The sequence below is a fragment of the Actinosynnema pretiosum genome (genome assembly GCF_024171695.1).
In the GTDB taxonomy this organism is placed as follows: Bacteria; Actinomycetota; Actinomycetes; order Mycobacteriales; family Pseudonocardiaceae; genus Actinosynnema; species Actinosynnema pretiosum.
The window spans coordinates 1-112,555 of record NZ_JAMTCF010000010.1 but is presented as its reverse complement, the minus strand read 5'-3'; the positions used below and the strand labels follow the sequence as shown (position 1 = coordinate 112,555).

Genomic DNA, 112,555 nt, shown 5'->3' with positions numbered 1-112,555 from the left:
AAGGCCGGGATCGAGACCGAGGAGGCGACCAAGAACGCCTTCGTGATGCCGTTCATCAGCATGGTCCTCGGCTACGACGTGTTCAACCCGGCGGAGGTCATCCCCGAGTTCACCGCCGACGTGGGCACCAAGAAGGGCGAGAAGATCGACTACGCCATCGTGCACGACGGGCAGGTGCAGGTCCTGCTGGAGGCGAAGAAGGTCAACGACCCGCTCAAGCTGGAGCACGCCTCGCAGCTGTTCCGCTACTTCGCGGCGACCAATGCCCGAATCGCGATCCTGACCAACGGCGAGGTGTACCAGTTCTACACCGACCTCGACGCGCCCAACCGCATGGACGCCAAGCCGTTCCTGGTCATGGACTTCTCCGACGTGGACGAGACGCTGCTGCCGGAGCTGGCGAAGCTGACCAAGGAGGCGTTCGACCTCGACTCGGTGATCAGCGCGGCCGGTGAGCTCAAGTACATCGGGCAGCTCAAGCGGGTGCTGGCCGCGCAGTTCAAGGAGCCCGAGGACGACTGGGTGAAGTTCCTGGCCACCCGCGTCTACGAGGGCTCGTTCACCCAGCGGGTGCGCGAGCAGTTCGCGCCGCTCGTGGACAAGGCGTGCCGCCAGTTCCTCAACGACCAGGTCAACGACCGGCTCAAGAACGCGCTCGGCGGCGGGTCGTACGTGCGCGGGGTCGGGGCGGCGCCCGCCGTCGAGGAGAGCGAGCCCGCGCCCGTCGAGGCGCCGCCCGCCGGGGTGGAGGAGCGCGGCAGCGACATCGTCACCACCGAGGAGGAGGTCGAGGGGTTCCGGATCGTGCGGGCCATCGTGTGCGGGGCGGTGCCCGCGACCAGGGTCTTCGCCCGCGACACCAAGACCTACTTCGGCGTGCTGCTCGACGACAACAACCGCAAGCCCATCGCCCGGCTGTGGTTCAACCGGTCCAAGAAGTACCTCGGGGTGTTCGACGAGCAGAAGGTCGAGACGCGGGTGGCGATCGACCGGGTCGAGGACATCTACCTGCACGCCGAGCTGCTGCGGCAGACCGTGACCCGGTACCTGGGTGCCTCGGCCGAACCTCCGGCCGCCTGAGACGTTCCAGGGGGAGGAGTCCCGAAGGGCGCACGGCCTCCGGGGTGCGGTCGCCGTAGTGCTCGCAGAAAAGCGAGCAGATATGGCTGAGCAGGCTCCTGAACAGGGGATCTGATACTGGATGGGGGCCGTGTTTGGCGACGTCGGTAGTCGCGGAGGAGGAACTGGAGCGCCTGCAGGGGCCCGGAGATCGGACGAGCTGTTCCGTTTCTTCACCCTGACACCAGGGGGGTCGCGTTCGTCGATCCCGGCCGCAGGCGTGGCCCGGCGAATCGGCCTAGGCCGGGCCGTGACACTGTGCACGTGGCTGCGTTTCGTGCCGGAGAAGGCGTCGGCAGTAGCGGTGGCCATGTTGGTCGACCAGCTTGGGGTCACTCCGGGCGCGCTTTGGTTCTACGGCAACCGTGTAGCGCGATCAGCTGTTGAGACGATTTGCGAGTTATGGATGTTGAGCTGGGGCAACTTTATCCTGTTCCGGCTCTGTTCAGGTTAACCACCTTTGAATGAAAGGCGCTGGGTGCATGGACTACGAGGGCCGTCTTGAATTGCGAATCTCTGATAATGCTGAACTGCTGTCGTTGCAGCGGCTGCTGAGTCTTGCTCAGAACACCTACGTGGAACGCGTCCCAGGGGCGCCCGTACCTGGTCTGCTCGGTGCAGCCGACTACCTGACCGTCGTCGGCAGCGGCGCCGGACTGATCGCTTTGATCAAGATGCTGCCGAACTTCCTCCGGGCACGCCGATCCGACCTTAGAATCGAGATCACCGATAAGGATGAGGCCGGCAAGGACAGGACTACCGCCATAACCGCGAAAAACGTCAAGGACGTCATGCCCATCGTGGTCGATCTAAGCAATAAGCTGCGCAATGAGTAAACCCTTACGACTGCATGAGCGCGGACAATCTGCAGCTGTGCTCATCGGCACCTGGGACTACGAGCACCTGCCCTCCGTACCGGCAGTCCGGCACAGCATGGACTGCATGTACGACCTTCTTACCGGGCCTGCCATCGGCTGGCCGAAAGCCGACGTCACCCGCATCGACAACCCGGCAAACCCAGGAGATCTTGCTGACCGGCTGATGACCGTCTTCGACCGCGTAACCGACGTGGCGCTATTCTATTATGTCGGCCACGGTCAGGACGACCACAATGGCGAACTGTGCCTTGGGTTGGGCAACTCGCGACTGGAACTGCACCGGCGCTCCACCACCAGCCTGGAGTACCGCTCCGTACGGGGGGCCCTGCATCACAGCAATGCCTCCGTCAAGATCGTTATTCTCGATTGTTGCTATTCGGGAATTGCTGTGGACCCCAAGCACTCGCTCGGCTCCTCGGAAAGTCGAGCCAATCTCCTCCTGCGCAGGACGGATCAACCCGAGGCGTACGTGATCACCGCCAGCAGTGCCTACCAAGAAGCGTGGTGTGAAACGGACACGGAGTACGGGCGGAAACCGCACACCTACTTCACGAAGTACCTCGCGGACACCGTCGGACAGGGCGTGCCACAGCGGCCGGCCAACTTAACGCTCGGCCTACTCTTCAAAGCGGTCAAAGAACGGCTGACAGCGAAAAATTTGCCAACTCCGCAGATGCGCAGTGTCGGCGAACCTGAGGGTTACATTTTTACACGCAACCTGGCACCGTCGGAGACTCGCAACGATCCATGGGAAACCAACCGACGACTAGAAGCCGAGAACGCCGAACTGCGTGCTCAGATTGCCACTCGGGGGCACACTGTCGACGGCGAGCAAAGTGTCGCAGAAAAAGATCTGCACGAGCGGCAAGCCGTCGTTGACGACCTGCAGGCGGCAAACGGAATCTCCTCAGCGGAGTTGGACAGCCACCTCACTATGAAATCCGTCCTCGCGAGCCTTGCGTCGAAGCGCGAACAGCCAGTACAGCCGAACTCAACGCAGTCTGCTCCCCAGCCATAAAAGCCCGCAATGTCGTCCCAGGCGGCATCATCATCGGATAGTCCGGCGCCAACCGCCACCGGTCCACGCACAAACATCTCCGGTGAACTGCGACGACTGCGCGAAGCGGCTGGCGACCCATCAACACAGGAAATTGCACGCCAGACTCGACTCGGCGGCACTCCGATGAGCGAGTCGGCCATCCATGAAATCATGACAGGCCGACGGAACCCGTCAATGGACGAAATTCTCGCCGTAGTCCACGCATGCGGTACACACGCGGACGATACTGGCCGCCGCTTACCTTCCAGCGACTATGACGGTGAGGTCTGGCGTACCCGCCACGAAAACCTCGTTCCCCCGCCACCGATGGCACGCCCAACGCAGCCTGCCTCAGTGAACCAACTGATCGTGCCTAGCGCGCAGGCCGAGCGGCGGCTGATCGTCCCCGTGGGCGCATCGCGAGGCCAGCAGACTGAGGAAGTCCGCGAAGCGCGCCGGCTCGAAGGAGAGGGACGCCACGGAGACGCTGAGCGGATTCTACGACGTGAAGCCAGAAACGGCTCGATCGACGCCAAGTACGAAATCGCCGCTATGTACTGGCGGCAGGGCCGCCGGGACGATTGCATCCAGGCGCTTCGCGAGGCGAAGGAGGCTGGCTCGGCCAGCGCAGCAGACGCGCTGGAGCGCCTTCGGCGCGGTCGCGGAGAAACTACCTTCAAGCCTTGAATCAGTCGACTGCCAATATCGAAGGTTATCGCAGGGTTGTGGAGGTGTTCGGGGACTCCGGGCGGTCGGTGGGCACCTAGTGTCATGCCTACCGGAGAGACGGGTGTGACGGCTTGGCACCCCACAGAGGAGGACGTCCTGGTCCGGTCGAACTGATCAATGCGGAGGGTCGGGGCGCGTTGTTCGTGGCGATGGCCCCACACCCCGGAGGAGTTGCTGATCGCGGGCCGTTGTGGACCCGCCAAACCGTGGTCAAACTGATACCGAGCAGCAGCCCGCTCCGATGCGCGCGTGGCCGGGTGATCAGTATCCGGTGGTCGAGGCCAGGGCGAAGACCCAGGAAGCGGCGATCGCGTGGGTCGACCAGCGTGGGCTGCGCTCGGATGCCGTGCCGCCCGGCCGCTCCCAGGTGCCGAAGGGGCGTGCGTCGATCATGCAGTGGCCGGAAAACGGCTGCGGGCCAACGTCATGTCCACAGTCGCCTCGTGGGGCGCGTTGTGGTTCACCGAACTGTTCACCGCTGCCGTGTTCACGGGCTTCCTTATATCGACTGGCTTGCGCACGAGAACCGCCGGTTCCTGCGCCGCCGTCAACGCCAGCCGCACATCGTTCGTGACTACTCCAGACACCACACGTCCGCTACGTCGCCATGTAGACAACTGAACACTTTCTACCCAGTAGGCGCGGGTCCGCCGGGCACGAGGTTCGGGGTTTTCGGCGCGCTCGGTGAGCGGCGGGGCGCTCGGTGTGAGCAGAATGGGCGTCAGGACCCCGATCACCACAGGTGTGGTACCACAGCTGTGGTGGTTGAGGGCGGCCTCCAGTGCAACTGGGTCGCCCGCCCGCCTGGACAGTAACGGCGGGTAGGGGTGCGTAGCAATGCCCGCCAACGGAGCAGCGCGCTGCGGTGAACGGCGGCTCGCGGACGGGGCGGGGCCGGGCCCACCAGCGGTTACCCGGACCGCCGGCGCACCACGGGTACCCCGTTCGCGCCGGGAAGAAGCTCAGGTGATCAGACCCGGCAGAACCGCCGCCGAGCGCCTGCGGCGCAGCCACACCTTGCGCGACCCGTCGCCGAACAGCAGCGTCCTGGCCAGCTCCCACCCGGCGAACTCCGCGTGGATGCTCAGCTGCGTCGCCGCCGCCCGCCGCGACACGCCCGGCGGCAGCCGCAGCGGCCGGTACTCCCAGTCGCCCTCGACCACCGCGTCGCCCACCGACGGCTGCTCGCTCACGGCTCGATCACCTGCACTCCCTCGCCGCCCGCCGAGGCCACGTACACCCGGCCGGTCTCCGGGTCCACCGCCACCGAGTCGGGCTGGCGGACGGTCGCGTAGCGGTGGACCTCCTTCGGCTCACCGCCTGCGACGTCGAACGCGACGACCTCGTTGCGCTCGGTCAGCGTGATCCACGCCAGGTCGGTGCGCTCGTCGTAGGCCAGGCCGTACGGGGCGCCCGGCAGCGGGTAGCGCTGGCGCATGATCAGCGGGCTGCTGGAGAACGCCATGAACTCGCCGCCCCTGGTGTCCACCACCAGCACCCGCCCGTACCGGTCGGCCACCGCGTTCGTCGCGCCCTCGCCCGCACGCAGGCCCGCGCCCGGTCGCTCGGCTGCCGGGTCCACGTCGAAGACCGCGCTGCGCGGTCGGTCGAGCACGATCGCCTTGTCGCCGAAGGCCAGCACCCGGTCGGGGCTGGAGAAGCCCGCCATCGTGCGCCCGCCCAGGTCAAGGTCCTTGGCCTCGCGCCGGGCCACCACGAGCTTCCCGCCCACCCGCGCCACGTCGACCGGCGCGCCGCCGACCTCCTGCGAGGTGGTGCTCGCGTCCGGGCGCACGGTCACCACGACGCCGCTGCCCGGCACCGGGGCCAGCACGTCCGCGCCGTCCACGACCAGCGACTCCACCGGTCCCGGCAGCGCCGCCGTCAGCGGGTCGCCGCCCGCGAGCGGGTACAGGGCCACGGACGGCGGGTCGGTCAGCGCCACGGCCAGGTGCGTGCCGGTGACGGCCAGCGCGCTCGCCGCGCCCGAGGGCAGCACCTGCCCGACGGGGGCGGTGGTGGTCGCCGGGGAGGCGGCGGGGGTGGCCGGGTACAGGGTCGCGGCGACCTGGAGCGGGTCCGACGGGGTGTCCTCGACGGAGCAGCCGGTGACCAGGAACGCCCCGGTCAGCACCACCGCGGCCAGACGACGCACTGTTGGACCTCCAGTTAACCCGTTCGCACAACCGGACCCCAGCATCCATCACCGAACGGCCGCCGTCACGCAGGGGGAGGGTGGAATCGCTGGTCCGGCGAGGTGATACGGCCCCCGCCGACACCCACCCAGGGACACCATGCCCGGTGAACGGGAGGAGGGCGCATGACGGTGGACCGGCTCAAGGAGCGGCACCAGGAGCTGCTGCGCAACCGGAGGGTCGTGGACCACCTCGACCCCCTTCCCCGCCCCGTCCGCCCGGACGGCCGCTACCACACCTGGGCCACGGTCGGCGGCGAGCGGCGCGAGGTGCTGCTGGGACGGTTGGTCGAGGTCAGGCTGCGTCCACCGGCCTACCGGCAGGAGCGGCTGCGGGACTGGCAGACCGCGCTGGAGGCGGCGCTGCCGCCGGTGCTGCGGCTGTCCTGGGCGACAGGCCTGCCGGTGACCACGCCGCTGCACCCGGCGGTGTTCCCGACCGGCGCGCTGGACGGGCTGTGCCACCCGGTGCCCGGCGGCGGGGCGCTGCTGCTGGTGGACAGCGGCCTGCTGGACCTGCTGCGCGGGGTGGTGAAGATCATGGTGGCGGCCGGGCCGGAGGGCGGTGAGCCGCTGCTGGTGGGGGACCGGGTCGGGTACGCGCTGGCCGAGGCGTTCAACGCGCACCTGCACGGCAACGGGGCCGCCCGTCCCAGACCGCTCCCGGAGCTGTCCGGGGCGCGCGCGGCGGTCGCGGGGGAGCTGTGGCGGCACGCGCTGGGGTTCCTGCTGGCCCACGAGGTGGCGCACGTGCTGCGCGGGGACCTGGTGTCGGGTGTCCGGTGGACGGAGGCGCGCACCCCGGTGGGGGCGCTGGACGCGAGGTCGGTGGGCTGGCCGGGCGAGCACGACGCGGACCGGTTGGCGGCCTCGGTGCTGCTGCGCGACGTGGACCGGGCGGCCCCGCGCGAGCGCGACGAGCGGGAGCGGCTGCTGGTGGTGGGGCTGCTGCTGCCGCTGTTCCTGCAGGAGGCGGTGCACGCGCTGGCCGAGCGCACCGGGGCGCCGGTGCCGTTCGCGGGCTGCCACCCGCCCGCCGCGACCAGGGTGGGGGCGCTGGTGGAGCACCTGGCGCGCCGGGTGCGGGCTCCGGGGGCGGTGGAGCGGGCCGCGCGGGCCTCGGCGTGGCTGGAGGAGGCGGTGGACGGGGCGCCGCCGTGGCTGCTGGCGGCGCGGGAGCTGGCGGAGGAGGAGCCGGAGCCCGGTCGTGAGCGGGCGGCGGCGCACCACCCGGCCAAGCGGCGGGGCAGGCGCGTGGGCAGGCAGGCGGGGAGCGGCGCCCAGGCGGGGCGGACCCCGCCGACCCCGCCGACCGGGCAGACGGGGCAGACCGGGCAAGGTGCGGGGCGTGGCGGGCCGGACGAGGGCTGAGCGCGAGGCGGGACGCGGGAGCGGGACCTGGGCGGGGCGCGGCGGCGGGTGGTTCCGCGCCGCGCGCCCGCGCTCAGCCCAGCGCGGTCTCCGGGTAGCCGAACCCCACCGCGCTCACGTCGTCCAGCGCCGCCCGGATCGCGGACGGCAGCACGAGGTCCTCGCTGGCCAGGGACGCCACCAGCTGCACGGTGTCCCTGGCCCCCACGATCGGCGCGACCACGCCGGGCCGGTCCCGCACCCACGCCAGCGCCACCCGCAGCGGCGAGCTGCCCAGGCCCTCGGCGGCGGTCAGCACGGCCTGCACGATCCGCCCGGCCCGCTCGGTGCGGTGCCGCTCCACGTACCCGGCCAGCGCCTCGGAGGCCCCGCGCGAGTCGGCGGGCGTGGAGTGCCGGTACTTGCCGGTGAGCACGCCGCGCCCCAGCGGCGCCCACGGCAGCAGCCCCACCCGGTGGTGCAGCGCGGCGGGCACGACCTCGCGCTCCACACCTCGCTCCACCAGCGAGTACTCGACCTGGTCGGACACGATCGGGGTGTGGCCGGGCAGGGTGGCGGCGGTGCCCAGCTGCCAGCCGCAGTAGTTGGACACCCCGGCGTAGCGGACCTTGCCGGAGGCGATGGCCGCGTCGAGCGCGGACAGGGTCTCGTCCAGGGGCACGGCCGGATCCCAGGCGTGCAGCTGCCACAGGTCGACGTGGTCCACGCCGAGCCTGCGCAGCGAGCCGTCGAGCGCGGCCAGCAGCGCCCCGCGCGAGGCGCCGCCGCCGAACGGGCCGTCGTCGCGCCGCGCGACCGCCTTGGTCGCCAGCACCACCCGATCGCGTGGCACGACCTCGCCCAGCAGTGCGCCGAGGATGCGCTCCGCTTCCCCGTCGGAGTAGACGTCGGCGGTGTCCACGAGCGTGCCGCCCGCCTCGGTGAAGGCCTGGAGCTGGCTCGCCGCCTGGTCGGGCCCGGTGTCCAGGCCCCAGGTCATGGTGCCGAGCCCGAGCCGGGACACCCGCAGACCGCTGCGTCCCAGGTATCGCTGTTCCACGCGGCGAAGCCTAGAGGGTGATCACCTGGCCATCGTGGTTACCGGTCGGTAGGGTCCGCGTGTGCGACTGGGACTGAACCTCGGGTACTGGGGCGCGGGCAACGACGCCGCGAACCTCGAACTGGCCAGGGAAGCCGACCGGCTCGGCTTCTCCGTGGTCTGGGCGGCGGAGGCCTACGGGTCGGACGCGCCGTCCGTGCTCTCGTGGGTGGCCGCCCACACCGAACGCGTGGACGTGGGCAGCGCCATCATGCAGATCCCCGCCAGGACACCGGCGATGGCCGCGATGACGGCGGCCACCCTGGACACCCTGTCCGGCGGGCGGTTCCGGATGGGGCTGGGCGTGTCCGGGCCGCAGGTGTCGGAGGGCTGGCACGGGGTGCGCTTCGACAAGCCGCTCGCGCGCACCCGCGAGTACGTGGAGATCGTGCGCACCGCGCTGCGCCGCGAGCGGCTCAGGCACGAGGGCGAGCACTACGTGCTGCCGCTGCCGGACGGCCCCGGCAAGGCGCTCACCCTCACCGTGCACCCCGTGCGCGAGCACATCCCGCTCTACCTGGCCGCCGTCGGCCCGAAGAACGTCCAGCTCGCGGGCGAGATCGCCGACGGCTGGCTGGCCCTGTTCTTCTCCCCCGAGCAGGCCGGGGAGTCCCTCGACCTGCTGCGCGCAGGCCGCGAGAAGGCCGGGAAGGGCCTCGACGGGTTCGACGTGGTGCCCACCGCGCCGCTGGTCGTCGGCGAGGACTGGCGGGCCTGCGCGGACCTGGTGCGGCCGTACGCGGCGCTGTACGTGGGCGGCATGGGCAGCAGGCAGAAGAACTTCTACAACGACCTCGCGGTGCGCATGGGCTACGCCGCCGAGGCCGCCGAGGTGCAGGAGCGGTACCTGGCCAAGGACTACGCGGGGGCGATGGCGGCGCTGCCGCTGGAGTTCCTGGACGCCACCTCGCTGCTCGGTCCGGTGGAGCGGATCGCCGACCGGATGGCCGCCTACGCCCAAGCGGGGGTCACGACGCTGACCGTCTCGCCCATGCTGCAAGATCTGGCCCAGGGGACGGCCGCGCTCCGCGCGGCGTCCGAGGCCTTGGATCTGGCGGGAGTGGGTAGTTGAGCTGGTTGCAGGCCATCGTCCTCGGCCTGGTGCAGGGACTCACGGAATTCCTCCCCATCTCGTCGTCGGCGCACGTGCGCATCGTGTCCACGCTGTTCTTCGGCAACGACGCGGGCGCCTCGTTCACCGCGGTGATCCAGCTGGGGACCGAGCTGGCAGTGCTGATCTACTTCGCCAAGGACATCGGCGGACTGCTGTCCGCCTGGTTCAAGGGCTTGTTCAGCAAGGCCGCCCGGAAGACCGAGAACTACCGGATGGCGTGGTACGTCATCCTCGGTTCGATTCCGATCAGTGTTCTTGGCCTGGTGTTCAAGGACCAGATCCGCTCGTCGCTGCGGAACCTGTGGATCACGGCGATCGTGCTGATCGTGTTCGGCATCCTGCTCGGCGTGGCGGACCACGTCGGCAAGCAGGTGCGCTCGAAGTTGGAGATGAAGGACGCCGTCGGCATGGGCTTCGCCCAGGCCATGGCGCTCATCCCCGGTGTCTCCCGCTCCGGCGGGACGCTCACCGCGGGGTTGTTCCTGGGGCTGGACCGGGCCTCCGCGGCCCGGTACTCGTTCCTGCTGGCGCTGCCCGCCGTGTTCGGCGCGGGCCTGTTCAGCATCCCGGACGTGCTCGACCGGTCCGAGGCGAACGCCGCCTCGGTGCCGCAGATGATCGTGGCGACGCTGGTGTCGTTCGTGGTCGGCTACGCCACCATCGCGTGGCTGCTGCGGTACGTGTCGAAGCACAGCTACTCGGTGTTCGTGTGGTACCGGCTGCTGCTGGGCCTGGTGCTGATGGGTCTGCTGTCCATGGGGCTGATCAGCGCGACCTGAGTTCGGCGGAACCTGGTTTTCCCCGGTGGCCCGGAACGCGACGACGCGTTCCGGGCCACCGGCGTCCGCAGGGTGCGACGGGTCCCGCGCGGTGATCGGTTCGCGGGGCGATTTAGGCTGGCAGCGTGGCTACTGTGATCCTTCTGCGGCACGCGCGCTCGACCGCCAACGGCTCCGCGATCCTGGCGGGCAGGCAACCGGGGGTGCGGCTCGCGGAGGACGGCGAGCGGCAGGCCCGCGCGCTCGTCGACCGGCTCGCCGGGGTGCGCCTGGACGCGGTGGTGACCTCGCCGCTGGAGCGCTGCGGGCAGACCCTGGAGCCGCTGCTGGCCGAGCGCGGCCTCACCGCGGCCGTGGAGCCGGAGCTGGCCGAGGTCGAGTACGGCGAGTGGACCGGAAGGCCCATCAAGGAGCTGCTGCAGGAGCCGCTGTGGAAGGTGGTGCAGCAGCACCCGTCCGCCGCGGTGTTCCCCGGCGGCGAGGGGCTGGCGCGGGTGCAGGCCAGGGCGGTGGCGGCGGTGCGGGCGCACGACGCGCGGATCACCGAGGAGTTCGGGCCCGGCGCGGTGTGGCTGGCGTGCAGCCACGGCGACGTGATCAAGTCGCTGCTGGCGGACGCGCTGGGCGCGCACCTGGACGGGTTCCAGCGGATCGTGGTCGACCCGGCGTCGCTGTCGGTGGTCCGGTACACCGAGACCCGGCCGTTCGTGCTGCGGGTCAACGACAACGGCGGCGACCTGGCGGGCGTGGTGCCCCCGGTCGAGAAGCCCGCGTCCTCGGACGCGGTCGTGGGTGGCACCACCGGGGCGTGAGCTCGACCTCGGAGAGGGTGGCCCCCGGCCGGGGCAGGGTGGGCCGGGGGCCACTGGTCCTGTGCGCGCCCGGCCTGCGGGGTGACCGGGCGATCTGATCGTATGGCGGGAAACCCGCTGGTGAGCGCGGTCCCGCAATTTAGGAACCGGTGTGGAGTTGTGGCCTCCGGGTGCGGTCGAGCGGCCCAACCGGGGAGGTGGACGGGGAAAAAGCGCAGCTCAAACGGCGCGGAAACACACCGGAAACACGGCGGGCAAGCGCACGTCGGGGCGAACCGGATGCGCTCTTCGGTCCAGGCCGGTCGTCGCAAGCCTGTTTACTGTTAACGACGCTGTGTGCATCCCCGGTCACCCTGCGGGACCACCGGCGGTGTCCGCCGGCTGGCGGCGGGGGTGCGGCCGAACCGGCACGGGGGTGCTCCGGGCGGCGCGCCAGTGGTCGCGGGGCGGCGCCGGGGGCGGGGAACACCGCCCCCTCGGGCATCCCGCGCGCCACTGCGGCGGGGCGGTGGAGGCCGGGAGCATGGAGCCCGACACCGGGAGGTCCTGTGCGGGCGCACGAGCGAGGGCACGAGCACGCCGAGCACGGGCGCGGCGGGCGCGAGCACCGGAACGCGGAGCCGGTGGGCCCGCAGGGGGTGCTCGCCCTGCAGCGCGCGGCGGGCAACACCGCCGTCACGGGGCTGGTCGCCGTCCAGCGCGCCATCACCGTCGGCGGCGTCGCCCACTCGGACGTGCGGGCGCTGGTGGAGGAGCTGAAGAAGGTCCCCGGCTTCGACCCGCGCGGCGCGGGCGCCTTCCTGGGCAAGCGGCTGCACGCGGGCGCGTCGTTCGCGGACCTCGCCGAGCTGGCCGCCGCGATCGGCGCCGCGCAGGAGGGCGGGGCGGCCGGTCGGGAGCTGGGGGAGGCGCGGGAGGTGTCCGCCGCCAAGGCCCTGGACGGCGGCTGGGTCGCCCGCGACCGGGTGCCCGAGTGGGCCGCGCCCTTCACGACCACCCACAAGGGCGGGCAGGACCCCGAGCTGCGGATGGAGCCGGAGCGGGGGAGCCTGTCGATCCGGGTCGACGTGTGGTCCGACACCCAGGTGGGCGTGGTCGGGGGCGCGGACAAGGACCGCAGCCACGGCAAGTTCGGGTCGATCTGCGCCACGCTGCGCAAGCTCTGCGAGCGGCACGGCAAGACCCCGGTGGTGTTCGCGGCGGCGGGCACCGGGCAGGCCGTGATCACCATCGCGGTCGCCGAGGTCGGGGCGGCCAACGTGCGCGTCGAGCGCGCCGACGGGGTGTGGACGCCGCTGGGCTAGCGCTCCTGCGGCACCCACAGGCAGAACGGGTGGCCCGCCGGGTCCAGGAGCACGCGCACGTCCGCCTGCGGCTGGTGCCCGGCCAGGCGGGCGCCCAGCTCCACGGCGCGCGCCACCCCGGCCGCCAGGTCGGTCACCTCGACGTCCAGGTGCATCATCATCCGGGGGTCGCCCTCGGCCGCGGGCCACACCGGCGGCCGGTGGGCGGGTTCGGCCTGGAACGACAGGCCCGCGCCGCCCGCAGGGTCGCGCAGCGTCACCCAGCCGCTCTCGTCGGTGGCGATCTCCCAGCCGAGCAGCGCGCCGTAGAACCGCGCCAGGCCCCTGGGGTCGGTGGTGTCGAGGACGGTCGCGGTCAGCTTCACCCCGTCGAGTGTGGCCTCACCCGGACGTGGGCGCAGCACGACGAACACAGCCCGACGACGCAGCACGACGGCGCGGACAGCGCGGCACGGCGCGTCCAGGCGCGGCGACACAGCCCGCCCGCCCCTCCGGGGACCGGCCCCTTCGGGCCCCCGGACCGCACCGGTGCGGTTCCGCGCGGACCAACGCACCCGCTGCCCTACGGTCGCACCATGACCACCGAACGCTCCGCCGCAGCCGCCGCGCTGCGGGCGCTGCACGTGCCCGGCGACCCCCTCGTGCTGCCCAACGCCTGGGACGTGCCGTCCGCGCTGGCCGTCGAGCGGGCCGGGTTCGGCGCGGTCGCCACGGCCAGCGCCGCCGTCTCCGCGACCCTGGGCCACCCGGACGGGGAGGCGATGCCGGTCGACGAGGCGTTCGCCGCGATCACCCGGATCGCCTCGGCGGTCGCCGTGCCGGTCACCGCCGACGTCGAGCACGGCTACGGCCTGGGCCCCGCCGAGCTGGCCGCGCGGCTCGCGCGGGCGGGCGCGGTCGGCTGCAACGTCGAGGACTCGCTGCACGAGCGCGACCTGCTCGACCCCCACGAGCACGCCGCCTACCTGCGGGAACTGCGCGCCGCCGACCCCGACCTGGTGATCAACGCCCGCACCGACGTCTTCCTGCTCGGCGGCGACCTCGCCGAGGCGCTGCGCCGGGCCCGGCTGTACGCGGAGGCGGGCGCGGACTGCGTCTACCCGATCGGGCTCGCCGACGAGGCCGCCATCGAGGAGTTCACCGCCTCCGCAGGCCTCCCGGTCAACGTGCTGCGCTCCCCGGCGTCCCCGCCCGCGCCCCGGCTGGCCGAGCTGGGCGTGGCCAGGATCAGCCACGGACCGTTCGTGCACCGCGAGGTCCTGGCCGCGCACGCCGACCTGCTGGCGCGGTTGCGCGCCGAGCGCTGACCCCCGTCCGGAGCCGACCCGCGCGTGAAACCGGGGTGAAGCGCGGGCGGCGAGGGGGTTCGGCCGGATAACTGCTGGCCGCCACCACTATCCTTGTGGGCAGTATGAACACGCCGTCTTTCGCCGACCTGCAGCAACGCCTGCCCCAGCTCATGACTCGGGACCAGCGCCGCCTGCGCCGCCGCCTCGACGGCGTCCGCAGGATGCGCGACGAGCGGGCGCGCGCGGGGGTGACCGCCGAGATCGCCGCCGAGTTCGACCAGGCCGAGCTGAGGGTGGCGCTGCGCCGCGAGGCCCTGCCGACCATCACCTACCCGGCCGAGCTGCCGGTGAGCGCGCACAAGGACGAGATCGCCGCGCTCATCCGCGACCACCAGGTGGTGGTCGTGGCCGGTGAGACCGGGTCGGGTAAGACCACCCAGCTGCCCAAGATCTGCCTTGAGCTGGGCCGGGGCGTGCTCGGCCAGATCGGGCACACCCAGCCGCGCAGGCTCGCCGCCCGCACCGTCGCCGAGCGCGTCGCCGAGGAGCTGAACACCGAGCTGGGCAGCGCGGTCGGCTACAAGGTCCGCTTCACCGACCAGTCCGGCGACGAGACCCTGGTCAAGCTGATGACCGACGGCATCCTGCTCGCCGAGCTCCAGACCGACCGGATGCTCTCCCGCTACGACACGATCATCATCGACGAGGCGCACGAGCGCAGCCTCAACGTCGACTTCCTGCTCGGCTACCTCAAGCAGCTGCTGCCCCAGCGCCCGGACCTCAAGGTCGTCATCACCTCGGCGACCATCGACCCGCAGCGCTTCTCCCGGCACTTCTCCGACGCGCCCGTCATCGAGGTCTCCGGCCGCACCTACCCGGTGGAGGTGCGCTACCGGCCGCTGGTCGACCCGGAGGACCCCGAGGCCGACCCGGACCGCGACCAGACCCAGGGCATCTGCGACGCGGTGCGCGAGCTCCAGGCCGAGGGGCCCGGCGACGTGCTGGTGTTCCTGTCCGGCGAGCGGGAGATCCGCGACACCGCCGACGCCCTGGGCGCGCTCAAGCTGCGCGACACCGAGGTGCTGCCGCTGTTCGCGCGGCTGTCGTTCGCCGAGCAGCACCGGGTGTTCCAGCCGCACCGGGGCAGGCGGGTCGTGCTGGCCACGAACGTGGCCGAGACGTCGCTGACCGTGCCCGGCATCAAGTACGTGATCGACCCCGGCACCGCCCGCGTCTCCCGCTACAGCCACCGGCTCAAGGTGCAGCGCCTGCCCATCGAGCCGGTGTCGCAGGCCTCGGCGAACCAGCGCAAGGGCCGCTGCGGCCGGGTGTCCGAGGGCATCTGCGTGCGGCTGTACTCCGAGGACGACTTCCTGGCCCGGCCGGAGTTCACCGACCCGGAGATCCTGCGCACCAACCTGGCGTCGGTCATCCTGCAGATGACCTCGATCGGGCTCGGCGACATCGCCGGGTTCCCGTTCATCGACCCGCCGGAGTCGCGCAACATCGCCGACGGCGTGCAGCTGCTCCAGGAGCTGGGGGCGCTGGCGCCCACGCCGGGGCGGGAGCTGACCCCGCTGGGGCGCAAGCTCGCGCAGCTGCCGATCGACCCGAGGCTCGCGCGGATGGTCGTGGAGGCCGACCGCAACGGGTGCGTGCGCGAGGTCATGGTGATCGCGGCGGCGCTGTCGATCCAGGACCCGCGCGAGCGGCCCGCAGACAAGCAGCAGGCCGCCGACGAGCAGCACGCCCGGTTCAAGGACGCGGGGTCGGACTTCACCTCGTACCTGACGCTGTGGGACTACCTGAAGGAGCAGCAGAAGGAGCGCTCCTCGAACCAGTTCCGCAAGATGTGCCGCACCGAGTTCCTGAACTACCTGCGGGTGCGCGAGTGGCAGGACGTGTACGCGCAGCTGCGGCAGGTCGCCAAGACGCTCGGGGTGCACGTCAACACCGAGCCGGGCGAGTCGCGCAACATCCACGTCAGCCTGCTGGCGGGTCTGCTCTCGCACATCGGCCTCAAGGACGTGCCCAAGCGCGAGCAGGGCAAGAAGGAGCAGGGGCGGCGGCAGCTCGCCGAGTTCCTCGGCGCGCGGGGGGCGCGGTTCGCGGTGTTCCCCGGCTCGGCGCTGAGCAAGCAGCCGCCGCAGTGGGTGATGGCCGCCGAGCTGGTGGAGACCTCCCGGCTGTGGGGGCGCACGGTCGCGAAGATCGAGCCCGAGTGGGCGGAGCGGCTGGCCGAGCACCTGGTCAAGCGCACCTACAGCGAGCCCCGCTGGGACGCCAAGCGCGGCGCGGTCGTGGCGAGCGAGAAGGTGACCCTGTACGGGGTGCCGATCGTGGCGGCCCGGCGGGTGAACTACGGGCGGATCGACCCCGAGCTGTCGCGGGAGCTGTTCATCCGGCACGCGCTGGTGCAGGGGGAGTGGAGCACGCACCACGAGTTCTACCGGCGCAACCAGGAGCTGCTGGCCGAGGTCGCGGAGCTGGAGAACCGGGCGCGGCGGCGGGACATCGTGGTCGACGAGGAGACGATCTTCGACTTCTACGCCGAGCGGGTCCCGGCGGACGTGGTGTCGGCGCGGCACTTCGACTCGTGGTGGAAGAAGGCGCGGCACGAGGACGCCGAGCTGTTGACGTTCAGCAAGAAGATGCTGGTCAACGACGTGGCGAAGGTCGAGCCCGACGCCTACCCGGACCAGATGGACCGGGGTGGGCTGACGTTCTCGCTGTCCTACCGGTTCGAGCCGGGGGCAGGCGGGGACGGGGTGACGGTGCGGTTGCCGCTGCCCGCGCTGACGAAGGTCCCGGACGACGCGCTGTCGTGGCAGATCCCCGGCCTGCGGACCGAGCTGGTGGTGGCGCTGATCCGGTCGCTGCCCAAACCGGTGCGGCGCAACTTCGTGCCGGTCCCGGACGTCGCGGCGGCGGCGCTGTCGCGGATCAAGGTGGACGAGGCGCTGCTGCCCGCGCTGGAGCGGGAGCTGCGGGCGCTGACCGGGGTCGTGGTGCCGCGCGAGGAGTGGAACCTCGACCAGGTCCCCGACCACCTGCGGTTGACCTTCCAGGTCGTCGGCGAGGCGGGCGAGGAGCTGGCCGTCGGCAAGGACCCGGCGGCGCTGAAGCTGCGGCTCAAGCAGCGGCTGCGGGCGAGCCTGGCCGAGGCGGCCGGGAGCCTGGCTCGCACCGGGGTGGTGCGCTGGGACTTCGGCGACCTGCCCCGCGCGGTGCGGCGCGAGCGGTCCGGGATCGTGGTCACCGCGTACCCGGCGCTGGTGGACAAGGGGACCAGCGCGGCCGTGGAGATCCTGGACACCCCCGGGCGGCAGGCGCACGCCATGCGGCTGGGGACCCGGCGGTTGATCACGCTGAACGTGCCCTCGCCGGTGAAGCTGCTCCAGCGGGGGCTGACCAACGCGGAGAAGCTGACGCTGACCCGCAACCCGCACGGCGGGGTCGCCCCGCTGCTGGCGGACTGCATCGCGGCGGCGGTGGACAAGCTGGTGGCCGACGCGGGCGGGCCGGTGTGGAAGCAGGACGCCTTCGCCGCGCTGACCGAGAAGGTCCGGGTCGGGCTGGGCGAGGCTGTTTTCGAGGTTGTGGGGCGGGTTCGGAAGGTCCTGGACGCGGCCCAGGAGGTCGAGCTGGCCATCGGGGCGGTGCGCGGGCCGGGGGTCGAGGAGTCGTTGGCCGACGCGCGGGCCCAGCTGAGCGGGCTGGTGCACGCCGGGTTCGTCGCCGAGGCCGGGGCGGCTCGGTTGGACGACGTGGTGCGGTACCTGAAGGGGATCGCGGTCCGGGTCGAGAAGCTCGGGCGGGACGTGCGGCGGGACCAGGAGTGGATGGACCGGGTGCACGCGGTGCACGCGGAGTACCGGGACCTGCGGGCCAAGCTGCCCGCCGACGAGCCCCAGCCGGGGCTGGACGAGGTCCGGTGGATGATCGAGGAGCTGCGGGTGAGCTACTTCGCGCAGACCATCGGGGCCCGGTACACGGTGTCGGACAAGCGGATCTTCAAGGCGCTGGACGCGGTTCCCCGGTGAGCGGCCCGGCGCCGGTCGCCGGGCTCGACGCGCGGGCCTGGGAGCGGGAGCTCGCCTCCGGGCCGCTGCCGTGGGCGGTGCGGGTGGCCGACGCGGCGGGGTTCGCCGGGGTCGCGAGCACGCGCCGGGTGGACGACCTGACCGTCGTCGACTGGGAGTCGGGGGCGTTCGCCGGGGTGCGCGGCCCCCGGCAGGTCGCGGCGGGCGACGGGGACCACTTCGTCGCGCGGATCGTCCGCTCGGGCAGCGAGGTGTTCGCCCAGGGCGGGCGGGAGTGGGTGCTGCGGGCCGGTGACGCGGTCGCGTGGGAGAGCCGCAGCCCGGCGCGGTTCGCCGCTGCCGGGCCGGTGGCCACCCGCAGCGTGCTGATCCCCCGCGCCGTCCTGGAGGACGTGGGCTGCCCGCTGGTGATCGGGCGCCCGCGCCCCGGCCGCGTCCCGGCGGTGCGGTTGCTCGCCGGGTACCTGGAGTCGCTGGCGCCGCTGCTGCCCGACCTCGCGCCGGGACCCGCCGTGGCCGCGCGCAACGCCCTGCTCGAACTCGGCTGGGGCGCGCTGCAGCCCGAGTCGCCGCTGGACCCGCAGGCGCTCGCGCCCGCCCGGCGGGCCGCCGTGGAGCGGTACCTGGACGCCCGGCTCGGGCGGGCCGACCTGGGCGTGGACGAGGTCGCGGCGGCGCACGGCGTCTCGGTGCGCACCCTGGGGCGGCTGTTCAGCGCGGGCGGCGAGACGTTCTCCGGGGTGCTGCGGGCCAAGCGGGTCGCGCGGGTCCGGGAGGAGCTGCTGACCGGGGACTCGACGGTGGCCGCGCTGGCGCGGCGGTGGGGGTTCTTCGACACCAGCCACCTCAACCGGCGCTTCCGCGCGGTGCACGGGGTCTCCCCGCACGAGTACCGGGCCCGCCACCGGGGGTGAGGGTGGCGTCCCGGTACCCCCGGACGGCGTCCCCGTACGCGGACCCGCGCCCGCCGCGCGCCCAGACTCGATCCCGGGCCCCGGAGGTCGGGGCCGCGAGGAGGGTGACGTGGACGAGCTGGTCAACCGGGCGTTCCGGCTGCGCGGCAGGCCCGCCGGGGTGGCGGACGAGGCCGCGCTGGAGCTGGTGCGCGAACCGGTCGGGGAGCTGCGCGACGGGCAGGCGCTGGTGCGCACGCTGGTGCTGTCGGTGGACCCGTCGAACCGGGTGTTCATGAGCGAGATCCGCAGCGACCTGCCGCCGGTGGAGGTCGGCGCGGTGATGCGGGGCTTCGGGCTCGGGCGGGTGGTGGCCTCGCGGCGGGCGGACCTGCCGGTGGGGGCGCACGTGCTGGGCATGACCGGCTGGCAGGACTACCGGGTGGCCGACGACCGGGAGCTGGAGGGGCCGTTCCAGGTGCTGCCAGACCCGCTGCCCGCCGGTCCCGAGGAGCTGCTCGGGGTGCTCGGGCTGACCGGGATCACCGCCTGGCTGGCGGTGGAGATCGCCGATCCCCGGCCGGGGCGCACCGTCGTGGTGTCGGCCGCCGGGGGCGCGGTCGGGTCGATCGCCGGGCAGTTGGCGCGCGAGCGGGGCGCGCGGGTGGTCGGGATCGCGGGCGGGGCGGACAAGTGCCGGTACGTGGTGGAGGAGCTGGGGTTCGACGCGTGCGTGGACCGGCGCGACCCGCGCTGGCGCGAGCTGCTGGACGCGGCGACGCCCGACGGGGTGGACGCGGACGTGGAGAACGCCGGGGGCGAGGTGTTCGACCACGTGCTGACCCGGTTGGGCACCGGGGCCAGGGTGGCGCTGTGCGGGATGATCGCCGACTACAGCGGGGACCCGGCGCGGCGGTGGGGCGTGCGGAACCTGGTGGAGGTGCTGGAGCAGCGGGTGTCGGTGCGCGGGTTCCTGGTGACCGACCACGCGGAGCGGTTCGGGGAGATCACCGGGGAGCTGGCCGCGCGGATCGCGGACGGGCGGCTGCGGTACGCGCAGGACGTGGTGGAGGGGCTGGAGAACGCGCCCGAGGCGCTGGAGCGGGTGCTGCGGGGGAGCAGCAGGGGCAAGGTGCTGGTGCGCGTCGGGTGATCGAATAACCGGTGGCCCGCCCGCCCGGTCCGGTGGGATCATCCCGCCATGACCGGTTTCGCAACACCGCAGGACATCGCCGCACGCACCGCCGCCGCGCTCGACGCGGCCGTCGAGGCCGGTCGGGAGCTCGGGCTGGACGTCGGCGAGGCCGAGGTGCTGTACGAGCTGTTCTCCGTCGTCGTGCGCCTCGCGCCCTCGCCCGTCGTGGCCCGCGTCCCCGTCGTGCTGCCCGCGACCACCACGCTCGACTCGCTCGCCGCCCGGCAGCGCGACGAGCTGGCGGTCGCCGCGTGGCTGGCCGGGCGCGGGGTGCCGGTGATCGAGCCCAGCCCGCTGGCGCCCGCCGAACCGGTGCGGCGGGGCGGGTTCTCCATGACGTTCTGGACCTACGTCGAGCAGGACCGGGAGCGGCAGCCGGACTACGCGGCCAACACCGAGAGCACCGCCCGGTTGCACGCCGCGCTGCGCGACTACCCCGGTGAGCTGGCGTTCCTGTCCTCGGCGGAGCCGGAGTTCGTCACCGCCGCGCTCGCCGAGCTGGCCGGTCGGCCGGACCTGCTGGCCCCGCAGGACCTGGAGCGGGCGCTGCGGGAGTGGGAGGTGCTGGAGCCGCTGGTGCGGTCGCGGGAGGCGTTCGAGGCGCGGTTCCCCGGCGTCGACCTCCAGCCCGTGCACGGCGACTCGCCGCCCGCGAACATCTTCCACGGGGTCGACGGGGACCGGTACTCGGACTTCGAGATGGTCACCCTCGGGCCGGTGGAGTGGGACCTGGGCGGGCTCGGGGCCGAGCTGGCGTCGGCGTACGACAAGGGCGCGCGGGAGGTCGGGATCAGGGAGCTGGACGCGGACGCGCTGGCGTTCGTGGACGCGGTGGGCAAGCTGCGGATCATCGCGTGCCTGGCGCTCGTGCCGCAGCTCCCGGTGCTGGCCGACTACCTCACCCCGGCGGTGGACCAGTGGCGGGCCGGGGCGTTCGCCGGGGGTGTCGTGGCGGGCTGACGGCGGTTCGTCATTCTTCGGAAGGGGCCTCACCGGGGTGGTGGGGCCCCTTTTCCAGCGCAGGGCGTCGAGGCGTTCACCACCGAGCACCACGATCGGCTGAACTCGATCCTGGAGGCGGCGACCGCGAGGGGGGATCCGGCAACCTTGCCGGTTGCCGAACCATCCGGAGGGGAACCGTCGTGACCGAGTTACAGCCTGGCCGCGAGGCCGTCGAGCAGGAGCGCGCCGGACTGCGGGAGTTCGTCGCGGAGTTGAGCGCGGACGAGATCAAGTCGGGCGGCTGGTTCACCAAGCTCTGCGCGCGGGCGCTGCGCTCGTACAGCGAGCGGGCCACCCTGGAGTTCTTCCAGCAGAAGTACCGGGGGATGCCCGCCGACGGCGTCGTCGAGCAGCAGATCGACCTGGCGAAGAAGTACGCGATGATCGAGGGCGGGCTCAGCGCGGGCGCCTACACCGCCGCCGTCGTCGCCACCCTCGGGTCGCTGGGCGGGGCCAGCGCGCTCACCGTCCCGGCCGGGGTCGCCACCTTCATGGTCGACCTGACGTTCCTCAGCCAGGTGCAGCTGCGGCTGGCCCACGACATCGCGGTGGTCTACCGGGTTCCGCTGGACCTGGACGACCCCGAGGACGTGCTGAAGCTCGTCCGGGTGGCGTTCGGCGTCAAGGCGGGGGAAACCGCCAGGGGGACGATGAAGTTCGTACCCGGCGTGGTCCGGCAGGTGCTGAGGAAGTACTACTCCGGGTCGGTGCTCGCCACCGCGCGGAGCCTGCCGGTGGTCGGGAGGCACCTGCTGCAGCGCAACGTGATCAAGTTCGGCGTCCCCGGCGTCACGATCCCCCTCACCGTCCTCATGAACCGCTGGACGACCGCGTCGTCGGGCAAGCACGCCCGAGCGGTCTTCCGGGGCGAGGCTGAGGTGGTCGAGATCGCCGAGACGCTGGTCAGGCGCACCCGCCACCCCCGGCTGCTGCTGTGGGCGGCGTGGCTGGTGATCACCGCCGACGGCGCGGCCACCGACCGCGAGCGGCTGCTGTTCCGGCACCTGGCCAGGCTCGTCCGGCAGCGGCACGGGGTGGAGGACGAGCAGCTCGCCGATGTCGTCACGCTCGACCCGGAGGAGGTCTGGCGGCGCGTCGAGGCCGAGGCGGGGGACCTCGGCGACGTCGTGGAGGCCGCCGAGCTGGTGGGCGCGGTGGACGGGGCGGCGGACGCGCGCGGGAAGGCGGTGATCGCCGAGCTGCGGGAGCGGTGCGGGCGGCGGGCCGGGTGAGCGCGCCGCCCGCGTCGTCGTGCTCCCGTGGCTCAGTGCCAGATCCACCGCTGGGGCGGCTTGGCGGTGAAGACGCGCTTGAGCATGGCCATCATGGGGGTCCACCTCCTTCGCTGTCGGTCGTCGGGCGCGCGGCGGCGCGGTCCAGGTGGGTGGTGAACGGGCGGGGCACCGCGCCCTCGACCATGACGGGGCGGGTCTCGCCGCCGGTGACGCCCACCCGCCCGGCCCCGGTCAGCGCGGTCAGGGCGTCGGCGGCCATCGCCTGGGCGACGCTCGCGCCCACGCACGCGAACGGGCCCAGCCCGAACGGCAGGTACAGGCCGCGCCCGGTCGGGTCCGCCCAGCGCTCGGGGCGGAACTCGCCGGGGTCGCGCCAGCCCGACCGGTCGTGGTGCAGCAGGTAGGGGCTGACCGACAGCAGTTCGCCGCGCGGGAAGGCCAGGCCGCCGAACTCGACCGGGCCGCCCAGCTCCCGGCCGACCATCCACACCATCGGGCGGTGCCGCAGGGCCTCGCGCAGCACGTGCTCCACCGGGTGCGGCCACGGCGGCGGGCCCAGGTGCAGGCAGCCCAGCAGCAGCGCCCAGGACAGCGACGAGCTGACCGGGGCCAGCACCGAGCGGAACAGCACCAGGTACACCCCGGCCACCACGCGGTCGTCCGGCGGGCAGGCGCGCAGGGCGGCGTCGAGCAGGTCGCGCGGGGCGGTGGTCTCGGCGCGGCGGCGCGCGGACTCCTCGGCGAGCGCGGTCAGCAGCCGGGCGCGCAGCACCTCGGCGCGGGCCCGCCGCCACGCGCTCGCGCCCCGGAACAGCACGCCGCCGTGCACGGCCCGCCCGATGAGCTCCCGCAGCCGGTCCGGGGAACCGGGGCGCAGCAGCACGTCGGCGAGGCAGCGGTGCAGCAGGTCGGTGCCCGCGTCGGGCCAGCGGGTCCGCGCGGGCAGCTCGGCGACGGCGGCGGTCAGCGCGGACCGGTAGGCGGGCAGGTGCTCGCGCAGCAGGTCGCGGGCGGCGTGCCCGACCCGCACCTGGTCGGACCGGGTGGGCAGCAGGTCGGCGAAGAACCCGGAGCGGCCCGAGTTGTGCTCGGGGGAGCGCAGCACCTCGCGCGCCAGGTCGGCGTCGCTCACGCACCACCCGCCCCAGGGCAGCCGCACGGCCGGGGCGCGGTCGTCGCGCAGGGCGTCGAGGAACTCGAAGGGGTCGTGCTCGAACCTGCGCTTATCCGCAGCCCTCATCGGTCGAACCGCCTCCACGGGTGTGCTGCCGGTGCGGGGGGAACCGCTTTCGGGCCGCGTCGCCCAGGTGGTGCGCTGTGCGGTGGGTCACTTCGACTGTAGTGCTGAGCCCTGGCCAGGGGGAATAGCCAGGATGGCCGAAGCGGAACGGCGACGGGGCGGTTCTGCGGGGGTACCGGGCAGGGCAGGACGCCGCACCCGGACGGGCGCGGGTCAGGCGGGGCGCGCTCGTCGTCGGGGCTCGTCGTCGGGGCTCGCCGACCCCGGACCGGGGGCTACTCGTGCGCCTGGAGCAGCCTGCTCAGCGCGTCCGCCACCAGCTCGCGGGTCTGCGGCGGCAGCGGGGAGAGCAAGTCGGCGCAGTGGGCGGCGTGCTCGGTCAGCAGGGCGTCCACCAGGTCGCGGCCCACCGGGGTGAGGCTGACCCGCACCACCCTGCGGTCCTTGCGCTCGGGGGTGCGCCGGATCAAGCCCTTGGCCGTCATGCGGTCGAGGCGGTTGGTGATGGCGCCCGCCGTGACCAGCGACGACGACAGGAACGCGCCCGCCGTGAGCCCCCGCTCGCCGCCCGCGCGGCGCAGCGTGGTGAGGACGTCGAACTCGCCCGGTTCCAGGCGGTGCGCGGCCAGGAAGTCGCGCTGGGCGCGGTCGAGGAGCCTGGCGAGGCGGGTCACCCGCGTCAGCACGGCCAGCGGGGTCAGGTCCAGGTCGGGGCGCTCCTCGGCCCACTGGTCCAGCAGCTCGTCCACCACGTCGCCCACGGCCGGTCACCTCCCAGGAGCGGGAGGTTACCTCGCCCGAACGGGTTAACGGCCGAGGTCGGTGAAACCTGTGGGTGTGGCGGGGGCGAAGTTGCCACACCCACAGGGGTGAACCAGGCCGCACGGGTGGTGGGGCGGGTCAGCGCGTGCCGGGTGAGCAGCGGGACCGCCCCGCTCAGCCCCCGCCCCGCAGCTGCACCACCACCACGGTGATGTTGTCGTGCCCGCCCGCCTCCAGCGCCACGTCCACCAGCTTCCGCGCCGCCTCCAGCGGCGGAACGCCCAGCGGCAGCGCGTCCGCGATGTGCTCCGGCTCCGGCAGGTAGTTCCACAGCCCGTCGCTGCACAGCACCAGCGCCCCCGCCGTCGCCGGTCGCAGCGACACCACCTGCGGGGTCGAGCTCTCCGCGCCCGAGCCGAGCCAGCGCGAGAGCACGTGCGCCCGCCGGTCGGTCTTGGCCTCCTCCTCGGTCAGCTGCCCGGTCGCCACCAGGTGCGCCGCCCAGGTGTCGTCCGTGGTCAGCCTGGCCGCGCCCGACTCGGCCACCAGGTACGCCCGGCTGTCGCCGATCCAACCCACCGTGACCGTGCCGTCCAACCCGACCGACGCGGACACGAACGTGCAAGACGGCGCCAGCTCCGGAGCCTCCGGCCTGGCCAGCCTGCTCACCGCCGCGCCCGCCGAGGTCGCCGCGTCGGTGGTGGCCTGCTCGGTGTCCGACCCGGCCATCACCCCGGTCAGCAGCACGTCCAGCGCCGTGTCGGCGGCCAGCTGCGAGGCCTGCTCGGCGCGCTCGGAGGACGCCACCCCGTCGCACACCACCACCGCCAGCCCGCGCCCGCGCGCCCGGCCGAACGCCATCGAGTCCTCGTTGCGCTTGCGCCGCCTGCCCCGGTCGCTCACCCCGGCCATGCCGGGAAGGGTGAACTCGACGCGGTCGCGCGGCGACGGCCGGGTTCTGCCGCACTGCGGGCAGGCGCCGTCCTCCCCGTAGTCGCCCTCGCCGCACGGGCACCGCTCGTCGGGCAGCGCGGGCGGCCCCCCGACCGGGGTGCGCCGCAGGCGCAGGTTGCGGCCGCAGGCCGCGCAGAATCGGTCTTGCGCCGTCACGGGGGCGGCGCACTCCGGGCAAGCATCCATGATCACACCAGTGTCCTCGGCCGGACCGCGTTCGCGCGGTCGACCAGCGCTATCCGTTCCTCCGGGGTGTCGGCGAGCCTGGCGAGCAGCCGGTAGCTGCGCTCCAGACCGAGCCGCAGCCCCTTGTCGGTGACCGCGCAGCCCAGCAGCCGCGCGCTCACCCGCCGGTCCTCCGCCGGGACGGCCAACGCCGCCGCCAGCAGCTCCGCCGTCAACTCGGCCCTGCGGCCCGCGTCCAGCGCGAGCGGCTCCAGCAGGGAGCCCGCCCGCAGCACGTCCGCGATGCCGCCCATGGCCAGCACGTGCACCGCGCTCACCCGCGCCGCCACGTGGTGCCTGGAGGTGTCCGGCACCGTGTGCAGCACCTCCACCGCCCCGTCCCGGTCGTCGTCGCACGCCAGCAGCGCGCGCGCCAGCCCGAACGCGGCGGCGGTGTGCGCGTGGTCGGTGCGCCACACCACCCGGTACAGCTCGGCCGCCGCCCGGTGCTCGCCCGCCGCCTCCGCGCAGACCGCCGTCGCCAGCTTCGGCGCGGCCTCGCCGGGCAGCACGTCGCCGATCCCGTCGAACAGCTCCCGCGCCGCCTGCACGCGCCCGCCCGCCAGCGCGATCAGGGCCCGGTACCAGTCCGGCCGCCAGTCGTCGGAGGCGGGCGCGGCCGGGTCGTCGTCGTCCAGCCGGTCCAGCGCGTCCAGCTCGGCCAGCGCCTGCGCGGGCAGGTCGCTGTCCAGCAGCGCGCGCACCACCCGCAGCCGCACCTCCAGGGTGACCTCCGGGGCGCGCCGCAGGATGCGCACCACCTCGGACGGCTCGCCGGTGGTGGTGGCCAGGATGCCCGCCGCCGGGTCGCCCAGGTCGACCTGCGGCACGGCCAGCCCCAGCGCCGCCTCGCCCCGGTCCAGCTCGCCGCCGCAGCCGAACGCGCGCCGCTCCGGCGTGAACTGCCGCGACAGGCCGGGCCGCTGCCTGCCGTCCTGCGCGGCCAGCACCTCCCGCAGCACCCCGGTCAGCTGCTCGGCCATCTCCCCGGCCGAGGCGAACCGCCGGTCCGGGTCGGGGTGGCAGGCGCGCAGCAGGAACCGGCGCAGCGAGTCGTGCTCGGCCAGCAGCGGCTGCTCGGCCGCGTCCGGCAGGGACTTGAGGTGCTTGCCCCGGAAGTCGAAGCGGAAGCACATCAGCGCCAGCGCCCGGCCCACCGTGTACAGGTCGGAGGCCACCGACGGGCCGCGCTTGCCGATCTCCGGGGCCTGGTAGCCGATCGTGCCGTAGATGGGGGAGGTGCGGTCGTCGGCGCGGCGCACCGCGCCCAGGTCGATGAGCTTGAGCTGCTCCTCGGTCTGGATCACGTTGTCCGGCTTGAAGTCGCAGTACAGCAGGCCGACGCCGTGCAGGTAGCCCAGCGCGGGCAGCACCTCCAGGGCGTAGGCGATGGCCCGCTCCACCGGCAGCGCGCCCGACCGGTCGTTGATCAGGTCCTTGACGGTGGTGCCGCCGACGTACTCCATGACGATGTAGTCGGTGGGGTCGCCGGTGCGCCGGTCGGTGTGCCGCACGAAGTTGTGGATCTTCACGATGGTGGGGTGCTCGACCTCGGCCAGGAACCGCCGCTCGGCGACGGCGGCGGCCTTCGCGTCGGCGTCCCCGGAGTCCAGCAGGCCCTTGAGCACGACCCAGCGGTTGGACACGGCGGTGTCGGCGGCCAGGTAGATCCAGCCGAGGCCGCCGTGCGCCAGGCAGCCGAGCACCTCGTACTGGCCGTGCAGCAGCTCGCCCCTGGTGAGCTTCGGGGCGAACGAGTAGCCGTGGCCGCAGTGCGTGCAGAAGCCCTCGACCAGGCCGGGGCGCCCGGCGCGGGTGCGGCCGACCTCCTTGCCGCAGGCGCTGCAGAACCGCTTGGCCTCGGGCACCTCGGGGTTGACCAGCACGGCCTGCTTGGGGTCCCGGTAGGGCACCGGGGGCACCTCGACCAGGCCCGCGCCGAGCCTGCCGCGCGGGGCGGCGGACCGGGTGGAGCCCCGGCGGGAACGGCCGCTGGACGAGCCGGAGCCGCTGGAACCGGAGCGGGAGCGCGAGCCGGAGCGCGACTTGGAGTCGCGGGAGCCGCGCACCGACCGGCCCCAGGTGGCGGGCCAGGCCGCCGTGCCGCCGGGCCTGCCTGCGGTGTCGGGCACGGTGCCCGCGGCGGTGGCCGGGCCGCTGTCGTCGTCCTCGTCCCAGGCGGGGGCCTGGGCGCGGGTGCCGTCGCCGTCGGTGCCGTCGCTGTCCGGGTCGTCGAAGCGCGTGGGACGGGCGCGGGTCGCCCCGCTGTCCGCACCGGCCTCCGGCGACCAGGCGCCCGTGGCGCCGCTGTCCGGGTCGGCTCCCGGCGCCCACGCCCCGGTCGCGCCGCTGTCCTGACCAGCACCGGGCGACCAGGCGCCGGTGGCCGCGCTGTCCCGGTCGTCGTCGATCGGCCACGCGCCGGTGGCCGCGCTGTCCTGACCAGCGCCGATCGGCGACACCCCGGTCGCGCCGCTGTCCGGGGCCTCGTCGGCGGGCCAGGCCCCGGTGGCGCCGCTGTCGTCGTCCCACGTCGGCCGCTGCGCCCGCGTCCCGTCGCGCTCGGCGGGCGGGGACGGCCGCCGGGGCGGGATGGTCGCGCCGGTGCGCGTCGCCGGGAACCGCTGGGCGCGGGTGTCCTCACCACCCGCCGCCGGACGGCCCTGGGCGCCCTCGGGCTCGGGACGCGCGGGCCGCTCCGCCGCGCCCTCGCCGGACCGGGCGTTCGGGATGCCCCCCGACCGCCCGCCCCCGCCCCGCTCGCGGTCCGACCGGTCGCGGTCCGACCGGTCGCTGTCGGCCTGCGCGGTCCAGTCCAGGGGCACGCTGGAGCGCGTCGCCCCCGGCGCGGTGCGGTCCCACGACGGCGCCTGCCGGGCCGTGCCCTCCGGCTCGGCCGAGGGCGCCGGGTAGGCGGCCGTGCCGTGCTGCACGGTGCCCTGCGGGGCCGTCCCCTGCTGCGCGCGCCGCCGCGCCGCCCTGCGGGCCGCGTTCACCGGGGCGCGCTCGGCGGGCTGGCCGCACAGCGGGCAGAACGCGTCCTCGGCCGCCAGCTCACCCGCGCAGCCGGGACTCGCGCACCCGGTCATCGGACGACCCCGCTGGTCATCGCCGCCCCTGCGCTCCGGCACCCGCCCCACCTCCCCGCCCGACCGGGCACACCCGAACAAGCACGTCCGCCATCAGTCCCGGTACTCCGGTCTGGGCGGCACGGGCGGGTCGCCCAGCCACTTGCGGTGGATGCGCGCCCACGTCCCGTCGGCCCGCACCCGCTCCAGCACGCCGTTGACGAACCTGGTCAGGTCGTCCGCGCCCCTGGCCACGCCGATCCCGTACGACTCGGTGGTGAGCCGGGGCCCGACCACCTCGGTGTACGGGTCCTGCGCGGCGAACCCGGCCAGGATCGTGTCGTCGGTGGAGATCGCGTCCACCTGCCCCTGCTGGAGCATCACCAGGCAGTCGGTCCAGTTCGGCACCGCCACCGGGACCGGCCCGGACGGGTGGGCGCGCACGTGGGCCAGCGAGCTGGACCCGGTGGTCGCGCACACCTTCCGCCCCGACAGCGCGGTCAGCCCGGTGATGCCGGAGTCCTTGGGCACCAGCACCCGCTGCCCGGCCTCGTAGTAGCTGGTGGAGAAGTTGACCCGCCGCCACCGCTCGCAGGTGATCGTCATGGTGCGCACCACCACGTCCACCTCGCCGGTCTCCAGCGCGGGCAGCCGCTGGTCGGAGTTGAGCACCCGGAACCGCACCTTGGTCGGGTCGCCCAGCAGCGACCGGGCGACCTCGCGGGCCAGGTCGACGTCGAAGCCCTGCAGCTCACCGGTGAACGGGTCGCGGAACCCCATCAGGTAGGTGTTCTGGTCCACCCCCACCACCAGCTGCCCCCGCTCGGCGATGCGCCGCATGGTGCTGCCCGCGGGCATCGCGCCGGGCGCGGGCAGGGGGCGCGGCGGGCGCAGGCTGGCGGTGCAGTCCTGCCCGGCGGTCGGCTCCTGGGCCTCGCGGGGCAGCACGGTGGCCTCCGCCGGTCCCGGCCGCACCGCCGAGTCACCGCCGATCGGGGGCGCCGAGCTGGGCACCGGCGCGCACGCGGTCGCCAGCAGCGCCGCCGCCACCACCAGACCCCGCCGCGCCCTCACCGGTACTCCTTCAATCGCTGCCACACCCCGGCCAGGCACGCGAACGCGGCGATCGCGGACAGGAACGCGACCACGTCCACCGCCCCGCCCAGCGCCCCGCGCGCGGAGGCGACCGCGCCGTTGGCCTCGGTGCGGGCCGCCGCGAGCGCGTCCACCAGGTCCCGGTCCAGCGCGTCGAACGCGGAGGCCGCGCCCTCGGAGCCGGTGCCCAGCGCCAGGTCCACCGCGCCCTCCCAGTCGCCCCGGTCGTCGGCGGCGCGCAGCAGCGCGTGCGCCCGCTGCCAGCGCCGGTGGTGCTCGCCCGCGTCACCGGCGTGGGCCTGCGCGAGCAGCTCCTCCAGCTCGCCGTCCAGCCGCCGGTAGCCGTCCTCGTAGGCGGTGGCCCCGCCGCCCCTGGTGACCAGGGCCAGCGTCTCGTCGCCGCGCGCGCTCAGCGTGGCGATGCGGGCCTGGGCGAGCACGTCGACCTGGCGGGCGGCGGCCTGGCCGGCGCCGGTGTCGGCGACCACGACCAGGCTGGCGACCAGCGACCACATCAGGGCGACGACCGAGGCGGCGCTGGCCACGACCAGGCCGATGTTGAGCAGCCGGTTGCTGGTCAGGAACAGGTAGCGCTGGGCGCCCGCGAGCGCGGACAGCAGCACGCCGCCCAGCAGCAGCTCGGTCCAGGGCAGCACGCCCGCGGCGGCCAGCTCGGAGGCGGTGGCGTCGGACTGGGCGCGGTGCAGGTCGTGGGCGGCGGGCAGCAGCGTGCCGCGCATCAGCTCGGACGCCTCGCGCAGGTAGGCGGCGCCCACCGGGTTGCCCTGCCGGTTGTGCACGCGCGCGGTCTCGACCAGGCCGGTGTAGACGGGGAGCTGCTGCGCGAGGGTGTCGATCTCGTCGGCCAGGGGCCCGGCGCGGGTGGGGGCGTCGGTTGCGGCGGACAGGGCGGACGAGGCGCGGGCGATGTCGTCCTCGTAGCGCTGGCGCAGCTGCGGCGACTCGACCCCGCCGGACAGGAACGCGCTCGCGGCGGTCGCGTCCGCGTCGGCCATCGCCCGGTAGACCTCCTGCGCGGCGTACGCCAGCGGCTCGGTCTGGTCGGCCAGCACGCTCAGCGCCTCGGTGCGGCGCTGGACCGACTGGGCGGTCAGCAGACCCACCAGCAGGCTCAGCCCGGCGAGCACCAGGGCGAGCAGGGTGAGCCGTCCGGGGGTGGTCCTGGCCAGGTTCAGCACGCGCCTCTGCAAGGCGCTCCGGGCTCTGGACCGCACCGGCACGTGCCTACACCCCCGAGTTCGTTCGGGTGGCCAGCTATCTGGCCCAGTGGACTGAAGCGTACTTTTCCGCTGATCGGCTCAGGCTGCGAATCGGAGGAAAGCAGTGATCATCCTCGCGCACTTCAGCGACACCCACTTCGACGGGGGTGACCACGCCGCCCCCAGGGCCGAGCGCGTGGTGGGCTACCTGCGCGGACTCGCCCGCCCGGTCGACGCCGCAGTGCTGACCGGCGACGTGGTGGACAACGGGCTCCGAGCGGAGTATGAGGAGGCCGCGCGGGTGCTCGGCGCCCTGGACCGGCCGCTGCTGGCGCTGCCGGGCAACCACGACTCCCGCTCGCCGTTCCGCGAGGTGCTGCTCGGTGACCGGCCGGGGGACGGGCCGCTGAACCGGGTGACGCGGGTGGGTGACGTGGTGCTCGCGCTGGTCGACTCGACCGTGCCCGGCCAGGACGGCGGGGCGCTCGCGGACGAGACCCTGGAGTGGTTGGACGCGGTGCTGGCCGAAGCCGCGGGCGCCCCGACCCTGGTGTGCCTGCACCACCCGCCGGTCCCGGTGCGGCACCCGGTGCTGGACCCGATCGGGCTTCACGCGCCGGAGCGGCTGGCGCGGGTGGTGCGGGGCCGCAAGGGGCTGCTGGCGCTGCTGTGCGGGCACTCGCACAGCCCGATGGTCGGGTCGCTGGCCGGGGTGCCGGTGCTCAGCGCGCCCGGCGTGGTCTCGACGCTGGTGCCGCCGTGGGAGGGCGAGCGGCCCAACGACAGGGGCGCGCCGCCCGCGCTGGCGTTCCACGTGGTCGAGGACGGGCAGCTCACCACCCACTACCGGCTGGTGCCCTAGTCGCCCGAGGCCAGCCGGGTGCGGGCGAGCATCAGCGCCTCGCCGAGCAGGTTGAGCCCGCGCCACCGCTGCGGGTCGGTGGCGCGCGGGTCGTCGGCGGCGAGCCCGATGCCCCAGATCCGGTCCACCGGGCTGGCCTCCACCAGCACCCGCTCGCCGGTGCCCAGCAGGTAGCCGCGCAGGTCGTCGTGCTGCCCGAACTTGGCCTCGCTCAGCCGCGCGACCAGCTCCAGCCGCTCGCGCACCCAGGTGCCCTCGTCGAAGCCGCGCACCTGGCGGCCCAGCGACTTGGCCTCACCGGGCGTGCGCGCCTTGGCGATGCGCCCGGCGGTGTGCTCGTCGCCGAACAGCAGCGCCTTGCCGGTCATCATGGCGTGCTCGGCGGTGGCGTGGACGCGCCCGTCCAGCTCGAACGGGCGCTCCCACCACTGGCTCAGGCACTCCCGGCCCAGCTCTCCGGCGCGGTGCGGGGTGTGACCCCAGAAGAACAGGTATTTCATGGGGGCATTCCAGCCCATCGCGGGCGGTGGGGACCAGCGGTTTTCCCGGCGCGCGTCCAGGCGTCCCGTTCGTGGTGCCACCTCAAGGTATATCCCGGACCCTGGCTTGCCACAAGACCCCGCGCGGCGCGCACAATCCCTCCCGCCGGTGCGGTGAACTGGGAGAACGGGAGCGGGCGTGGACGTCGACGTGGTCGTGGTGGGGGCGGGGCCGACCGGGCTGGCGCTGGCGGGTGAGCTGGCGCTGGCCGGGGTCCGCGCGCTCGTGCTGGAGCGGCGGCCCGAGCCCTCGTCGGAGCCCAGGGCCAACGGGCTGGGCGGGCAGGTCCTGGAACTGCTGCGCTGCCGGGGGCTGCTGGCGCGGGTGGAGGCCGCGTCGGGGGCGGAGCACCCCGCGCCCCGGTACCCGTTCGCCACCCTGCACCTGGACTTCACCGGGCTGGCCGACCCGCCGCTGCGCGGGGTGGCGCTGCCGCAGGCGGGGGTGGAGCGGGTGCTGGCCGAGTGGGCCGTTGAGCTGGGGGCCGAGGTCCGGCGCGGGTGCGAGGTGGTCGGCCTGGCGCAGGACGAGGGGGCGGTGACCGCGCGGCTGCGCGGCGGTGGCGAGGTCACCGGGCGCTACCTGGTGGGGTGCGACGGCGGGCGCAGCCGGGTGCGTGAGCTGCTCGGCGTCGGGTTCCCCGGACAGACCCACCCGGAGGTGCACCGGCTGGGGCAGGTGCGGGTGCCCGAGTCCGTGACCAGGCTCGACGGCGGCCACCTCGAGCTGCCGGGGGTGGGCAGGGTCGGCGCGGGCGAGTTCACCCGGACCGGGCGCGGGGTGTTCGGCATGGGCTGGCTCGGCCCGGACGTGCTGATGGTGTCCACGACCGAGGAGGACGGCGAGGTCGACGAGGCCGCGCCGATGACCCTGGCCGAGCTCGCGGGCAGCGTCGAGCGGGTGCTGGGCGCGCCGCTGCCGATGGCGGACGCGACCCGGCTGTCCCGCTACCGGCACCACGCGCGCGCGGCCGAGCGCCACCGCGTGGACCGGGTGTTCCTGGCGGGCGAGGCGGCGCACCGCTTCCCGGCCACCGGCGTGGGCATCGGGGCGGGGATGCTCGACTCGGTCAACCTGGCCTGGAAGCTCGCCGCGACCCTGCGCGGCTGGGCCCCGCCCGGCCTGCTCGACACCTACCAGTCCGAGCGCCGCCACGCCACGGCGCGGACGATGCTGCACACCCAGGCCCAGGTGGCGCTGCGGCGCGGCGAGGACCCGGCGGCGCTCGCGCTGCGCGAGCTGGTCGGCGAACTCCTGACCGACGAGCAGCCGCTGCGCAGGCTGGGCGCGCTGGTCGCGGGTGCCGAACTGCGCTACCCGTTCCCCGGTGCCCACCCGCTGACCGGCGGCTTCACCCCGAACCCGGCCCTGCGCACGCCGTCGGGCGCGCGCAGCGTCGCCGAGCTGCTGCACGCCGCCCGACCCGTGCTGGTCACCCTGGCCGACCGGCCCGACCTGCTCGCGGCGGCCGAGCCGTGGCGCGACCGGGTCGACCGGCACCCCGCCACCGCCGTCGACCCCGCTCCCGCCGACGCCCTGCTGATCCGCCCGGACGCCCACGTCGCCTGGGCCGCAGCCCCCGGCGAACCCGCGACGACCGCCGTGCCCGCGCTCCGCGAGGCGCTCACCACGTGGTTCGGCGAGCCCGCCCGAGCAACTCCGCCGGGTCACGGGCGGCGGCGCTGAGCTCCTCGCCCGCGTCCACCTCGACGGTCGCCCTGGCCCTCACCCGCGCGGCGGCACCGGCATCGGCAGGGCGGGCAGCCCGTCGATGCTCGCGCTGTTGTGCGGCTTGCCCTCGCAGTACGCCCGGAACTCCTCGTCGCTCTTGCGCCCGAAGTGCTGGGCGTGCAGCTCCCGCTCGCCCCGGTAGTCCAGGAACGGCACGGCGTACCCGCAGGTGTCGCTGACCAGCCCCGCCGTCACGACCACCACCGCCCGCAGCCCCGGCCCGTCCGCCTCGCCGAACCCGGCCACCAGGTCGGCGAAGCGCGGGTCGTCGCGGAACACCGGCTCGCCGGTCCCGTGCACCCGCACGATCTTCGGCGGCCCGTCGAAGGCGCACCACATGAGCGTGATCCGCCCGTTCTCCCGCAGGTGGGCGATGGTCTCGGCGTGGCTGCCGCCGAAGTCCAGGTACGCCACCCGCCGCTCGTCCAGCACCCGCAGCGTCCCCGCCCGGCCCTTGGGCGAGACGTTCACGTGCCCGCCGGGGTCCAGCGGGGCGGTCGCGGTGAAGAACACCGGCTGGGCCTCGATGAACTCCCGCAACCGGCCGTCGATGCGCTCGTAGGTCTTCCCCATGCCTGCCAGTATCGACCGGTGCGGCGGCCCGGCGGAACAGCAATTCCACCGGGCCGCCGCACCGCGCTCACAGCCTCGGGTCGACCGCCTCGGACTCCATGGCCAGCACGGCGAACACGCACTCGTGCACCCGCCACAGCGGCTCGTCGCGCGCCACCCGCTCCAGCGCCTCCAGCCCCAGCGAGTACTCCATGACCGCCAGCGCCCGCTTGAGCCCGAGCCCGCGCTTGCGCAGCCGCTCCAGGTTCGCCGGTTCCGTGTAGTCGGGGCCGTAGATGATCCGCAGGTACTCGCGCCCGCGCACCTTCACGCCCGGCTGCACCGGCCCGCGCTCGCCGAGCACGAGGTTGGCCAGCGGCTTGACGACCATGCCCTCGCCGCCGTCCGCGGTGATCGACTCCCACCAGCGCACGCCCGCCGCGACCTGCTCCTCGTCGCCGGTGTCGACGACCAGGTGCGCGGTGCGGTGGAACAGCTCGCCCTCCAGCCGCGCCAGCACGCCCAGGTGCCACAGGTGGTCCCGGTCGTGGAAGGTGCGCCCGCGCGCCGCCAGCACCTGGAACGGGGCCAGCTTCAGCCCGGCCAGGTCCTCGGTGGGCCAGCAGTAGCGGCTCCACGCCTTGCGGTAGCCCTCGGCGTTGGCCCGCCGCGACCGGGTGCGCTCCAGCAGCGCCCCCACGTCGACCCCGCGCCCCGCGGCGGCCTCCAGCGCGGACGTGGCCACGCCCAGCGCCCCGGACGCCGCCGCGCCCACCGACGCGTACTGCTGCCGGATGAGCCCGTCGGCCTTGGCGTTCCACGGCATCAGCTCGCAGTCGAGCAGCAGCCAGTCGGTGTCCAGCTCCGCCCACAGCCCGGCGGCGCCCACCGCGTCGCGCACCCGCTCCAGCACCCGCCGCTCCAGGTCGGCGGCGAAGAACGGCCGCCCGGTGCGGGTGTGCACCACGCCAGGGTCCTCGCCGTCGCGGCGCACCAGCACCACGGCCCGCGACCCCATGTGCTTCTCCTCGCACACGACCTGCCGCACGCCCCAGCTCCGGTACTCGGCGAACGCCTCGTCCGGGTGCTCCAGCACGCCCTCGCGCTTGGAGGTCGCCACCGGCGACATCGTCGGCGGCAGGTACAGCAGCCGCTGCGGGGCCACCGCGAACCGGCTCATCACCTCCAGCGCCGCCGCGGCCTGCTCGGCGCGCACCCCGATCCGCCCCCGGTGGGCGGTCTCGACGCCGCGTTTGCCGGTCACGTCGTCCAGGTCGAGCGCGCCGGGCTCCCGCGCCGGGGCCTGCGGGGCCAGCGGCCGGGTCGGCTCGTACCAGACCCGGTGCGCGGCCACGGCCACGACCTCGCGCTCGGGGTAGCGCAGCGCGGTCAGCTCGCCGCCGAACACCGCGCCGGTGTCCAGGCACATCGTGTTGTTGATCCACTCGACCTTCGGGGTGGGCACGTGCCCGTAGAGCACGGTCGCCTTGCCCCGGTAGTCGTCGGCCCACGGGTAGCGCACCGGCAGGCCGTACTCGTCGGTCTCGCCGGTGGTGTCGCCGTACAGCGCGAACGAGCGCACCCGGCCGGACGCGCGGCCGTGGTAGTGCTCGGGCAGACCGGCGTGCGAGACGACCAGGTCGCCGCCGTCGAGCACGTAGTGGGCGACGAGCCTGTCGCAGAACCGCGTGGCGGCCTTGCGGAACTCCTCGTCCTGCTCGCCGAGCTGCTCCAGCGACTCGGCCAGGCCGTGCGCGACCTTGACCTTGTGCCCGCGCAGGGCGCGCACCAGCTTCTGCTCGTGGTTGCCGCACACGCAGAACGCGTGCCCGGCCTCGACCATGCCCATGACCAGGCGCAGCACGCCCGGCGTGTCCGGTCCCCGGTCGACCAGGTCGCCGACGAACACCGCGCGCCTGCCCTCGGGCGGCAGCGCGTCCACCGGGCGGCCCAGCTCGTCGCGCACCAGCTCGTAGCCGAGCTTGACCAGCAGCTCCTCCAGCTCGGCGCGGCAGCCGTGCACGTCGCCGATGACGTCGAACGGGCCGCGCTCGTGCCGCAGGTCGTTGAGCAGCCGCTCCGGCACGACCACGGCCTCGTCGACGTCCTGCTGGGTGCGCAGCACGTGCACCCGGCGGAAGCCCTCGCGGCCGAGCCTGCCCAGCGACTTGCGCAGGGCGGTGCGCTGGCGGCGCACCACGTGGTCGCCGAAGTCCCGGTCGGGGCGGGTGGCGTTGCGGGCCAGGCACACCGAGTCGGGGGTGTCGAGCACGATCGCGACCGGCAGCACGTCGTGCTCCTTGGCGACCGCGATCAGCCGCGCCCGGTCGGCGGGCTGCACGTTCGTGGCGTCCACGACCGTGGTCCTCCCGGCCGCCAGGCGCTTGCCCGCGACGTAGTACAGCGAGTCGAACGCCGCGCCGGACGCGGACTGGTCGTTCTCGTCGTCGGAGACCATGCCCCGGAAGAAGTCGCTGGAGAGCACCTGGGTGGGCTTGAAGTGCTTGAGCGCGAACGTGGACTTGCCGGAGCCGGAGGCCCCGACGAGCACGACCAGGCTCGGCTGGGGGATCGTGAGCTCCATCAGTCCTCGGTCCTCTCCAGGGTGAAGACGGCGGCCTGGGTGGGCGCGCCGCGCTCGGGGTCCTCGTCGCCGATCGGCAGGTAGCGGGTGGTGTAGCCGGTGCGCTGCGCCACCCCCTCGGCCCACTCGCGGAACTGCGCGCGGGTCCACTCGAACCGGTGGTCGGCGTGCCGGAACGAGCCCGCGGGCAGGGTCTCGAACAGCGGGTTGTACTCGACGTTGGGCGTGGTGACCAGCACCAGGCCGGGGCGGGCGCAGGCGAACACGGCGTGCTCCAGCGCGGGCAGCCGCTCCGGGTCGACGTGCTCGACGACCTCCATGAGCACGGCCGCGTCGAACCCGGTCAGGCCCCGGTCGACGTAGGTCAGCGCGCCCTGGCGCAGCTCGACGCGGGCGCGCTGGCGCTCGCCCATCGTGTCCAGGTGCAGCTTGCGGGCGGCCACGCGCAGGGCGTGCGCGGAGACGTCGACGCCGAGCACGCGGGTGAACTGCGGTTCGGCGATCAGCGGGCGCAGCAGCGCCCCGCTGCCGCAGCCCAGGTCCACGACGGTGCGCGCGCCCGCCTCCCGGAGCACGGAGATGACCGTCTCGCGGCGCTGGCGCGCGAGGGAGATCCGGGGCGGGGCGAGGGCGTTGTCCAGCTCCTCCGGCTCGACCTGCTCGGCCTCGGCCAGGCTCGACAGGGAGGACAGCACCTCCTCGACCAGCGTCTTCCGGCCCAGCAGGTACCGGCGGGTGATCAGCTCGCGGTCGGGGTGCTCGGGCAGCCACCCCTCACCGGCGCGCAGCAGCTTGGCGGCCTCGTCCTGGTCGACGTAGTAGTGCTTGTCCCCGTCCAGCACCGGGAGCAGCACGTACAGGTGGCGCAGCGCCTGGGAGAGCAGCAGCTCACCGGTCAGCACGACGCGCGCGTAGCGGGACTCGCCGAGGTCGTCGCCCAGCGGCAGCACCTCGGCCTCGACCCGCCACCCCAGCGGCGCGAACAGCCGCTCGACCAGCCGGTGCGGCACCGCCGGGAGCTCCACGCGCAGCGGCAGCGGTTCGGCGGCCAGCTCGGGCCGGGCGTCGCAGCGGCCGTTCATGGCGGTGCGGAACACCGAGCCGAGCGCGACGGCCATCAGCGAGCCGGAGGAGTAGGGCCGGTCGTTGACGTACTGGGTGAGCGTGCTGCCGTGACCTCGCACGAGGGCCACGGGGTCGACCTCCAGCAGCAGCGCGACCGTGCAGGCCTGCTCACCCGCTTGGGGGTAGAAGACGTGGGCGGCGCCGGAGGAGGTGGTGAAGGTCTGCGCGCGGTCGGGGTGCTTGTGCAGCAGGAACCCGAGATCGGTCGCGGGCGCGCGGGTGGTGGTCAAGGTCAGCAGCACGCGGGCGAGTGTGTCCTATCGGGATTGGTCGGCGCAGGTGGTTTTTGGTGATCGCACCCGTTTCACCCGCTGCGGCTCGCCGATCCCGCCCTCGCGGCCTCCTGCCTCGCGCGCGCTCCCCGGCGACAGGTGCACGATCGGCCCTGTGGCTCCGCAGGACCTGTGACCCCTTGGCCGCTAGGTTGATCGGGTGCCGGTGCGGAAGATCGTGGCGGGTGTCGGGTCCTTGCTGGTCGCGGCGCTGGTGTGGGGCGAGGTGGAGCACTGGCGCGCGTCCCGCCGCAGGCTCGGCACGGGGGTGCGGGGCGTGGGTTCGGGCACGGCGGTGGTCGTGCTCGGCTACCGGAACACGGGTGAGCGGCCCAACGCGGTGAACCGCTGGCGGGTGCGCGCGGGGCTGCGCTCGCTGGACGGTCCGGGGTCGGTGCTGGTGGTCTGCGGGGGTCCGGTGGGCGGCGCGCGCCCGGAGGCGGACCTGCTGGCCGGGCACGCCCGCGCCCTCGGCTACCGGGGTCCGCTGCTGCGGGAGGCGAGCAGCCGCACCACCTGGGAGAACGTGCGCGAGGTCGGGCCGCTGCTGGAGGGCTTCGCCCGGATCAAGGTCGTGTCGAACCCGTTCCACGCCGAGAAGGCCCGCGAGTACCTGCGGCGCCAGCGCCCGGACCTGGCGGCCCGGCTGGTGCGGGCGCGCGACCAGCGGTTCGGCGAGTGGCTGCTGCTCAAGCCGTTGCTGGCCGTGCGCGGTCGTCGCAGCCTGCGGCGTGTCGACGCGGGGAGGCCGACGGGGTAACTCCCACCCCGGTCGCAGGCACGCGCCTCGGCCGTCCGGTCCGACCTGGGGGAGCCCTGGTCGTCGCGCCCGCGCCCGCCGGTCGAGTTCAAGGCCCGACCCGGTCCTCGGCCAGGTCCCCGGTGTGCGTCCCGGCAGCGTTCCCGGTCGCCCGCGTGCGGGGCCGCACGGTCGTGCGCGCGGCCCCGCACCCGCTCACCCCTGCCCGATCTCCGGCAGGAACAGCACCGCGTCGTAGTCGCGCGGCGCGGCCGGGTCGAGCGGGAAGTAGCTCAGCTGCCGCTCCGACCCGCCGCGCTTGCGCGCCCCCGCCGACAGCCCCACGATCTCGTCCACCCCCACCAGCGCGGGCCGGTCGTACCGCGCGGCGAGCCTGCCCTCCACGCTGTCCGCCTCCGGCTTCCCGAGCCCCTGGTGCTCGGCGACGCCCACGGCGGTGGCGATCACCGCGTGCCTGCGCTCGGGCCGCGCGGCCAGCAGCGATCCCGCGCTCGGCCACCGGTTCACCGCGCCACCCACCTCCCAGTCGATCGCCGAGGCGCGCAGGTGCTGGTTGTGCGCGAACACCAGCGTCGGCCCGCGCTCGGTCAGCGCGCGCAGGTTCTCCGCCATCACCGTGTCCCGGATACCGCCCAGCCGGGGGAACCGGTCAGGCCTGTCCTCCGCCATCGCCGCGTGGTACGCCAACAACCCCGACGCCACGCGCACCCCCAGCTCGACGTCCCACCGCTGCTCGGCCGTCCGATCAGCGGCCCGCGCCGCGCCGCTCCACCGCAGCTCCTCCACGACCACCCGCAACGCGGCCACCCTCGGGTCCGACCCGATCCCCCGCGACGGGTCCCTGGCGGCGGCGGGCTCCATCCACGGCCCGTCCGCCCCCAGCAGCTCGTCCACGTGCGCGGGGAGCTCCCCCTGCCAGGCCAGCTCCAACGCCGCGCGGGGACTGTCGGCGGCGGTCATCTCGGTGGGCGCGTCGAACCCGGCGAACCCGACCGGGTCGTGCGGGTGGGCCCGGTTGTGCCCGGCGAGCAGCCGCACCAGCTCGGCGGACCCGGCGACCTCCCCGAACCCGTGGCTGAACCCGTCGCGCAGCACCTCGGCCTCCTCGCCCGCGCCGGTGCGCACGTGCTCGTCCACCAGCCTGCCGCGCAGGCAGCAGCTCTCCACCGCCACGGTCCGGTACCCGTGGTCGGCGATCAACCGGCCGAACAGCTCGTTGCGCAGCGCGGGCAGCGCGGGCTCGGAGTGCATGGCCTCACCGAGCGCGAGCAGCCGGGGCGTTCCGAGCAGCGCGGTGACGTCCAGGTCTTCGAGGATCATGACGACCTTCCTGATTCCGGTCTTGGACCCCTTCGACGCTATCGTTGATGCAACGGTGTGGAGTTATGCCAAGAAAAAGCAGCTCAATACCCCGAAACCCTCAAACCAAGGTGAACCTCGATGCGCACGGTGGACCTAGCACGCGAACACGGCCTGTCCACCCAGGCGATCCGCAACTACGAGGCAGCGGGCGCCCTCCCCGAAGCCGAGCGGGCCCCCTCGGGCCACCGCCGCTACACCGAGCTCCACGCGGCGGCACTGCGCGCCTTCCTGTCCCTGGCAGCCGCGCACGGCCACGCCGTGGCAACGGAGATCATGGCCGCGACGAACGAGGACCACCTGGACCGCGCACTGGACCTGATCGACCGGAGCCACGCCGCCCTGCTGTCGGACCGAGCCGCCCTGGACGCGGTGGCCGCAGCCCTGACCGACCTGACCGCCCCCCACCCGCCGACCAGAACCCCGCTCCCGGTGGGGGCCTTGGCCCACCGCCTGGGCCTGCGTCCCGCAACCCTGCGCCGCTGGGAGTCGGAGGGCCTGCTCGTCCCGGAGCGCGACCGGTCGGGCCACCGCACCTACCGCCCGGAAGACGTCCGAGACGCCCACCTGATCGCCCAGCTCCGCAAGGGCGGCCACCCGCTGCCCCTGATCGCCCCACTCCTGGCGGACCTGCGCGCAGGCGCCCCGGAGGCGGTGGCGGCCTCCCTCACCACCCGCAGGGCACACCTACACACCCGGGCCCGCGCGATGCTCACCGGCGCGGCCCGCCTGGACGACTACCTGGCGCTCCGGTCACGTCCGACGACGCCCCACGCCCCTGCGCGCGCCCACCGCTGAACCCCGGATTCCCGACCCGCGCAACTCGACCGAGCCCCTGGGCGGTGATCACCCGCGCAGGCCGTCAGCCCTCGCCTCACCACCACAACGCCTTCCCGCTCGCCCGACGAGGACCACCGCGTCGACCAGAGCGATCACCCCGATGGCGGCCCACGACACCCGGTCGGGCCACCACCAGCATGAGCGGGTCGACCAGCGCGAGCAGGTCGACCCGCCGCAGCGAGGTCGCCAGCGGCCCCAGGAACTCCAGCGTCACCGCGAGCCCCAGCGCCGCGACGGCGGCCCCCGCCCGGTTCGCCACCGCGCCGCCTGCAATCAACGCGCCCCCCGCTCCGCTCCTCCGCAGGCGGTCACCGATCCGCTGGTGTCCGCCCGGTCCCGCGATGCAGCTGGCGCGCCGACCATTCCGCGACGCCGAACCGGCGCCCGGTCAGCCTCCTGCGACCACCGCTCGCCCCGCACCCGGCGTCCACCAAGGCGGCGCTACCACCGCTCGCCCCGCACCGGGTGGCTCGGCTGCGCTGAGCAGGTTTTTCACACCAGCCCCGTGACCAGCGTCGATGCCCCTGATTTTCACCCGTTCCAGTGACGTGTTGGCGCGGTCCGGCAGGCGTCGGTCGCACGGCTTTGTCGGAGCGCCTCCCTACTCTGCGCGCTGGGACGAACACGAGCGGGAGGAGCAGGGCGTGGCCGGGGGTTTCTTCACCGACAAGCAGGGGCGGGTCAGACCGATCCGGGGTGGCAAGGCGGGGGGTGCGGGGGTGACGGTGGCCGCGGGCGCGGTGGCGCTGGCCGTGCTCTCGTCGGGCGCGGGCGGCACGATCGGCGCCGGTGGCGCGGCGGCAGCGGGTGAGGCCGGGGTGTCCTCCTCCGCGCAGTTGCGCGTCCGCAAGGCCGAGGGCAAGCAGTCGGCGCGCAAGGGCGACGCCGAGGGCGCCTGGCAGCGCTTCGGGCTGAGACAGGTCAAGCGGACCGCCCGCCAGCAGGGCGACTGCCTGCTGGCGTCCCACGGCCAGGTCCGCGACTTCTTCACCACCCACCGCTGCACCGCGCTGGACCGCGTCCTGTTCGCCGTGGCCGACGCCGAGGGGCGCACGGCGGTGGTGTCCGTGGCCTGGGTCGGTCTGGCGAGCACCGGTCAGGCGCGCGAGTTCACCGCGCTGGTGGACGAGCACGGGACCGGTGACATCACCCCGCTGGGCGCGGGGCTGCTGGAGCTGGCGGACGTGGAGTTCACCGGGCTGCGGTACGGCAGCGAGCGCTCCGGGAAGGAGGTGACGATCGCGGAGGTGGAGAACGCGGGCGCCGGTGGGTTCGACCACGAGACCCTGGACGCGCTGGCCGAGGTCGCCGCGCACCTGCCGAAGGTGTGACGGGTGGCGGCGGCCTCGGGGGTGGTCACCAGGTCAGCGGCAGGGTGGCGATGTAGTCGGTCAGCAGGGTCGACAGGAGCCTGTGGTCGGCGGTCGAGTAGTGCCAGTCGCAGCCCAGGCGGTCCAGGCGGGGGTCGTCGTGGTTCCAGAAGCGGACTCGGGTGTCGCCCTGGGCGTTGCGGTCGGCGACCACCTGCTGGGCGGTCTGGGCGAACAGGTTCGAGGCGTTGACCACGATCACCGCGTCGGGGCCGTAGGTGGTGCGGAGCTTGGTCAGGAAGCCCTGGTAGGCGGCCTTGTAGGCGGTGACCAGGGTGTCGGCGGTCCAGGGCTCGCCGGGGTTGACCGGGGTGGAGAAGTCGTTGGTGCCCAGGCCCACCACGACCAGTTGCGGGCGCCAGGTGGGCGGGTTCTGCCAGGTGTCGTCCGGGTCGTTCTGCAGGCCTCGCTCGTAGGAGGTGCGGAAGTCGGTTCCGGGGTCGCCGCCGTTGTAGTTGCGGACCATGCCCCTGCCGGACTGGGCGTTGATCTGGTGGTCCGCGCCGAGCGCCCTGGCGGTCAGGGCGCCGAAGGTCAGGTCGGCGTTGGACTTGCGGTCCACGCCCGTGGCCGAGCAGTCGCGGCTGGTGGAGGTGTTGCCGTAGCCGGCGGTGAGGGAGTCGCCGATGAACTCGATCTGCCGGGCGCGCGGGGCGGGCTTGTCGAGCAGCTCGCCGCCGGGGGCCGCGGTGAAGCCGCCGAACTCGCCCGCGCTCCACGGGACCTCGGTGCGCTTGACCACGCGCACGGTGTGCACGGCGTCGGTCAGGCCCTGGACCTGGTGGGTGACGCGACCGGGGGTGACGAGGGTGGCCACGGTGCCGCCGTCGATCTGGACGTCGTAGTCGTTGAGCGCGTCGTTGAGCGTGATGCCCACGCCGGTGCCCCGGAAGCGGCCCTCGAAGGCGACGCCGGGCCAGGTGTACCGGGCCGCGCCCGCCGACTGCCTGACCCGGCCCACCGCGTGCGCCCTGGCCAGCGCGTCCTGCGGCGGCACGGCCGTGGTCGTGGTGGTCGGGGTGGTGGAACCGGTGCAGGTGACGCCGTTGAGGGCGAACTCCTGCGGGACCGGGTTGGCGCCGGTCCAGGAGCCGTTGAAGCCGAACGAGGCGCTCGCACCGGTGGGCAGCGAGCCGTTCCAGCCCGCGTTGTCGGCCCTGACCTGCGCGCCGGTCTGGGTCGCGACCGCGCCCCACGCCTGGGTCACCGACTGGCCCGCGCCGAACGACCAGGTCAGCCGCCAGGTGGTGACCGGGTCGCCGAGGTTGGTGACGCCGACGTTCGCGGTGAAGCCGCCCGACCACTGGCTGGAGACCCGGTAGTCCACCCGGCAGCCCGCGGCGGCCCGCGCTGGGGAGGGGACGGCGGCGAGGGTGATGGCGGCTGCCACGGCGGTGACGACGCCCAGTGCGGCGGCGGGGCGTAAGCCGGGGGAGTCGGGGGTGCGCGGGATCATCGTCGGTCCTGTCTGCGAGGCGTGCGGGAGTGCCCCGACATCGGCGGCCCCGTCGAGGACGATGTCCCCGGAATCTAGGGGCTGGTTTTCCGGGTGGTCAAGGCGTCGGCGGGCGGTGGTGCGGCGTAGCGGGCGGCCAGCGCGGTGGCGCGGGCGCGCAGGTGCTCGCGCAGCCACGGCGGGGACACCACCTCGGCGTCCTCTGCCAGTTGCCACAGCGCCCACTCGGCGTGCCTGCGGTCCTGGTAGACGACCTCCAGGTGCGGCCGGGGGTGCGCGTCGGAGGTGGTGGCGCGCACGGCCAGCGCGGTGCCCGCCAGTTCCTCCCGGCGCGACGGGGACACCCGCGCCAGCACGGTGACCTGCGCCGAGTCCGGGATGAAGCGGGCGCAGCGCTCGCGCCACAGCCGGTCCAGGTCGACCCGCGCCGGGCGGGTCGCGGGCTCGGGCAGCGCCTCGGCGGACCGGAATCGGGACAGGCGGTAGGTGCGGTCCTCGCCGTCGCGCGTCGCCAGCAGGTAGGTGCGCCCACCTGCGGTGACCAGGCCGATCGGGTCGACCACGCGCCAGCCGGGGTCCCGGTCGGGTGGCGCGTAGTGGATGCGCAGCCTGCGCCCGGCCACCACCGCCCGGCGCACTGCGGCCAGGACCGCGTCGGGCGCGTTGTCCGGGGCGAGGGGGCGGGAGAGCAGGTCGGTGGCGGGGGACGCGAGCAGGCGGGTCGCGGCGTCGTGCGCGGTGTCGCGGTGGGGTTCGGGGAGGGCGTCGGCGACCTTGCGCAGTGCCGCCGCCAAGGCAGGGCCCAGGCCGAACGAGCCGCCGCCCGCGACCAGCAGCGCCAGCGCCTCGTCGTGGTTCAGGCCGGTCAGCTCGGTGCGGAAGCCGGGCAGCAGCGCGAAACCGCCGTGCCGCCCGCGCTCGGCGTAGATCGGCACGCCCGCCGCCGACAGCGCCTCGACGTCGCGCAGCACCGTGCGCGTGGACACCTCCAGCTCGCGGGCCAGCGCCGTCGCGGACAGCCTGCCCCGGCCGCGCAGCAGCAGGACCAGCGAGACCAACCGGTCAGCTCGCACGTCCCGGAATCCTGCCAGGAATACCTGACGGGAGGTGTCGTGATTACCCGGCAGGGTCCACCACCACGGGCGGTCGACCGGACCGCCGCGAACGGGAGCGGAGCAGGCGTGGCAGTGGAGCGAACGGCGGTCAACCCGACGAGCTGGTCGGCGGGCATGGGGTTCAACCAGGGCGAGGTGGTCTCCGGGCACTCCCGGACCCTCTACTGCTCGGGGCAGACCGCGACCGGGGCGGACGGGGCGCCGCAGCACGACGGTGACATGGCGGCCCAGTTGGCGCTGAGCCTGGACAACCTGGAGGCGGTGCTCGGCGAGGCGGGCATGTCACTGGCGAACCTCGTCCGGCTGAACGTGCACACCACGGACGTGGACCTGCTCTTCCAGCACTACGGGGTGCTCGCGGCCCGCCTCGGCGCGGCCCAGGTCGCGCCGACGACCACCATGCTGGGCGTCACCCGCCTGGCGCTGGCGCCGCTGCTGGTGGAGCTGGAGGGCACCGCCGTCGCGTGATCGCGGCCGGTCCGTCCGCCGCCGAGCGGGCGGACCGGCTCACGCCACCCGCTCGCCGACCTCGCACAACGCGGTCCCGCCACCGTCCACGACCTGCAGCGCCGCCGCGATCCGCCCGGCCAACCAGGGCCGCACCAGCTCCCGCGCCCGCTCCAGCGGGTGCAGCCCGGTCGACAGCAGCTCCCCGTCCGGGAAGCTCACCGATGCCAGGTCCGACTCCTGCACCAGCCCGCCGTCGAAGACGAACGCCACCGTCTCCGGCCGCCGGTCGCGCGCCGGGTGGAAGTCCACCACCAGCAGCCTGCCCACCGGCCGCGTCCACCCCAGCTCCTCGGCCAGCTCGCGCGAGGCCGCCGCCCACGGCGATTCGTCCACCTCGACGGCCCCGCCGGGGATCTCCCAGCTCGGCTTGTACGACGGCTCGACCAGCAGCACCCGACCGGCCCGGTCCCGGAAGAGCACACCCGCCGCCAGGTGCTTGCCGGTCAACCCCGCCAGGCCCGGCGGGCGCATCCCCAGGGGTTCGCTCACCAGGGCAACGCTAGCCCTCTCCCGCCGGGCCCCGGTATCGGCCGCGTGCCGCTGCCGGTACCGCCCAGCGGCGCACGAAACGGGTTCCTCCTGGCGGCCACCTGCGCAGATTTTCTGTTATGCCAATTGACACAAGCGTCCCGCCGAAGTTAGCGTCCCCGCCGTGGACGACAAGCCGAAGGGCCTCGGCAGGCCGCGCAAGGACCCGGCCGCCGTCGCGCGGTGGACGCCCCCGGACGGGTGGTCGCGCCTGGTCGCGTGGATCTCCCCGGAGGAGAAGAGGGCGCTCAAGCACGTCGCCGTCGACGCCGGGGTGTCGGTGGCCGACCTGGTGCGCTCGCTCGCGGCGGGGCTGGCGGCCGGGTCGATCTCGCACGAGGAGCTCACCGGGCAGGTGGTCAGGGGGAAGCAGGTCATGGAGAAGATCCCGACGCTCTTCGAGCGGGACGAGCGGTTCCAGGTGGTGGACCGGCCGCGCGCCGAGTGCGCCTGGGTGTTCGAGGGCGGTGGCGTGGGCACCGAGAAGCTCGACGGGACCAACGTGCGCCTGACCGTGCGCGCCGGTCACCTGGTGCGGGTGGAGAAGCGGCGCAACCCGAGCAAGGAGCAGAAGCAGCGGGGGATCGTGGACGGCTGGTACGTCGACACCGACGCCGCGTCCGCGCAGGACAAGTGGGTGCTGGCCGCCGCCGGGGGCACGGACGTGTCCGGCTGGCCGGACGGCGAGCACTCGTGCGAGGCGCTCGGCCCGCGCATCCAGGGCAACCCGCTGGGCCTGGACGCGCACCTGTGCGTGCCGTTCGACGCCGCCGCTCCGGTGCTGGTCGACGCCCCGCGCGGGTACGCCGAGCTGCGCGAGTACCTGGCCGGGCTGGACAGCGCGTTCGCGCCCGGCCACCTGGCCGAGGGCGTCGTGTTCCACCACCCGGACGGGCGGCGGGCGAAGATCAAGCGCAAGGACTTCCCGCCCGCCGCGTGACGGCCGGTGCTCGCGGGGCCCGCCGCAGAGCAGTTGCCGGCGGGGTGAATATGCAACTTTTGGCGGGTAGTCCGAACGGCGGCGCGACTGTACCGTCCCCCAGGTCGAAGGACTTGATCTTGAAGGCTGGTCCGGGGAACTCAAGGGGGATCTCGTGGTGAAGTTCGCGCGGAAGGCGGCGGCAGTGGCCGCCGGAACGGTCCTCATGCTGGCTGCCAGCACTCATGCCGCCTCGGCGGCGGAGCACGGGCAGACCCCGCCGGACGGCGGCGGTTCCGGGTACGTGTCGCACACGCACCAGTACCTGCGCGTGTGCGACACGTCGGCGAACGACCGCGGTGTGCGCATCGAGTACACGGTGGGCGGCTCGGGAACCGTGTACAAGCTCGGGGATTCCAACGGGGCGAAGAAGGGGTGCGGCACCAGGAGCGTCGGCCCCCGCGAGGTGATCAGCTTCCGGGTGTGCAGCAGCAAGACCGGCGGCGGCGACAGCAAGTGCCGGGCCTGGGAGTGGATCGGCGCCGCCTAGGAGTTCCCGACGACCGGGGCCCCGGCCCGCGTGGCACTCTCCGCCCTCCCGGGTCCGCCTGGGAGGGCGTTCCCCTTCGTCGCGCGGGTTTCCGTGCGGGTTTCGTCCAGGAACGTCCAGGAGTGTCCGAACGGCCCCCTCGCGCGCGCCGGGGTGCGCTGGACTGTGCCCGACACCGCAGCCGGGACTCCTGGGGGAATCCGCTGGGGGAGGGCCGGGGCGGCGCGTACCGGGGGGAGGCGCGCCGTCCCGGCCGGGAGCTCGGCCCGTGCGACCGGACGGGGACGGCGGTCGGCCGGGTGGCTTCCGCGAGTCGCGCGGAGGTCGGGGTGGAGCGGCTCCCGCGCCGGGGACCTCCACCCCGGTCCCGCCCGGCTACGGGATCAGCAGCAGCTTCCCGGTGGTCGCGCGCGAACCCAGGTCCGCGTGCGCCCTGGACGCCTCCGCCAGCGGGTAGCGCCCGCCGATCCGCACCACCAGCTCACCCCGCTCGACCATGCCGAACAGCTCGCCCGCGTGCGCCTCCAGCTCGCCGGGGCCGCTGACGTGGTCCTCCACCGACGAGTAGGTCACGCGCACGCTGCGCGGCAGCTCGCTCATCCGCACGGTCGGCACGTCGTCGATCAGCGGCCCGTAGTAGACCAGCGTGCCGTGCCTGCGCAGCACCCGCAGCGACGCGGCGAACGTGCTGCCGCCCGCCCCGTCGAACACCGCGTGCACGCCTCCGGTCAGCTCCAGCACCGGCTCGGCGAACGCGCCCCCGGTCGACACCAGCACGTGGTCCGCGCCCGCCGCCCGCACGACCTCGGCCTTCTCCTCCCGCGACACCAGCCCGACCACCGTCGCCCCGCGCGCCTTGGCCAACTGCACCAGCAGCAGCCCGACCCCGCCCGCCGCGGCGTGCACGAGCACCACCTCACCGGCCTGGGTCGGGTGGGACACGGTGGCGAAGTGGTGCGCGGACAGCCCCTGCAGCACCAGCGCGGCGGCCGTCTCCTCGCTCACGCCGTCGGGGAGCGCCACCAGCTTCGACGTGGGCAGCACGACGCGCGTGGCGTAGCTGCCGTGGTCCAGCGTCATCCAGGCGACGCGGTCCCCCGGCGCGAACCCGCGCACGTCCGGTCCCACCTCGGCCACCACGCCCGCGCCCTCCATGCCGGGCACCTCGACGGCCCCCTGCGCGCGGATGGCGGTGTCCATGAAGTTCACGCCCGCCGCGCGCACGTCCACCAGCACCTCGCCCGGTCCGGGACGCGGGTCCGGCCGCTCGCGCAGCGCCAGCACCTCGGGTCCACCGGGCTTCTCGATCACGATCGCTCTCATGCCGGCGACGGTATTTCCGGCAAAATGTACCCACAAGTACATTCCTCGGGGTGATCACCGCCAAGGGGGCCGCGACCCGCGCCCGCATCGTCGAGGCCGCCGCCGAGGAAGTCCGGGAGCGCGGCGCGAGCGCCACCACCCTGGACGACGTGTGCAGGCGCAGCCGGACCGGCAAGAGCCAGGTCTTCCACTACTTCCCCGACGGCAAGGAGCAGCTGCTGCTGGCCGTGGCCGAGCTGGAGGCCGAGCGGGTGTTCGAGGACCAGCAGCCGTACCTGAGCGATCTGACCTCGCGCGCGGCCTGGCAGGGGTGGCGGGACCTGGTGGTCGGGCGGTACCGGGACCAGGGGACGCACTGCCCGCTGGTGGTGCTGATCGCCGAGGTGGGCAGGTTCAGCCCGCAGTCGCGCGCGGTCACGACCGGGCTGCTGCGGCGGTGGCAGGCGTGCGTGCGCGACGGCGTGGTGGCCACCCAGGCGGCGGGCGAGGCCGATCCGGGGCTGGACCCGGACCGGATGGCGGCGGCGGTGATCGCGGCGGTGCAGGGCGGGGTGACGGTGCTGCTGTCCACGGGCACGTCCGAGCACCTGGAGGCGGGCCTGGACCTGTACCTGGAGCGGCTGCTGCGCTGAGCGCCACCGCCGCGAAGCGCACCGCCCACGACCCGCCCGCGCGCAGGCCGAGGTCGACGCGGCGCCCGACCCGCGCGGGTCCGGCTCAGCCCACCGCCACCCGCGCGCCGCCGGTCAAGAATCCCGCCAGCCGCTCGCCCTCCGCCACGACCTCGTCGCGCTCGGCCCCCGTCAGCTCGCGCAGCGGCGCCACCCGCACCACGTCCTCGGCCACCCGCCAGGTCGCGGTGACCCGCCCGTCCACCAGCACCACCCGCTCCCCGGCCACCGACAGCCCCTTGTGCGCGTCGTCGATGATCCGGCCTCGGTCCTGGTAGCCCAGGATCGCGTTGTCGAACGCGGGCAGGTACCGCACCGGCGCGGGCACGTCGCCGTCCGGCCTGGGGGCGTCCGGCAGGTCGAGCAGTTCGCGACCGCGCTCGTCGCGGAACGACACCAGCTCCCCGCGCACCGCCGCCACGGCGGCGGGCAGCCCGGCCAGGCCGCTCCACATCCGCAGGTCGCCGGAGCTGGCCGGACCGTGCGCGGCCAGGTAGCGGCGCACCAGCTCGCGGCCGACCGGGTCGTCGGGGTCCAGCGGGTCGGGGTCGCGGCCCAGCCAGTCGCCGAGCAGCGCGTTGCGCACCCCGCCCTTCGCCCGCCACAGCCCGCGCGGCGGCGTCTGGGCCACCGGGACGAGCGCGGCGATCACCATCTCGCCCAGCGCCCGCGCCGCCACCGAAGGCCACCGCCCGGCCAGCGCGCGCACCACCTCCGCCGCGCTCCTCGGCTCCCCCGCCAGCGCCTCCCGCCCGGCGGCGGCCAGCTCGTCCAGGTCGACGCCCGCCAGGTCGGCCCGGTACACCCCGAGCACCTTCTGGCGCAGCATGTCGGCGTGCCGCGACCGCCACGCCAGCACGTCGTCCGAGGTCACCAGGTGCACGGTCCGCCGCATCAGGTGCACGCGCACCGCGCGCCTGCCGGTGACCAGGTCGTCCAGGTCGGCGGGCGCGAAGTCGCGCAGCCGCGACCACAGCCCGGTGAACGGCTCCTGCGGCTCCTGCGCCTGCATCCCGCACAGGTGCGACACCGCGCCCCACGCGTCCAGGTCGGCGCGCTCCAGCAGCAGTTGGCGGGCGAGGGTGGCGCGGTTCAGCTCGCGCGTGGTCAGCACGGTCATCTCAGGCCACCGCCCGTTCGACGGCTGGGTGCCTGCGCAGCGAGTCCTCCACGGCGGTGATGATCCAGCTCCGCGAGCTCCCCCGCCAGGTGGGGTCCGCGCTCATCGGGCCGGTGCCCCCGGTGGCGAGCACGACGTCGGCGGTGTCGAGGGAGTTGATGCCCGCCCCGAACACCGTGCTGCCTGGGCGGTGGGGGCTGATCCGGATGCCGGTCCTGCCCGGTTCGCGCGTCTTCACCCGACCAGCCTCGCGGGAGTAGCGGTCAGGTCCTGTCCGCTATCCGGGGTGATACTGCGACTCGTGCAGAAGACCTCCGCGCGGTTGCTGTCGTTGCTGTCCCTGCTCCAGGCGCGGCGCGACTGGCCGGGCGCGCTGCTGGCCGAGCGGCTGGACGTCAGCGCGCGCACGGTGCGACGCGACGTCGACCGGTTGCGCGAGCTGGGCTACCCGATCGCGGCGGTCAAGGGCCCCGACGGCGGGTACCGGCTCGACGCGGGGACGCAACTGCCGCCGCTGCTGTTCGACGACGAGCAGGCCGTGGCGCTGGCGGTCGCGCTGCGGGTGGCGGCGAGCAGCGGGGCCGGGGTGGAGGAGGCGGCGGCGCGGGCGCTGGCGACGGTGCGGCAGGTGCTGCCCGCGCGGTTGCGGCACCGGGTGGACGCGCTGCGGGTCACGGCGCTGGAGCGGCCGGGGGCGGCGCGCGTGGACGGGGAGGTGCTGGTGGCGCTGAGCGCGGCGGTGCGGGCGCGGGAGGTGCTGCGGTTCGACTACGCGGACTCCGCCGGGCCGCCGCGCCGGGCGGAGCCGCACCACCTGGTCGCGGCTGGTGGGCGCTGGTACCTGGTGGCGTGGGACCTGGACCGCGCGGACTGGCGCACCTTCCGCGCCGACCGGATCACCCCGCGCTTTCCCGGTGGTCCCCGGTTCGCGCCGCGCGAGGTGCCGGGCGGGGACGTGGCGGCGTTCGTGCGGGGCCGGTTCCGGGGGTCGGTCGACGGGGAGTGGCCGTGCCGGGGCGAGGTGCTGCTGGACCTGCCCGCGTCGGCGGTGGCGGCGCACGTCGGTGACGCGGTGGTGCAGGAGGTCGGGGCGGGGCGGTGCCGGGTGGTGGCGGGGTCGTGGTCGTGGGTGGGGTTGGCGGCGTCGGTGCTGCGGTTCGACGCGGACGTGGAGGTGGTGGGGCCGCCGGAGTTGGCGGAGGCGTTCGCGCTGCTGGCGCGGCGCAGCGCGGACGCCTCCGGTTAGCGGGCGAACAGCTCGCGGGCCAGGTCGGCGGTGCTCACGTCCTGGTTGGTCGAGCCGAGCACGAACGGGGCTTTCGCGGGGCCGGGGATGGTGTGACCGGCGCCGTGGGCGGTGAGCAGGGTGACCGGGGGCTTGCCGGGCAGGGTGTGGTCGGTGCGCTCGGCCTTGCCGGTGGTCGTGCTGGTCGGGGCGGCGGTGATGCCGTTGTGCCGCGCGAAGTAGGCGGCGGTGGCGGGGGCGGAGAGGTTGTCGCCGTCGACCTTGAACAGCGCCCTCGCCCACGGCTTCAGCTCGCCGCCGTTGTAGGGGACGATGCGGTCGCGGGTGCCGTTGACCAGCAGCAACGGGGTCGGCGCGGGCGGGGTGGGGACGGTGAAGTCGTCCGGGGCGGGCATGGTCGCGCCGATCGCGACCGCCGCGGTGAGCAGGCCGGGGCGCTCGTGCAGCAGGCGGAAGACGAACTGGCCGCCGTTGGAGTAGCCGATCGCGTGGACCCGGTCGGGGGCGTGACGGGCGATGACGGCCTCGGTGAAGGCGACGTCGTCGACGTTCTCGGTGCGGGCGGGGAAGCGGCTGCCCCGGCGGGCGTCGTTCCAGTTGCCCTTGTGGCCGTCGAGGTAGGCGACGGCGGCGCCGGGGGTGGCGAGGGCGTCGAAGGCGCGGCCGGTGAAGGCGCGGTGCTTGTCGGCGGTCTGCTTGGAGCCGTGGAAGACCAGCACCAGGTCGGTGACCTCGGCCGACTGGGTGACGAGGGTGTAGGTGCGGGTGCGGCCTGCTGCTTCGACCGAGGCGCGGGTGACGGGCATGGCGGGCTCCGGGGCGGTGATGCGGATAGGGAATCCGTTTCACCGTAGCATGAGTGGATAACTCATCCGGTTGGGGCGTCAGCGCAGGCGGAGGAAGTGTGCCGGAACTGCGGGGGCGGCGCAGATATTCGTTGATCCCGCTGCACTCGACGCGCGGCACGTCCAAGCCGTTCTCCCAGGTCAAGCCCCCCAGGACAGGCATGTCCGGTCCGCGTCCTGGTGATGGCGGGCCCCGCGCGCCCACCCTCGTCGGCATGACGGACCGACCAGGGGGGAGCACGAGGATGATCGACGACCCGTTCGCGGCGGCGTTGCGGGAGTTGGACGTCTCCAGCCAGCACGTCGTCGACGCGTTGCGCGCGGCGCTCACCGGTTCGGGGCGGGGTGGTGCGGGGGACGTGCCGACGGCCGAGCGCGCCTCGTTCGAGCCGATCAACTGGGCCGCCTACAGCCACGAGGAGCTCTACCGGATGCTGCGGGACCGGGCGGACAGCGGTGAGGTCGGGGCGATCGCCGCCGAGTGGAACCGGCACGCCGACGCCCTGACCGGGCACGCCGACGCGGTGCGCGCCCAGCGCGGCGCGCTCACCGCCCACTGGCGGGGTGAGGCGGCCGAGCGGGCCGCCGGGCGGATCGGGGAACTGGCCGAGCTGATCGGCGCCATCGGTGAGCGGGCGCGGCTGGTCGGGCGGGCGGCGCAGGAGTCGGCGGACGCGCTCGACCTCGCCCGGCGGACCATGCCCCTGCCCGTGGGTGGGCAGGTCGCGCTCCCGGACGTGGGGGACAGCGGGGTGGTGTTCGCGGTCGGCGCGGTGGCTGCGGGTGGGACCAGCGCGTTCAGGGTTGACGCCCTGGCCGGGAGTGGGCGGGAGCGGGCGGTGGAGGTGATGCGCGGCTACGAGGCGAGCTTGCACGGCAGCGGCGCGCTCATCGCCCCGCCCGTGCGCGCGACCTCGGGTGGGACCGGGTTCGTGGGGGTCGCCCCAGGTGGAGCGGTCGGAGTGGGCGAAGTGGTTGATGATGCTCCGGGGGCGGGGCAGCAGGTGGTCACCAGCTTGGGCGCGACGGTCGTGTCGGCCGCGAGCGGCGGCGTGCCGTGGGCCCGGCTGCTGCACGCCGACCTGCCCGCCACGGGCGCCCCGCCGCCTGCCCCCGGTGCCCCCGCGCTGCGCGCCGTGATCACCCAGCTCCCCAGCGGCCACCCGGTCACCACCGCCCAGAGCGCCCCTCTGGGCAACCCGCCCCTGCCCGCACTGCCGCAGCACGCCCCCGACGCCGAACCCCGCGCCCACAAGCGGCGTCAGCCGGACGTCGTCGCGGGGCTGTTCGACGACGACCGGCCCGCCACCAGAGCCGTCATCGGGGACGCCGCGTGGGACGCGGACCGGGGGAGGCGGGCATGACGGGCTACCAGGTCGCGCTCCCGGAGCTGACCGCCCTGGTCACGAGCCTCGGCGACGTCGCGGACGCGCTGTCCGCGCTGGTGGTCTCCGCCACCACCCTCGGGCAGCGGCAACCCCTGCTGGGCACCGCGCCCCCGGCGCTGGCGATGGCCGACAGGCTCAGCGCCACGGCAGGCCGGGCGGGACTGACCGGTGAGCTGAGCGCGGCGGACGACGCGCTGCGCGACCACCACCGCGCCCTCGTCACCGCCCTGTCCGAGTACTCCGACCTGGACGAAGCCGTCGCGTCCACGCTGAACGCGGTCGACGCGGTCACGGGGAGGCACGGGTGACCGCCGCCGCGCGCTTCGCGCTCGCCGAACTCGACCTGCTCACCACCCACGCGGGCGCCCCGATGCCCTACCCCGTGCAGGTGCCCAGCCACGGCCGCACCGCCGGTGAACGCGCCGCCGTGCTCGCCTCGGCGGGCGCGACGCTCGTCGCGCGCGACCTGGCCGACCGCACCGGCCCGACCGGCCTGGCGGGCGCGCTGGTCACCGCCCTGCGCGCCCCCGAGCCCGTCGACCTGGTCCTCACCGGCGGCCGGGACGGCCCGCTCGGCGTGCTGGCCCTGCGCCGGGAGCGGACCGCGCTGGTGTGCAGGCAGCCGCTCACCCCCGCGCTCGCCCACCTGGTCGAGGTCGTCGAGATCGACCGGGACGGCCTGGTGGACGAGCTGCTGCGGGACGTTCCCGCGCTGCCCGGCGCGCCCGTCGTCCCGGTCACCCTGACCCGCGAGGTGGTCGACGCGGCCTCGGGCGGCGCCGACGAGGACCGGTTGCGCGCGCTCACCCGCGACGCGGGCGGCGACCCGGCCGAGCTGGACCGGTTGGCGGCGCTGCTGCGCGGGGTGAGCGGCCGTGGACAGCTCGGCGGGGCCGGGCGGGGTGGTCGCATCGAGCTGTCCTGGCTCGACAGCGCGGCGGGCAGGCTCCGGATCGACCGGGGCGCGGACGGCTGGGTGAGCGTGAACCCGCTGCACCCGAACGACGTGCGCCGCTTCCTGCGCGCGCTGACCGGCGGTGGCGAGCAGGGCGAGAGAGGGGGACGGCCGTGAACGCGGAGCAGTGGTTGGCGGACTACCGGCGGGAACTGGCGGGCGCGGCCGACGGCGCGGCGCGGGCGGCCACGCTGCTGCGGCAGGTCGGCGGGCACGCCGCCTCCCCGCGCGGCGAGGTGGAGGCCTGGGTCGGCCCAGGGGGCGCGCTGGAGCGGCTGCGGCTGTCCGCGCACGCCCGCGCGCTCGAACCGGACGCGCTCGCCCAGCTCGTCGTGGCCACCGCCCAGGCAGCGCGGGCGTCGGCGGCCGGACGGATCGCCGAGATCATGACCGAGTTCGTCGGCGAGGGCGCGGCGCTCGACGCGGTCGCCGAGCACCTGCCCGCCCCCGCCGCCAGCGGGCGCGACGAGCAGGACGACGAGGACTACTACGCGAACCCGGGGGTGCGGGCATGAGCGGTTTCCACGTGGACGCTGACCGGTTGCGACAGCGCGCGACCACGATCGCGGGCGTCGCCGACCGGCTCGCCGGGGCGGCCGGGCGCGTCCCGGACGGGGTGCCCGAGGGGGCGCTCGGCTCGTTCACCCGGTTCCTCGCGGCGGGGCTGTCCGGCGCCGTCGAGCGGTCGGGCGCCGCGATCGGCGGCGCGTCCGAGGCGGTCGACGCGATCGGCGCCGCCGTCCGCCGCTCGGCCGAGGACTACCAGCGCGCCGACGACGACTCTGCGGACCGGTTGACCGGGGGTACCCGATGAGCGGCACGACGACCGGGGCGCTGCTGGCCGAGCTGACGGGCCTGTCCGCCGCCGTGCGCGGGAGGCGGTGGGCCGAGGGCGGGGGCGCGGAGGCCGACCTCGCGCTGCTCGGCGAGGTGGTCGACCCGCTGGCCGGTCTGGCGAGCGCGGGCGTCGGCGTCCTCACCCCGCACGTGTCGTTCCTGTCCGCGCCGCTGGAGCAGCTCCGGGGCGACGGGGACGCGGTCACCTCGTCCGCGCTGGGCGTGGCCGGGGTGGCGGCGGACGTGGAGGCGCTCGCCGACGTGTTCCGGCAGGCGGAGGACAGCGGGTGGAGCGGCGAGGCGGCCGACGCGCACCGCGTCACCGGCGCGCAGGTCGCGGACGGGATCAGCGCGCTCGCCGAGGCCGCCACCACGATCTCCGGGGCGATCAGCGGCGCGGGCGAGGAGGTGGTCGGGGCGCTGAGCGGCGTCGTCGGGAAGATCGTGGACGCCGTGCGCGAGATGGTGCCGGTGATGGCGAGCGGCATCGCCCGCGCCCCGCTGACGATGGGCCTGAGCGTCGGGGAGGCGATCGCGACGTGCGTGGGCGTCGCGACCCGCTGCGGGGAGGCGATCGCCGAGATCCTGGCGAACCTGCTGGCCGGTGGGGTCAACCTGATGAAGCTGGTCACGATGGTGCTGACCGTCGTGCAGGCCGTGGTCGACCTCCTGCGGGACCTGGCGGAGCAGGCCGGGACACCACCGGAGGCGACCAGGGGCACGGCGTCGAAGGACCTGGAGCGGGCGGAGAGGACCACGACCGAGGCCACCACGACCCGCGAGAGCGGCGCACCGGAGGACGTGACCGGAGCCGACGACCCGAGCACCGGCGAGGAGCCGGCCACCAGCGGGGAACCGGGCAGCACCGAGGACCCTGGCAGCGCGACCCCGGCAGGCACGCCCGGCTTGAGCGCTCCCGACGACCTCGGCGCCACCGAGCCGTCGGCCGCGCTGCCGCCGGGAACGACCACGAGCACCGGGGTGCTGTCCCCGTCCACGCCGGACCTGCGCGCGGGTGGCGGTCCCGCCACGGGCGCCCCGCAGACCGGATCGGGCGCGCTCCCGCCGGGCGGCGCGCTCCCGGTCGCGGGCGTGGCGGCGAGCACCGGGACGGCGGGCGCGCGGCCGTCGAGCAGGCTCACCACGGTCCTCGCGAACACCCCGAGGGAACCTGCCGCCGGCCAGGCCCCGACCGGCACCGGCGACACCACGGCCTCAGGCTTCCCCGCCGTTCCGGCGGCAGGCGGCGCGCGCGGCCAGGGCGGCGAGGACACCGAGCACGAGAACCGCTACCGCCTGGAAGGCGACCTCGGCCTGTTCGCCGCCGACACCACGGTCGTCAGCGTGCTCGGCGAGGCCGATCAGCCCTGACCTGACCAGCGACGACGGTGCCGGGGACCGCAGTGGTCCCCGGCACCGCCCCGTCACGACCGCCCCGTCACGACTGCCCCGTCACGACTGCCGCAGCCGCGCGCCCAGCAACCCGACGAAGTGGTCCCAGTCGGCCTGGAGGCAGGCGAACTGGGCGTGCTTGCCCGTGCACCCCGGCGCCCACCCGCCGCCGTCGCCGTAGTCGACGAAGTCGTGCGCGATCCCCGCCGCCCGCAGGTTGGCCGCCGTCACCAGGTTGGTCTGCCTGGCCCGGTTCTCCACCACCGCCTGCACCGGGTTGTCGAGCAGGTCCCCGCCGTTCCCGACGTACATCGCCACCCCCATCCCGCGCAGCGACCCCACGTGCTGTGCCGGGCTCTGCGCGTTCCACACCCCGTCCAGGGGCCAGACCGGCGGCCCGAAGATCGTGTCGGCGCCGATCGTGGGCACCCCGGACGCCGGGTTGAGCGCGGTCTCCACCACCGCCACGCGCTGCGCCTGGTCGAGCAGGTCCAGGCCGCCGGAGAAGCTGCCGAGGTGGCCGAACAGCTCCGGCCGGTGCTCGGCGTAGTGGAACGCCCCGAACCCGCCCATCGAGTGCCCCGCGATCGCCCGCCCCTCGCGCGCGGCGATGGTGCGCAGGTTCGCGTCGACGAACGGGATGAGCTGGTCCAGGTGGAAGCTCTCCCAGTTCTGCGGGCCCAGTGAACCGGGGTTGACCCAGTTCGAGTACCAGCTGCGCCCGCCGTTGGGCTGCACGGTGATCAGCGGGGTGCCCGCCGTCGCCCGCTCGGCGAGCTGCCGGTTCCACGGGCTGTCGGGCCTGTCCTGGTTGCCGTGCAGCGAGTACAGGACCGGGTGCCTGGTCACGCCGGAGGGGTCGTAGTCCTCGGGCAGGGTGACCACGACGGTGTGCTGCCCCGGCTTCTGGCCGGTCAGCAGGGTCGGGGTGGGCACCTGGGTGGAGCGCACCGCGAAGCTGAAGCTGCGGTGGCCCCCGTCGAGCCAGGCGGGCTGCTCGACCACGGTCAGCCCGTGGCCGTCGGTGAAGCGCGGGGCCTCGGGGGCGGCCTGCGCGGTGGCGGCGGGCGCGGTCGCCACGACGGCTGCCACCGCCAGCGCCGCGCTGATCCTGCGGTGCGGGGTCATCGGATCTCCTCCCGGTCGGGTTCGGTCGTCCGCACCCTCGCCCCCGAGCCGCCCGGTGGACCAGGTCAGGAACCGGCAGGCTGTGTCCGGTCCCGGCGGTAGGGTGGCCTGGCCCGAGATCGTCGAGGGGGGCGCACCGAGGTGACCAGCGAGTTAGGCCCTTCGCTCCGCCGGGCGCGGCGTTCGGCGGGGCTGACCCAGGAGCAGCTCTCGGCGGCCTCCGGGATCAGCGTGCGGACCATCAGCAGGCTGGAGAACGGCGCCGACGAGAACTTCCGGCTCGACACCCTGCGGCTGCTGGCCGACGCGCTCGGCCTCACGCCGGGTGAGCGCCGCGAGCTGATGGCCGTGGCGGGCTCGGTGCTCCCGGAACCCGCCGCACGGCCGCAGGCAACCGGTCCGCTGGCGGTCGCGGCGCAGCGGCTCGCCGAGGTGCTGCGCGGCCGGTGGCTGCGGGAGGTGGAGGCGCGCGCCGCGCACCACCCGTTCCCGCTGCCCGTGCGGTGGCGGGCCGCGCCCGAGGAGCTGGTCGACCACTGGGCCAACGTGCTGGGCGCGCCACCGGGCGCGCCGGTGCGACCGCTGGACCTGGCGGGGGACCTCGGCCGGGTCGTGGACGTCCACCGGTCCGTCCCCTCGGGCAGGCTGGTGGTGCTCGGCCGCGCGGGCGCCGGCAAGTCCGTGCTGGCCCTGCGCTTCGCCCTGGACCACCTGGACGTCCGCGCCCCCGACGACCCGGTGCCGGTGGTCTTCAGCGTGGGCGGGTGGGACCCTGGCGCCACCGGCCTGCGGGACTGGCTCGTGCGGCGGCTGCTGCGCGACCACCCCGACCTGGCCGCGCCCGCCCCCGACGGCACGAGCCTGGCGGACGCGCTGGTCGACGCGGACCGGGTCCTGCCGGTGCTGGACGGGTTCGACGAGATCGCCGGGCGGTTGCGCGGCGACGCGCTGGCGGCGCTGAGCGCCACGGCACTGCCGCTGCTGCTGACCAGCCGCCCGGACGAGTACCGGGACGCGGTCGGGCGCGCGGGCGCGCTGTCCGCCGCCGCGGGCGTCCTGATCGAGGACTTGGCGGTGGCCGACTCGGCAGAGCACCTGCGCCGTTCGAGCCGGGCGGGCCGCTGGGAGCCGGTGCTCACCGCCCTGCGCGAGCACCCCGACGACCCGGCCTGCGCGGACCTGACCGCCGTGCTCGGCACCCCGCTGATGGTCGTGCTCGCCCGCAGCGTCCACGGCGACACCGGCGAACCGCCCGAGGCCCTGCTGGACCGCACCCGGTTCCCGAGCGCGCGCGAGCTGGAGCGGCACCTGCTGGACCGGTTCGTGCCCACCGCCTACAGCCCGCACGCCCAGGGCCGCCGGGACTGGACGCCGCAGCGGGCGCGGCGCTGGTTGGGGCACCTGGCCCGCCACCTGGAGCGGCTGGGCACCCCGGACCTGGCGTGGTGGCAGCTGGAGTCGGCGCTCGGCCGCCCGGCCCGCCTGCTCGGGGCGGCGCTGGTGTCGGCGGTGACGGCGACGCTCGCCACGCTGCTGGTGTTCCTGCCGCAGTACGCGGCGACCTTCGGGTTCGAGCGCGGGGTGCGGGCCGTGCTGGTGGAGGCGGTGCTGTTCGGGCCCGTGGTGGGGGTGGGGGTCGGGTTGGCGCACGCGGTCGTGGTCGCGCGGGGCGGTGGCGCGTTCGAGCCGTCGCGGGTGCGGGTGCGGCTGTCCGGGTGGCGCGGGCCGGTGTTCGCGCGCCGGGGGAGCGCCGGGTTCCTCGCCGGGGTGGCGGTGGGGATCGCGCAGCAGCCCGCGTCGCTGCTGGCGCTCGCCGTGCTGGGCGCGCTGCCGGGGTCGGCGCGGGAGCAGGTGCGGATGGCGCTGGTGGACGCGCTCGTGCTGGGCCTGGTCTACGGGGTGGCGGTGGGGGCGGTCTTCGCGCTCACCTCGGTGCTGGAGGCGCCGGTCGACCTGGACGCGGCGCTGAGCCCGGCCGCCGTGCTGCGTACCGACCGCACGACCGTGTTGAGGCGGGTGGCCGTGCTCGTGCCGGTGTTCGTGCTGGCGCTCGCGTTCGGGGGGATGCTGGTGGCGGCGCTGCTCCAACCGCTGGTCGGCCCGCTCACCTGGCCGCTGGACCAGGGGTTGTCCCTGGGGCTCACGGGGGCGCTGACCTGCGCCTGCGCCTACGTCTTCACCTTCACCGCGTGGGGCCGCTGGCTGCTGTTCACCCGCTTCTGGCTGCCACTCACGGGCAGGCTGCCGTGGTCGGTGCTCGGGTTCCTGGACGACGCGCACCGCCGGGGCGTGCTGCGCCGGACCGGGGCCGTGCACCAGTTCCGGCACGCGCGGTTGCAGGACCAGCTCGCTCGGGGTCCGGTGGGTGCTCGGGGCGCCGAGGTGGCCGAGAAGGTGTGATCAACGGGCATCCGGGGACACCACCTAGTTTTGTCACGGTGACGTAAGAAATAGCCGCTGGGGCGGCGACGTGAGGGGCGCGGTCGGGTAGGAGAGCGCCCGTCCGCGCGGTCCCGGCCACGTTGGCGGGACCGCGCGGACGGAGAGCCGCCGGTCGGCGACCGTGGGTCGGGACCGCGCGGACGGGGTAGGCCATCGATCGGCGGCCGGGCACCGTGACCGCGCGGACGGGACAGGCCGCCGGTCGGCGGCCGGGCGCTGTGATCGCCCCGACGGGCTGCGGCCTGGGGCCGTGACCGTGTCGACGAAGGCACGGCCTGGGCACCACGACCGTGTGAACGGGGATGCGGCCCAGGCGCCACGACCACGTGGACGGGATGCGGCCCTGCGGTTCAGCGACCGCGCGGACAGGCCGAGGCCTGCGGTTCAGTGAACGGGGTGCTCGCGGGCGAGCGCGGCCACCGCCTCCAGGGTCTGGCGGGTGGTCTCCGGGTCGTCGGACGGCCCCGGTGAGCCTGCCAGGACGGCGACGCGCTCCACCACCCGGCGGTAGTGGTCGTGCGCGCGTTGCAGGGAGTCGGCGCGCTCGGTCTGGGCGCCCAGTTCGGCGGCGCGCCTGTCCTGCTCGGCGCGGGCCTGGTCGAGCTTCGCCTCGGCCTCGGCGGTGAGGCGTTCGACGCGCTGCTCGGTCTCGGCGCGCAGGCGCTCGGCCGTGGCCTCGGCGGCGACGAGCCTGGTGGTGCGCTCGGAGAGCTGGTTGCGCAGCGAGGTCAGCTCGGCCCTGAGCTCGGCGGCCTGCTCGCGGGCGGTCACCTGGGCGTCGGTGGCGGCCTGCACGCGCTGGTCGGCGGACGCGGTGATCGCGGCGACCGTGGCCGTGGCGGTGGCGGTGGACTGCTCGGCCTGGTGGCGGGCCGCGTCCCGCTCGGCGGTGACGCGGGCCAGGTCCAGGAGCGCGGAGCGCTGGACGGTCTCGGCCTCCTCGCGGCGCTTCATCGCCTCCGCGCGTTCCTCGCGCGCGGTGCGGGCGTCGGTGAGCGCCTCGTCCCTGGCCGCTTCCGCCGCGGCCTTCGCCTCGGCCGCCTCGGTGACCGCTTCCGCCGACCTGGCCGTGGCGGCTTCGGCCTTCTCTCGTGCCTCGCGCTCGCGCGCCGCCTCGGCCCTGGCCTGGTCGACCTGCTCGGCGGCCTCGCGCAGTTCGGTGGTGGTGGCGCCCTTCAGCTCGCGCAGGGCCGCGCCCAGCTCCTCCAGCGGTTGCAGGACCTGGGTCGCGGCTGTGACGAACACGCTCGTGGACCCGGACAGGTTTGGCGACGGAGGCGCTTCCAGGGCTTCCGTGAGCGCCGCTTCGGCCGCCGCGAGCTGCTTGCAGGTGTGCCCGCCGGGCCACGCGCGGTCCGGGCAGTACTCGAACGGGCGGCCTCCCCTCGGTCCTGGCGGGGGGAGCGGGGCTTTGCAGCGCGCGAAGGCGCAGAGCGGGGTTTTCTCCGCAGAAGTGACGGGCACACCCAAGATCCTAGTATTAGGTTATGCAACCGGCAACCTTAGGTTGTAGTTGTTTAACTCCAACTGTACTCAGCTACAGAACTGTTCTTTTGTAGCTGAGTTAAAAAGTGGGTAGGGTTGACCTGGGAAGATCACCTAGAGGTAGGGGCACGTGCGGTGAGTGACGTTGTGCTGGTGGGCGGGTCGCCTGAGCTGCGAGGAGAGGGGGGAACCGGGGGTGGGCCGTGGCCGGGGGTCGTGGACCCGGCCACGTTGGTCGGGGAGATCGCCGAGTGGCTGGCGGCGTACGGGAACCCCGCCACCAGGCGGACCTACGCCGAGGGCGTGGGGCTGCCGGTCAGCCCGAACGACGTGCGGGAGTGGCTGGACATCACCGACCCGGCGTGGACCCGCGCCGTGCTCCGGTACAGCGCCGTGCTCCAGATCAACCCCACCCCCGCGACCGACGACCACCGCCCGCCCCCCGCGCCACGAGGGCGGCTGCGGCACCTGCACTGGTTCCGCTGGTGCGCCGGGCTCGGCATCGACCCGCTCCGCGCCGGAACCACGCAGGTCAAGGCCTGGCTCGCCCAGCTCGACGCCGCAGGGGCGGCCGTGGCCACCCGCGACCGGATGCTCGCCACCGTCAAGACGCTCTACGCGCACCTGGCCGACGTCGGGCTCGCCGAGGGCAACCCGGCCGCCCTCGACCGCCGCCGCCTCGGCCTGGTCGCCCCGCGCGACAACGCCACCAGCACCGTCACCCTCACCATCAACCAGGTCCGCGCCCTCTACGACATCGCGCGGGCCCCCCGGCGCGGGGCCTCCGAGGTCGACACCGCCCGCGCCGGGGCCGTCGTCGCCCTGTTCACGCTCGGGCTGCGGGTCAGCGAGATCTGCGGCCTCAACCGCGCCGACCTGCACGTCAACCGGGGGCGGCGGGCGCTGCGGGTGGAGGGCAAGGGCGGCAAGACGCGGATCGTCTACCTGCACTCGCTCGCCGAGACCGCGCTCATGGGCTACCTGCGCACCCAGGAGAGCCGCAGCAAGGAGATCACCAGGGCTGACCGGCGCGCCACCGCCCACACCACCCCGCTGCTGACCACCCGCACCGGCAACCGCTACCAGCGCCAGGCCCTGTGGCAGCTGCTGCGCAGGCTCGCCGAGAGCGGGGGAGACGCCCTGCTCGACGTCGCCGACGCCATGCACCCCCACGCCCTGCGCCACTTCTACGTCACCACCGCCGTCGAGGCGGGCGCCGAACTGGGCAACGTCCAGGCCGACGTCGGGCACAGCAGCATCGACACCACCAGCCAGGTCTACAACCACGCCGCCCGCGACCCGTCCCGCAGCGCCGCCGACCTGGTCGGCCAGGCCCTGGACAACCCGGTCCGGGACGCCTGGTGACCCCGGTCGACGTGGTTCCCAGGAGAGGGGGGCGGGAGGAAGCCGTCCTCAAGTCCACCAACTAGCGTCACCGTGACGTAAGTGGCTGGTGTGGCCGGATGGGCGAATCCCGCGCCTGAACGGCCCCCGGAGGCGGGGAAACCGGGGGATGTGCCGTCCCCTCGCGCGGCACATCCCCCGGCGGTCCTCAGCGACCGCCCCCTTACCGGCCCGCCCCCGCCGTGATCCCCGCGACGATGTGCCGCTGCAACACCAGGAACACCACCACCAGCGGCGCCGCCGCGAGCACCACGGCCGGGAACAGGGTCGACGGCTCGAAGCCGTACGGGCCGACCAGGGTGTACGCGGCCGGGGTGACCGGGCGCAGGGACTCGTCGTCCAGGACCAGCATCGAGACGATCAGGTCGTTCCACACCGCCAGCACCACGAACACCGCCATGGTCGCCGTCGCCGGGCGCAGCAGCGGGAACACCACGGAGGTGAACAGCCTCGGCGTGGAGCAGCCGTCCAGGACCGCGGCCTCCTCCAGCTCCACCGGCACCGCCCGCAGGAACCCGCAGTAGAAGAACACCGCGAACGGCAGGTTCAGCGCGGTGTGCGCCAGCACCGCCCCCAGGTGGGTGTTGATCAGCCCGAGGTCGCGCAGCAGCAGGTACACCGGGGTGAGCACCACGAACACCGGCACGGTCAGCCCGGCCACGAACAGCTGGTACACCACCGCCGTCCACCGCCGCACGTGCCTGGTCAGCGCCCACGCGCACAGCGACCCGGCCAGCACCGTGAGCACCGCCGCGCCGCCGGTCACGACCAGCGTGTTGAGCACCGCCCGCCCGTACCCCATCGCCTCGGCGGCCCGGCCGTAGTTGCCCCACGCCGGGGCGGTCGGCCAGCCGAGCGGGTCGGCGGCGACCTCCGCGTCCGTGCGCAGCGACGCCAGCACCGCGAACAGCAGCGGCGAGAGCACCACCAAGGCCACGGCGACCAGGAACACCGCCGCCACCGGGTGCCCTGGGGACCGCCCGCGCCTCACCACGTCACCTCCCGCCGCCGCAGCACCAGGGTGATCACCAGCGACGCCACCACCGTCACCGCGAGCAGCACCGTCGCCACCGCCGTGCCGTACCCGAACCGGTAGTCGCGGAAGCTGCTCTCCCACACCAGCAGGCTCAGCGTGCGCGTCGCGTCCCCCGGCCCGCCGCCGGTCATCACGAACGGCAGGTCGAACACCCGCAGCGACCCGATCACCGACAGGGTGACGTTGATCGTCAGCGCGGGCGCCAGCAGCGGCCAGTCCACGTGCCGGAAGCGCCGCCACCCGCGCGCCCCGTCCAGCTCGGCCGCCTCGAACACCGAGGTCGGCACGGCCAGGTACCCGGCCAGGAAGATCACCGTCGCGTGCCCCAGGTACATCCACACGTTCGCCACCGCGATCGCGGGCAGCGCCGTCGCCGGGTCCCCCAGCCACACCCGGCGCAGCTCGTCGAGGCCGAGCGCGCCGAGCACCGCGTCCAGCGGCCCGCCCACCGGCGAGTAGACCTGCGCCCACACGTAGCCGACCACGACCACGGCGGTGGTGCTGGGCACCAGCAGCGCGACGCGGGCGAGCGAGCGCACCGACGGCACCCGGTGCAGCCAGTGCGCCAGCAGCAGCGCCAGCCCGTTCTGCGCCACCACCACGACCAGGGTGAACAGCACCGTGTTGCGCACCGCAGCGCCCACGGCCGGGTCGGCCAGCAGCGCCGCGTAGTTGTCCAGGCCGACGAACCGCCCGCCGACCACGCCCCGCGCGTCGGTGAAGCTCAGCGCGACGCCGCGCACCGCCGGGTAGAGCAGCAGCGCCGCGTAGAGGAGGGCCGCGGGCGCGATGAGCGCCAGCGAGGTGCGGGTGCGCAGCATCCCCTCACCCCTGCGCGGGCATCCGGTCGAGGGCCGCGAGCACGCCCTCGGTGGACGTGGCCGGGTCCAGGAACACCTCCTGCAGGGCGGTGCCCATGACCTCCTCGGCTCCGGGGTGGTCGAGGCCCTGCGCGGGCGATCCGGCCCAGCGGCCCGCGTCGAAGGCCGCCACCAGCGCGGACGCCTCGTCCGGCAGGGTCGTGGTCCCGCCGACGAGGGTGGAGAACGCGCCTTCGGCCTCGCAGTACAGGCGGGCGTTGTCGGGTTCGGCCATGAACTTCACGTACTCGCGGGCCAGGTCGGGGCGCCGGGCGTTCGCGTTGACGGCCCAGCCGGTGCCCACGAACGTCACGGCCACCGGCTCGCTCCCGGCCGGACCTGCGGGGATGGGGTTCAGGGAGAAGCGGAAGCCGATGTCGGCGCGGAAGTCGGCGAGCTTCCACGCGCCCTGGACCAGGAACGCCCAGCGGCCCGCCTTGAACTCGGTGAGCGCGTCCGACCAGGCGTCCAGGCCGAGCATGAGCCTGCCGTCGACCGCGCCGGAGGCCACCGCGCGCTTGAGCTCGTCCACCACCGGCGCCCAGTCGGGGTCGAAGCGGGCGCGACCGGCGTTGTAGTCGGCGCTCCAGGTGGGGTCGAGCCGGTTCACGGCCAGCGCGAGGGTGAGCTGCACCCCGCCCCAGCCGCCCTTGTTGGGCACCAGGAGGCCGGGTTTTCCCTGCTCGCGGAGCTTGCCGAGCACCTCCAGCATGGTGGGCCAGTCGCGCGGCACCTCGGTGACGCCCGCCGAGGCCAGCAGGTCGAGGTTCGCGTACAGGCCGATGCCGATGTTCTCCTGGGTGAACTGGCGGGTGCGCCCGTCGACCGTGGTGAACGGCGCGAGCTCGGGCCGCACGGTGGGGACCCAGGGCTGGTCGGACAGGTCGGCGAGGTAGCCCTGGTCGGTCCAGGTGCGGGTCTTCGCCTTGTCGACCATGATCACGTCGGCGGCGGTGCCGGACGCGAGCTTGGGGTTGTTGTACGTCTCGTAGTTGCCGGGCCCGACGTAGTGGTGCTCGACCCGCACGCCGGGGTGGGCCCGCTCGAAGGCCGCGTTCAGCTCGGGTAATCGGGCCTCCTCGCCGCCGCCGCCCTTCCAGCCGACGACGGTGAGCACCTCGCCCGAGGCGCCGTCGTCGGCGGAGCAGGCGGGCAGCGCGGGCAGCAGGGCGATCAGGACCGCCAGGGCGGCCGGTGTCGTGCGCACGGTGTGCTCCCCTCTTTGGCCGCGCGTTTCCCCGCCTGCTCCGGCGGGCGCGCGGGCTCTAGGGCACCACGAGCACCGAGGCGTGCCGCATCCCCGGCGGCATCCCGATGTCGGTGGGTTCCCAGGTGGACATGTCGTCGGCGCTGGCCAGCGCGCCGTAGCCGTCGTCGAGGAAGTGGTCGAAGATCAGCACCCACTCGTCGCCCCTGCGGAACAGCGACGGCCCCTCCACCGGGCTGGGCGTGATCGGCCCGGTGGGCTCGCTCAGCGGGCCGTGCGGGTCGGTGAAGGTGGTGAGCAGGATGTTCTTGTGGTCGGTGCCGGGGGTGTTCTCGCCGCGCTCGTCCTTGAACGCCATGACGTAGCGGCCGTCCGCGCGGGCGACGGTCGCGTCGATCACCGGGTAGCCGGGGTCGAAGAACACCCCGGGCGGGGTGAAGTCGGTGAAGTCGCGGGTGGAGGTGTGCCAGATGCGGTGCTCCTGGTTGGTGTGGTGCCAGTCGTGGTCGTCGTTGTCCGGGTCGACCACGGAGGACCACAACAGGTGCACGACGCCGTCGTCGTCGGTGAACGCCTCCGGGGCCCACGCGTTGCGCGCCCCGGTCACCCCGGACATCGGTTCCAGGAGGCGTTGCGGCGACCAGCGGCGCAGGTCGGGGGAGGTGGCGTGCACGATGCGCGGGCTGGACCAGCCGTCGGTGGCCAGCAGGTGGTAGAGCCCGTCCGGGCCGAGCAGCAGGAACGGGTCGCGCAGCGTTCCGGCGCCGACCTGCCCGCGCAGCACCGGGGCGCCGTCGTCGAGCGGGGTGAAGTGGTGGCCGTCGGGGCTGGTGGCCACGTGCAGGGCCTCGTGGTCGGTGGTGAAGTAGGACAGCACGTGCACGGTTCTAGAGCACCCCCCTGGTGGTGCCCCTGGTGATCAGCGTGGTGTCCATCCGGACGCGCCGGGCCGGGGTGGTGTCGGGTCGGTCGGTGAGCATTCGCACGGCGGTGACTCCCATGTCGTGCAGCGGTTGTCGGACGGTGGTCAGTCCGGGGAAGAGCTGGGCGGCCAGCGGCAGGTCGTCGAAGCCGACGACGCTCAGGTCGGCGGGCACGGACAGCCCGCGCGCGCGGGCGGCGTCGACGACGCCCAGCGCGATCAGGTCCGAGGCGGCGACCACCGCGGTGGGCGGTTCGGCGCGCTCGGCCAGGGTGGCGCCCGCGTGGAAGCCCCACTCGTGGCTGAACGCCCCGTCGGGCACCTCGTCGGCGGGCAGGCCCGCGAGCCGGACGGCGTCGCGGTACCCGCGCAGCCGCTCGGCCGAGGACTCGAAGCCGGGGTGGCCGCACACGTGCGCGATCCGGGTGTGCCCGAGCTCGATGAGGTGCTCGGTGGCCTGGCGCGAGCCGCCGTAGTTGTCGACGGCGACGGTGGGCGGGGCGATGTCGAACGCGCGCGGGTCGACGACGACGGTCGGGCAGCGCGGCGCGGTGTCCGCGAGCAGCGCGAGCGCGTCGTCGTCGAGCACGGGCGCGACCAGCAGCAGCGCGTCCACCAGGCCGCCGGTGAGCAGGCCGATGCGCTCGGTCTCCCGGTGGGCGTCCTGGTAGGTGGCGCTGATGAGGACCTCCCGCTGGGCCACGGCCAGCTCGTCGGCGATCCCCCGGACGATCTCCAGGGCGTACTGGCTGGTCAGGTCGTGCGTGAGCACCCCGACCAGCCCGGTGCGCCCGCCGCGCAGGTGGCGTGCGGCCAGGTTGGGCCGGTAGCCGAGCCTGCGCGCGGCGTCGAGGACGCGCTCCCTGGTGGCCTCGGACGCGCCGGGGCGGTTGTTGAGCACGTTGGAGACGGTCATGGCCGAGGTCCCCGCCTCGGTGGCGACCTGGGCGATCGTGACCCTGGGCAACGGGACCCCCTTTCGCGTTAGCGTTAAAGTTTAACGATAAGGCTGAGGGTGTCCAGGACTGTGCGGGTGACGGCGTGGCGGATGGCCAGGCGACGACCGATGACACCAGGCCGGTGTCCGCGCTCGGTGCCCTTGTCAGGGGGTGGTTTCGCGAGAGGAGCGCACTTCGGCGGGGACAGGGCCAGTTCCGGTGATTACGACTGTGGCATGCGCACCGATCATCCTGCGGCACGGCTGCCGCTCGAGGTTCCGCAGTGGCACGAAGATGCTGCTTGCAGGCTCTTTCCTGAACTCGATCGCAGAGAAGTGCGCCGTGACGGGCGGGTCGTCGAGCCTGCTTTCAACGCCTGGCACGACTCGAAACCCGCCAGCGTGCACGCGTTGGTCGCCCTGGTGATCTGCTCTGGCTGTCCAGTGCGGTTGCCCTGCGCGGTGAGCGCGTTGGAACGCGGCGAGCCGTGGGGTGTGTGGGGAGGCCTCGACCGGGTGGCACGCAAGCGAGTGGCGGCCGAGTTCGGGTTCCCCGTTCCCGCCGACCTCCCACCGCACGGCACCAACTCACGGCGGGTGCGATGGGGATGTGACTGCCGCGAGTGCAAGGACGCACACGCCTTGTACGAGCGCGAGCGGCGTCGGAAGACGGCGAAGTGAGGAGTCGCCGCCTTCCGATCATCCCCGGCAGTCCTACTCCGACAGGAACCGGTCCAGCACCCGCGCCCCGAACCGCAGCCCGTCCACCGGCACCCGCTCGTCCACCCCGTGCGCCATCGCCCGGTAGTCGAACCCCTCCGGCAGGGCCAGCGGCGCGAAGCCGTAGCAGTCGATGCCCAGCGTGCTGAACGCCTTCGCGTCCGTGCCCCCGCCCATGCAGTACGGCACGACCACCGCCTCCGGGTCCTCCGCCCGCAGCGCGCGCTCCATCGCCTCGAACCACGGCCCGTCGGCGGGCGCCTGCACGGCGGGCTGGTTCTCCAGGAACTCCCGCTCCACGCCCGGCCCGAGCAGCGCGTCCAGGTCCGCCAGCAGCTCCTCCTCGGTCCCCGGCAGCGTCCGCACGTCCAGCTCCGCGACCGCCGTGCCGGGGATGACGTTGACCTTGTACCCGGCGCGCAGCACGGTCGGCGTGGTGCTGCACCGGACCGTCGACTCGGCCAGCGCCCCCACCGGCCCGAGCCGCGCCAGGGCGCCGTCGACGTCGGCCAGGTCCACCGGCACGCCCAGCGCCGCGCCGGTGCGCTCCAGGAACATCCGCACCGCCGGGGTCAGCCGCACCGGGTGGCGGTGGGCGGCGATCCTCGCGAGCGCCTGGGCGAGCTTGACCACGGCGTTGTCGTCGTTGCGCCGCGACCCGTGCCCGGCCCGGCCCCTCGCGGTCAGCCTCAGGTGCATGGTGCCGCGCTCGGCGGTGCCGATCGGGTACACCCGCCTGCCGCCGGAGCGGTACGAGTAGCCGCCGGACTCGCTGATCGCGGCGCTCACCCCGGCGAAGTGGTCGCGGTGGTGCTGGACCAGCCAGTGCGCGCCCAGGTCGCCCCGGTCCTCCTCGTCGGCGACGAACGCCAGCACCACGTCGCGCCGGGGCCGCCGCCCGGTGCGCGACCACTCGCCGACCACGGCCAGGGTCATGGCGACCATGTCCTTCATGTCCACCGCGCCGCGCCCCCACAGGAACCCGCCCTCCTGCACCCCGGCGAACGGCGGCACGCTCCACTCCGAGGCGTCGGCGGGCACCACGTCCAGGTGGGCCTGCACCAGCACGGCGGGCAGGGACGGGTCGCTGCCGGGCACGCGCGCCAGGACGCTGGTGCGCCGGGGGGCGGGTTCGACCAGGGTGGCGCCGATGCCGCAGCCCTCCAGGTGGGCGGCGACGAACTCGGCGGCCTCGCGCTCGCCCTCGGCGTCCCCGCGCCCCCGGTTGGTGGTGTCGATGCGCAGCAGCGCGGCGCAGAGGTCCACGACGTCTTCAGCCATGGGGCCTAACCGTAGATGCCCTCAACGGCCCCCGCCGCGATGGCCGTCACGACCTTGAACGCCTGCATCGCGAGCGTCATGGACGCCGCGTCGAACCCCACCCGCAGCGGGGCCAGCAGCTCCACGGTGGGCACGACGGCCGCCGCGGCGGCCAGGTGGGTGGCGTCGAACTCGACCTCGATCCGGTGCGCGGCCACCGCCCCCTCGGTCCGGCCAAGGCGCGCGGCGCAGCGGCGGGCGGCCTCGGTGATCAGCGCGGAGGTGACGGTCGGGGGCGCGCAGATCGCGGCGTAGCGGCTGACGCACTCCTTGACCACGGCCAGCTCCGCGCCGGGGGCGTAGTCGGCGGCGTCGGCGCAGGCCCGGTCGTCGCCGGTGACCAGCAGCACCGGCACCCCGTGCTCGGCGGCCAGCGCCGCGTTGAGCCTGCCCTCGGAGGCGGGCACGCCGTCCAACCACACGCCGGTGATCGAGTTCTCCAGGTAGGTGTGGGCGAGCACGCCCTCCTGCCCGGCGCCCGCGTGGTAGCCGAGGAACACCACGCCGTCCACGTCGCCGTCGATCCCCTGCATCATCGACAGGGGCTTGTGGCGGCCGGTGAGCATCCTGGCGCGCGGGTCCAGGGCCTCCAGCAGGAGGTTGCGCTGGCTGGAGTGGGCCTCGTTGACCAGCACGTCGTCCGCGCCGCCGTCGAGCAGCCCGGCGGCGCAGGCGTTGACGTCGTCGGTGAACATCCGGCGGAAGCGCTGCCACTGCTCGGTCTGCGGCACCACGTCGGCGGTGCAGGTGACGCCGGTGGCGCCCTCCATGTCGGCGGAGATCAGCACGCGCACGGGTTCACCCCCACCGCTTCATGACAACTCTTGACGCTACTACCGCCATAGTGGTTAATTTCTGACATCCACTCAGTGTAGGAGGGGGTCACTGTGGGTGTCTGGCAGCGTATCGCCGCCGCGTCGGCGGCGGCAGGTCTGTCCGTGTTGCCCTTCGGGGTACCGGCCCAGGCCCAGAACGAGATCGCGTTACGGGTGGCGATCACCCAGCAGGTCGACTCGCTCAACCCGTTCCTGGCCACCTTCCAGGCCAGCACCGAGGTCGGCAGGCTCATGTACGACTTCCTCACCGCCTACGACCAGCGCGACCAAACCCCCGTCCCCGCCCTCGCCGACCGCTGGTCCTCCAGCGAGGACCGGCTCACCTGGACCTTCCACATCCCCGAGGGCCGCAAGTGGTCCGACGGCCAGGACATCACCGCCGACGACGTCGCCTTCACCTACGACCTGATGATGCGCGACACCACCGCCGCCACCGCCAACGGCAGCTTCACCGCCGACTTCGAGTCCGTCACCGCCTCCCCGGACGGCCGCGAGGTCGTGATCAGGACCAAGCAGCCGCAGGCCACCATGCTCGCCCTGGACGTGCCCATCGTCCCCGAGCACGTCTGGTCGAAGGTCACCAGCGTCGGCGACTACACCAACGACCAGGGCCCGGTCGTGGGCAGCGGACCGTTCGTGCTCGCCGAGCACAAGCCCAACGAGTTCATCCGCTTCACAGCCAACAAGACCTACTGGCGCGGCGCGCCCAAGTACGACAGCCTCGTCTTCGTCTACTACAAGACCACCGACGCCGCCGCCCAGGCGCTGGCCAAGGGCGAGGTCGACCTGGTCAACCGCCTCGGCCCCGCCCAGTTCGACTCGCTGGACGGCGCCGAGGGCGTCACCCGCAACAAGGCCAACGGCCGCCGCTTCAACGAGCTGGTGATCAACTCCGGCGCCGCCACCAACACCGGCGAGCCCATCGGCGACGGCCACCCCGCCCTGCGCGACCTCGTCGTGCGCCGCGCGATCGCCCAGGCCATCGACCGCGACGCCATCATCGCCCGCGTCAACAACGGCTACGCCCAGCGCGGCACCGGCCCCATCCCGCCGGTCTTCCCCGCCTACCACCTCCCGCAGCCCGACCCCGACCCGCTGCCGCACGACCCCGCCGCGGCAGGCGCCGCCCTCGACGCCGCCGGGTACGCGCGCGGCGCCGACGGCACCCGCGCCAAGGACGGCCGCCCGCTCAAGCTGCGGCTGCTCGGCCACTCCAGCCGCGCCTACGACGAGCAGGCCGCCGAGTTCGTCAAGGGCGGCCTCGCCGAGATCGGCGTCGCCGTCGACGTGCAGATCGTCTCCGACAACCAGCTCAACGAGTCCGCCACCGCGGGCACCTTCGACCTGGTCTTCTCCGGCTGGGGCACCAACCCCGACCCCGACTTCATCCTGTCGCTGCACACCTGCGCCCAGCGCCCCGGCGCCGACGGCAAGGGCGGAACCACCGACACGTTCTTCTGCGACCCCGAGTACGACGCCCTGCACGCCCGCCAGCGCGCCGAGTTCGACCAGGCCAAGCGCTCGGACCTGGTCAAGCAGATGCAGCGGCGCTTCTACGAGCAGGTCCCGGCCGTCGTCCTCGGCTACGACAACGTGCTGGAGGCCTACCGCAGCGACAAGTTCACCGGCTTCCCCGTCCAACCCGACCCCGGCGGCGTGATCATGGCCCAGAACGGCGTGTGGGGCTACTACGGCGCCACCCCCGCAGCCACCACCGCGAGCCGCGAGAACGGCGGCAGCACCCCGGTCGTGGTCCTGATCGCGGGCATCGCCGCGCTCGTCGTCGCGGGCGGGGTCGTGCTGGCCCGCAGGCGCGGCGCGGGCGCCGAGGACCGCGAGTGAGCACCCGCTACCTGCTCGGGAAGCTGGCGGGCGCGGCGGCGAGCCTGGTCCTCGTCGTCGTGCTCGGCTTCCTGCTCTTCCGCGTCATCCCCGGCGACCCGGTGGTCGCCATGACCAGGGGCCGCCCGGTCACCCGCGACCAGCTCGCCGTCCTGCGCGCCGAGCTCGGGGTCGACCGGCCGGTCCACGAGCAGTTCACCGCCTGGGTCGCCGACGCGCTGCGCGGCGACCTGGGCACCTCCTACATCTTCCGCCGCCCCGTGCTGGAGCTGATCGGCGAACGCCTGTGGCCGACCGTGCTGCTCGCGGGCACCGCCACCGTCCTCGCCGTCGCGCTCGGCCTGTGGCTGGGCGTGCGCGGCGCCTGGCGGCACGACAGCGCCTTCGACCGCGTCTCCACCGGCGCCGCCCTGGCCCAGTGGGCCATGCCCACCTTCTGGCTCGGGCTGCTGCTGTCCATGATCACCGGCGACCTGTTCCCCAGCGGCGGGATGCGCTACCCCGACACCCCGCCCGACTTCCTCCCGCAGGCGCTCGACGTCGCCCACCACATGGTGCTGCCCGTGCTCACCATGGTCTCCGTCGTCTACGCCCAGTACCTGCTGGTCATGCGCTCCTCACTGCTGGAGGAGAAGCACGCCGACTACATCACCACCGCCCGCGCCAAGGGTCTGCGCGACGACCTGGTGCGCCGCCGCCACGCCGTGCCCAACGCCCTGCTGCCCACCGTCACCCTCGTCTTCCTGCACCTCGGGCTGGTCGTGTCCGGCGCGATCACCGTCGAGACGGTGTTCTCCTGGCCGGGCCTCGGCCTGCTGACCTACGAGGCGCTCACCGGACCGGACCTGCAACTGCTCCAGGGGGTGTTCGTGCTGCTCGCGGGCGCGGTGGTGCTGATGAACGTGCTGGCCGACCTGCTCTACCGGGTCCTGGACCCCAGGGTGCGCGCCTCGTGAGCGCCCTGGTCAGGCGCCGCCGCCTCGCCGCCGCCGCGGCCACCTGGCGCGCCTTCGCCGCCCACCGCGCCGGACTGGCCGGACTGGTGCTGCTCGGCGCCATCGCCGCGCTCGCTCTGCTCGCCCCCCTGCTCACCGACGCGAGCGGCCTGGACGTCACCAAGGCCACCGGAGCCCCCTACCGGCCGCCCAGCGGCGAGCACTGGCTGGGCACCGACAACAGCGGTCGCTCGGTGCTGCTGCTGACCTGGTGGGGCACCCGCGTGTCCCTGGTCGTCGGCCTGGCCGCCGCCGTGCTGTCCGTGCTCATCGGCACCGTCGTCGGCGTCACCGCCGCGCACTTCCGCCGCACCGAGGGCGTGCTCATGGGCGCCACCGACTTCTTCCTCGCCCTGCCCTCGCTGGTGCTGGCCATCGCCCTGTCCACCGTGCTGCCGCGCGGGCTGGCCACGATCGTGCTCGCCATCGGCGTCACCTCCTGGCCCTCCACCGCCCGCCTGGTGCGCGCCCAGACCCTCGCCGTGGAGGCCCGCCCGTTCGTCGAGCGCGCCAGGGCCCTCGGCGGCGGGCACCTGCACGTGGTCGGGCGGCACGTGCTGCCCGCCGTGCTGCCGCTGGTGCTGGTCAACACCACCCTGGCGGTGGCCAGCGCGATCATCTCCGAGTCGACCCTGTCGTTCCTGGGCCTGGGCGACCCCACCCGCGTGTCCTGGGGGTCGATGCTGCACGCGGCCAGCAGCTACGGGGCCGTCTCGCAGCGCGCCTGGTGGTTCATCCTCCCGCCGGGGCTGGGGGTGGTGGCCGTGGTGCTGGCGTTCACCCTGTGCGGGCGCGCCATGGAGTCCGTGCTCATCCCCAGGCTGGGAGGCCACCGATGACCGCCGCCGCCGCCTCTGCCTCCGCCTCTCCCTCTGCCGGGCCGCTGCTGCGCGTCCGGGACCTGCGGGTGCGCTACGCCCGCTCCCGCGACGAGCACCCCGCCGTCGACGGCGTCGACCTCGACCTGGACGCCGGCCAGACCCTCGGCCTGGCGGGGGAGTCGGGCTGCGGCAAGTCCACCGTGGCCATGTCCGTGCTGCGCCTGCTGCCCCGCACCGCCGAGGTCACCGGGCGGATCGAGCTCGGCGGCGAGGACGTGACCACCATGTCCTGGGGCAGGCTGCGCGCCGTGCGCTGGGCCGAGGCGTCCGTGGTGTTCCAGGGCGCCATGCACGCCTTCAACCCCGTGCGGCGCGTCGGCGGCCAGATCGCCGAGCCCATGCGCCTGCACGGCGTCCCCGCCCCCTCGGGCGTGGACGCCGCCGTCGCCGACCTGCTCGACCAGGTCGAGCTGCCCGCGCGCGCCGCCCGCGCCTACCCCCACGAGCTCTCCGGCGGCCAGAAGCAGCGCGCCATGATCGCCATGGCGCTGGCCTGCGCGCCCGACCTCGTCATCGCCGACGAGCCCACCACCGCGCTCGACGTCGTCGTCCAGGCCCAGGTCCTGGGCCTGCTCACCCGGCTGGTCGCCGAGCGCGGCATCGGCCTGGTCGTGATCAGCCACGACCTGTCCGTGCTCGCCGCCACCTGCGACCGGCTCGCCGTGATGCGCCGGGGCAAGGTCGTCGAGCAGGGCCCCACCCGGCAGGTCATCGCCGCCCCCGTCCACGAGCACTCGCGCGCGCTGGCCGCCGCGTTCCCCACCGTGGGCGACCCGGCGTTCCGGCGGGTGCGCGCGCACGACGAGCCGGGGGCGCCGCTGCTGAGCGCCCGCGACCTGCGGGTGGCCTTCGACGGGGTGGCGGCCGTGGACGGGGTCGACCTGGACGTGCGGCCGGGCGAGATCGTCGCCCTGGTCGGCCAGTCCGGCTCAGGCAAGACCACCCTGGCCCGCACCCTGCTCGGCCTGCAACGCCCCACCTCCGGCCGCGTCGAGTTCGACGGCGCACCGCTGCCCCGCTCCTCGTCCGGGCTGCGCGCGTTCCGGCGGCAGGTGCAGCTGGTGCTCCAGGACCCCACCAGCGCGCTGAACCCGAGGCACTCGGTGTACGAGGCCATCGCCGAGGGCCTGCGCATCCACCGCGTCGACGGCGACGAGGCCGCCCTGGTCGCGGCGGCGCTGGAGCAGGCCGAGCTGCGGCCACCGGTGTCGTTCACCCACGCGCTGCCGCACGAGCTGTCCGGCGGGCAGCGGCAGCGCGTGGTCATCGCGGGCGCGCTGGCACTGGGCCCCAGGCTGCTGATCGCGGACGAGCCGGTGGCGTCGCTGGACGCGTCGGTGCGCGGGGAGATCCTGGCGCTGCTGCTGCGCCTGCGCGCCGATCTGGGCCTGGGCGCGCTGGTGATCACCCACGACCTGGGCCTGGCGTGGACCATCGCCGACCGGGTGGTGGTGATGCTGGACGGGCGGTTCGTGGAGCAGGGACCGGTGGAGGAGGTGCTGCTGCGGCCTCGGCACGAGTACACCCGCGCGCTGCTGGCGGCGGTGTGGCCGCTGGACTCGCGGCAGCGGGCCGGGAGGGGCGGGCCGGAGGCGGGGTGAGCTCGGCGGGGGCGTCCGGCCGTGAGCAGCGTCGAAGCGGGCACGTTCGGCCGAACGGACGCCTAGTCTGGCGCGGGTGACCCCTCCGAACCGGCACTCCCGGCGCTGCGGCGCGCCCGACGACGTCCACGTGCACCGGGTGAGCGAGCACGACCCGGTCGGGCGGGACGAGCGCGGCCACCGCAGCGGGGACCGGGGCCCGGCGGAGGCCGCGCACCTGGAGGCGGTGGCGGCGTTCGCGCGGGAGAGCGGGGTGGACGCGCTGGAGGTCCGCGATCCGGGCGCGCGCGACCTGGAGGCGCTGACCGAGTCGCTCGGCCTGCCTCCCGGCGGCTACCACGACGGCGCCGTCGTCCCCCTGGCGGTGGGCCTGGAGCTGGTGCGGACCATGCTGCGCGAGGAGGGCGCGTGGTGCCGCCTGGAGGCGCCGGGGGTGTTCTTCACGCACGTCGGGTACGACCAGCACGTGTACGTGGGCACCGCGGGCCCGTGCCCGGCGGCGGTGACGCGCACGCGCGAGCTGGGCCTGTTCGCCGAGCCGATCCCGGACTCCCCGTACGACCCCTGCCTGACCCCGCCGGTGACCCACGACGCGGCCGACGCGGACTTCTGGACCTGGCTGTCGGGCGCGGGCGGGCTCCTGGAGGAGCAGCACCTCAACAACACCGCCCGCTGGCACCGCGTGCCCGCCGAGGCGGGCGCCCTGCGGGCGGGGCTGGCGCCGAGGGCGCTGCTGCGGGTGTGGCCGGGCCTGGACCCCGACGTCCCCGGCGTGCTGGCCGGGGTGGGCGAGCACGGAGGTGTGGTGGAGGCGGTGTGGGAGGACGCCGGGGGCGCGCTGCGCTCGCGCCTGCTGGACGAGACCGACTACCCGGCGCTGCCCGCCCTGCTCTCGGGCGCGCGGGCGGCGAGGCTGATCCCCGGCGCCGTGGACGCCCGCGTCCCGCTGCGCACGGCGGTGCTGCCGGACGCGGACGGCGTGGTGCGGGCCCGCTGGCCGGAGTGAACCGGTCCGCCGCTCACCCCGGCGCTGACCCCGCCGTTTACCCTGGCGCGTGCCGGTGCCGCTCGGCCAGCACGGCCAGGTCCACCCGGTACAGGGCGTCGTCCAGCTCGGTCGTGATCTCGGCGTCGACCCACCCGTCCGCGTAGACCCCGTCGTCGGTGTCGACCGACAACCCCACCGGGTCCAGCCGCTCGTTGAGCGCCTCCCGGTAGGCCTCGGTCAGCGCGGGCACGTCGTACTCGCGGCGGCGGGGCCCCAGGTGCTCCTCGACGACCTGCCGCAGCGTCCGCGCCTCACCCAGGTCGGCGAACGCGGCCAGCGCGCCCACCAAGCGGTTGGTCATGGGTGCGCTCCACCTCGCGCGGGGACCGTCGTAGTTCGTGCACCGGCCATCCTCCCCGCCGCTCCACGCCCCGACAGCGCCCATCCGAGTGCCTGCCGGGCGGCCTCGTTCACACCCCGCACCCACCGGTCCCGTTCCGCCCCCGCCCTCCCTCCCACCGCGTAGAACCACCCCATGCACACCACGGGCCCACGCCGATGAAGCTCCCCGACCGCGCGTTCACCGAACTCCCGTGGCAGCTGCACCGGTACGCCGCCGACTTCCACGTCGAGGACGTGTGGCGCGTCCGCTCCTGCGGCGCGGGCCCCGACGACTTCCCGGCGGTGCTGGCCGCGCTGCTGGAGGCGACCGAGCACTCCGACGGCGGCGGCCTGCTGTTCGCCATCCGCGAGCGCCTGGGCGCGCTGCTGGGCTGGGACCGCCCCGAGCACGGCCTGGGCACGCGCGTGCGCCCCCTGTCCGACAGACTGCCCCCGCCCTTGGCCGCGACCGCCGCAGGCCGGGTGTTCGGCCCGTTCACCGGGGTCTACGCGTTGCCCGACGAGGCGGTGGCCGAACTGGCGAACAAGACCGTCCACGGCCTGGTCCACCTGGGCTGGACCCCCGACGCCGACGGCCACGAGCTGCGGATGACCGTCCTGGTCAAGACCAACGGCCGCCTGGGCTCGCTGTACCTGCGCCTGATCGGCCCGTTCCGCGACCACCTGGTGTACCCGTCGCTGGTGCGCCGCTGGGAGCGCGTGCTGCGCGACCGGGTCCGCTAGGCGCTCGCCTCCCGTCCCGCTGGCAGCACGGCCCGGTCCCGCCAGCAGCACGGCCCGGTCCTGCAGGCAGCCCGCGCCCGCCGAACCTCCACTCCGGGACCACCACGCTCCACCGGCAGGCTCCACCGGCAGGCTCCACCGGAACCGGCGTTGCAACGCGGGGGAGCCGTCGCGGAACTAGTCGTCGCAGTCCGGGTGCGCCAGTGCCGCCCTGACCTCGGCAGGCGCCGCCAGGTCGTCCTCCAGGACCGAGGCGACGGCCACCCCGCTCGGGGTGCTCCAAGCCCAGGTGCCACCTCCCACCGTCCCAGCACCAGCGCCCCCCGGTCGATCCCGGAGGCGCGCAGCCGTCGCGACCGGGGCCCTGTCCCGCCTCAGTGACCAGACGCGCCTCCCCGTCCCGCGTGGCCTCGCGCACCGGGGCGCTCCCGTCGTCCAGCAGCGGCACGACCGCCGTGCCCACCCGAGCTCGCGTCCTCACCCCGGCGCGCACCGCCTCGGACTCCTGCCCGGCCGCGTCCAACGCCCGCCCGAACCCGCCCGGTCACCGCACCAGCGCCACCCGCAGCGGTCGAGGTGGCCGGGACGATCGCGGTCTCGGTGTCCGGGGCAGTCCGCGTCCGCGCACCAGGGCGGTGCGCGGGTCGTCCAGCACTCCTGCCGCGAACAGCGCGACCGGGGTAGTCGCCGGGCGCAGCAGGCAGGCGCCCCGGTAAACCAGCGCCGCACCCGTCTCCTCCAGGTCGCCCCCGAGCAGCGCGGTGAGCGCCTGCGGCGCTGTCGCAGGCGTGGTGGAGCGAAGGCCGGTCGCTGTCGGCCGGGACGGTGGCTGAGTCGATCACGTGCGGAAAGCTAGCGGCGGGGTCCGACAATTCCGGCGGTGTTCTTCCCCGCACGATCGGGTGATACCGGACGAGGGCTGCCTACGATCCCCCGCATGGGGGACAAGAGCACCGGGGCGAGGCTGCCCGACAACGCGTACAGCGCGATGCCGTGGCGCATCCGCGAGGTCACCGACGACTTCCACGTGCACGATGTGTGGCGCGTCAGCACCCCCGGCGCGGGCCCCGACGACTTCCCGGCCATGCACGCCGCGATGCGCCGAACCGGCGGCGTCGAAAAGCAAAAAGGCCTGGTCAAGCTGCTCTTCACCATCCGCTGGAAGCTCGGCGCCCTGCTCCGTCTCGACGACAGGCCAGCGGGCGCCTCACTGGCCACCCGCCTGCCCGCCGCCCTGACCGCGACCACCACCCCGCAGCACGCCCAACCCCCGTTCACCCCGCTCTACGACCTCCCGACCGAGGCCGCCTCGGAGATCGTGAACCGGTCCGTGCACGCGGTCATGCACCTGGGCTGGGTGCCCTCGACCACCAGCGCCGACCACGAGCTGCGCCTGACCGTCCTGGTCAAGACCAGGGGCAGGCTGGGTCGCGCCTACCTGTCCCTGATCGGCCCGTTCCGCCACACGATCGTCTACCCGGCCCTGACCCGCCGCTGGGAGCGCGCCTGGCGCGAACGGCCCCGCTGACCGAGGCCGACATCACCGGCACCGCCGTTCTGCGGTTCGCCTCCCGCCTTCCAGGAGCACTGTGGAGGACAGGCGGGGGAGGTGGCGGTGGACGACCGGGACCAGGCTCGGCAGACCGCATCGAGGTCGTCGGCACAGCCGCGGCAGCAGCGGCAGGCGCACGGCGACGGCAGCCGGGCAGCGGAACACGTCCCCGCTCCACGTCCTGGTACAACCTGGCCGACGGGCGCTGCCCCACCTGCGCGCGGGAGGTGCTGGACCGGGCGGCCCGCACCCGGTCCCGGCGACGCGCCCCTGGGCAGCAGCGTCCGCACCGTCTCCGGCGGCCTGCCCACCCTCGGCAAGGGGGCGCGCTGACCGCACGCCCCCACCCCTCACGCGTACCGCTTCAACTCCCGCTTCGCCAACGACACCCGGTGCACCTCGTCCGGCCCGTCCGCCAACCGCAGCGTCCTGGCCGACGCCCACAGCTCGGCCAGCGGGTGGTCCTGGCTCACCCCGGCCGCCCCGTGCGCCTGGATCGCCTTGTCCAGCACCCACTCCGCCATCAGCGGCACCGCGATCTTGATCGCCTGGATCTCCGTGTGCGCGCCCTTGTTGCCCACCGTGTCCATCAGCCACGCCGTCTTGAGCACCAGCAGCCGCGCCTGCTCGATGCGCACCCGCGACTCCGCGATCCACTCCCGCACCACGCCCTGCTCCGCCAGCGGCCGACCGAACGCCACCCGCTCCAGCGCCCGCCTGCACATCAGCTCCAGCGCCCGCTCGGCCATCCCGATCAGCCTCATGCAGTGGTGCACCCGCCCCGGCCCCAGCCTGGCCTGGGCGATCGCGAACCCGTCGCCCTCCCCGCCGATCAGGTTCGCCGCGGGCACCCGCACGCCCTCGAACACCACCTCCGCGTGCCCGCCGTGCGAGGCGTCGTCGTAGCCGAACACCCGCATCCCGCGCTCCACCCGCACCCCCGGCGTGTCACGCGGCACCAGGACCATCGACTGCTGCCGGTGCCGCTCCGCGCCCGGATCGGTCTTGCCCATCACGATGAAGACCGCGCACTCCGGGTTCATCGCCCCCGACGACCACCACTTGCGCCCGTCGATCACGTACTCGTCCCCGTCGCGCCTGATGCGGGTCGCGATGTTCGTCGCGTCCGAGGACGCCACCTCCGGCTCGGTCATGCAGAACGCCGACCGGATGCGCCCGTCCAGCAGCGGTCGCAGCCACGCCCGCTGCTGCTCGGCGCTGCCGAACATCGCCAGCACCTCCATGTTCCCGGTGTCCGGCGCCGCGCAGTTCAAGGCCTCCGGCGCCAGGTGCGGGCTGCGGCCGGTGATCTCCGCCAGCGGCGCGTACTGCAGGTTCGTCAGCCCCGCCCCGTGCTCCCGGTCCGGCAGGAACAGGTTCCACAACCCCCGCCGCCGCGCCTCGGCCTTGAGCTCCTCGATCACCTTCGGCTTGACCCACGGGTCCGCCTCGGCCAGCTGCCGCGCCAGCACCGGCTCCGCGGGCAGCACGAAGTCCTCCATGAACTCCAGCAGCTCCCGCCGCAGCTGCTCGGTGGTGGCGTCGTGGGCGAAGTCCATCAGCTCTGCTCTCCCGCTCTCCCAGGGCGCCCCGCGCCCGCCTCGGCCAGTCCCCGCCGCACCAGCGGCTCCGTCAGCTCCCCGATCCGGTCGAACCCGGCCCCCACGGTCTGCCCGCCCCGGTACCGGTAGTGGATGCCCTCCACGATCACCGCGAGCTTGAAGCACCCGAACGCCGTGTACCAGCCCAGCCCGGACACGTCCGCGCCGCTGCGCTCGGCGTACCGGGCGACCATCTCCCCGGTGGAGGCGAACCCCGGCATCGCGGGCACCGTCCCGGTGATCGGGTCGTCGGCCAGCCCGAGCCCGCCCCAGTACACGCACATCAGCCCCAGGTCGGCCAGCGGGTCGCCGAGCGTGGCCATCTCCCAGTCCAGCACCGCGCTCACCCCGCCCGGCGGGTCCTCGGTGACCAGCACGTTGTCCAACCGGTAGTCCCCGTGCACCACCGACGCCCGCCGCGACACCGGCACTGTGTCGGCCAGCACCCGCCGCAACCGGTCGATGCCCGGCAGGTCCCGGCTGCGCGAGGCCTCCAGCTGCCTGCCCCACCGGTCGACCTGCCGCGCCAGGAACCCCTCCGGCCTGCCGAAGTCGCCCAGCCCCACCTCGCCGGGGTCCACCGCGTGCAGGTCGGCCAGGACGTCCACCAGCCGGTGGGACAGGGCGGCGGCGTGCTCGGGCGTGAGCCACGGGCACTGCTCGCGCTCGCGCAGCGCCTGCCCCGGCATCTCGCGCATCAGGTAGAACGGCGCGCCGATCACCTCCGGGTCCTCGCACAGCAGCAGCGCCTGCGGCACCGGCACGGCCGTGCCCGCCAGCGCGCTGATCACCCGGTGCTCGCGGGCCATGTCGTGCGCGGTGGCCAGCACGTGCCCCAGCGGCGGGCGCCGCAGCACCCACCGCTCGCGGCCGTCGCCCACCCGGTAGGTCAGGTTCGAGCGGCCACCGGGGATCAGCTCGCCGGTCAGCGGGCCGCTGCCCAGGTGGATCGACAGGCGCTCCAGGTCCAGGCCGGGCAACTCGGTGCTCACAGGGCTCCTCCGACCAGGTTCTCCAGCACGCGGCGGGTGCCGTCCGCGCTCGTGTGGCGGTGCGCGAGCAGACCGGCGGCGCGGGCGCCCTGCACGTTGCCCGGCATGTCGTCGAAGAAGACGCACCGGGACGCGGGCGCGCCCACCCGCTCGACGGCGTGCGCGAAGATCGCCGGGTCGGGCTTGCGCAGCCCGATCCGGCCGCTGACCACGACCACGTCGAACAGCTCCAGCAGCAGCTCCTCCGGGTACCCCTCGCCCCAGCTGTTGGACAGCAGCGCCGTGGTCAGCCCGGCCGCGCGCGCCGACCGCACCAGGGCGACCATCGCCGGGTCGGGGTGGGCCTGGCCGAACATGCGGCGCAGCAGGCCGGGCGCGGGCACGGGGGAGCCGTCCAGGGTGGTCAGCTCGGCGGCGAGCAGCGCCTCGAACTCGGCCACCGGCAGCTCACCGGTCTCCAGCCGCGCCACCGGGGTGTCCGGGGGAGCGGAACGACCCATCCAGGCGCGCAGGGTGGTGGTGTAGCGCGCGCGGTCGATCCGCTCGGCGGTGAGCCAGGAGTCCACGAACGCGGGGACCGGCACGGTCATCACCCCGCCCCAGTCCAGCACCACGGCGTCGACCTCACGCGTCCTCGCGTTGACCACGCCGCGAGGGTACCGACCGGTCGGTATGTCGGTCAACGGTGACGGGACGGGGGAGCTGCGGAGCGCTGAACTGGGGATTCCGGGTTGCTCCGAGCGGACGCGCAGCCGCCGAACCCCTTCACCCGAGCTCACCGGTGCGCTATCACGAGGCCATGCGCGCCCATCGTGGGAGGAACACGCCCCACACCACCGCCGCACCACACCACGAACTCCTCGACGGGATCCTGGCCCTGCAACGCGCCTCAGGCAACGCGGCCGTGGCCGCGCTGACCCCTCGAGAGCGCGAGATCGCGGTCCTGCGCGCAGTGCGCGGCGGCACACCACCCCGCCCCCGCAGCCCGCGACAAGCCCGACCGGATCCCGCGACCACCCCGGTCGCGCAGCGCAAGGTCGGCTTCGAGTTCGAGACCGGCTGGCTCGTCAGGAAGAAGCGGCTCATCGGCTCCTCGTCCATGGCCAAGAAAGACCCCATCGGCCCAGCGCACACCGGCTTCAAGCTGGAGGCGGACGAGGCGGGCGGCGGCAAGTCCGAGATCGAGTTCATCGTGCACCCGCCCGTCGAGGAGAGCGCCGAGGGCGAACAGGACCTGGACCGCACCATGACAGCCCTCGCCAACCTCGGGACCGCCCTGCAGACCACCGCCTCCACTCGCCCCACCTTCCTCCTGTCCCAGGCCACCGGCCGTGCCGACGACCACGCCTACCTCGTCGAACCCACCTCCGACCGCGCCCTGCGAGCAGGCCCCCAAGTCACCAGCGGGCTCGACCTGGCCAAGATCCCCCGGCTCCGGCAGGACGCCGTCCCCATCCCCGACGCACTCACCAACACCGCCGCGCTCATGCAGTTCCGGGCGAACAGCGTGCAAGTGCCCGGCGTCGGCGCCCCCAGCGCGAAGCTCGTCGGCCTGCTCACCCTGATCACCCAGTACCTCACCGCGGGCGGCACCCCCCACAAAGCCGAACTCAGCGCTCTCGACGCCAACAGCCGGTACAACATCGCCTTGAACTACCCCAAGCAGATCGGCGACGAACTGCTGGCCCGCACCGACTTCGCGCACCTGTTCACACTGCTCCCGGACGATGAGCAGGCCCACTGGCGCGCCCACGACGACGAGTGGGTGAACCTGGCGCTGACCAACACCCCGCCCGCGCTCCTCCTGACCGCGGACGACAGCGTCATCAGCCGAGGCGTCAAAGTCGACGAGAACCGCGAGCGGAAGGGCACGTACACCCCGAAGCTGACCATCCGCGAGTGGCTCACCGGCCTGCTCGGAGGCGTCGACCGGCTCCGCACCCTCAAGGACGCCGAGAGCATGGGCGAGTTCGGCGCCAAGAAGGAGCGGATCGGCGCTGGCCCGACGGCCGCCGACGTGGGCATCTTCGAGTTCCGGGGCGCCCAGAACAACAAGATCCCGGTGGAGCAGTGGCGGGACTTCGCCCTCGGCTTCCACCGCTACATCGCGGCACTGCACCGCCTGCCCTGACCGACCGCTCACCCGTCCTCGAACGGCTCCCCGCCGAACCGGAACCACGCCCGCCCACCGTCCAGGCGCAGCAGGAACCCCGCCACCGGCCCCTCCGGCGACACCAGCCCCACCTCCGCCTCGACCCGCGCGTACGCCTCGCCCCAGTCCGCACCCCGCCCCGCCAGCTCCCGCACCCGCGCGAACAGCGGCGCGCACCCCTCGAACGCAGGCCCCGGCGTCACCGCGCCGGCCAACCACGGGAAATCCACCTCGTCCACGTCGACCAGGCACACCACCGCGCCGTCATTCCGCCGCACCACCCGCCACGCACCCCACGGACCCGACAACCCCGCCACACCGCGCACGCTAGCGCCGACCCCCGACACCACCGGAGGACGACGGCGGCGCGGGCGGCGAGCAGTCCGGACCGTCCACCCACAACGTCTCCGCCGACCCCGCCTCCAGGTGCGCCTCGTACAGCGCCACCTTCCCCCGCACCACACCCAGCAACGACGTCAGCTCCGCCACCTGCGCCGCCATCCGCTCCTCGTGCGCCCGCAGCAGCGCCAACCGCTCCCGCACCGTCCCCCCACCCGCGCGCACCAGCTCCGCGTACCGCCGGATCTCCGGCACCGGCATCCCCGCCCCGCGCAACCGCGCGCACGCCCGCAACCACCCCACGTCCTCACGCCCGAACACCCTCCGCCCCGCCGCGTTGCGCCGAACGGGCGACACGAACAGCCCCTCCCGCTCGTAGAAGCGCACCGCGTGGACGCTCAACCCGGTCAACCCGGCCACGTCGCCGATGGTCAACAGGGGTGCGCCGGTCACCGAGGTCATACCCCCACCCTACGGAGTTGACCTCGCCTCGACTCCAGCTCATAGCGTCACCACCAGAACGTGAGCGAGAGGAACAAACCAGCAATGACCAGCACGTGGTTCATCACCGGCACCTCATCCGGCTTCGGCCTCCTGCTGACCAGGAAGCTGCTCGACCGCGGCGACCGCGTCGCCGCCACCCTGCGCCGCCCCGAGGTCCTGGCCGACCTCAAGACCGAGCACGGCGACCGGCTCTGGACGCGAGCGCTCGACGTCACCGACACCGAACAGGTGAACCAGGTCGTCGACGCCGCCTTCACCGAACTGGGCACCATCGACGTGGTGGTCAACAACGCCGGCTATGCCGTGTTTGCCTCCGTCGAGGAAGCCACCGACACCCAGATCCGCCAGGTGATCGACACCAACCTGCTCGGCTCCATCTCCGTCATCCGCGCCGCCCTGCCCCACCTGCGCGCCCAAGGCCACGGCCGCGTCCTGCAGATCTCCACGGCGGGCGGCCAAGCGGCCTTCCCCAACTTCGGCTACTACCACGCCGCCAAGTGGGGCATCGAGGGCTTCTGCCAGACCACCGCCGCCGAGATCGCCCCCTTCGGCATCGGCCTGACCATCGTCGAACCCGGCGCGGCCCCCACCGGCTTCGGCGCGGCCCTCGCCACCGCCCCGATCATGCCCGAGTACGACGCAGGCCCCGCCGGAGAAATCCGCCGCGCCATCACCAGCGGCGCCATCCCCCTGGTCAACGCCCCCGACAAGATCGCCACCGCCCTCGTCGACCTGGTCGACAGCGGCCACACCCCACTGCGCCTACCCCTGGGCCCGGACTGCTACCACGAGATCCGCAACGCCCTGCTCACCCGCCTCGCCGAGCACGAGGCCCACCGCGACACCGCCCGAGCCACCGCCCTCGACCGGTACGCCGACCTCGCCGACCAGCTCACCACCCACGCCTGACCCCGCACACGACAAAGCCGTGGGGGCCGGGGAGGAAGATCCCGGCCCCCACGGGGGTCACCACGCCAACCGCCGAACGGTCAGCTCGCCACATCCAACAACGGCCGGGGCCCACCACTCCCCGCAGGGTCCAGAACCGTCACCACCCCCGCGTCCGCGTCCACCTCCACCGGCACCCCCAACGGCACCGTCACCTGCTCAGGGCAGTGCCCGAACCCCGCGTCCCCGATCACCGGCACCCCCAACGTGCCCAACCGGTCCGCCAGCACCTCGTCCACCACCGAACGGTCACCGCACCCGTCCCACGACCCCAGCACCACCGCCGCCACCCCGCCGAACCACCCCGACCGCCGCAACGCCGTCAACATCCGGTCCAACCGGTACGGCTCCTCACCGACCTCCTCGATCAGCACCACCGCACCATCCGGCGGGGGAGGACCCAGCAGGCTCAGATTCCCCCCGAACGCCACCCCCGACGCCCGACCACCCACCACCGGCGCACCCGAGTACGACCGCACCCCCTCGAACAGCGCCCGCCGCAGGTTCTCCCGCGCCACCGCGTCCGACAGGAACGCCGGAGTCGCCACCATCGGCCCGAACCACGACGGCAACCCGAACGCCGAGAACCGCTCGTGCAACGCCGTCGCGTCACTCGACCCCACGAACACCGACGGCTCCGCCGCCGCCACCGACGGCCAGTCCACCAGGTCCACCATGCGCTGACTGCCGTACCCGCCCCGCGCGCACAACACCCCCCGCACACCCGGATCCACCAGCGCCGCCGTCAGATCCGCCGCCCGATCCGGATCCGTCCCCGCCAAGTACCGCAAACCGGGGTGGTAGTCCTTCGCGTGCGGCGCCGCCACCGCGTCCAACCCCCACCCCCGCAGCAGCGCCACCCCCGCGTCCACCTCGTCCGCAGGCGAAGCCGACGACGGCGACACCACCACCACCCGGTCACCCGGCGCCAACGGCCCGCTCACGACCCCAGCTCCAGCACCGGCACACCCGACGGCACGAACCCCAGCACCTGCCCGTAGAACGACAGCTCCGCCTCCAACGCCGCCACGATCGTGGCCTCCCGCCGGAACCCGTGCTGCTCACCCTCGAACGCCAGGTACGCGTGCGGCACCCCGCTCCCCGCCAACCCCGCCATGAACCGCTCCGCCTGCGCCGGAGGGCAGATCTCGTCCTCCAACCCCTGCAACATCAGCACCGGACCCGCCAACCGGTCAGCCCGCCCGCTCGGCGACCGATCCCGGTACAACCCCTCGGCCTCCGGCAGCCGACCCACCAACCCCTCCACGTACCGCGACTCGAAGTCGTGCGTCTCCCCGCCCTCGGCCGTCCACCCCGCCAGGTCCAGGATCGGGAACGCCACCATCCCGCACCGGTACGTCGACACCGACGTCAACGACGCCGCCGACGTCCACCCACCGGCACTGCCACCCCGGATCGCCAACCGCCCACCATCAGCGGTCCCCTCCGCCGCCAACGCCTCCGCGACAGCGGCGCAGTCCTCCACGTCCACCACGCCCCACTGCCCGCGCAACCGCTCCCGGTACGCCCGCCCGTACCCCGTCGAACCCCCGTAGTCCACCGCCACCACACCGATGCCCCGACTGGTCAAGAACGCCAGGTCCAGATCCAGCGCGGGCGCGAACCGACCCGTCGGCCCACCGTGCACGTGCACCACGAACGGCGGCAGCTCACCCTCCGGCGCCACGAAGTCCGGGTTGAACGGCGAGTACACCCACGCCGGAACCCGCTGACCGTCCGGCCGCGAGAACACCCGCAACTCCGGCTCCGGCAGGTACCGCGCGTGCGGCGCCGCGGCCTCCGTCCGGTGCACCACCTCACCGGTGGACAAATCCAGCGTCACCACCGACGACTCCACCAGCGGACCACCCGCGACCCCGGCCACCACCCCACCGGACACCACGATCCCCGCCTGCCACACCGGCAGGTCCACCTCCACCGGCGTCACGGTCTTCCCGCGCTCGTCCAGCACCGCCAACGACCCCGACGCCAGCACCGCGTACCGGTAACCGTCACCCACCGGCGCGAACCACGTCTGCCCCGGCTTCCACAACGCCCCACCCAGCTCGCGCTCGCACGCCGCCAGGTTCTCCCGCGACCCGTCGAACCCGATCCGGTGCAGGTTCCACCAGCCGTCCGGATCCGTCAGCGCCAGCAGCGCCGTGCTGCCGTCCCACTCCACCTGGCACACCGACTCGCCCGCACCACCCGCGACCACCCGGTGCCCACCACCGACCCCGGCCACGCACAGCTCCGCGCTGTCCCACGGCATGTCCGGGTGATCCCACCCGATCCACGCCAGATGAGCCCCGTCCGGACTCGGCCGCACCCCCGCCATGAACCGGTGACTCGCCGCCAGCACCACCGGCTCACCACCGTCCAGCGGCACCGACACGACCTCCCGCACCACATCGGTCGGCGCGGGCCCCGTCACCGACTCCCGCACGCACCACACCGACGCCCCGTCAGGCCCCGCCACCAGGTCCCCGTACCGCAACCCGTGCCGCACCGACGGCTCCACCGTGATCGGCGCCGGCACGCCACCACCGTCCGGGTCCAGCAGGTAGATCCGCTGGTCCTCCCAGTTCGTGAACGCCACCCGCACCCCACCCGGCACGTCCACCACCGCGTAGGGCCGACCCCCGTACTCGTGCAACCGGTTCCGCACGTTCCACGGCGCCCCCAACAACGGCGCCCCGTCCCGCACCAGCTCCAGCCGACCACCCTCCGAGGGCAACGAGCACGCCCACCACACCGCGCCACCGTGCAGCCAGACCCACTGGGGCCCACCACCCGCCCGCGCCGCCTCCAACGCCGTCACCGGCGATTCCCACGTCCCGTACGACGCGATCTCCACCACGAACCGACCCTAACCCCCCACGCGCGCACACCCGCGCGCACGGCCCCGACACCCGGAAAACACGGGCCAGGGCTGCCGATCATCACGCCGTGGCCTAGGGTCGGTGTCGTCATGGCACGCGTCATCCACGTATTCCGCCAGCCCGACCGGTTCATCGCCGGCACAGTCGGGCAACCCGGCGAGCGCACTTTCTACCTCCAGGCCTCCGAGGAGACCAGGACGGTCAGCGTCGCGCTGGAGAAGCAACAGGTCGCCGTACTCGCCGAGCGCATCGGCTCGCTGCTGGAGGAGGTGCACCGCAGGTTCGGCGCCGAAGTCCCCGAAGCGGCCCCCGACGACCTCCGGGACACCGAACCCCTCGCGGTGCCGGTCGAGGAGGAGTTCAAGGTCGGCACGATGGGCCTCGGCTGGGACTCCGAGTCCGAAGCCGTCGTCATCGAACTGCTCGCCGTCACCGAGGAGGACGTCGACGAGGCCGTCGTGCTCGACGACACCGAGGAAGGCCCGGACGCCGTCCGCGTCTTCCTCACCCCGGCCGAGGCCAGGGCGTTCGCCGAACGCGCCGAACGAGTCGTCAAGGCAGGCCGCAAACCCTGCCCCCTGTGCGGCGAACCCCTCGACCCCGAAGGCCACATCTGCCCCAGGCAGAACGGCTACCGCCGCTCGGAGGAGAGCTGACAGCGGTGCGGCGGCCCGACGACGACGACGTCGTCGAGCTGCTCACCCGAGGCACGCTCGACATCCGAGGACGACTCGTCGACGCCTCCAACGCCACCCTCCTCTGCGACGTCGAACTCGACGGCGTGACCGCCACCTGCGTCTACAAACCCGTCCGAGGCGAACGCCCCCTCTGGGACTTCCCCGACGGCACCCTCGCCGGACGCGAGCACGCCACCTACCTCATCTCCCAGGCCTGCCACTTCGACCTCGTCCCACCCACCGTCCAGCGCCCCGGCCCACTCGGGCCGGGCATGGCCCAGCTCTGGATCGACACCCGAGACGACGACGACCTCGTCGAACTCGTCCCCGCCGACGCACTGCGCCCCGGCTGGATCCCCGTCCTCCACGCCACCTCCGAGGACGGCGCACCCCTCGTCGTCGCCCACCGCGACCACCCCGCACTGCGCCTCATGGCCGCCTTCGACGCCCTCGTCAACAACGCCGACCGCAAGGGCGGACACGTCCTGCACGCCCCCGACGGCCACGTCTACGGCGTCGACCACGGCATCTGCCTGCACGCCGAGGACAAGCTCCGCACCGTCCTGTGGGGCTGGGAATCACAACCACTCCCCGAACAGGCCATCGACGGCGCCGAACGCCTCCTCGCCGGACTCGACGGCGACCTGGGGGAGACCCTCCACGAACACCTCACCCGCGCCGAGGTCTGGGCACTGGGCTCCCGCGCCAAACGCCTCATCGCCACCGGCGCCCTCCCCGCCGTCGACCACGAGCGCGACTGGCCCGCCATCCCCTGGCCACCGTTCTGACCCGACCGGACCACCCCGACCGCCCAACACCGGCGGCCGAACCGACTACCACCGAACGAGCGACCACCCCACCCCACATTCCCCCCGACCGGGCTCACCCCCGCACCACCGGTAGTCACCTGTTGATCGAATCAGGTGCCATCCCACCCCACCGGGGATGAAACACCTCCCGAAGCAGAGCCATCCCGTCCCCACCACCCCTAGCGTGTGCCCGGCCGCCGCACCAGGGACAACGGACAGGGAGACCATGCGCAAGATCATGAGTTTGCTGGCTGGCGCCGCCTTCGCACTCGCACTGGCGACCGGAACCGCCACCGCCCAGGCCGCACCCGCCCCCACCGCCACCCCCGAGGTCGGCGTCATGGGCGTCTGGGCCTGCGGCGTCCCCGCGGGCAGCACCTACACGCGGGTGATCAGCCAGCTGGGCGTGTGCTCCCCGAGCGGCTTCGCCACCTCGTACTACGTCGAAACCCCCACCACCGGCCTGTGGGCCTGCACCGTCCCCTCCGGCTTCACCTACTCCAGGGTGATCAGCCAGCTCAACGTGTGCAGCACCACCGGCTTCGCGAACTCCTACCTCCTCGAACAGCCCCGCAGCGGCATCTGGGCCTGCACCGTGCCCCCCGGCTTCACCTACACCCGCACCATCAGCCAGCTGAACGTGTGCAGCACGAGCGGGTTCGCGAACTCCTACCTGCTCGCCTGACCGGACGCGGGGCTCGCCCGGTGGCGAGCCCCGCACCCCCACCACCGGACGAAGCCGTCAACGACGCACCCGGTAGCACAGGTGCAGCACCCGATCACCCCGAACCACCACGTCAGGCCCTTCCAGCAGGTGCTGCGCGTCCACCGACCCGAAGTAGCGCCTGCCCGACCCCAGCACCACCGGCACCACGTCCATCCGCACCTCGTCCACCAACCCCGCCGCGAACACCTGCCCACCCACGTCCCCGGCGGCCACCTCCACCACCCGATCACCCGCCAACTCCCGCGCCTTCGCCACAGCCGCCTCCACACCCGCCACGAAGTGGAACGGCGCCCCGACGTCCCACCCCTCCGGCGCGGGCCGGTGGGTCACCACCACCACGTGCCCCACCCCGCTCGGCGGCACCCCGCCCCACCCGTCCGTCAGGTCGAACACGCGCCGCCCGACGACCGTCACCCCGATCGAGTCCCAGTACGGCCGCGTGTGCTCGTAGGACGCCCGCGACACCACCAGCGCACCGCTCCCGTCCAACGGCACGTCACCGCCGGTCAACCAGTCGAACAGCGGCCCCGGCCGGTCCTCCCCGTCCGCGACGAAACCGTCCACCGACACCGAGCTGTACATGACCACCCTGCCCACACGGCCCTCCTCGCATCCAGGACACCCGACAACCACGCACCCGATTCACAGGTAGTCGAAGAACCGGATCCACCACGTCGCCCCGCCCGGGAACGGCACGACCCCGTCGTACCGCTCCCGCAACAGGCGCCGGGGGATCACCCGGTACCCCAGCACGCCGAGCTCCTCCTCGACCGCCCGCCGGTCGCCACCGTCGAACAGCGCAGGCTCCTCGCGCTCGTCGCCCCCACCGGGGAGCCCCAGGCTCACCACGGCCATGCCGCCGAAGTTGCTGACCCTCACCGTGATCGGCTCACCACCCGCCGTCGCACCCGCCGGAACACCCACGTCCCCGTGGTGACTCGCGTCCTGGACGTTCCGGTCCACCGCGCACGCGCAGCCGAACCGCCGCGCCAACCCCACCACGAGCCGCTCGAACCGCGCCCGCTCCACCCCGTGGTCGTAATCGCGCGGGAACTCCAGGTGGACCGGGTCGTCCAGCTCCCGCAGCAGCGCCCAGGCCGACCCGTCAACCAGCGGCATCGGCGCTCCAGGCCCCACCCGGCAACCGCGACAACGACGCGTACGTCCGGTTCCCCGCCACCGCCGACCGCTGCTCCCGCGCCGTCGCCTCGATGTAGTTCTGGCTCGTCGCCAACGACGCGTGCCCCAGCAGCGCCATGATCTCCGACGCCGAGGCCCCGTCCTCCGCCAACCGCGTCGCGAACGTGTGCCGCAACGCGTGCAGGTTCGCCCCCGACGGCACCCGGTCGTGCAACCCCGCCCACCGGAAGCACGACCGCACCAGGTACTCCAGCCCGCCCCGCCCGATCGGCTCCCCGTGCCGGTCCCGCAACAACGCCGACCCCCGGTCGAACCGCCCCTGCGGGAACCGCTTGCGGCACGACGCCAGGTACTCGTCCACCACCCGCTCCATCGCGGGCTCGATCGGCACCGACCGGTCCCGGTTCCCCTTGCCCAGCACGTGCAGCCGCCGCTCCCCGGACCGCCCCACCACCGACGACAGCGTCAACGTCCGCATCTCCACCGACCGCAACCCCGCCACCAGCCCGAGCGCCAGCACCAGCACGTCCCGCTCCGGCCACGGGTCCCGCGCCTTCCGCGCCCCCTCCGCCGCGGCGGCCAGCAACCGCTCCGGCGTGTCCTCCCCGCGCAGCGGCTTGGGCACCAGCGGCGGCGTCTTCGGGCGCGCCACGGCGCCCATCGGGTTGCCGGGCACCAGGTCGTCGGCGACCAGGAACGTCAGGAACTGGTTCCAGGTGGACCAGGCGCGCAGGACCGAGCTCTTGGCGTGCGTGTCCGCGAACACCCCGAACGCCGACCGCAGGTGCGCCCCGGTCAGGTCCTCGACCCGCAGCTCGTCCACCTCGCGCCCGACCACCTCGCCCAGCAGCGCGTTGACCCCGGCGAGGTCGCGCCGGTACGCGGCGGTGGTGTGCGGCGAGTCCTTCCTGGGCCTGCGGGCCTGGAAGAAGGCTTCCTGAGCGGCGAGTACGTCCACGCGTCCTTTACTACCGCACGGGACCGACAATCCGGCCCAATCAGTTACCCGAACGGGGGAGGTGGGGGCGGTTCGGGCGGCTGGCGGCGGGGGAGCGGCAGGTCGTGCGCGGGGTGGGCGGCGGTGAGCCCCCGCTGGGAGAGAGGGCAAGGGAGATGGGCGATCACCAGCGGGGGAGCGCCCGCGTTGGGACTTCGTCAGGGGCAGGGGAGCAGGGGGCAGACGGCGGGGAGGCGGGAAGCGTTGCCATGACCACCGCGCGCGGACCGCACCTTGCGCCGAACGCGCCAAACACGTCGACGCAGCAAGCACGCCGAACGCACCGGGTCACCGACCCAACGTGATACGTGGTGTTTGATGGATAATGGCGATTATCCATCAAACAGAGGTCCAAGCGGGGCAGCCCCTCTCGGGGGACACCGGTAGTTGATCTTCAAACGGAGCCTCGTCGGAGGCCGCCGGAACGTCTCGACGACGCGTTTTGCGCATCCCGCGTGCCTCGCCGCCGAGTCGAAGCGCAGGTCGACGCGTCCGGAGAGCGCGCTCCAGGGCGGGCGGGCCCCAGGCCGAGGGGGTGCGGCCCAAGATCGAACCGGCCGGTGGGCGCCTCGCGGCACGAGTTCGACGCACCCAGGGACAAGCCCTTGGATGCGTCACGTGACGTATTAGCCGACGGCGTGCCGGCCACCGGTCGACGGCCGACTCCCGAACGCGCGCCGTACCGAGCCGCCGCACAATGCCGAGCCCGCGTCGCCGCAGCGCCCAGTCGACAGCGCGCCTGCCGTGTGCGCCGTCGACGCGCGCACGTCGCTCGACGCCGATCGTCGCGCACCCGGCGACCGCCGGGTCGGCGCTCGCCGCGCGCACGCTGCCCGACAGCGACCGCCGCGCGTCCGACGCTCGCCGCGCCGACGCTCACGCGCACACGTGGCACGACATCGCCGCCCGGTCGCTCCAGCAGCCCCTCTCGGCCCTCTGACCAGCACGTCCGTAATGCCGATAATCTACATTATGTTAAGTAAGTCGTTCGGCGACCTCCCCCGCCTTGACGGGCCGAGCAGAATCAGCGGCATGTCCGCTCATGACGCAGTCACCGGGGTGAGGCCCGTGCTCCTGCGGTCGTGACGGCCCGTCCGGGGTCGTCGTGGAGCCGAAAGGCGACCGCATGAGCAAGACCGACAAGACCCGCCCCTGGTGGGTTCGGCTGGGGGACGCGCCGATGTCCTCCTGCGTCCCGGTGCACGACCACCGGTTCGGCGGGTGCACGCTTCCCGCCGAGATCACCGCTGACACCATCTGCGCGCCGGGCGTCACCGGTTGCCACTGGGTCGTGTCCGCCTCCCACGGTTGGCGGCGCTGCCGGAGGAACGGGTGCCGGGAGTGGTCCCTGGTGTGCCGCGAGGACCGTCGTCGTGACCGGCACGACGCGCGCAGGGCGTTGCGGGCGTACCTGGGCTGATCGGGTGCCTGCGGGTGGCGGAGCGCGTGGAGCGCCCCGCCACTCCCCCGCGACCCGCCGTTGATCACCGTTGTCCGACGTTGTCGGTGTGCCCGGGTACGCTGCGCCGATGCGCAGCCCTGCTTCCACCGGGTCGTGGGCCGACGGCCCGCTGCTGGCCCTGGACCTGGAGACCACCGACGTCGAGCCGCGCCGGGATCGGATCGTCACCGCGTCCGTGGTCGTCATCACCCCCGGTGCGGAGGGCGCCAGGCCTGACGTCGAGGTGCGGACGTGGTTGGCCGATCCCGGTGTGCCCATCCCCGCTTCGGCGACGGCGATCCACGGGATCAGCACCGAGCAGGCGCGTGCCGAGGGTCGGCCGGTGGGCGAGGTCGTGGCGGAGGTGGAGGCGCTGCTGGGCGAGCTGTGGACGCCGTCCACTCCCCTGTGCGCGTTCAACGCGCCGTTCGACCTGACGATGCTGGACGCGGAGCTGCTGCGGCACCACGGGCGGTCGTTGCGGGTGTCTGGGCCGGTGGTGGACCCGTTGTGCGTGGATCGGGCGTTGGACCGGCAGCGGGTGGGCAAGCGGACGTTGGGGGCGGTGTGCGAGCACCACGGGGTGCGGTTGGAGGGTGCGCACACGAGTGCGGGTGACGCGTTGGCCGCGGCGCGGTTGGCGTGGAAGTTGGCTCGGGTGCACCCGGTGGAGATGGGTGGGATCCCGCTCGCCGAGCTGCACGAGCGGCAGGTGGGGTGGTTCCGGGAGCAGGAGCTGGTCTACGCGGCCGGGGTGGACCGGCGGATCGAGCTGGCGGTGGCCGAGGGGCGGGATTCGTCGTGGTTGCGGCGGCGGGCGGCTGCTGTTCGGCGGAACGCGGAGTCGTGGCCGGTGCTGCCGGAGCAGGAGAAGTAAGTAGCCTGCGCGTCGTGGACGGGGACGTGCGGGATCTGCGGCGGTTGGTGTTCGTGCTGGACAAGGTGGAGCGGGTGGTGCCGCTGGTCGCCGGGTCGTCGGGGTTGGCGGTGGTGCGGGAGCGCAGTCCGCTGTGGGCCGACGACCAGCGGGTGGGGGCGGCGGGGATGAGCGGTGCGGTGTGGGGGGCGTTGCGGGCTTCGGTGCGGTGCTTGCAGGCGGCTCGGCGGTCGGCGGTGCGGGAGGTGAAGGCCTCGGAGCCGGACGTGGGGTTGGAGTGGGTGGTCCAGGGGGCGTTGCTGCGGCGGGCGTTGGAGTGGGCTTGTCGGGCGGTGTGGTTGGTGGAGCCGCCTCGGCCTGAGCGGTTGGCGAACCTGGCGCTGGAGGCGCCGGACCCGGTCGTGGTGGTGCGGCGCGGGGGCGAGTCGTCGCCTGCGGTGGGTGCGGACGTGGCGCAGGACGTGTGGTTGGTGTGCGGTGGTGAGCCGGTGGAGCTGCCGGTGGCGGAGTTGGTGGGGCAGGTCGTGGGTGGTGGGGCGCGGGAGCGCGCTGATGTGCCGCTGGTGGCTGCGGCGGCGACGGTGCTGATGGTGTTGGGGCGTGGGTTGGAGCTGGTCAAGGAGCGGTCTCGGGCTCCGTACTGAGGCGGGTGGCGTGGAAGGCGGCGAGGACGGCGTTGTCCTCGTAGCCGAGTGCCATGGTGCTGGTCTGGGCGGCGGTGAAGTGCTGGACGCGTTGGCCTTCGGTGAGGTCGATGGTGGTGGGGTCGACGTCGAGGTGGGTCCAGTAGGTGTGCTCGTACCCGTAGGCGCGGCGGGTCGAGGTGATGTGGTGCAGGTGGTGGGCGGGGATGGTGAGGCCCATTTCCTCGTGGAGTTCGCGGGTGGCGGCTTGGCGCGGGGTTTCGCCGGGGTCGAGGTGGCCGCCGGGGATGCACCAGGTGTTGGGGTGCGGGATGTCGGGTTTGTCGTCGCGGAGTTGGAGCAGGACGGCGTTCCTGCTGTTGACGAGGATGATCTGGACGCCTTCGGGGGGTCGTCGGGCGCGGGTCGTGGCGGCGGTGGCTGCTGCGGTGGCGGCGGTGAGCAGGGCGAGGGCGGTCAGGGTCCACGGGATGGTGTGGGGGCCGGTGGTGGTGATCAGGTGGCCGGTGGCGGGTGCGGTGATGAGCGGGCCCGCGAGTGCCGCGGTGAGGACGTGGGTGGCGCCTCGGCCGTCGGGTGAGCCGGTGGTGTGCCAGGCGATGACGGCGGGGAAGACCGGGGCGATGGCGAGTCCGGTGAGGGCGTAGCCGGCTGCCGCGGTGGTGGGGTTGGTGGTGAGCAGGCTGGTGGCCGCCGCTGTGGTGAGCGCGGCGAGGGTGATGGTCGCGGGGTGGGTGCGGCGGAGCAGGGGCGCGGTGGCGAGGCGGCCTGCGGTGAGGCCGAGCCAGATGAGCGCTGGGGCCGCGGTGGTCCAGGTGGTGGTGTGGGTCGTGGTGGCGGTGAGGTGGGTGGTGGCCCATCCGGTGGCGGCGCCTTCGAGTGCGACGTAGCCGAGCAGGGTCGTGGCGAGGAGCGTGGTGGTTCCGCGTCGTGGTGCTCGGGTTTCCCCGGTTGTGCGGGGTGTGCCGGTGGTGCGCAGGGTGGTCGCGGCTGCGAGCAGGGCGAGGGTGAGGGCGGCGCAGGTCCAGTGGGGTGCGCGGGGGTCGGTGGGGTCGGTGGCCGCGATGAGGGGTGTGGCGGTGGCGCCGAGGCCGAAGGTGGCGCTGACGGCGGTGAGGGTGGCCGCTCCCCCGCGTTGGGTGGCGAGGGTGAGGTTGAGGACGAGGTCGGCCGCGCCGAAGCCGGTTCCGGTGAGGAGCAGGCAGGCGAGTGCGGTCGGGAGGTTCGGGGCGAGGGGTAGTGCGGCGCTGCCGGTGGTGGCGAGTGCCGCTGCGGTGGCGAGTTGGGGGCCGGGTGGGGTGTGGCGGAGTGCGCCGGTGGTGGCGGCTCCGAGGACGGAGCCTGCGGCGAAGGTGGCCAGGAGCCAGGCGGTGGTCGTGGGGGTGAGGTGGAGTCGGGCGCCGAGGGTGGGCAGGGTGGGGCCGGTGGCGCTGGCGAGCGCGCCGAGGGCGAGGAAGCCGAGTGCTGCGGTGGTGAGGAGTGCGCGGCGGTCTCGTGCGGGGTTTTCGGCAGATTTCGGCACGGTTCGACAGCAAACCGTGCATACTTCGGCAGAGTCAAGTGGTATTCGGCGTTGTGGTGTGTCGATGTGAGGGTGGTGCGGGTGTTCGCTCGGGAGCGGCAGGAGCGGATCGTGGCGGAGCTGCGGCGGGACGGGCGGGTGGAGGTGTCGGCGCTGGCGGTGCTGCTGGAGGTGTCGGAGGACACCGTGCGGCGGGACCTGCGGGCGCTGTCGGAGGCGGGTCACCTGCAGAAGACGCACGGTGGGGCGGTGGCGCTGGACACCGGGCGGATGGGGTGGGCGGCGCGGGCGGACGTGGCGGGGGGCGCGAAGCGGGCGATCGCGGAGGCGGCGGCGGGGTTGGTGCGGCCGGGGCAGGTGCTGCTGCTGGACGCGGGGTCGACGGTGCTGGCGTTCGCGGAGGCGCTGCGGGTGCGGCCGGTGACGGTGGTGACGAACTCGCTGGACGTGGCGGGGGTGTTCGACGGGGACGAGTCGGTGGCGCTGTCGGTGACCGGTGGGCGGTGGGATCCGGTGGCGCGGTACCTGGTGGGGTCGGCGGCGGTGGGGGCCGTGGGGCGGTACCGGGCGGACTGGGCGGTGCTGGGGGCGTGCGCGGTGGACCCGGAGGTGGGGGTGACGTCGGTGAGCGAGGCGGACGCGGACGTGAAGGCTGCGATGGCGGGGGCGGCGCGGCGGGTGGTGGTGCTGGCGGACTCGACGAAGCACGGGCAGGTGGCGCCGCACTTCGTGCTGGCTCCGGGTGGGGTGGACGTGCTGGTGACGGAGGACGGGGAGGCGGGGGCGCGGTGGGGTGAGGCGGGGGTGGAGGTCGTGGTGGCGTGAGGGTGCGGGTTTGTGCCGGTTCGCCGGTTCGCCGGTTGTCCGGGGCGGGTGGTCGGCGGTTGGCTGCCGGGGTGGACGTGGATCCGGCGAACGCCGAGCAGTTGGCCGCGTGGGACGGCGATCAGGGGGTGTTCTGGGCGAGGTGGGCGGATCGGTTCGACGCGGGGGTCGGGGCGTACCGGGAGGGGTTCCTCGGGGCCGCCGCGGTGGAGCGGGGGTCGGTGGTGCTCGACGTGGGGTGCGGGACGGGGCAGGTGACGCGGGACGTGGCGGGGGTGGCGTCCGCCGGGCGGGTGGTCGGGGTCGACCTGTCCTCGCCGATGCTGGCCGTGGCGCGGGAGCGGGCGCGGGGGTTGTCGAACGTCGGGTTCCTGCGGGTGGACGCGCAGGTGCACCCGTTCCCGGAGGGGGCTTTCGACCGGGTGGTCAGTCGGCACGGGGCGATGTTCTTCGGTGACGCGGGGGCGGCGTTCGCCAACCTGGCGCGGGCGTTGCGGCCGGGCGGGCGGGTGGTGCTGCTGTCCTGGCAGGGGGTGGAGCGCAACGAGTGGGTGAGCTCGTTCCGGCGGATCTTCACCGGTGGGCGGGAGGCTCCGGTGTCCCCCTCCCCCGCCGCCGGGCGGTTGGTGGACCCGGACGCGATCCGGGAGCTGCTGGGGGCGGCGGGGTTCACCGGGGTGCGGGTGCGGGGCGTGGCGGAGCCGATGTTCTTCGGGGTGGACGTGGAGGACGCGGCGGGGTTCGTGGAGGCGCAGTTCGGGTGGATGGCGCGTGACCTGCCGGAGGAGGCGCGGGCTCGGGTGCCGGACGCGCTTCGGGAGGATCTGGCCGCGCACGTGGGCGCGCGTGGTGTCCGGTACGGCTCGGCGGCCTGGTTGGTGGAGGCCGGCCGGTAGCCGGGGTGGGTGGTCGCGGGGGTTCCGCGACCACCCACCGGTTCAGCGGCGCAGGCGGGTGGCGGCCGCCAGGAGCGGGGTCGCCAGGTGGGTGGCCGCGGCGCCCAGGGGGGTGTTGGTGGCCAGGATCAGGCGGACGACGCGCATGGCGGCCGTGAGGGCTTCCGCGCCCCGGTGGCGCATGGCGGCCTCGAAGCCGGTGATCGCCTCGGTGAGCGTGGTCGCGCGGTCGAGGTGGGTGATGAGGTCGGCGGCGTCGCGGATGGCCGCGCCCGCGCCCATCCCGGCGGTGGGCGGGGTGGCGTGGACGGCGTCGCCGAGCGCGGTGATGTCGCCCGCCTGCCAGGGGGCGAGGTCGGTGGCGCGGGTGGGGGCGGCGTTGAAGCGGAACGCGGCCACGCTCGTCGGGTCCGCGCGGGCGATGACCTCCAGGGTGTGCTCGGCCCAGCCGTGGTGGCGGTAGCGCTCCAGCAGGGCGTCGCGCAGCGCGGGGCCGCGCAGCTTGCGCAGGGCGGCGGTGGCGGGGGTGTCGGGGAACATGGCGCCCCAGATGTAGGTGGGGCCGGTGGTGGTGGAGGCGCGCAGGTCGGGGGCGTCCAGGGCGGCGTTGCCGACGGGGTCTAGGAACCCGGTGTAGAGGGCCGCTCCGCGCGGGCCCACGGCCAGTGCCGAGCGGGGGCCGAGGCGGTGCCGCTCGGTCGGGGTGAGGTCGGCGCGGTGGGTGCGGCCGGAGAAGCCGGTGATGCCCGCCGGGTGGTTGGTGGGGCCGCCCGCGAGGTGTCGGGCGATGGTGGAGTGGGCGCCGTCGGCGCCGACGACCAGGTCCGCGCTCTCGGTGGCGCCGTCGGTGAAGAGCAGTCGGGGGGTGCCCGCACGGTCGTGGTCGACGCCGGTGACGTGGCGGCCGAGGTGCAGGTCGGGGCCGACGGCGTCGGCGAGCAGGGTGCGCAGGGTGACGCGGTCGACGTCGACGCTGGCGCTGCCGGCGAGGTCGGGGCCGTGGCCGAGGAGGCGGCCCCGGTGGTCGCGGAAGGCGTCGGGTTCGCGCAGGCGCAGCGCGGATCCGGAGGCGAGCAGTCGGCGCAGGGTGTGCTGCGGGACGAGGTCGGCGAGGGCGCGCAGGGCCCGGTCGTCGAGGGTGATGTGGTAGCCGCCGGTCGCGGTGACGTCGGTGTCGCGGTCGAACACCGCGACCCGGTGTCCGCTGCGGCGCAGTCCCGCGCCCAGCGCGAGCCCTCCGATGCCGCCCCCTGCCACGACGATGCGCATGGTGTCTCCCCCTGTGGTTCCGGTTGGTCGGGGGTGACGGTGGCAGGGGTGGTGGCCATCGGGTGTCCACTACCGCCTGGAGGATGTGCGGATGGCGAGCACGGCGGACCGGGCGTTGCGGTTGTTGTCCCTGCTGGGGTCGCGGGGGGTGTGGCCGCTGCGGGAGCTGGCGCGGCGGTTGGGGGTGAGCGGGCGGACGGTGCGGCGGGACCTGGAGGTGCTGCGCGGGCTCGGGTACCCGGTGACGTCGGTGCGGGGGCCGGACGGCGGGTACCGGTTGGGGTCGGGTGGTGGGGTGCCGCTGGTGTTCGACCGGGAGCAGGCGCTGGCGGTGGCGGTGGCGTTGCAGACGGCTCCTGCCAGCGTGTTCGGGTTGCGCGACGACGCGGCGCGGGCGTTGGAGACGGTGCGGGCGGCGGTGCCGGGGGTGCTGCGGGAGGCGATGGAGTCGGTGCGGGTGACGCGGTTGCGGAACTACTGGGAGTTCCCGGCGCCGCCGATCGACCCTGAGGTGCTGACCGGGGTGGGGGTGGCGGTGCGGCGCAGGCGGGTGCTGGTGGTGGAGGTGCTGCGGGCGGACGGGTCGCGGGCGTGTCCGGGTGACGGGGACTTCGTGGCGGCGCGGGCGTTCGAGCCGCAGCACCTGGTGGTGTGGGCGGGGCGCTGGTACCTGGTGGGGTGCGATCCGGGTGGTGCGGGGTGGCGGGTGCACCGGGTGGACGGGGTGCTGGCGCGGCCGACGACGGCGGGGTTCGTGGCGCGGGAGGTGCCGGGCGGGGATCTGGCGCGGTTCGTGATGGGCAGTCCCGACCGGGGGGACAGCCCGGCGGCGTGGCGGTGCTCGGGGAGCGCGCGGGTGGCGCTGCCCGCCGGGGTGGTGGCGCGGTGGGCGCCGGGCGGGTCGGTGGTGGAGCACCTGGACGAGGGGCACTGCCGGTTGACGTTGGGCGCTTGGTCGTGGGCGGGGGTGGCGGGCATCCTGGCGACGTTCGACGCGGAGGTGGGCCAGGTGCGGCCGGTGGAGCTGGCGCGGGCGTGCCGGGAGGTGGCGCGGCGGTACGGGGCGGTGGTCGAGGAGGGGTGAGGTCAGGCGGTCATGCGCTGCTCGGGGTGCAGTTCCCGGTGCAGCTGGTCCAGGGACAGGCCCACCGCTCCGGCGAGCGCGGCGACGGTGAAGAAGGCGGGGGTGGGGATTCGGCCGCGTTCGATCTTGCGGAGGGTTTCGACGGAGATCCCTGCGAGGGTGGCGATCTGGGCCATGCTGCGGTCGCCGCGCGCGGTGCGCAGGAGTTCGCCGAGGCGTTCGCCGCGCTCGCGGTCCGACTGGGTGAGTGGCTGGCGCACCATGCTGTGATAGTAATACCGGTATAACTATCACGGCATGGAGTTGTGGATGATCGAGTTGAAGTCCGCTGGCGAGCTGGACGCCATGCGGGCCGCCGGGCTGGTCGTCGCGGACGCGCTGGCCGCCGTCCGCGCGCACGCCGCGGTGGGCGTGTCGCTGCTGGAGCTGGACGAGGTCGCGGCGCAGGTGCTGCGGGACGCGGGCGCGGGCTCGTCGTTCCTGCACTACCACCCGGCGTTCGCGCCCACCCCGTACCCGGCGGTCGTCTGCGCCTCGGTCAACGACACCGTCGTGCACGGCATCCCCACCGGCTACCGGCTGCGCGAGGGCGACCTGCTCAGCGTGGACTGCGGCGCGCACGTGGACGGCTGGCACGGCGACTCGGCCACCAGCTTCGTCGTCGGCCTCCCCTCCCCCGCCGACCTCGCGCTGATCGACACCGCCTGGGAGGCGCTGCGGGACGGGATCGCGGCGGCGGTGCCCGGCGGGCGGCTCGGGGACATCTCGCACGCGGTGGGCAGGGTGGTGCGCGGCGCCGGGTACGGGATGCCGCGCGAGTTCGGCGGGCACGGCATCGGCCGGGCCATGCACGAGCCGCCGGGCGTGCCCAACGAGGGCCCGTCGCGGCGGGGGCCGGAGCTGCGGCCGGGGATGGTGCTGGCGATCGAGCCGATGGTGCACGCGGGCGGCCTGGACGCGCTGGTCGCCGACGAGGACGGCTGGTCCCTGCGCACCGCCGACGGCAGCCGCGCCGCGCACGTGGAGCACTCGGTGGCGATCACCGAGGACGGCCCGCGCGTGCTCACAGCCCCCCGGCCGAGCGCAGCACCGCCCCGGTCGTGAACGAGGCCTCCGGGGAGAGCAGCCAGGCCACGGCGGCGGCGATCTCCTCGGGCTCGCCGGGCCTGCCCAGGGGGATGGCGGCGGCGACCCGGTCGGGTCGGTCGGGCACGCCGGAGACGCGGTGGATGTCGGTGCGCACGGTGCCCGCCGCGACGGCGTTGACCCGCACCCCGCGCGGCCCGAGCTCCTTGGCCAGGCCCACGACCATGGCGTCGACGGCGGCCTTGCTGGCGGCGTAGTGCACGTACTCCCCCGGTGAGCCGAGGGTCGCCGCGGCGGAGGAGATGGCGACGAGCGCGCCGCCCTCGCGCAGGTCGCGGGCGGCGCGCCGGGCGCACAGCAGGGCGCCGACGACGTTGACGTCGACCACGCGGCGCAGGTCGCGCACGTCGAGCTCGGCGAGCGTGCCGACGGGGCTGGTGGTCCCGGCGTTGGCGACCGCGCCGGTGATCCCGCCGAGCTCGGCGGCGGTGTCGAAGAGGCGGTCGACGTCGTCCGGGTCGCCGGCCTCGGCGCGCACGGCGATGGCGCCGGTGTCGGCGGCGAGGGCCTGGGCGGCGGCGGTGTCGGCGCGGTAGGAGAAGACGACCTGCTGGCCGTCGGCGGAGAGCCTGCGCACGATCGCGGCCCCGATCCCCCGGCCGCCGCCGGTGACGACGGTCAGGCCAGCCACGCGCCCACCTCCCGGTCGACGGCGCTCGCGCGCTCGGGGGTGTCGATCATGTGGGCGAGGTCGGGGAGGTCGACCAGGCGGGCGTGCGGGAGGGCGCGGGCCAGGGCGTTCTGGCCGGGGACCATGGCGGGGTACTCCTGCGCGCCCCGGACGATGAGCACCGGGGCGGTGGTGGTCGGGTGGACCCGGAGGGCGCGCTCGACCTCGCGGGCGCGCGGGGACCACTCGTAGTGCGGGTCGTTGACGGTGGCCACGGACAGGGCGTCGGTGGCCGGGTTGACCACGGCGATCCGGCGGACCGGGACGAGGTCCCTGGCGGCGGCGAGCAGCGCGGTGTGGCCCCCGGCGGAGCCGCCGACGAGGTCGACGGGGGTGTCGTCCGGCACGCCGAGCTCGGCGCGCAGCTCGCGCAGGGCGTCGGGGAGCGCGGCCAGGGCGGTCTCCACGAGCGGGGCGTAGCGGTCGACGAGCACGTCGGGGCCCTCGGGGACGGGAGGCAGCGGCAGGTAGGCGCGCCAGGCGTCCACGGCGTGCAGCGGCAGGGCCTCGGCCATCGCGGCGGGGGTGCCGGGGGTGCCCAGCAGGTGCCACAGCAGGACCAGGCGGTTGCCGGTGCGCGGCGGCAGGACGACGCAGTCCAGGCCTGCGGCGGTCGCGGTGATCGTCATGGGGGTCAACGTAGGGCGCGGCGGGCGGTGGTGGTGTCCGCTGTGCGCGGAACCTGCGGTCGTGGCAGCTCGGGCGGGGTGGCGGGGGTGGTGTGGTCGCCTGATGGGGTGAACGTGGCAGAGGAGCGCGTCCACGTGACCGCGGTGATGGCGCCGGTGAGCGTCATGCTCGCGCTGCGGACGGCCGAGATCGGCTGAGCGGACGACCACCGATCAGCCGGAACCGCCCCCACCCCGCCCGTCCTCCGGCCGCTCCACCGCCGCCCGGAACAACCCCAGCCCCAGATCCACCGGGTCGTCCAACCCCACCTTCCCCAGCGCCTCCTCCGGAAGCGCCAGCAGCGAGATCGCCACCCCCAGGAAGTACGCGTCCAGCAGCGCCGCGTCCCTGGCCGCCCCCGGCAACCCCGCCACCCGGTGCAGCGCCGCGCCCGCCCCGGCGTTCGCCACCACCATCCGCCCCAGCGCCTCGCGCACCCCCGGCCTGCGCACCGCCTCCAGGTACAGCTCCACCATCGCCAGGAACTGCGTCGGGTCGTCCGCCACCGCGCGCCGCAGCAGCGCCGGGTACAGCGCCGCCACCTGGTCGGCCGACACCCCCGGCGGGGTGGTCGCGCGCAGACGGTCCACGGCCTCGGTGTGCAGGGACGTCATCCTGGCCGCCGCCGCGCCGAGCAGGGCGTCCCTGGTGGGGAAGTAGTTCTTCGTCGTGCCCTCCGGCACGCCCGCGCCCCGGTCGACCGCCCGGTGGGTCAACCCGCGCCCGCCCTCGGCGGCCAGGACCGCGATGGCCGTGTCGCACAGCAGGTCCCTGCGGGTCGGGTCGCGGCGGGAGCGGGAGGTCACGGTGAGCAGACCCTAGCCGACACGGGTGGGTGACGCCGGGTGGACGCGCGGGGCCGCGATCAGGTCTCCGCGCTCCAGGACCAGCCAGGCGCCGCACGGGCAGCGGCGGTAGGCGACGGGGCCGTGGGTGTCCGCCGGGTAGGCGGGGTGGTCCACCGGCCAGGCGCAGTGGGGGCATCTGGTGTTCACCCGTTCGAGCATGGTGTCATCGTTCAGTGCACTTCAACCCTTACGGCGGCGCGGCGGCCCAGATGGCGGCGGTGCTGGTGAACCTGGAGCGGGACTGCTCGCCCGAGCGGCTGCTGGACGTGCTGCGCACGCTCGACTACAAGCCCGTGGGCACGTTGGACGTGGCGGGCGCGCGGGCGCTGCTGGACTGGGCGCGGCGCCTGGAGCGGGTGTTCGACGACCCGCACGGCACGGTCGGGCTGGTCAACGAGCTGCTCGCGGAGACCGCGACCCGCCCGCACATCTCCACGCACGACGGGCGCCCGCCGCACCTGCACTTCGCGCCCGCCGAGCTGCCCACGCAGGAGCGGGTGCGGGCCTACACGGCGGCGGGGGTGGCGCACGCGGTGTGCGACGCGCCGGACCGGCTCGGGCGGTGCGCCGCGCCGGGGTGCGCGGTGGTGTACGTGGACACCTCGCGCAACGGGCGTCGGCGGTTCTGCTCGACGCGGTGCGCGAACCGGGTGCACGTGTCGCTGCACCGGTCGCGGCGCGGGGGCGGCGGGGACGAGGGGTGAGGCGCGCACCCGCGCGACCGGGGGTCGCGGGGATGCGCGCCACGGCGCCGGGTCAGCCGACGAGGCGTGCGTACTCGTAGCGGGTCTGGCCGTTCTCGTCGCCGCTGTGCTGCCTGCCGACCATGACCTCCAGCTCCCCCGCCCTGGAGTTGCTGCTGCTCTCCTTCTGCGGGTCGGTCCACCGCCTGCCGGTCAGCGTCACGGCCCGCCCGCCCACGCTCAGCTGCGCGGTGGCGTACCGGGTCTGGCCGTTCTCGTCACCGCTGTGCTGCCTGCCCACCAGGACCTGGTCGGTCGCCGCGGAGAACAGCGAGTTGCTCTCCTTCTGGTTGCCGCTCCAGGTGGGAGCGCTCACCGCGGCGATCTGCGCGTCGATCAGGATCAGCGCGCAGTAGTAGGTGGTGGTGCCGTTCTCGTCGCCGCCGTGGGCGCGCCCGATCAGGACCTGGTTGGTCGGGCAGGTGAAAGCGACCCCGGCGGACTCCTTGATCTTCTCGGTGTACGCGTCGATGACGACGATCTGCGCGCTCGACTGCGCGCTCGAACCGGTCTCGGCGGCGGACGCCGTGACGGGCATCGCGGCCAGGAGACCCACTGCTGCCAGCGTGGACACCCGTGCCACCGTGCTCGGGAAGCGGCTCACAACGATTCCTTCCAAGTGGAGTGGAAAGCGGTCGTGAAACTTCTGACGGCGGGGAAGCTAACAGGGGTGCGAGGCGACGCGGAATCGACCGTCTGCTGTCTCGTTCACAGCGGATCACGGCGGTTTCGCGCCTTTTCAGGGGGCTTTTCCGGATTCGGCTACCCGGCGCGGGTGAGTGACCGGGCGGCGGGCTCGGCCGGTCAGCGGGGCACGCGCCTGCCGAACAGGGTTTCGGTGAACGATGCGGTCTCCCCCACCAGCGCGGAGGTCACGTCCGTGCGGCCCCGGAACCAGGCCCGGTCGAAGAGCGCGTCGTGGCCGAAGGTCGTGCCGGTGAACAGCGCCCGGCCGCCGAAGCGGGCGCCGGTGAAGTCTGTGGGGCCGGTCAGCTCCGCGCCGCTCAGGTCGGCGCGGCCGGACACCCGCGCCCCGGCCAGGCTCGTGGCGCGGGCCACCCGCACGCCGCGCAGCACCGCGTTGCCGGTGAACACCGCCCCGGTCAGGTCGGCGTCGGCGGTGAACAGGGTGTCGGTGAGGTCGGCGTGCCGCAGGAACCGGGCCTGGGCGAACGTGGCCGGTCCGGTGACGGTCATGGCGCGCAGCCGGGCGTCGCCCAGGAACACCGCGCCGGTGAAGTCCACCGCGCCGGGGCGGCAGCCGGACAGGTCGAGCTCGACCAGGGTCGCGCCCGCCGCGCGCAGCGCCATGCCCGGCCAGAAGTCGGGTCCGGGGCTCAGGTGGGCGCGCAGGCGGGTCTGGACCTCGGTGCGCCAGGTCGGGTTCAGGCCGCGCGCCACGCCCGAGCGCAGGCAGATCAGCAGCAGGTCGACCGCGTCCTGGCGGCGGGCGGGGCGCTGGGCGACGTGCGCGTCGAGCCGGTCCAGGGCGCGGGGCGCGCCGCCCAGCACGTCGCGGGTGACGCGGCGCCACTCGGTGGGGGCGGGCACGCGGTCCGGGGCGGTGCGGCGGCGGGCGTGCTCGTCGAGGAGGGTGTCGTGCTCGGACATGCGCACCTGGCGCGCCACGGCGACCGCGGCCAGCGCGGCGGCCACCAGCCAGGGGAGCCAGGACAGGACCATGCGGTGAATCATGCACCCCGGCGGGGCGCGCGCGGGTGTTCGGAACGCCACGCGGATTCGTGGCCCCGGCGGGAACAACCGGGTGGGCGCGCGGCGACGGGACCGGGTGGGCCCGCTCGCGTGGCGGGACGTCCCCGGCCGCGCGCGTCCGTCGCGCGCGTCCTCGGAACCGTCGTGGGCCGGCGCTAGGGTCGCGGCATGGATCTGACCGACGCGTGCTTCGCGGGCGCCGCCGCCCAAGCCGACCTGCTGCGCTCCGGGGTGCTGACCTCGCGTGAGCTGGTGTCCGAGTGCCTGCGGCGGATCGAGCGCGTCGACCGGGACCTGAACGCGTTCCGGCTGGTGTTCGCCAGGCAGGCGCTGGCCGAGGCGGAGGCGGCCGACGCGCGGCGGGCGCTCGGCGAGGACGCGCCGCTGCTCGGGGTGCCGGTGGCGGTGAAGGAGGACCTCGCGCTGGCCGGGCTGCCCACGACGCTGGGCACCTCGGCGGTGGAGTCGGTGGCGGCCGAGGACGGCGAGGTGGTGTCGCTGCTGCGCGGCGCGGGCGCGGTGGTCGTCGGGCGGACGCGGATGCCGGAGCTGGGGTTGTGGCCGTTCACCGAGAGCAGCTGGGCCGGGGCCACCCGCAACCCGTGGTCGCCCCGGCACTCGGCCGGTGGGTCGAGCGGCGGGTCTGCGGCGGCGGTGGCGGCCGGGCTGGTGGGCGCGGCGGTCGGGTCGGACGGCGGGGGTTCGGTGCGCATCCCGGCGGCGGCGACCGGGCTGGTGGGGCTCAAGACGCAGCGCGGGCGGGTGCCGCTGGGCGGTGAGCCGTGGGGCGGGCTGGTGGTGGCCGGGCCGATCGCGCGGCGGGTGCGGGACGCGGCGCTGCTGGCCGACGTGCTCGCCCCCGGCGAGGACTTCACCGGCGCCGCCGCCGAGGACCCAGGGCGGTTGAAGGTGGCGGTGGCGCTGCGGCCGTGGTCGGCGGGGGTGCCGGTGGCGCGGGAGGTGCTGGACGCGGTGCTGGACACCGCCGTGCTGCTGACCGACCTGGGGCACGAGGTGGTGCGGCTGGACGCGGCGCTGTCCGAGGTGCCGGGGTGGGCGGACTTCTCGGTGCGCTACCTGCGCGACGGGGCCGCCGGTCCGGTGGCCGCGCTGGACCGGCCGGACCGCCTCGACCGGCGCACCCGGCGGGTGGCGGCGCTGGGGCGGGTGATCCCGGCCGCCGTGGGGGCGGCGGCGGTGGCGTCCGGGCGGGTCACGACCGAGCGGGCGAACCGGGTGTTCACCCGCTACGACGTGCTGCTCAGCCCGGTGCTCACGCACCCGGCGCTGCGGGTCGGGCAGTGGCGGGAGCTGACGGTGGTGGAGGCGCTGCTCGCGGCGGCCAGGCACACCGCGTTCCTGCCGGTGTGGAACGTGGCGGGCAACCCGGCGGCGGCGGTCCCGGCGGGGTTCACCGGGTCGGGGCTGCCGCTGTCGGTGCAGCTGGTCGGCCGCCCGCACGACGAGCGCACGGTGCTGTCGGTGGCCGGGCAGCTGGAGCGGGCGCGGCCGTGGGCTGACCGCAGGCCGCCGGTGGGGTGAGGCCCGGTCCCGGCGCGGTCAGCCGTCGAGGGTGGTCAGGCCCCGGTGCTCGTTGACCACGTCCATGGCGACGTCGCGGAGCTTGCGGTTGTCGTTCTGGCTGGCGCGCACGAGGGTGTCCAGTGCGCGTTCGGGGGTGACGCGCAGGCGTTCGGCGAGGATGCCGGTGGCCACGCCGATGAGCCTGTTGGTGGGCATGGCCGAGCGGAGCTGGCGGAGGGTCACCTGGGCCTCGGCCAACTCCTTGCGCAACTCCTCGTGGCTGGCGTCGGTGGTGGGGTGCTGCTCGTCGCTGGGCATGCCGGTACTCCGCTGGTGCACGTGCGTCGGGAACGTGCTCCACTGCACCGCGTCCGGGTGGGTGCGCGCTAGCGGGCTGGGCGAAGCGGGTTTCCCGGAGAACGAAGATCCGCAGGTCGCGGGCGGCGGCTGTCAGCTGTCGGCGGTGGGTGGGGCGGCGCAGTGGCGGGTCGCGCCCAGGCCCGCGCCGACCACGTCCACGACCTCGCGCACGAACGCGGCGGTCAGCTCGCGGTGCCCGAACAGCGCCCGGAGCACCACGGGCGCGGCGAACAGGTCGAGCACGAGGTCAGGGTCCCGCCCCGCCCGCACCTGGCCGCGTTCGACGGCCCTGCGCAGCGACTCCAGGCACGCACGGCGGCGCGGTTCCCACACCGCGTCCAGGAACTCCCGGCGCAGGTCGGGGTCGTCGGCGAGGTCGGGGACCAGTGCGGGAAGGACGCGGGCGAGCGCCGGGTCGTCGAGGCCCGCGCGCAGCGCCTCCAGGTGGGCGACGACGTCGCAGTGCCAGCAGCCGGTGTCCAGGTCCTCGGCGACGCCCACGCGCTCGGCGGCCAGCGCGGCGAGCACGAGGTGCCGGTGGCCGGGCCAGCGGCGGCGGATGGCGGGCTTGGTCGTCCCGGCGCGGCGCGCGACGGCCTCCAGGGTGAGGTCCCGGTAGCCGACCTCGCGCAGCAGCTCCCCGACGGCCGCCAGCACCGCCTCGTCGATCCGCTCGTCCCGCTTGCGCGCCACGGCGCCCCCCTTCGCGGCGGCCACCCTACCCGGCGCGCACGACGACCTTCCCGAACACGCGACCGCTCCCGACCAGCCGCAACGCCTCCCCGATCCGGTCGAGGGGCAGTCGCTGCCGCACGACGGGCCGCAGCGCGCCGGTGGCGGCGAGCGCGAGCACCCGCTCCCAGGAGCGGGCGAGCTCGTCCGGGGCGACGGAGTTGAGGCTCAGGGCGATCACCGTGGGCGAGCGGTGGAAGTCGCGCAGCAGGGCGGCGAACGGGTCGGGGCCGGGGTCGCCCGCGACGCCGCCGCAGAGCGCGTACCGGCCGTTGGGCGCGAGCAGCCGCAGGTGCGCGGCCACGCCGGGGCCCGCGACGGTGTCGACCACGACGTCGTGCTCGCCGCCCGGTTCGGCGCGGGTGCGGTCGACGATTTCGGTGGCGCCGAGGTCGCGCAGGCGGTGGGCGCGCTCGGGCGAGGAGGTGACGGCGGTGACCAGGGCGCCCCGCGCGCGGGCGATCTGGACGGCGAGCACCCCGATGCCGCCCCCGGCGCCGCGCACCAGCACCCGGTCGCCGGGCGAGACGCGGGCCCGGTGCAGGGCGAGCTCGGCGACCAGGGCGTTGAGCCCGATCCCGATGGCGTCCAGGCCGTCCGGCGCGGGCAGCGCCAGGACGCGCCTGCCGGTGGGGGTGCGGCCGACGACCTCCAGGCCGGGGGCTGCGCCGGGGCCGGGGAAGAAGGGGTAGTCGCCGCGCGCGGCCATGACGTCCACGTGGCCTAGGAGCTGTTGGGGGTTCGGATCATGTGGTTGGGGTCAGGGTCTTCAGCCACATGACCGCCCCTCGTAGGTGCAGTCCGGCTTTGTAGCTTTGTGGTGTCTTGTCGTAGCGGGTGGCCAGGCCACGCCATGTCTTGATCTTCTGGAAGCAGCGTTCGACGGTGTTGCGCCGCCGGTAGCGCACGGGATCGAAGGACACGGGCCGCCCTCCGGCGGAGCCCTTGTTCCTGCGGTTGGCCTGCTGGTCGGTCTTCTCCGGGATCACCGCGGTGATCCGGCGACGACGCAGGTAGGCCCGGTTGGCCTTGGAGGAGTACGCCTTGTCCGCGGC

113 protein-coding genes and 1 pseudogene (1 of these 114 cut by a window edge) are annotated in these 112,555 nt (G+C 74.3%); 56 read left to right on the top strand and 58 right to left on the bottom strand.

Going from position 1 to position 112,555, the window contains the following annotated elements; genetic code table 11:
- From LV78_RS21405 to LV78_RS21390, 5 genes and pseudogenes are all read left to right on the top strand, one after another.
- Positions 1-1,080, top strand: partial view of a type I restriction endonuclease gene (locus LV78_RS21405; protein ID WP_253847153.1) — the 3' portion only. It extends 51 nt beyond the left edge of the window; only the last 1,080 of its 1,131 coding nucleotides appear in the window; its start codon lies beyond the left edge, outside the window; it ends in the stop codon at positions 1,078-1,080.
- A 521-nt stretch (positions 1,081-1,601) separates the two neighbouring features.
- Positions 1,602-1,955: an effector-associated constant component EACC1 gene (locus LV78_RS21400; protein ID WP_253847151.1), complete on the top strand. Its 354-nt coding sequence runs from the start codon at positions 1,602-1,604 to the stop codon at positions 1,953-1,955.
- Between the two features lie 37 nt (positions 1,956-1,992).
- Positions 1,993-3,015: a caspase family protein gene (locus LV78_RS21395; protein ID WP_253847149.1), complete on the top strand. Its 1,023-nt coding sequence runs from the start codon at positions 1,993-1,995 to the stop codon at positions 3,013-3,015.
- A 9-nt stretch (positions 3,016-3,024) separates the two neighbouring features.
- Positions 3,025-3,270 (top strand): annotated as a pseudogene (locus LV78_RS42045) (helix-turn-helix domain-containing protein); the annotation flags it as partial.
- A gap of 120 nt (positions 3,271-3,390) precedes the next feature.
- Positions 3,391-3,723 (top strand): hypothetical protein, encoded by a 333-nt coding sequence (locus LV78_RS21390; RefSeq protein ID WP_253847148.1) that lies wholly within the window; start codon positions 3,391-3,393, stop codon positions 3,721-3,723.
- Between the two features lie 431 nt (positions 3,724-4,154).
- Here the strand turns inward: LV78_RS21390 and LV78_RS21385 are convergent, their stop codons facing one another.
- The 3 genes from LV78_RS21385 to LV78_RS21375 all read right to left on the bottom strand — a co-directional run bounded on the left by LV78_RS21385 (position 4,155) and on the right by LV78_RS21375 (position 5,920).
- Positions 4,155-4,502, bottom strand: coding sequence for a hypothetical protein (locus LV78_RS21385; RefSeq protein ID WP_253847146.1), 348 nt, complete (start codon positions 4,500-4,502; stop codon positions 4,155-4,157).
- A gap of 225 nt (positions 4,503-4,727) precedes the next feature.
- Positions 4,728-4,958 carry a DUF5703 family protein gene (locus tag LV78_RS21380; RefSeq protein WP_253847145.1) on the bottom strand — a complete coding sequence of 77 codons (231 nt, stop codon included), beginning with the start codon at positions 4,956-4,958 and terminating at the stop codon, positions 4,728-4,730.
- Complete coding sequence (locus tag LV78_RS21375; RefSeq protein WP_253847143.1) at positions 4,955-5,920, bottom strand: YncE family protein; 966 nt, start codon at positions 5,918-5,920, stop codon at positions 4,955-4,957. Before LV78_RS21375 ends, LV78_RS21380 begins: the two co-directional genes overlap by 4 nt.
- 165 nt (positions 5,921-6,085) lie before the next feature.
- On the opposite strand from LV78_RS21375, the gene LV78_RS21370 reads away from it, so the two are divergent.
- Positions 6,086-7,330: a hypothetical protein gene (locus LV78_RS21370; RefSeq protein WP_253847142.1), complete on the top strand. Its 1,245-nt coding sequence runs from the start codon at positions 6,086-6,088 to the stop codon at positions 7,328-7,330.
- Between the two features lie 73 nt (positions 7,331-7,403).
- Here LV78_RS21370 and LV78_RS21365 read toward each other — a convergent pair whose 3' ends face one another.
- On the bottom strand, positions 7,404-8,369 hold the full coding sequence (locus LV78_RS21365) for an aldo/keto reductase (protein WP_253847140.1): 966 nt from the start codon (positions 8,367-8,369) through the stop codon (positions 7,404-7,406).
- Between the two features lie 61 nt (positions 8,370-8,430).
- On the opposite strand from LV78_RS21365, the gene LV78_RS21360 reads away from it, so the two are divergent.
- The 4 genes from LV78_RS21360 (at position 8,431) to LV78_RS21345 (ending at position 12,417) form a co-directional block, all read left to right on the top strand.
- Positions 8,431-9,480: an LLM class F420-dependent oxidoreductase gene (locus tag LV78_RS21360; protein WP_253847138.1), complete on the top strand. Its 1,050-nt coding sequence runs from the start codon at positions 8,431-8,433 to the stop codon at positions 9,478-9,480.
- Entirely contained in the window at positions 9,477-10,301 is an 825-nt protein-coding gene (locus tag LV78_RS21355) for an undecaprenyl-diphosphate phosphatase (RefSeq protein ID WP_253847136.1), read from the top strand. The genes LV78_RS21360 and LV78_RS21355 overlap by 4 nt, the downstream gene beginning before the upstream one ends.
- 125 nt (positions 10,302-10,426) lie before the next feature.
- Positions 10,427-11,113 carry a histidine phosphatase family protein gene (locus LV78_RS21350; protein WP_253847134.1) on the top strand — a complete coding sequence of 229 codons (687 nt, stop codon included), beginning with the start codon at positions 10,427-10,429 and terminating at the stop codon, positions 11,111-11,113.
- Between the two features lie 548 nt (positions 11,114-11,661).
- Positions 11,662-12,417 (top strand): hypothetical protein, encoded by a 756-nt coding sequence (locus LV78_RS21345; protein ID WP_253847132.1) that lies wholly within the window; start codon positions 11,662-11,664, stop codon positions 12,415-12,417.
- On the opposite strand, the gene LV78_RS21340 is transcribed toward LV78_RS21345, so the two are convergent.
- Positions 12,414-12,782, bottom strand: coding sequence for a VOC family protein (locus LV78_RS21340; RefSeq protein WP_253847131.1), 369 nt, complete (start codon positions 12,780-12,782; stop codon positions 12,414-12,416). The genes LV78_RS21345 and LV78_RS21340 overlap by 4 nt on opposite strands.
- Positions 12,783-12,992: 210 nt before the next feature.
- On the opposite strand from LV78_RS21340, the gene LV78_RS21335 reads away from it, so the two are divergent.
- The 6 genes from LV78_RS21335 to LV78_RS21310 all read left to right on the top strand — a co-directional run bounded on the left by LV78_RS21335 (position 12,993) and on the right by LV78_RS21310 (position 22,071).
- Positions 12,993-13,724: an isocitrate lyase/PEP mutase family protein gene (locus tag LV78_RS21335; protein WP_253847129.1), complete on the top strand. Its 732-nt coding sequence runs from the start codon at positions 12,993-12,995 to the stop codon at positions 13,722-13,724.
- Positions 13,725-13,828: 104 nt separating this feature from the next.
- Positions 13,829-17,749: an ATP-dependent RNA helicase HrpA gene (gene hrpA, locus LV78_RS21330; RefSeq protein ID WP_253847127.1), complete on the top strand. Its 3,921-nt coding sequence runs from the start codon at positions 13,829-13,831 to the stop codon at positions 17,747-17,749.
- Positions 17,746-18,663, top strand: a complete 918-nt coding sequence (locus LV78_RS41670) for an AraC family transcriptional regulator (protein WP_253847125.1) — start codon at positions 17,746-17,748, stop codon at positions 18,661-18,663. The genes hrpA and LV78_RS41670 overlap by 4 nt, the downstream gene beginning before the upstream one ends.
- 109 nt (positions 18,664-18,772) lie before the next feature.
- A complete protein-coding gene (locus tag LV78_RS21320) occupies positions 18,773-19,795 on the top strand; it encodes an NADP-dependent oxidoreductase (RefSeq protein WP_253847123.1) in 1,023 nt (340 codons plus the stop codon).
- A gap of 48 nt (positions 19,796-19,843) precedes the next feature.
- A complete protein-coding gene (locus LV78_RS21315) occupies positions 19,844-20,797 on the top strand; it encodes a phosphotransferase (RefSeq protein ID WP_253847121.1) in 954 nt (317 codons plus the stop codon).
- 182 nt (positions 20,798-20,979) lie between these two features.
- Positions 20,980-22,071, top strand: coding sequence for a hypothetical protein (locus tag LV78_RS21310; protein WP_253847119.1), 1,092 nt, complete (start codon positions 20,980-20,982; stop codon positions 22,069-22,071).
- Between the two features lie 91 nt (positions 22,072-22,162).
- Here LV78_RS21310 and LV78_RS21305 read toward each other — a convergent pair whose 3' ends face one another.
- The 6 genes from LV78_RS21305 to LV78_RS21280 form a co-directional block, all read right to left on the bottom strand.
- Complete coding sequence (locus tag LV78_RS21305) at positions 22,163-23,314, bottom strand: cytochrome P450 (RefSeq protein WP_253847111.1); 1,152 nt, start codon at positions 23,312-23,314, stop codon at positions 22,163-22,165.
- 275 nt (positions 23,315-23,589) lie between these two features.
- On the bottom strand, positions 23,590-24,075 hold the full coding sequence (locus tag LV78_RS21300; protein WP_253847110.1) for a MarR family winged helix-turn-helix transcriptional regulator: 486 nt from the start codon (positions 24,073-24,075) through the stop codon (positions 23,590-23,592).
- Positions 24,076-24,250: 175 nt separating this feature from the next.
- A complete protein-coding gene (locus LV78_RS21295) occupies positions 24,251-25,186 on the bottom strand; it encodes a PP2C family protein-serine/threonine phosphatase (RefSeq protein WP_253847108.1) in 936 nt (311 codons plus the stop codon).
- A gap of 32 nt (positions 25,187-25,218) precedes the next feature.
- Complete coding sequence (locus LV78_RS21290; protein ID WP_253847107.1) at positions 25,219-28,386, bottom strand: tetratricopeptide repeat protein; 3,168 nt, start codon at positions 28,384-28,386, stop codon at positions 25,219-25,221.
- A 51-nt stretch (positions 28,387-28,437) separates the two neighbouring features.
- Positions 28,438-29,397 carry a glutamate ABC transporter substrate-binding protein gene (locus tag LV78_RS21285; protein WP_253847105.1) on the bottom strand — a complete coding sequence of 320 codons (960 nt, stop codon included), beginning with the start codon at positions 29,395-29,397 and terminating at the stop codon, positions 28,438-28,440.
- Positions 29,394-30,629, bottom strand: coding sequence for a GlnX family signal transduction membrane protein (locus tag LV78_RS21280; RefSeq protein ID WP_253847103.1), 1,236 nt, complete (start codon positions 30,627-30,629; stop codon positions 29,394-29,396). Before LV78_RS21280 ends, LV78_RS21285 begins: the two co-directional genes overlap by 4 nt.
- 133 nt (positions 30,630-30,762) lie before the next feature.
- Between LV78_RS21280 and LV78_RS21275 the strand changes: the two genes are divergently transcribed.
- Positions 30,763-31,500 carry a metallophosphoesterase gene (locus LV78_RS21275; RefSeq protein WP_253847101.1) on the top strand — a complete coding sequence of 246 codons (738 nt, stop codon included), beginning with the start codon at positions 30,763-30,765 and terminating at the stop codon, positions 31,498-31,500.
- On the opposite strand, the gene ybiA is transcribed toward LV78_RS21275, so the two are convergent.
- Positions 31,497-32,000, bottom strand: coding sequence for a riboflavin biosynthesis intermediates N-glycosidase (gene ybiA, locus LV78_RS21270; RefSeq protein ID WP_253847093.1), 504 nt, complete (start codon positions 31,998-32,000; stop codon positions 31,497-31,499). The genes LV78_RS21275 and ybiA overlap by 4 nt on opposite strands.
- Positions 32,001-32,178: 178 nt before the next feature.
- Here ybiA and LV78_RS21265 point away from each other — a divergent pair, with 178 nt between their 5' ends.
- Complete coding sequence (locus LV78_RS21265; RefSeq protein ID WP_253847091.1) at positions 32,179-33,726, top strand: FAD-dependent monooxygenase; 1,548 nt, start codon at positions 32,179-32,181, stop codon at positions 33,724-33,726.
- A gap of 39 nt (positions 33,727-33,765) precedes the next feature.
- On the opposite strand, the gene LV78_RS21260 is transcribed toward LV78_RS21265, so the two are convergent.
- From LV78_RS21260 to LV78_RS21250, 3 genes are all read right to left on the bottom strand, one after another.
- A complete protein-coding gene (locus LV78_RS21260; RefSeq protein WP_253847089.1) occupies positions 33,766-34,344 on the bottom strand; it encodes a pyridoxamine 5'-phosphate oxidase family protein in 579 nt (192 codons plus the stop codon).
- A gap of 67 nt (positions 34,345-34,411) precedes the next feature.
- Complete coding sequence (locus LV78_RS21255) at positions 34,412-36,907, bottom strand: polynucleotide kinase-phosphatase (RefSeq protein WP_253847088.1); 2,496 nt, start codon at positions 36,905-36,907, stop codon at positions 34,412-34,414.
- Positions 36,907-38,274 carry a 3' terminal RNA ribose 2'-O-methyltransferase Hen1 gene (locus LV78_RS21250; RefSeq protein WP_253847086.1) on the bottom strand — a complete coding sequence of 456 codons (1,368 nt, stop codon included), beginning with the start codon at positions 38,272-38,274 and terminating at the stop codon, positions 36,907-36,909. The genes LV78_RS21255 and LV78_RS21250 overlap by 1 nt, the downstream gene beginning before the upstream one ends.
- A gap of 190 nt (positions 38,275-38,464) precedes the next feature.
- On the opposite strand from LV78_RS21250, the gene LV78_RS21245 reads away from it, so the two are divergent.
- Positions 38,465-39,064, top strand: coding sequence for a YdcF family protein (locus LV78_RS21245; RefSeq protein ID WP_253847085.1), 600 nt, complete (start codon positions 38,465-38,467; stop codon positions 39,062-39,064).
- Between the two features lie 195 nt (positions 39,065-39,259).
- On the opposite strand, the gene LV78_RS21240 is transcribed toward LV78_RS21245, so the two are convergent.
- Entirely contained in the window at positions 39,260-40,384 is a 1,125-nt protein-coding gene (locus tag LV78_RS21240) for an erythromycin esterase family protein (protein ID WP_253847083.1), read from the bottom strand.
- Positions 40,385-40,504: 120 nt separating this feature from the next.
- On the opposite strand from LV78_RS21240, the gene LV78_RS21235 reads away from it, so the two are divergent.
- Positions 40,505-41,221: a MerR family transcriptional regulator gene (locus LV78_RS21235; RefSeq protein WP_253847081.1), complete on the top strand. Its 717-nt coding sequence runs from the start codon at positions 40,505-40,507 to the stop codon at positions 41,219-41,221.
- 76 nt (positions 41,222-41,297) lie between these two features.
- On the opposite strand, the gene LV78_RS21230 is transcribed toward LV78_RS21235, so the two are convergent.
- On the bottom strand, positions 41,298-41,522 hold the full coding sequence (locus LV78_RS21230) for a hypothetical protein (RefSeq protein ID WP_253847075.1): 225 nt from the start codon (positions 41,520-41,522) through the stop codon (positions 41,298-41,300).
- Between the two features lie 385 nt (positions 41,523-41,907).
- Here LV78_RS21230 and LV78_RS21225 point away from each other — a divergent pair, with 385 nt between their 5' ends.
- Positions 41,908-42,594: a hypothetical protein gene (locus LV78_RS21225; RefSeq protein ID WP_253847074.1), complete on the top strand. Its 687-nt coding sequence runs from the start codon at positions 41,908-41,910 to the stop codon at positions 42,592-42,594.
- A 25-nt stretch (positions 42,595-42,619) separates the two neighbouring features.
- Here LV78_RS21225 and LV78_RS21220 read toward each other — a convergent pair whose 3' ends face one another.
- Both LV78_RS21220 and LV78_RS21215 read right to left on the bottom strand, forming a co-directional pair.
- A complete protein-coding gene (locus LV78_RS21220; RefSeq protein ID WP_253847072.1) occupies positions 42,620-44,089 on the bottom strand; it encodes a cellulose binding domain-containing protein in 1,470 nt (489 codons plus the stop codon).
- A gap of 74 nt (positions 44,090-44,163) precedes the next feature.
- Positions 44,164-45,162 (bottom strand): helix-turn-helix transcriptional regulator, encoded by a 999-nt coding sequence (locus LV78_RS21215; RefSeq protein WP_253847070.1) that lies wholly within the window; start codon positions 45,160-45,162, stop codon positions 44,164-44,166.
- Between the two features lie 114 nt (positions 45,163-45,276).
- Between LV78_RS21215 and LV78_RS21210 the strand changes: the two genes are divergently transcribed.
- Positions 45,277-45,672 carry a RidA family protein gene (locus tag LV78_RS21210; RefSeq protein ID WP_253847538.1) on the top strand — a complete coding sequence of 132 codons (396 nt, stop codon included), beginning with the start codon at positions 45,277-45,279 and terminating at the stop codon, positions 45,670-45,672.
- 39 nt (positions 45,673-45,711) lie between these two features.
- Here the strand turns inward: LV78_RS21210 and LV78_RS21205 are convergent, their stop codons facing one another.
- Positions 45,712-46,203, bottom strand: a complete 492-nt coding sequence (locus LV78_RS21205; protein ID WP_253847062.1) for an NUDIX domain-containing protein — start codon at positions 46,201-46,203, stop codon at positions 45,712-45,714.
- 163 nt (positions 46,204-46,366) lie between these two features.
- Here LV78_RS21205 and LV78_RS21200 point away from each other — a divergent pair, with 163 nt between their 5' ends.
- Entirely contained in the window at positions 46,367-47,182 is an 816-nt protein-coding gene (locus LV78_RS21200) for an RNA ligase family protein (protein ID WP_253847060.1), read from the top strand.
- A 157-nt stretch (positions 47,183-47,339) separates the two neighbouring features.
- A complete protein-coding gene (locus LV78_RS21195; RefSeq protein WP_253847058.1) occupies positions 47,340-47,711 on the top strand; it encodes a hypothetical protein in 372 nt (123 codons plus the stop codon).
- A gap of 375 nt (positions 47,712-48,086) precedes the next feature.
- Here the strand turns inward: LV78_RS21195 and LV78_RS21190 are convergent, their stop codons facing one another.
- The gene (locus tag LV78_RS21190) at positions 48,087-49,034 is read right to left on the bottom strand and encodes a quinone oxidoreductase family protein (RefSeq protein WP_253847055.1); all 948 of its coding nucleotides are present in this window, start codon (positions 49,032-49,034) and stop codon (positions 48,087-48,089) included.
- 50 nt (positions 49,035-49,084) lie between these two features.
- Here LV78_RS21190 and LV78_RS21185 point away from each other — a divergent pair, with 50 nt between their 5' ends.
- A complete protein-coding gene (locus LV78_RS21185) occupies positions 49,085-49,666 on the top strand; it encodes a TetR/AcrR family transcriptional regulator (RefSeq protein WP_253847053.1) in 582 nt (193 codons plus the stop codon).
- A gap of 85 nt (positions 49,667-49,751) precedes the next feature.
- On the opposite strand, the gene LV78_RS21180 is transcribed toward LV78_RS21185, so the two are convergent.
- Positions 49,752-50,825, bottom strand: a complete 1,074-nt coding sequence (locus tag LV78_RS21180) for a winged helix DNA-binding domain-containing protein (RefSeq protein ID WP_253847050.1) — start codon at positions 50,823-50,825, stop codon at positions 49,752-49,754.
- Between the two features lies 1 nt (position 50,826).
- Positions 50,827-51,063, bottom strand: a complete 237-nt coding sequence (locus LV78_RS21175; RefSeq protein ID WP_253847049.1) for an aldo-keto reductase family protein — start codon at positions 51,061-51,063, stop codon at positions 50,827-50,829.
- 63 nt (positions 51,064-51,126) lie between these two features.
- Between LV78_RS21175 and LV78_RS21170 the strand changes: the two genes are divergently transcribed.
- Complete coding sequence (locus LV78_RS21170; protein ID WP_253847047.1) at positions 51,127-52,071, top strand: helix-turn-helix transcriptional regulator; 945 nt, start codon at positions 51,127-51,129, stop codon at positions 52,069-52,071.
- Here LV78_RS21170 and LV78_RS21165 read toward each other — a convergent pair.
- Positions 52,068-52,877 (bottom strand): CE1 family esterase, encoded by an 810-nt coding sequence (locus tag LV78_RS21165; protein WP_253847044.1) that lies wholly within the window; start codon positions 52,875-52,877, stop codon positions 52,068-52,070. The two genes, LV78_RS21170 and LV78_RS21165, sit on opposite strands and share 4 nt — an antisense overlap.
- 254 nt (positions 52,878-53,131) lie before the next feature.
- Here LV78_RS21165 and LV78_RS21160 point away from each other — a divergent pair, with 254 nt between their 5' ends.
- The 6 genes from LV78_RS21160 to LV78_RS21135 are packed head-to-tail and all read left to right on the top strand — an operon-like array spanning position 53,132 to position 57,467.
- Complete coding sequence (locus LV78_RS21160; protein WP_253847042.1) at positions 53,132-54,280, top strand: WXG100 family type VII secretion target; 1,149 nt, start codon at positions 53,132-53,134, stop codon at positions 54,278-54,280.
- Positions 54,277-54,612, top strand: a complete 336-nt coding sequence (locus tag LV78_RS21155) for a hypothetical protein (RefSeq protein WP_253847033.1) — start codon at positions 54,277-54,279, stop codon at positions 54,610-54,612. The genes LV78_RS21160 and LV78_RS21155 overlap by 4 nt, the downstream gene beginning before the upstream one ends.
- Positions 54,609-55,376 carry an ESX secretion-associated protein EspG gene (locus LV78_RS21150; RefSeq protein WP_253847031.1) on the top strand — a complete coding sequence of 256 codons (768 nt, stop codon included), beginning with the start codon at positions 54,609-54,611 and terminating at the stop codon, positions 55,374-55,376. The genes LV78_RS21155 and LV78_RS21150 overlap by 4 nt, the downstream gene beginning before the upstream one ends.
- Positions 55,373-55,774, top strand: a complete 402-nt coding sequence (locus LV78_RS21145) for a YbaB/EbfC family nucleoid-associated protein (protein ID WP_253847029.1) — start codon at positions 55,373-55,375, stop codon at positions 55,772-55,774. The genes LV78_RS21150 and LV78_RS21145 overlap by 4 nt, the downstream gene beginning before the upstream one ends.
- Entirely contained in the window at positions 55,771-56,073 is a 303-nt protein-coding gene (locus LV78_RS21140) for a type VII secretion target (RefSeq protein WP_253847027.1), read from the top strand. Before LV78_RS21145 ends, LV78_RS21140 begins: the two co-directional genes overlap by 4 nt.
- Entirely contained in the window at positions 56,070-57,467 is a 1,398-nt protein-coding gene (locus LV78_RS21135; protein ID WP_253847025.1) for a hypothetical protein, read from the top strand. The genes LV78_RS21140 and LV78_RS21135 overlap by 4 nt, the downstream gene beginning before the upstream one ends.
- Positions 57,468-57,548: 81 nt before the next feature.
- Here LV78_RS21135 and LV78_RS21130 read toward each other — a convergent pair whose 3' ends face one another.
- Complete coding sequence (locus tag LV78_RS21130; RefSeq protein ID WP_253847023.1) at positions 57,549-58,616, bottom strand: alpha/beta hydrolase; 1,068 nt, start codon at positions 58,614-58,616, stop codon at positions 57,549-57,551.
- A gap of 141 nt (positions 58,617-58,757) precedes the next feature.
- Between LV78_RS21130 and LV78_RS21125 the strand changes: the two genes are divergently transcribed.
- Complete coding sequence (locus tag LV78_RS21125) at positions 58,758-61,016, top strand: helix-turn-helix domain-containing protein (protein WP_253847021.1); 2,259 nt, start codon at positions 58,758-58,760, stop codon at positions 61,014-61,016.
- Positions 61,017-61,442: 426 nt separating this feature from the next.
- Here LV78_RS21125 and LV78_RS21120 read toward each other — a convergent pair whose 3' ends face one another.
- Positions 61,443-62,303, bottom strand: a complete 861-nt coding sequence (locus LV78_RS21120; protein ID WP_253847016.1) for a coiled-coil domain-containing protein — start codon at positions 62,301-62,303, stop codon at positions 61,443-61,445.
- A gap of 375 nt (positions 62,304-62,678) precedes the next feature.
- Between LV78_RS21120 and LV78_RS21115 the strand changes: the two genes are divergently transcribed.
- Complete coding sequence (locus tag LV78_RS21115; protein WP_253847015.1) at positions 62,679-63,908, top strand: tyrosine-type recombinase/integrase; 1,230 nt, start codon at positions 62,679-62,681, stop codon at positions 63,906-63,908.
- A 202-nt stretch (positions 63,909-64,110) separates the two neighbouring features.
- Here the strand turns inward: LV78_RS21115 and LV78_RS21110 are convergent, their stop codons facing one another.
- From LV78_RS21110 to LV78_RS21090, 5 genes are read right to left on the bottom strand one after another with little or no spacing between them, the layout of a single operon-like run.
- On the bottom strand, positions 64,111-64,938 hold the full coding sequence (locus LV78_RS21110) for a carbohydrate ABC transporter permease (RefSeq protein ID WP_253847013.1): 828 nt from the start codon (positions 64,936-64,938) through the stop codon (positions 64,111-64,113).
- A complete protein-coding gene (locus LV78_RS21105; RefSeq protein ID WP_253847011.1) occupies positions 64,935-65,804 on the bottom strand; it encodes a carbohydrate ABC transporter permease in 870 nt (289 codons plus the stop codon). The genes LV78_RS21110 and LV78_RS21105 overlap by 4 nt, the downstream gene beginning before the upstream one ends.
- A 4-nt stretch (positions 65,805-65,808) precedes the next feature.
- Complete coding sequence (locus tag LV78_RS21100; protein WP_253847009.1) at positions 65,809-67,050, bottom strand: ABC transporter substrate-binding protein; 1,242 nt, start codon at positions 67,048-67,050, stop codon at positions 65,809-65,811.
- Between the two features lie 58 nt (positions 67,051-67,108).
- Complete coding sequence (locus tag LV78_RS21095) at positions 67,109-67,933, bottom strand: glycoside hydrolase family 43 protein (RefSeq protein ID WP_253847007.1); 825 nt, start codon at positions 67,931-67,933, stop codon at positions 67,109-67,111.
- Positions 67,934-67,937: 4 nt separating this feature from the next.
- Positions 67,938-68,939, bottom strand: coding sequence for a LacI family DNA-binding transcriptional regulator (locus LV78_RS21090; RefSeq protein ID WP_253847006.1), 1,002 nt, complete (start codon positions 68,937-68,939; stop codon positions 67,938-67,940).
- 81 nt (positions 68,940-69,020) lie between these two features.
- Here LV78_RS21090 and LV78_RS42040 point away from each other — a divergent pair, with 81 nt between their 5' ends.
- Positions 69,021-69,590 (top strand): WhiB family transcriptional regulator, encoded by a 570-nt coding sequence (locus LV78_RS42040; RefSeq protein WP_372494982.1) that lies wholly within the window; start codon positions 69,021-69,023, stop codon positions 69,588-69,590.
- Between the two features lie 33 nt (positions 69,591-69,623).
- Here LV78_RS42040 and LV78_RS21080 read toward each other — a convergent pair whose 3' ends face one another.
- The gene (locus LV78_RS21080) at positions 69,624-70,910 is read right to left on the bottom strand and encodes a M20/M25/M40 family metallo-hydrolase (RefSeq protein ID WP_253847004.1); all 1,287 of its coding nucleotides are present in this window, start codon (positions 70,908-70,910) and stop codon (positions 69,624-69,626) included.
- A 5-nt stretch (positions 70,911-70,915) separates the two neighbouring features.
- On the bottom strand, positions 70,916-71,743 hold the full coding sequence (locus tag LV78_RS21075; RefSeq protein ID WP_253847002.1) for a M55 family metallopeptidase: 828 nt from the start codon (positions 71,741-71,743) through the stop codon (positions 70,916-70,918).
- Between the two features lie 93 nt (positions 71,744-71,836).
- Between LV78_RS21075 and LV78_RS21070 the strand changes: the two genes are divergently transcribed.
- The 5 genes from LV78_RS21070 to LV78_RS21050 all read left to right on the top strand — a co-directional run bounded on the left by LV78_RS21070 (position 71,837) and on the right by LV78_RS21050 (position 78,110).
- Complete coding sequence (locus LV78_RS21070) at positions 71,837-73,627, top strand: ABC transporter substrate-binding protein (protein WP_253846996.1); 1,791 nt, start codon at positions 71,837-71,839, stop codon at positions 73,625-73,627.
- Positions 73,624-74,583 (top strand): ABC transporter permease, encoded by a 960-nt coding sequence (locus LV78_RS21065; RefSeq protein WP_253846995.1) that lies wholly within the window; start codon positions 73,624-73,626, stop codon positions 74,581-74,583. Before LV78_RS21070 ends, LV78_RS21065 begins: the two co-directional genes overlap by 4 nt.
- Positions 74,580-75,461, top strand: coding sequence for an ABC transporter permease (locus LV78_RS21060; RefSeq protein ID WP_253846993.1), 882 nt, complete (start codon positions 74,580-74,582; stop codon positions 75,459-75,461). Before LV78_RS21065 ends, LV78_RS21060 begins: the two co-directional genes overlap by 4 nt.
- Positions 75,458-77,104: a nickel ABC transporter ATP-binding protein NikE gene (gene nikE / locus LV78_RS21055; RefSeq protein ID WP_253846991.1), complete on the top strand. Its 1,647-nt coding sequence runs from the start codon at positions 75,458-75,460 to the stop codon at positions 77,102-77,104. The genes LV78_RS21060 and nikE overlap by 4 nt, the downstream gene beginning before the upstream one ends.
- Before the next feature lie 76 nt (positions 77,105-77,180).
- Complete coding sequence (locus tag LV78_RS21050) at positions 77,181-78,110, top strand: RNA-binding protein (RefSeq protein ID WP_253846989.1); 930 nt, start codon at positions 77,181-77,183, stop codon at positions 78,108-78,110.
- A 37-nt stretch (positions 78,111-78,147) separates the two neighbouring features.
- Here LV78_RS21050 and LV78_RS21045 read toward each other — a convergent pair whose 3' ends face one another.
- Entirely contained in the window at positions 78,148-78,453 is a 306-nt protein-coding gene (locus LV78_RS21045; protein ID WP_253846988.1) for a hypothetical protein, read from the bottom strand.
- Positions 78,454-78,650: 197 nt separating this feature from the next.
- On the opposite strand from LV78_RS21045, the gene LV78_RS21040 reads away from it, so the two are divergent.
- Positions 78,651-79,217, top strand: coding sequence for a DUF2867 domain-containing protein (locus LV78_RS21040; RefSeq protein WP_253846986.1), 567 nt, complete (start codon positions 78,651-78,653; stop codon positions 79,215-79,217).
- Positions 79,218-79,394: 177 nt separating this feature from the next.
- Here the strand turns inward: LV78_RS21040 and LV78_RS40890 are convergent, their stop codons facing one another.
- On the bottom strand, positions 79,395-79,520 hold the full coding sequence (locus LV78_RS40890) for a hypothetical protein (RefSeq protein ID WP_301306996.1): 126 nt from the start codon (positions 79,518-79,520) through the stop codon (positions 79,395-79,397).
- Between the two features lie 634 nt (positions 79,521-80,154).
- On the opposite strand from LV78_RS40890, the gene LV78_RS21035 reads away from it, so the two are divergent.
- Positions 80,155-80,745 carry a DUF2867 domain-containing protein gene (locus LV78_RS21035; protein WP_253846985.1) on the top strand — a complete coding sequence of 197 codons (591 nt, stop codon included), beginning with the start codon at positions 80,155-80,157 and terminating at the stop codon, positions 80,743-80,745.
- A gap of 374 nt (positions 80,746-81,119) precedes the next feature.
- On the opposite strand, the gene LV78_RS21030 is transcribed toward LV78_RS21035, so the two are convergent.
- The 3 genes from LV78_RS21030 to LV78_RS21020 are packed head-to-tail and all read right to left on the bottom strand — an operon-like array spanning position 81,120 to position 84,009.
- Positions 81,120-82,328 (bottom strand): acyl-CoA dehydrogenase family protein, encoded by a 1,209-nt coding sequence (locus tag LV78_RS21030; protein WP_253846984.1) that lies wholly within the window; start codon positions 82,326-82,328, stop codon positions 81,120-81,122.
- Entirely contained in the window at positions 82,328-83,362 is a 1,035-nt protein-coding gene (locus LV78_RS21025; RefSeq protein ID WP_253846983.1) for a phosphotransferase family protein, read from the bottom strand. The genes LV78_RS21030 and LV78_RS21025 overlap by 1 nt, the downstream gene beginning before the upstream one ends.
- Positions 83,359-84,009, bottom strand: a complete 651-nt coding sequence (locus LV78_RS21020) for an HAD family hydrolase (protein WP_253846982.1) — start codon at positions 84,007-84,009, stop codon at positions 83,359-83,361. Before LV78_RS21020 ends, LV78_RS21025 begins: the two co-directional genes overlap by 4 nt.
- 152 nt (positions 84,010-84,161) lie before the next feature.
- Between LV78_RS21020 and LV78_RS21015 the strand changes: the two genes are divergently transcribed.
- Positions 84,162-85,493: a hypothetical protein gene (locus LV78_RS21015; protein WP_253846981.1), complete on the top strand. Its 1,332-nt coding sequence runs from the start codon at positions 84,162-84,164 to the stop codon at positions 85,491-85,493.
- An 8-nt stretch (positions 85,494-85,501) separates the two neighbouring features.
- On the opposite strand, the gene LV78_RS21010 is transcribed toward LV78_RS21015, so the two are convergent.
- Both LV78_RS21010 and LV78_RS21005 read right to left on the bottom strand, forming a co-directional pair.
- The gene (locus tag LV78_RS21010; RefSeq protein WP_253846980.1) at positions 85,502-85,792 is read right to left on the bottom strand and encodes a hypothetical protein; all 291 of its coding nucleotides are present in this window, start codon (positions 85,790-85,792) and stop codon (positions 85,502-85,504) included.
- A gap of 49 nt (positions 85,793-85,841) precedes the next feature.
- Entirely contained in the window at positions 85,842-86,315 is a 474-nt protein-coding gene (locus LV78_RS21005; RefSeq protein WP_253846979.1) for a MerR family transcriptional regulator, read from the bottom strand.
- Between the two features lie 84 nt (positions 86,316-86,399).
- On the opposite strand from LV78_RS21005, the gene LV78_RS21000 reads away from it, so the two are divergent.
- Positions 86,400-87,266 (top strand): SDR family oxidoreductase, encoded by an 867-nt coding sequence (locus tag LV78_RS21000; protein WP_253846978.1) that lies wholly within the window; start codon positions 86,400-86,402, stop codon positions 87,264-87,266.
- 80 nt (positions 87,267-87,346) lie between these two features.
- Here the strand turns inward: LV78_RS21000 and LV78_RS20995 are convergent, their stop codons facing one another.
- Complete coding sequence (locus LV78_RS20995; protein WP_253846977.1) at positions 87,347-88,249, bottom strand: S66 peptidase family protein; 903 nt, start codon at positions 88,247-88,249, stop codon at positions 87,347-87,349.
- Complete coding sequence (locus LV78_RS20990; RefSeq protein WP_253846976.1) at positions 88,246-90,165, bottom strand: prolyl oligopeptidase family serine peptidase; 1,920 nt, start codon at positions 90,163-90,165, stop codon at positions 88,246-88,248. Before LV78_RS20990 ends, LV78_RS20995 begins: the two co-directional genes overlap by 4 nt.
- A gap of 111 nt (positions 90,166-90,276) precedes the next feature.
- Here LV78_RS20990 and LV78_RS20985 point away from each other — a divergent pair, with 111 nt between their 5' ends.
- The 3 genes from LV78_RS20985 (at position 90,277) to LV78_RS20975 (ending at position 92,358) form a co-directional block, all read left to right on the top strand.
- A complete protein-coding gene (locus LV78_RS20985) occupies positions 90,277-90,843 on the top strand; it encodes a DUF3090 domain-containing protein (protein WP_253846975.1) in 567 nt (188 codons plus the stop codon).
- A gap of 5 nt (positions 90,844-90,848) precedes the next feature.
- Positions 90,849-91,652 (top strand): SCO1664 family protein, encoded by an 804-nt coding sequence (locus LV78_RS20980; protein WP_253846974.1) that lies wholly within the window; start codon positions 90,849-90,851, stop codon positions 91,650-91,652.
- Positions 91,653-91,911: 259 nt separating this feature from the next.
- Complete coding sequence (locus LV78_RS20975; RefSeq protein ID WP_253846973.1) at positions 91,912-92,358, top strand: hypothetical protein; 447 nt, start codon at positions 91,912-91,914, stop codon at positions 92,356-92,358.
- 57 nt (positions 92,359-92,415) lie between these two features.
- Here LV78_RS20975 and LV78_RS20970 read toward each other — a convergent pair whose 3' ends face one another.
- The 3 genes from LV78_RS20970 to LV78_RS20960 are packed head-to-tail and all read right to left on the bottom strand — an operon-like array spanning position 92,416 to position 94,498.
- Positions 92,416-92,997: a dihydrofolate reductase family protein gene (locus tag LV78_RS20970; protein ID WP_253846972.1), complete on the bottom strand. Its 582-nt coding sequence runs from the start codon at positions 92,995-92,997 to the stop codon at positions 92,416-92,418.
- Between the two features lie 45 nt (positions 92,998-93,042).
- Positions 93,043-93,519 carry a hypothetical protein gene (locus LV78_RS20965; RefSeq protein ID WP_253846971.1) on the bottom strand — a complete coding sequence of 159 codons (477 nt, stop codon included), beginning with the start codon at positions 93,517-93,519 and terminating at the stop codon, positions 93,043-93,045.
- Positions 93,506-94,498, bottom strand: coding sequence for a tyrosine-type recombinase/integrase (locus LV78_RS20960; protein ID WP_253846970.1), 993 nt, complete (start codon positions 94,496-94,498; stop codon positions 93,506-93,508). The genes LV78_RS20965 and LV78_RS20960 overlap by 14 nt, the downstream gene beginning before the upstream one ends.
- A gap of 1,165 nt (positions 94,499-95,663) precedes the next feature.
- On the opposite strand from LV78_RS20960, the gene LV78_RS20955 reads away from it, so the two are divergent.
- The 3 genes from LV78_RS20955 (at position 95,664) to LV78_RS20945 (ending at position 97,499) form a co-directional block, all read left to right on the top strand.
- Entirely contained in the window at positions 95,664-95,957 is a 294-nt protein-coding gene (locus LV78_RS20955) for a hypothetical protein (RefSeq protein WP_253846969.1), read from the top strand.
- Positions 95,958-96,066: 109 nt separating this feature from the next.
- Positions 96,067-96,855, top strand: coding sequence for an exonuclease domain-containing protein (locus LV78_RS20950; protein ID WP_253846968.1), 789 nt, complete (start codon positions 96,067-96,069; stop codon positions 96,853-96,855).
- Positions 96,825-97,499, top strand: coding sequence for a hypothetical protein (locus LV78_RS20945; RefSeq protein ID WP_253847545.1), 675 nt, complete (start codon positions 96,825-96,827; stop codon positions 97,497-97,499). The genes LV78_RS20950 and LV78_RS20945 overlap by 31 nt, the downstream gene beginning before the upstream one ends.
- On the opposite strand, the gene LV78_RS41665 is transcribed toward LV78_RS20945, so the two are convergent.
- Entirely contained in the window at positions 97,471-99,021 is a 1,551-nt protein-coding gene (locus tag LV78_RS41665; protein WP_308208738.1) for an MFS transporter, read from the bottom strand. The two genes, LV78_RS20945 and LV78_RS41665, sit on opposite strands and share 29 nt — an antisense overlap.
- 75 nt (positions 99,022-99,096) lie before the next feature.
- Here LV78_RS41665 and LV78_RS20935 point away from each other — a divergent pair, with 75 nt between their 5' ends.
- Positions 99,097-99,846 (top strand): DeoR/GlpR family DNA-binding transcription regulator, encoded by a 750-nt coding sequence (locus tag LV78_RS20935; protein ID WP_253846967.1) that lies wholly within the window; start codon positions 99,097-99,099, stop codon positions 99,844-99,846.
- A 71-nt stretch (positions 99,847-99,917) separates the two neighbouring features.
- Complete coding sequence (locus LV78_RS20930) at positions 99,918-100,742, top strand: class I SAM-dependent methyltransferase (protein WP_253846966.1); 825 nt, start codon at positions 99,918-99,920, stop codon at positions 100,740-100,742.
- Positions 100,743-100,784: 42 nt separating this feature from the next.
- Here the strand turns inward: LV78_RS20930 and LV78_RS20925 are convergent, their stop codons facing one another.
- Positions 100,785-102,011: an FAD-dependent oxidoreductase gene (locus LV78_RS20925; protein WP_253846965.1), complete on the bottom strand. Its 1,227-nt coding sequence runs from the start codon at positions 102,009-102,011 to the stop codon at positions 100,785-100,787.
- A gap of 91 nt (positions 102,012-102,102) precedes the next feature.
- On the opposite strand from LV78_RS20925, the gene LV78_RS20920 reads away from it, so the two are divergent.
- Positions 102,103-103,095: a helix-turn-helix transcriptional regulator gene (locus LV78_RS20920; protein ID WP_253846964.1), complete on the top strand. Its 993-nt coding sequence runs from the start codon at positions 102,103-102,105 to the stop codon at positions 103,093-103,095.
- A 2-nt stretch (positions 103,096-103,097) separates the two neighbouring features.
- Here LV78_RS20920 and LV78_RS20915 read toward each other — a convergent pair whose 3' ends face one another.
- The gene (locus LV78_RS20915; protein ID WP_253846963.1) at positions 103,098-103,358 is read right to left on the bottom strand and encodes a helix-turn-helix domain-containing protein; all 261 of its coding nucleotides are present in this window, start codon (positions 103,356-103,358) and stop codon (positions 103,098-103,100) included.
- Positions 103,359-103,404: 46 nt separating this feature from the next.
- On the opposite strand from LV78_RS20915, the gene map reads away from it, so the two are divergent.
- Positions 103,405-104,199 carry a type I methionyl aminopeptidase gene (gene map, locus LV78_RS20910; RefSeq protein WP_253846962.1) on the top strand — a complete coding sequence of 265 codons (795 nt, stop codon included), beginning with the start codon at positions 103,405-103,407 and terminating at the stop codon, positions 104,197-104,199.
- Here the strand turns inward: map and LV78_RS20905 are convergent.
- The 4 genes from LV78_RS20905 to LV78_RS20890 all read right to left on the bottom strand — a co-directional run bounded on the left by LV78_RS20905 (position 104,159) and on the right by LV78_RS20890 (position 106,587).
- Positions 104,159-104,872: an SDR family oxidoreductase gene (locus LV78_RS20905; protein WP_253847536.1), complete on the bottom strand. Its 714-nt coding sequence runs from the start codon at positions 104,870-104,872 to the stop codon at positions 104,159-104,161. The two genes, map and LV78_RS20905, sit on opposite strands and share 41 nt — an antisense overlap.
- Positions 104,860-105,540, bottom strand: a complete 681-nt coding sequence (locus tag LV78_RS20900) for an alpha/beta fold hydrolase (RefSeq protein WP_253846961.1) — start codon at positions 105,538-105,540, stop codon at positions 104,860-104,862. Before LV78_RS20900 ends, LV78_RS20905 begins: the two co-directional genes overlap by 13 nt.
- Positions 105,541-105,753: 213 nt before the next feature.
- On the bottom strand, positions 105,754-106,386 hold the full coding sequence (locus tag LV78_RS20895; RefSeq protein ID WP_253846960.1) for a TetR/AcrR family transcriptional regulator: 633 nt from the start codon (positions 106,384-106,386) through the stop codon (positions 105,754-105,756).
- 12 nt (positions 106,387-106,398) lie between these two features.
- Entirely contained in the window at positions 106,399-106,587 is a 189-nt protein-coding gene (locus LV78_RS20890; protein ID WP_253846959.1) for a hypothetical protein, read from the bottom strand.
- A gap of 14 nt (positions 106,588-106,601) precedes the next feature.
- Here LV78_RS20890 and LV78_RS20885 point away from each other — a divergent pair, with 14 nt between their 5' ends.
- Positions 106,602-107,132: a CGNR zinc finger domain-containing protein gene (locus LV78_RS20885; RefSeq protein ID WP_253846958.1), complete on the top strand. Its 531-nt coding sequence runs from the start codon at positions 106,602-106,604 to the stop codon at positions 107,130-107,132.
- A 52-nt stretch (positions 107,133-107,184) separates the two neighbouring features.
- Here the strand turns inward: LV78_RS20885 and LV78_RS20880 are convergent, their stop codons facing one another.
- Together LV78_RS20880 and LV78_RS20875 are read right to left on the bottom strand one after the other, a co-directional pair.
- The gene (locus LV78_RS20880; protein WP_253846957.1) at positions 107,185-107,775 is read right to left on the bottom strand and encodes a hypothetical protein; all 591 of its coding nucleotides are present in this window, start codon (positions 107,773-107,775) and stop codon (positions 107,185-107,187) included.
- Between the two features lie 200 nt (positions 107,776-107,975).
- The gene (locus LV78_RS20875) at positions 107,976-108,854 is read right to left on the bottom strand and encodes a pentapeptide repeat-containing protein (protein ID WP_253846956.1); all 879 of its coding nucleotides are present in this window, start codon (positions 108,852-108,854) and stop codon (positions 107,976-107,978) included.
- A gap of 198 nt (positions 108,855-109,052) precedes the next feature.
- On the opposite strand from LV78_RS20875, the gene LV78_RS20870 reads away from it, so the two are divergent.
- A complete protein-coding gene (locus LV78_RS20870) occupies positions 109,053-110,426 on the top strand; it encodes an amidase family protein (RefSeq protein WP_253846955.1) in 1,374 nt (457 codons plus the stop codon).
- An 18-nt stretch (positions 110,427-110,444) separates the two neighbouring features.
- Here the strand turns inward: LV78_RS20870 and LV78_RS20865 are convergent, their stop codons facing one another.
- The 4 genes from LV78_RS20865 to LV78_RS20850 all read right to left on the bottom strand — a co-directional run.
- Positions 110,445-110,726, bottom strand: coding sequence for an ANTAR domain-containing protein (locus LV78_RS20865; protein ID WP_253846954.1), 282 nt, complete (start codon positions 110,724-110,726; stop codon positions 110,445-110,447).
- A 132-nt stretch (positions 110,727-110,858) separates the two neighbouring features.
- The gene (locus tag LV78_RS20860; protein WP_253846953.1) at positions 110,859-111,461 is read right to left on the bottom strand and encodes a TetR/AcrR family transcriptional regulator; all 603 of its coding nucleotides are present in this window, start codon (positions 111,459-111,461) and stop codon (positions 110,859-110,861) included.
- A gap of 25 nt (positions 111,462-111,486) precedes the next feature.
- Complete coding sequence (locus LV78_RS20855; RefSeq protein WP_253847535.1) at positions 111,487-112,209, bottom strand: quinone oxidoreductase family protein; 723 nt, start codon at positions 112,207-112,209, stop codon at positions 111,487-111,489.
- A 37-nt stretch (positions 112,210-112,246) separates the two neighbouring features.
- A partial coding sequence (locus LV78_RS20850; RefSeq protein ID WP_253846952.1) for a transposase occupies positions 112,247-112,555 on the bottom strand: 309 nt, incomplete at its 5' end.

Excerpts from the sequence above, each read along its gene's own strand:
- LV78_RS21400 (WP_253847151.1), top strand. The coding sequence starts at position 1,602 with ATGGACTACGAGGGCCGTCTTGAATTGCGAATCTCTGATAATGCTGAA.
- LV78_RS21370 (WP_253847142.1), top strand. The coding sequence starts at position 6,086 with ATGACGGTGGACCGGCTCAAGGAGCGGCACCAGGAGCTGCTGCGCAAC.
- LV78_RS21335 (WP_253847129.1), top strand. The coding sequence starts at position 12,993 with ATGACCACCGAACGCTCCGCCGCAGCCGCCGCGCTGCGGGCGCTGCAC.
- hrpA (WP_253847127.1), top strand. The coding sequence starts at position 13,829 with ATGAACACGCCGTCTTTCGCCGACCTGCAGCAACGCCTGCCCCAGCTC.
- LV78_RS21315 (WP_253847121.1), top strand. The coding sequence starts at position 19,844 with ATGACCGGTTTCGCAACACCGCAGGACATCGCCGCACGCACCGCCGCC.
- LV78_RS21305 (WP_253847111.1), bottom strand. The coding sequence starts at position 23,314 with ATGAGGGCTGCGGATAAGCGCAGGTTCGAGCACGACCCCTTCGAGTTC.
- ybiA (WP_253847093.1), bottom strand. The coding sequence starts at position 32,000 with ATGAAATACCTGTTCTTCTGGGGTCACACCCCGCACCGCGCCGGAGAG.
- LV78_RS21260 (WP_253847089.1), bottom strand. The coding sequence starts at position 34,344 with ATGGGGAAGACCTACGAGCGCATCGACGGCCGGTTGCGGGAGTTCATC.
- LV78_RS21255 (WP_253847088.1), bottom strand. The coding sequence starts at position 36,907 with ATGGAGCTCACGATCCCCCAGCCGAGCCTGGTCGTGCTCGTCGGGGCC.
- LV78_RS21240 (WP_253847083.1), bottom strand. The coding sequence starts at position 40,384 with ATGATCCTCGAAGACCTGGACGTCACCGCGCTGCTCGGAACGCCCCGG.
- LV78_RS21235 (WP_253847081.1), top strand. The coding sequence starts at position 40,505 with ATGCGCACGGTGGACCTAGCACGCGAACACGGCCTGTCCACCCAGGCG.
- LV78_RS21220 (WP_253847072.1), bottom strand. The coding sequence starts at position 44,089 with ATGATCCCGCGCACCCCCGACTCCCCCGGCTTACGCCCCGCCGCCGCA.
- LV78_RS21190 (WP_253847055.1), bottom strand. The coding sequence starts at position 49,034 with ATGAGAGCGATCGTGATCGAGAAGCCCGGTGGACCCGAGGTGCTGGCG.
- LV78_RS21180 (WP_253847050.1), bottom strand. The coding sequence starts at position 50,825 with ATGACCGTGCTGACCACGCGCGAGCTGAACCGCGCCACCCTCGCCCGC.
- LV78_RS21165 (WP_253847044.1), bottom strand. The coding sequence starts at position 52,877 with ATGCCCGTCACCCGCGCCTCGGTCGAAGCAGCAGGCCGCACCCGCACC.
- LV78_RS21160 (WP_253847042.1), top strand. The coding sequence starts at position 53,132 with ATGACGGACCGACCAGGGGGGAGCACGAGGATGATCGACGACCCGTTC.
- LV78_RS21155 (WP_253847033.1), top strand. The coding sequence starts at position 54,277 with ATGACGGGCTACCAGGTCGCGCTCCCGGAGCTGACCGCCCTGGTCACG.
- LV78_RS21140 (WP_253847027.1), top strand. The coding sequence starts at position 55,771 with ATGAGCGGTTTCCACGTGGACGCTGACCGGTTGCGACAGCGCGCGACC.
- LV78_RS21135 (WP_253847025.1), top strand. The coding sequence starts at position 56,070 with ATGAGCGGCACGACGACCGGGGCGCTGCTGGCCGAGCTGACGGGCCTG.
- LV78_RS21130 (WP_253847023.1), bottom strand. The coding sequence starts at position 58,616 with ATGACCCCGCACCGCAGGATCAGCGCGGCGCTGGCGGTGGCAGCCGTC.
- LV78_RS21105 (WP_253847011.1), bottom strand. The coding sequence starts at position 65,804 with ATGCTGCGCACCCGCACCTCGCTGGCGCTCATCGCGCCCGCGGCCCTC.
- LV78_RS42040 (WP_372494982.1), top strand. The coding sequence starts at position 69,021 with ATGGCCAGGCGACGACCGATGACACCAGGCCGGTGTCCGCGCTCGGTG.
- LV78_RS21080 (WP_253847004.1), bottom strand. The coding sequence starts at position 70,910 with ATGGCTGAAGACGTCGTGGACCTCTGCGCCGCGCTGCTGCGCATCGAC.
- nikE (WP_253846991.1), top strand. The coding sequence starts at position 75,458 with ATGACCGCCGCCGCCGCCTCTGCCTCCGCCTCTCCCTCTGCCGGGCCG.
- LV78_RS21045 (WP_253846988.1), bottom strand. The coding sequence starts at position 78,453 with ATGACCAACCGCTTGGTGGGCGCGCTGGCCGCGTTCGCCGACCTGGGT.
- LV78_RS21040 (WP_253846986.1), top strand. The coding sequence starts at position 78,651 with ATGAAGCTCCCCGACCGCGCGTTCACCGAACTCCCGTGGCAGCTGCAC.
- LV78_RS21035 (WP_253846985.1), top strand. The coding sequence starts at position 80,155 with ATGGGGGACAAGAGCACCGGGGCGAGGCTGCCCGACAACGCGTACAGC.
- LV78_RS21030 (WP_253846984.1), bottom strand. The coding sequence starts at position 82,328 with ATGGACTTCGCCCACGACGCCACCACCGAGCAGCTGCGGCGGGAGCTG.
- LV78_RS21015 (WP_253846981.1), top strand. The coding sequence starts at position 84,162 with ATGCGCGCCCATCGTGGGAGGAACACGCCCCACACCACCGCCGCACCA.
- LV78_RS21005 (WP_253846979.1), bottom strand. The coding sequence starts at position 86,315 with ATGACCTCGGTGACCGGCGCACCCCTGTTGACCATCGGCGACGTGGCC.
- LV78_RS21000 (WP_253846978.1), top strand. The coding sequence starts at position 86,400 with ATGACCAGCACGTGGTTCATCACCGGCACCTCATCCGGCTTCGGCCTC.
- LV78_RS20985 (WP_253846975.1), top strand. The coding sequence starts at position 90,277 with ATGGCACGCGTCATCCACGTATTCCGCCAGCCCGACCGGTTCATCGCC.
- LV78_RS20975 (WP_253846973.1), top strand. The coding sequence starts at position 91,912 with ATGAGTTTGCTGGCTGGCGCCGCCTTCGCACTCGCACTGGCGACCGGA.
- LV78_RS20965 (WP_253846971.1), bottom strand. The coding sequence starts at position 93,519 with ATGCCGCTGGTTGACGGGTCGGCCTGGGCGCTGCTGCGGGAGCTGGAC.
- LV78_RS20955 (WP_253846969.1), top strand. The coding sequence starts at position 95,664 with ATGAGCAAGACCGACAAGACCCGCCCCTGGTGGGTTCGGCTGGGGGAC.
- LV78_RS20950 (WP_253846968.1), top strand. The coding sequence starts at position 96,067 with ATGCGCAGCCCTGCTTCCACCGGGTCGTGGGCCGACGGCCCGCTGCTG.
- LV78_RS20925 (WP_253846965.1), bottom strand. The coding sequence starts at position 102,011 with ATGCGCATCGTCGTGGCAGGGGGCGGCATCGGAGGGCTCGCGCTGGGC.
- LV78_RS20920 (WP_253846964.1), top strand. The coding sequence starts at position 102,103 with ATGGCGAGCACGGCGGACCGGGCGTTGCGGTTGTTGTCCCTGCTGGGG.
- LV78_RS20915 (WP_253846963.1), bottom strand. The coding sequence starts at position 103,358 with ATGGTGCGCCAGCCACTCACCCAGTCGGACCGCGAGCGCGGCGAACGC.
- map (WP_253846962.1), top strand. The coding sequence starts at position 103,405 with ATGATCGAGTTGAAGTCCGCTGGCGAGCTGGACGCCATGCGGGCCGCC.
- LV78_RS20900 (WP_253846961.1), bottom strand. The coding sequence starts at position 105,540 with ATGACGATCACCGCGACCGCCGCAGGCCTGGACTGCGTCGTCCTGCCG.
- LV78_RS20890 (WP_253846959.1), bottom strand. The coding sequence starts at position 106,587 with ATGCTCGAACGGGTGAACACCAGATGCCCCCACTGCGCCTGGCCGGTG.
- LV78_RS20875 (WP_253846956.1), bottom strand. The coding sequence starts at position 108,854 with ATGGTCCTGTCCTGGCTCCCCTGGCTGGTGGCCGCCGCGCTGGCCGCG.
- LV78_RS20870 (WP_253846955.1), top strand. The coding sequence starts at position 109,053 with ATGGATCTGACCGACGCGTGCTTCGCGGGCGCCGCCGCCCAAGCCGAC.
- LV78_RS20865 (WP_253846954.1), bottom strand. The coding sequence starts at position 110,726 with ATGCCCAGCGACGAGCAGCACCCCACCACCGACGCCAGCCACGAGGAG.
- LV78_RS20855 (WP_253847535.1), bottom strand. The coding sequence starts at position 112,209 with ATGGCCGCGCGCGGCGACTACCCCTTCTTCCCCGGCCCCGGCGCAGCC.